At 72.5% G+C, this 81,012-nt stretch carries 73 protein-coding genes and 3 pseudogenes (1 of these 76 only partly in view); 38 read left to right on the top strand and 38 right to left on the bottom strand.

The features are described from left to right. The first annotated feature begins 288 nt into the window (after nucleotides 1–288). The gene (locus tag ABTX62_RS07210; RefSeq protein ID WP_352115235.1) at nucleotides 289–2,232 is read left to right on the top strand and encodes a glycosyltransferase family 2 protein; all 1,944 of its coding nucleotides are present in this window, start codon (nucleotides 289–291) and stop codon (nucleotides 2,230–2,232) included. 4 nt (nucleotides 2,233–2,236) lie between these two features. After that, nucleotides 2,237–2,842 carry a dTDP-4-dehydrorhamnose 3,5-epimerase gene (gene rfbC, locus ABTX62_RS07205; protein WP_352115234.1) on the top strand — a complete coding sequence of 202 codons (606 nt, stop codon included), beginning with the start codon at nucleotides 2,237–2,239 and terminating at the stop codon, nucleotides 2,840–2,842. A 139-nt stretch (nucleotides 2,843–2,981) separates the two neighbouring features. Here rfbC and ABTX62_RS07200 read toward each other — a convergent pair whose 3' ends face one another. The 7 genes from ABTX62_RS07200 to ABTX62_RS07170 form a co-directional block, all read right to left on the bottom strand. Beyond that, the gene (locus ABTX62_RS07200) at nucleotides 2,982–3,785 is read right to left on the bottom strand and encodes a class I SAM-dependent methyltransferase (protein WP_283972699.1); all 804 of its coding nucleotides are present in this window, start codon (nucleotides 3,783–3,785) and stop codon (nucleotides 2,982–2,984) included. After that, complete coding sequence (rfbD, locus tag ABTX62_RS07195) at nucleotides 3,772–4,659, bottom strand: dTDP-4-dehydrorhamnose reductase (protein ID WP_352115233.1); 888 nt, start codon at nucleotides 4,657–4,659, stop codon at nucleotides 3,772–3,774. The genes ABTX62_RS07200 and rfbD overlap by 14 nt, the downstream gene beginning before the upstream one ends. Continuing rightward, on the bottom strand, nucleotides 4,656–5,636 hold the full coding sequence (rfbB, locus tag ABTX62_RS07190) for a dTDP-glucose 4,6-dehydratase (RefSeq protein ID WP_352115232.1): 981 nt from the start codon (nucleotides 5,634–5,636) through the stop codon (nucleotides 4,656–4,658). The genes rfbD and rfbB overlap by 4 nt, the downstream gene beginning before the upstream one ends. Beyond that, the gene (locus ABTX62_RS07185; protein ID WP_352115231.1) at nucleotides 5,633–6,700 is read right to left on the bottom strand and encodes a glucose-1-phosphate thymidylyltransferase; all 1,068 of its coding nucleotides are present in this window, start codon (nucleotides 6,698–6,700) and stop codon (nucleotides 5,633–5,635) included. Before ABTX62_RS07185 ends, rfbB begins: the two co-directional genes overlap by 4 nt. A 104-nt stretch (nucleotides 6,701–6,804) precedes the next feature. Next, nucleotides 6,805–6,987, bottom strand: a complete 183-nt coding sequence (locus tag ABTX62_RS07180) for a hypothetical protein (protein ID WP_352115250.1) — start codon at nucleotides 6,985–6,987, stop codon at nucleotides 6,805–6,807. A gap of 215 nt (nucleotides 6,988–7,202) precedes the next feature. After that, on the bottom strand, nucleotides 7,203–7,622 hold the full coding sequence (locus ABTX62_RS07175; RefSeq protein ID WP_352115230.1) for a CBS domain-containing protein: 420 nt from the start codon (nucleotides 7,620–7,622) through the stop codon (nucleotides 7,203–7,205). A gap of 82 nt (nucleotides 7,623–7,704) precedes the next feature. Continuing rightward, nucleotides 7,705–8,640 carry a LysR family transcriptional regulator gene (locus tag ABTX62_RS07170; RefSeq protein WP_502997915.1) on the bottom strand — a complete coding sequence of 312 codons (936 nt, stop codon included), beginning with the start codon at nucleotides 8,638–8,640 and terminating at the stop codon, nucleotides 7,705–7,707. A 155-nt stretch (nucleotides 8,641–8,795) separates the two neighbouring features. On the opposite strand from ABTX62_RS07170, the gene ABTX62_RS07165 reads away from it, so the two are divergent. Next, a complete protein-coding gene (locus tag ABTX62_RS07165) occupies nucleotides 8,796–9,491 on the top strand; it encodes a type 1 glutamine amidotransferase domain-containing protein (RefSeq protein ID WP_352115229.1) in 696 nt (231 codons plus the stop codon). Between the two features lie 17 nt (nucleotides 9,492–9,508). Here the strand turns inward: ABTX62_RS07165 and ABTX62_RS07160 are convergent, their stop codons facing one another. Next, nucleotides 9,509–11,989 carry a SpoIIE family protein phosphatase gene (locus ABTX62_RS07160; protein ID WP_352115228.1) on the bottom strand — a complete coding sequence of 827 codons (2,481 nt, stop codon included), beginning with the start codon at nucleotides 11,987–11,989 and terminating at the stop codon, nucleotides 9,509–9,511. A gap of 288 nt (nucleotides 11,990–12,277) precedes the next feature. On the opposite strand from ABTX62_RS07160, the gene ABTX62_RS07155 reads away from it, so the two are divergent. Next, entirely contained in the window at nucleotides 12,278–14,434 is a 2,157-nt protein-coding gene (locus ABTX62_RS07155) for a SpoIIE family protein phosphatase (protein WP_352115248.1), read from the top strand. A 102-nt stretch (nucleotides 14,435–14,536) separates the two neighbouring features. On the opposite strand, the gene ABTX62_RS07150 is transcribed toward ABTX62_RS07155, so the two are convergent. Next, nucleotides 14,537–15,910 carry a S1 family peptidase gene (locus ABTX62_RS07150; RefSeq protein WP_352115227.1) on the bottom strand — a complete coding sequence of 458 codons (1,374 nt, stop codon included), beginning with the start codon at nucleotides 15,908–15,910 and terminating at the stop codon, nucleotides 14,537–14,539. A gap of 742 nt (nucleotides 15,911–16,652) precedes the next feature. Here ABTX62_RS07150 and ABTX62_RS07145 point away from each other — a divergent pair. From ABTX62_RS07145 to ABTX62_RS07105, 9 genes are all read left to right on the top strand, one after another. After that, nucleotides 16,653–16,868: a type A2 lantipeptide gene (locus tag ABTX62_RS07145; RefSeq protein WP_352115226.1), complete on the top strand. Its 216-nt coding sequence runs from the start codon at nucleotides 16,653–16,655 to the stop codon at nucleotides 16,866–16,868. Nucleotides 16,869–16,985: 117 nt separating this feature from the next. Beyond that, nucleotides 16,986–17,792: an HlyD family efflux transporter periplasmic adaptor subunit gene (locus ABTX62_RS07140; protein WP_352115225.1), complete on the top strand. Its 807-nt coding sequence runs from the start codon at nucleotides 16,986–16,988 to the stop codon at nucleotides 17,790–17,792. After that, on the top strand, nucleotides 17,789–20,014 hold the full coding sequence (locus ABTX62_RS07135; protein WP_352115224.1) for an NHLP family bacteriocin export ABC transporter peptidase/permease/ATPase subunit: 2,226 nt from the start codon (nucleotides 17,789–17,791) through the stop codon (nucleotides 20,012–20,014). Before ABTX62_RS07140 ends, ABTX62_RS07135 begins: the two co-directional genes overlap by 4 nt. Before the next feature lies 1 nt (nucleotide 20,015). Beyond that, the gene (locus tag ABTX62_RS07130) at nucleotides 20,016–22,841 is read left to right on the top strand and encodes an NHLP bacteriocin export ABC transporter permease/ATPase subunit (RefSeq protein WP_352115223.1); all 2,826 of its coding nucleotides are present in this window, start codon (nucleotides 20,016–20,018) and stop codon (nucleotides 22,839–22,841) included. A gap of 285 nt (nucleotides 22,842–23,126) precedes the next feature. Beyond that, entirely contained in the window at nucleotides 23,127–24,137 is a 1,011-nt protein-coding gene (locus ABTX62_RS07125) for a Ppx/GppA family phosphatase (protein ID WP_352115222.1), read from the top strand. A gap of 14 nt (nucleotides 24,138–24,151) precedes the next feature. Then, nucleotides 24,152–24,388 (top strand): hypothetical protein, encoded by a 237-nt coding sequence (locus tag ABTX62_RS07120; RefSeq protein WP_352115221.1) that lies wholly within the window; start codon nucleotides 24,152–24,154, stop codon nucleotides 24,386–24,388. A gap of 164 nt (nucleotides 24,389–24,552) precedes the next feature. Next, nucleotides 24,553–25,560, top strand: coding sequence for an iron-containing redox enzyme family protein (locus ABTX62_RS07115; RefSeq protein ID WP_352115220.1), 1,008 nt, complete (start codon nucleotides 24,553–24,555; stop codon nucleotides 25,558–25,560). Between the two features lie 21 nt (nucleotides 25,561–25,581). Continuing rightward, nucleotides 25,582–26,238, top strand: coding sequence for a HemK2/MTQ2 family protein methyltransferase (locus ABTX62_RS07110; protein WP_352115219.1), 657 nt, complete (start codon nucleotides 25,582–25,584; stop codon nucleotides 26,236–26,238). Continuing rightward, a complete protein-coding gene (locus ABTX62_RS07105) occupies nucleotides 26,219–26,425 on the top strand; it encodes a CDGSH iron-sulfur domain-containing protein (RefSeq protein WP_352115218.1) in 207 nt (68 codons plus the stop codon). The genes ABTX62_RS07110 and ABTX62_RS07105 overlap by 20 nt, the downstream gene beginning before the upstream one ends. 163 nt (nucleotides 26,426–26,588) lie before the next feature. Here ABTX62_RS07105 and ABTX62_RS07100 read toward each other — a convergent pair whose 3' ends face one another. Continuing rightward, nucleotides 26,589–27,023: a protease inhibitor gene (locus ABTX62_RS07100; RefSeq protein WP_283972718.1), complete on the bottom strand. Its 435-nt coding sequence runs from the start codon at nucleotides 27,021–27,023 to the stop codon at nucleotides 26,589–26,591. Nucleotides 27,024–27,335: 312 nt separating this feature from the next. Here ABTX62_RS07100 and ABTX62_RS07095 point away from each other — a divergent pair. Together ABTX62_RS07095 and ABTX62_RS07090 are read left to right on the top strand one after the other, a co-directional pair. Continuing rightward, nucleotides 27,336–27,500: pseudogene (locus ABTX62_RS07095) on the top strand (alpha/beta hydrolase); the annotation flags it as partial. Between the two features lie 175 nt (nucleotides 27,501–27,675). Then, nucleotides 27,676–28,846: pseudogene (locus tag ABTX62_RS07090) on the top strand (lactate 2-monooxygenase). Nucleotides 28,847–28,901: 55 nt separating this feature from the next. Here the strand turns inward: ABTX62_RS07090 and ABTX62_RS07085 are convergent. The 3 genes from ABTX62_RS07085 to ABTX62_RS07075 all read right to left on the bottom strand — a co-directional run bounded on the left by ABTX62_RS07085 (nucleotide 28,902) and on the right by ABTX62_RS07075 (nucleotide 31,471). Then, a complete protein-coding gene (locus ABTX62_RS07085) occupies nucleotides 28,902–30,521 on the bottom strand; it encodes an RICIN domain-containing protein (RefSeq protein ID WP_352115217.1) in 1,620 nt (539 codons plus the stop codon). 323 nt (nucleotides 30,522–30,844) lie between these two features. Next, entirely contained in the window at nucleotides 30,845–31,222 is a 378-nt protein-coding gene (locus ABTX62_RS07080) for a toxin Doc (RefSeq protein WP_283972722.1), read from the bottom strand. A 3-nt stretch (nucleotides 31,223–31,225) separates the two neighbouring features. Beyond that, nucleotides 31,226–31,471 carry a hypothetical protein gene (locus ABTX62_RS07075; protein ID WP_283972723.1) on the bottom strand — a complete coding sequence of 82 codons (246 nt, stop codon included), beginning with the start codon at nucleotides 31,469–31,471 and terminating at the stop codon, nucleotides 31,226–31,228. A gap of 175 nt (nucleotides 31,472–31,646) precedes the next feature. On the opposite strand from ABTX62_RS07075, the gene ABTX62_RS07070 reads away from it, so the two are divergent. Further along, nucleotides 31,647–32,579, top strand: a complete 933-nt coding sequence (locus ABTX62_RS07070; RefSeq protein WP_352115216.1) for a sigma-70 family RNA polymerase sigma factor — start codon at nucleotides 31,647–31,649, stop codon at nucleotides 32,577–32,579. A gap of 126 nt (nucleotides 32,580–32,705) precedes the next feature. Continuing rightward, nucleotides 32,706–32,945: a hypothetical protein gene (locus ABTX62_RS07065; protein WP_352115215.1), complete on the top strand. Its 240-nt coding sequence runs from the start codon at nucleotides 32,706–32,708 to the stop codon at nucleotides 32,943–32,945. Nucleotides 32,946–32,974: 29 nt separating this feature from the next. On the opposite strand, the gene ABTX62_RS07060 is transcribed toward ABTX62_RS07065, so the two are convergent. The 3 genes from ABTX62_RS07060 to ABTX62_RS07050 form a co-directional block, all read right to left on the bottom strand. Then, nucleotides 32,975–33,766 (bottom strand): alpha/beta fold hydrolase, encoded by a 792-nt coding sequence (locus ABTX62_RS07060; RefSeq protein WP_352115214.1) that lies wholly within the window; start codon nucleotides 33,764–33,766, stop codon nucleotides 32,975–32,977. Between the two features lie 76 nt (nucleotides 33,767–33,842). Beyond that, complete coding sequence (locus ABTX62_RS07055; protein WP_352115213.1) at nucleotides 33,843–36,086, bottom strand: glycoside hydrolase family 9 protein; 2,244 nt, start codon at nucleotides 36,084–36,086, stop codon at nucleotides 33,843–33,845. A gap of 152 nt (nucleotides 36,087–36,238) precedes the next feature. Continuing rightward, nucleotides 36,239–39,334, bottom strand: a complete 3,096-nt coding sequence (locus ABTX62_RS07050; RefSeq protein WP_352115212.1) for a glycoside hydrolase family 2 TIM barrel-domain containing protein — start codon at nucleotides 39,332–39,334, stop codon at nucleotides 36,239–36,241. Between the two features lie 257 nt (nucleotides 39,335–39,591). Here ABTX62_RS07050 and ABTX62_RS07045 point away from each other — a divergent pair, with 257 nt between their 5' ends. Continuing rightward, nucleotides 39,592–41,979, top strand: coding sequence for a SpoIIE family protein phosphatase (locus tag ABTX62_RS07045; RefSeq protein WP_352115211.1), 2,388 nt, complete (start codon nucleotides 39,592–39,594; stop codon nucleotides 41,977–41,979). A 335-nt stretch (nucleotides 41,980–42,314) separates the two neighbouring features. On the opposite strand, the gene ABTX62_RS07040 is transcribed toward ABTX62_RS07045, so the two are convergent. Further along, entirely contained in the window at nucleotides 42,315–44,912 is a 2,598-nt protein-coding gene (locus ABTX62_RS07040; RefSeq protein ID WP_352115210.1) for a ricin-type beta-trefoil lectin domain protein, read from the bottom strand. Nucleotides 44,913–45,283: 371 nt separating this feature from the next. Then, the gene (locus ABTX62_RS07035; protein ID WP_352115209.1) at nucleotides 45,284–46,222 is read right to left on the bottom strand and encodes a helix-turn-helix domain-containing protein; all 939 of its coding nucleotides are present in this window, start codon (nucleotides 46,220–46,222) and stop codon (nucleotides 45,284–45,286) included. Between the two features lie 63 nt (nucleotides 46,223–46,285). Between ABTX62_RS07035 and ABTX62_RS07030 the strand changes: the two genes are divergently transcribed. Further along, on the top strand, nucleotides 46,286–47,128 hold the full coding sequence (locus ABTX62_RS07030) for a phytanoyl-CoA dioxygenase family protein (RefSeq protein ID WP_352115208.1): 843 nt from the start codon (nucleotides 46,286–46,288) through the stop codon (nucleotides 47,126–47,128). Between the two features lie 281 nt (nucleotides 47,129–47,409). Here the strand turns inward: ABTX62_RS07030 and ABTX62_RS07025 are convergent, their stop codons facing one another. Both ABTX62_RS07025 and ABTX62_RS07020 read right to left on the bottom strand, forming a co-directional pair. Beyond that, a complete protein-coding gene (locus ABTX62_RS07025) occupies nucleotides 47,410–47,949 on the bottom strand; it encodes a flavoprotein (protein ID WP_352115207.1) in 540 nt (179 codons plus the stop codon). Nucleotides 47,950–47,977: 28 nt separating this feature from the next. Then, nucleotides 47,978–48,436 carry a nuclear transport factor 2 family protein gene (locus ABTX62_RS07020; protein ID WP_352115206.1) on the bottom strand — a complete coding sequence of 153 codons (459 nt, stop codon included), beginning with the start codon at nucleotides 48,434–48,436 and terminating at the stop codon, nucleotides 47,978–47,980. A 91-nt stretch (nucleotides 48,437–48,527) separates the two neighbouring features. Between ABTX62_RS07020 and ABTX62_RS07015 the strand changes: the two genes are divergently transcribed. Next, entirely contained in the window at nucleotides 48,528–49,079 is a 552-nt protein-coding gene (locus tag ABTX62_RS07015; protein WP_352115205.1) for a TetR/AcrR family transcriptional regulator, read from the top strand. A gap of 9 nt (nucleotides 49,080–49,088) precedes the next feature. On the opposite strand, the gene ABTX62_RS07010 is transcribed toward ABTX62_RS07015, so the two are convergent. Next, nucleotides 49,089–49,286 carry a ferredoxin gene (locus tag ABTX62_RS07010; protein WP_352115204.1) on the bottom strand — a complete coding sequence of 66 codons (198 nt, stop codon included), beginning with the start codon at nucleotides 49,284–49,286 and terminating at the stop codon, nucleotides 49,089–49,091. A 13-nt stretch (nucleotides 49,287–49,299) separates the two neighbouring features. Beyond that, complete coding sequence (locus ABTX62_RS07005; RefSeq protein ID WP_352115203.1) at nucleotides 49,300–50,496, bottom strand: cytochrome P450; 1,197 nt, start codon at nucleotides 50,494–50,496, stop codon at nucleotides 49,300–49,302. Nucleotides 50,497–50,846: 350 nt separating this feature from the next. Between ABTX62_RS07005 and ABTX62_RS07000 the strand changes: the two genes are divergently transcribed. Both ABTX62_RS07000 and ABTX62_RS06995 read left to right on the top strand, forming a co-directional pair. Continuing rightward, a complete protein-coding gene (locus tag ABTX62_RS07000) occupies nucleotides 50,847–51,479 on the top strand; it encodes a LysE/ArgO family amino acid transporter (protein WP_352115202.1) in 633 nt (210 codons plus the stop codon). A gap of 103 nt (nucleotides 51,480–51,582) precedes the next feature. After that, nucleotides 51,583–52,032 (top strand): nitroreductase family deazaflavin-dependent oxidoreductase, encoded by a 450-nt coding sequence (locus ABTX62_RS06995; RefSeq protein WP_352115201.1) that lies wholly within the window; start codon nucleotides 51,583–51,585, stop codon nucleotides 52,030–52,032. Between the two features lie 88 nt (nucleotides 52,033–52,120). On the opposite strand, the gene ABTX62_RS06990 is transcribed toward ABTX62_RS06995, so the two are convergent. Next, on the bottom strand, nucleotides 52,121–53,041 hold the full coding sequence (locus ABTX62_RS06990) for a cation diffusion facilitator family transporter (RefSeq protein ID WP_502997914.1): 921 nt from the start codon (nucleotides 53,039–53,041) through the stop codon (nucleotides 52,121–52,123). A 139-nt stretch (nucleotides 53,042–53,180) separates the two neighbouring features. Here ABTX62_RS06990 and ABTX62_RS06985 point away from each other — a divergent pair, with 139 nt between their 5' ends. Both ABTX62_RS06985 and ABTX62_RS06980 read left to right on the top strand, forming a co-directional pair. Further along, nucleotides 53,181–54,206, top strand: a complete 1,026-nt coding sequence (locus ABTX62_RS06985; protein ID WP_352115199.1) for a glutathione S-transferase family protein — start codon at nucleotides 53,181–53,183, stop codon at nucleotides 54,204–54,206. A 50-nt stretch (nucleotides 54,207–54,256) separates the two neighbouring features. Further along, the gene (locus tag ABTX62_RS06980; protein WP_352115247.1) at nucleotides 54,257–54,535 is read left to right on the top strand and encodes a DUF4235 domain-containing protein; all 279 of its coding nucleotides are present in this window, start codon (nucleotides 54,257–54,259) and stop codon (nucleotides 54,533–54,535) included. A 152-nt stretch (nucleotides 54,536–54,687) separates the two neighbouring features. Here the strand turns inward: ABTX62_RS06980 and ABTX62_RS06975 are convergent, their stop codons facing one another. Together ABTX62_RS06975 and ABTX62_RS06970 are read right to left on the bottom strand one after the other, a co-directional pair. After that, a complete protein-coding gene (locus ABTX62_RS06975; protein ID WP_283972742.1) occupies nucleotides 54,688–55,080 on the bottom strand; it encodes a VOC family protein in 393 nt (130 codons plus the stop codon). A 79-nt stretch (nucleotides 55,081–55,159) separates the two neighbouring features. After that, nucleotides 55,160–55,618: a pyridoxamine 5'-phosphate oxidase family protein gene (locus ABTX62_RS06970; RefSeq protein ID WP_352115198.1), complete on the bottom strand. Its 459-nt coding sequence runs from the start codon at nucleotides 55,616–55,618 to the stop codon at nucleotides 55,160–55,162. Nucleotides 55,619–55,923: 305 nt separating this feature from the next. On the opposite strand from ABTX62_RS06970, the gene ABTX62_RS06965 reads away from it, so the two are divergent. Further along, nucleotides 55,924–56,955 carry a 7-epi-alpha-eudesmol synthase gene (locus ABTX62_RS06965; RefSeq protein ID WP_352115197.1) on the top strand — a complete coding sequence of 344 codons (1,032 nt, stop codon included), beginning with the start codon at nucleotides 55,924–55,926 and terminating at the stop codon, nucleotides 56,953–56,955. Between the two features lie 47 nt (nucleotides 56,956–57,002). Here ABTX62_RS06965 and ABTX62_RS06960 read toward each other — a convergent pair whose 3' ends face one another. The 8 genes from ABTX62_RS06960 to ABTX62_RS06925 form a co-directional block, all read right to left on the bottom strand. After that, complete coding sequence (locus ABTX62_RS06960; protein WP_352115196.1) at nucleotides 57,003–58,253, bottom strand: cytochrome P450; 1,251 nt, start codon at nucleotides 58,251–58,253, stop codon at nucleotides 57,003–57,005. Continuing rightward, a complete protein-coding gene (locus tag ABTX62_RS06955) occupies nucleotides 58,250–58,852 on the bottom strand; it encodes a GTP-binding protein (RefSeq protein ID WP_283972746.1) in 603 nt (200 codons plus the stop codon). The genes ABTX62_RS06960 and ABTX62_RS06955 overlap by 4 nt, the downstream gene beginning before the upstream one ends. Continuing rightward, a complete protein-coding gene (locus ABTX62_RS06950; RefSeq protein WP_030845180.1) occupies nucleotides 58,833–59,204 on the bottom strand; it encodes a DUF742 domain-containing protein in 372 nt (123 codons plus the stop codon). The genes ABTX62_RS06955 and ABTX62_RS06950 overlap by 20 nt, the downstream gene beginning before the upstream one ends. Next, nucleotides 59,201–59,611, bottom strand: a complete 411-nt coding sequence (locus ABTX62_RS06945; protein ID WP_283972747.1) for a roadblock/LC7 domain-containing protein — start codon at nucleotides 59,609–59,611, stop codon at nucleotides 59,201–59,203. The genes ABTX62_RS06950 and ABTX62_RS06945 overlap by 4 nt, the downstream gene beginning before the upstream one ends. Continuing rightward, on the bottom strand, nucleotides 59,608–61,329 hold the full coding sequence (locus ABTX62_RS06940) for an ATP-binding protein (protein ID WP_352115195.1): 1,722 nt from the start codon (nucleotides 61,327–61,329) through the stop codon (nucleotides 59,608–59,610). Before ABTX62_RS06940 ends, ABTX62_RS06945 begins: the two co-directional genes overlap by 4 nt. Nucleotides 61,330–61,712: 383 nt before the next feature. Next, nucleotides 61,713–62,159, bottom strand: coding sequence for a hypothetical protein (locus ABTX62_RS06935; protein ID WP_502997913.1), 447 nt, complete (start codon nucleotides 62,157–62,159; stop codon nucleotides 61,713–61,715). A gap of 166 nt (nucleotides 62,160–62,325) precedes the next feature. Then, nucleotides 62,326–63,432 carry an NAD(P)-dependent alcohol dehydrogenase gene (locus ABTX62_RS06930; RefSeq protein WP_352115194.1) on the bottom strand — a complete coding sequence of 369 codons (1,107 nt, stop codon included), beginning with the start codon at nucleotides 63,430–63,432 and terminating at the stop codon, nucleotides 62,326–62,328. Nucleotides 63,433–63,454: 22 nt separating this feature from the next. Beyond that, nucleotides 63,455–64,909: an aldehyde dehydrogenase family protein gene (locus tag ABTX62_RS06925; protein WP_352115193.1), complete on the bottom strand. Its 1,455-nt coding sequence runs from the start codon at nucleotides 64,907–64,909 to the stop codon at nucleotides 63,455–63,457. A gap of 103 nt (nucleotides 64,910–65,012) precedes the next feature. On the opposite strand from ABTX62_RS06925, the gene ABTX62_RS06920 reads away from it, so the two are divergent. The 4 genes from ABTX62_RS06920 (at nucleotide 65,013) to ABTX62_RS06905 (ending at nucleotide 67,555) form a co-directional block, all read left to right on the top strand. Beyond that, on the top strand, nucleotides 65,013–65,450 hold the full coding sequence (locus ABTX62_RS06920) for a MarR family winged helix-turn-helix transcriptional regulator (protein ID WP_283972751.1): 438 nt from the start codon (nucleotides 65,013–65,015) through the stop codon (nucleotides 65,448–65,450). 199 nt (nucleotides 65,451–65,649) lie between these two features. Beyond that, a complete protein-coding gene (locus ABTX62_RS06915) occupies nucleotides 65,650–66,027 on the top strand; it encodes an anti-sigma factor antagonist (RefSeq protein ID WP_352115192.1) in 378 nt (125 codons plus the stop codon). Nucleotides 66,028–66,129: 102 nt separating this feature from the next. After that, a complete protein-coding gene (locus tag ABTX62_RS06910; protein ID WP_352115191.1) occupies nucleotides 66,130–66,792 on the top strand; it encodes a DUF4230 domain-containing protein in 663 nt (220 codons plus the stop codon). A 196-nt stretch (nucleotides 66,793–66,988) separates the two neighbouring features. Beyond that, nucleotides 66,989–67,555, top strand: a complete 567-nt coding sequence (locus ABTX62_RS06905; protein ID WP_283972754.1) for a VanZ family protein — start codon at nucleotides 66,989–66,991, stop codon at nucleotides 67,553–67,555. Nucleotides 67,556–67,798: 243 nt separating this feature from the next. On the opposite strand, the gene ABTX62_RS06900 is transcribed toward ABTX62_RS06905, so the two are convergent. Together ABTX62_RS06900 and ABTX62_RS06895 are read right to left on the bottom strand one after the other, a co-directional pair. Further along, entirely contained in the window at nucleotides 67,799–68,035 is a 237-nt protein-coding gene (locus tag ABTX62_RS06900) for a hypothetical protein (RefSeq protein WP_248502216.1), read from the bottom strand. A 66-nt stretch (nucleotides 68,036–68,101) separates the two neighbouring features. Further along, entirely contained in the window at nucleotides 68,102–68,911 is an 810-nt protein-coding gene (locus ABTX62_RS06895) for an SDR family oxidoreductase (RefSeq protein ID WP_352115190.1), read from the bottom strand. A 123-nt stretch (nucleotides 68,912–69,034) separates the two neighbouring features. Here ABTX62_RS06895 and ABTX62_RS06890 point away from each other — a divergent pair, with 123 nt between their 5' ends. The 4 genes from ABTX62_RS06890 to ABTX62_RS06875 all read left to right on the top strand — a co-directional run bounded on the left by ABTX62_RS06890 (nucleotide 69,035) and on the right by ABTX62_RS06875 (nucleotide 73,364). Further along, nucleotides 69,035–70,075, top strand: coding sequence for a PHP domain-containing protein (locus ABTX62_RS06890; protein WP_352115189.1), 1,041 nt, complete (start codon nucleotides 69,035–69,037; stop codon nucleotides 70,073–70,075). A gap of 38 nt (nucleotides 70,076–70,113) precedes the next feature. Next, nucleotides 70,114–70,779 carry an HAD family hydrolase gene (locus ABTX62_RS06885; protein ID WP_352115188.1) on the top strand — a complete coding sequence of 222 codons (666 nt, stop codon included), beginning with the start codon at nucleotides 70,114–70,116 and terminating at the stop codon, nucleotides 70,777–70,779. A gap of 196 nt (nucleotides 70,780–70,975) precedes the next feature. Then, a complete protein-coding gene (locus tag ABTX62_RS06880; RefSeq protein WP_352115246.1) occupies nucleotides 70,976–72,127 on the top strand; it encodes an FUSC family protein in 1,152 nt (383 codons plus the stop codon). A gap of 208 nt (nucleotides 72,128–72,335) precedes the next feature. Next, nucleotides 72,336–73,364, top strand: coding sequence for an SDR family oxidoreductase (locus ABTX62_RS06875; RefSeq protein ID WP_352115187.1), 1,029 nt, complete (start codon nucleotides 72,336–72,338; stop codon nucleotides 73,362–73,364). A 106-nt stretch (nucleotides 73,365–73,470) separates the two neighbouring features. Here ABTX62_RS06875 and ABTX62_RS06870 read toward each other — a convergent pair whose 3' ends face one another. The 3 genes from ABTX62_RS06870 to ABTX62_RS06860 form a co-directional block, all read right to left on the bottom strand. Next, nucleotides 73,471–73,746 (bottom strand): hypothetical protein, encoded by a 276-nt coding sequence (locus ABTX62_RS06870; protein ID WP_352115186.1) that lies wholly within the window; start codon nucleotides 73,744–73,746, stop codon nucleotides 73,471–73,473. A 61-nt stretch (nucleotides 73,747–73,807) separates the two neighbouring features. Further along, nucleotides 73,808–75,097 carry an ROK family transcriptional regulator gene (locus ABTX62_RS06865; protein WP_352115185.1) on the bottom strand — a complete coding sequence of 430 codons (1,290 nt, stop codon included), beginning with the start codon at nucleotides 75,095–75,097 and terminating at the stop codon, nucleotides 73,808–73,810. A 96-nt stretch (nucleotides 75,098–75,193) separates the two neighbouring features. Further along, the gene (locus ABTX62_RS06860; RefSeq protein WP_352115184.1) at nucleotides 75,194–76,171 is read right to left on the bottom strand and encodes a phosphotransferase family protein; all 978 of its coding nucleotides are present in this window, start codon (nucleotides 76,169–76,171) and stop codon (nucleotides 75,194–75,196) included. Nucleotides 76,172–76,452: 281 nt separating this feature from the next. Here ABTX62_RS06860 and ABTX62_RS06855 point away from each other — a divergent pair, with 281 nt between their 5' ends. The 5 genes and pseudogenes from ABTX62_RS06855 to ABTX62_RS06835 all read left to right on the top strand — a co-directional run. Next, nucleotides 76,453–76,947 (top strand): FBP domain-containing protein, encoded by a 495-nt coding sequence (locus tag ABTX62_RS06855; protein ID WP_352115183.1) that lies wholly within the window; start codon nucleotides 76,453–76,455, stop codon nucleotides 76,945–76,947. A gap of 147 nt (nucleotides 76,948–77,094) precedes the next feature. Next, complete coding sequence (locus ABTX62_RS06850) at nucleotides 77,095–78,348, top strand: FUSC family protein (protein WP_352115182.1); 1,254 nt, start codon at nucleotides 77,095–77,097, stop codon at nucleotides 78,346–78,348. A 98-nt stretch (nucleotides 78,349–78,446) separates the two neighbouring features. Further along, nucleotides 78,447–79,553, top strand: a complete 1,107-nt coding sequence (locus tag ABTX62_RS06845; RefSeq protein ID WP_352115181.1) for a GyrI-like domain-containing protein — start codon at nucleotides 78,447–78,449, stop codon at nucleotides 79,551–79,553. A gap of 112 nt (nucleotides 79,554–79,665) precedes the next feature. Continuing rightward, nucleotides 79,666–80,859, top strand: a complete 1,194-nt coding sequence (locus tag ABTX62_RS06840) for a lactonase family protein (RefSeq protein ID WP_352115180.1) — start codon at nucleotides 79,666–79,668, stop codon at nucleotides 80,857–80,859. Then, nucleotides 80,860–81,012: pseudogene (locus ABTX62_RS06835) on the top strand (cytochrome P450) (its annotated part continues 393 nt past the right edge of the window); the annotation flags it as partial. It abuts the gene before it with no gap.

Here is an 81,012-nt window from a genome sequence, read left to right as displayed (position 1 = left end):
AGTAGCTCCGCTACGAGGGCTTCCCGGCGCCTTGCGATGCACGGCACCAGACCACGTGCCCTGATCGGACGCTCATAGTGAAAGGACCCCTAAGGGCTGCCGGGTGCTCCCGCCCGTAAGACGGCTTGACCGCGAACAGACGGAGGGCGCAGCTCAGTTGCCGTGCGGGCGAGATGATCACGGCCGGGCCTCGGAAGTGGGACCGCGTCGCCGACCGGGTTAGCATCAGGCGACACGCAGTACTACAGGACGTCTACGGCAAGCGACGCGAAGGGGCCCGGAAACCCGATGCCGGTCAAGGTCAGCGTCATCGTCCCCGTGTACAACCCGGGGATCTACATCGAGGACTGCATTTCCTCGCTGCAGCGGCAGTCGCTGCCTCCCGACGAGTTCGAGGTGATCTTCGTCGACGACGGCTCGACCGACGAGACCCCGGCCCGGCTGGACCGGCTCGCCGCCGAGGACCCCCGGATGAGAGTCATCCACCAGGAGAACTCCGGCTGGTCGGGCAAGCCCCGCAACGTCGGCATCGAGGCCTCCCGGGGCGAGTTCGTGATGTTCGTCGACAACGACGACTACCTGGGCGACGAGGCCCTGGAGCGGATGTACGACTACGGCGTGGCCAACGGCGCCGACGTCGTGGTGGGCAAGATGGCCGGCAAGGGCCGCGGGGTGCCGGTGGAGCTGTTCCGCCGCAACCACCCGCGGGCCACCGTCGAGAACGCCCCGCTGATCGACAGTCTCACCCCGCACAAGATGGTCCGCCGGGCCTTCCTGGACCGCATCGGCCTGCGCTTTCCCGAGGGCAGACGGCGTCTGGAGGACCACGTCTTCATCGCCGAGGCGTATCTGCGCGCGGAGAACGTCTCCGTGCTCAGCGACTACGTCTGCTACTACCACCTGCGGCGGGACGACGGTTCCAACGCCGGCTTCGAACGCTTCGACCCGGTCGGCTACTTCAGGAACCTGCGCGAGGCCCTCGACGTCGTCGAGCGGTACACGGAACCCGGCCCGGTGCGCGACCGGCTGTTCCGGCGCTGGCTGCGCGTGGAGATGGTCGAGCGGCTGCGGGCGCGGCGATTGCTGAACCTGCCGGACGACTACCGCAGGGAGCTGTTCGCGGAGATCCACGAAGTCGTCGTGGAGCGCTTCGGGCCCGGTGTCGCGGCCGGTCTGCAGCCGACGCAGCAGGTCATCGCCGCGCTGACGGCGGCCGACCGCTACGACGACGTGGTGGCCTTCGCAAAGTGGGAGGCGGGTGTCACGCCCCGGGCGACCCCCGCGGACATCGAGTGGCGCGACGGCTCCCTCATCGTCGGCTTCACGGCCGAGTACCTGTCCGGCGGCGAACCGATGCTGTTCCCGGCCGGTGCCGAGTCCGTGCCGCTGACCGATGTTCCGAAGGACGTGACCGAGGCGGTGGGGTGGGTGGCCTCCGAGACCGCCGCGCGGTTCGGGCAGGCCACGGCCGATCTGCTGCTGCGGGAGCGCTCCAGCGCCGCGCAGTACTTCCAGCCGGTGGAGTTCACGCGCGAGACCGTGCCGGTCGGGGACGGCGAGGAGGTCCGGCTGGTGCTGCGGGCGACCGCCACGGTCGACCCGGCCGAGCTGCCGCGTGACGGCGCCTGGGACGCACTCGTCCGGGTGAAGGCGGGCGGCTGGACGAAGGAGTGCCGACTCGGCCCGGCGCCGCGCGAGGACCGGCCCACACCTGAAGTGGGCGTCATCGGTGACCGCCCGGTCCTGCCCTACTGGACCGAGCCGCACGGCAACCTCTCCCTGGAACTCGGCGCACGCGGCAAGCGGCTAGGGCTGGGCCGCGTGCAGCTGGGGGACGTCGCCGTCTCCGAGGGGCGCTTCCGCGTCCAGCTCCCGGTGCACGTCCCGGACGACACCGGGGTGCGGCTGAGGTTCGTCTCCGCTGACCGGATCCTGGAGGTGCCCGGCCATCTCACCTCCGAGGCGGGCCGGCCGGGCTCGGTGCTGTCCGCGGACCTGCCCGCCGAGGACCTCTCGGAGGACGTCTGGCGGGTGGCCGTGTGCCTGAATCCGGCCGCGGACCGGGCTCGCTTCACCGGCCTGCCGTTCGCCCTGCGAGCGGGGGGCGGAAGCCTGCTGGTGACGCCGCCGCCCGGGCCCGGTGTCGCGCTGCGGCTGGCCCGGCGTGCCCGACGCGTGCTCGGTGCCGCGCGCCGGAAGCTGAAGTCCCGTACCAGGACCGGAGGGCGGTGACGGCATGCGACCCATGGAGATAGAGGGCGCCTGGGTTCTGGAGCCCAAGGTCTTCCCGGACGACCGGGGCAGCTTCCACGAGTGGTACCGCGGTGCGGAGTTCCGCGAGGCGACGGGCCGTGACCTGTCCCTGGCCCAGGCGAACTGCTCGGTGTCGAAGCGGGGCGTGCTGCGGGGTGTGCACTTCGCGGATGTGCCGCCCAGCCAGGCCAAGTACGTCACGTGTGTACGCGGTGCCGTCCTGGACGTGGTGATCGACATCCGCGTGGGCTCCCCCACCTACGGCGCGTGGGAAGCCGCACGCCTCGACGACGACACGCGGCACGCCGTGTTCCTCGCGGAGGGGCTGGGACACGCCTTCATGGCCCTCACGGACGACGCGACCGTGGTGTACCTGTGCTCGGAGGGCTACGCCCCGGACCGCGAACACGGCATCCACCCGCTCGACCCGGCCCTGGGCATCGAGTGGCCGGAGGGCGTCACCCCGCTCCTGTCCCCCAAGGACGAGCAGGCCCCGACACTGGCGGAGGCGGAACGGCAGGGACTGCTGCCGTCGTACGAAGCCTGCCTGGCCTACTACGAGGAACTGCGAGGCGGGCAGGGGACCTAGTAGCCCGCCCAGGGGACACACCGCAGGCCCGGACGCGTCCAGCGTCCGGGCCTGTGTGCCGGAAAGCCGAGCAAGCCGGGAAGGCCGAGGAGGAAGGTCGTCGGCGCCGGCCGCCCCGGGCGGTGGCCGGCGCCGTCGCTCAGCGGCTCACACCGACCTGCTGGAGGGCCTTGCGCAGGGGCTCCCAGCCCATGGAGCGGGGCAGACCGCGGTTGCGGGCCTGGGCGAGGGGACGCCAGAAGCCCGCTTCCAGGAGGGCTTCGGGGCGGACGGCGCCGGCCCGCTCCAGGATCGCCTCGGGAACCTTCTGCGGGTCTGGGATCTTGTACTCCGCCATGATCTCGTCGTACTTGTCGTGCAGGACCCGGTTGTCCGGGTCGGCGCCGAAGACGACGAGCTGGCCGGTGGGTGCGGTGTCCACCTGCACCGTGACCAGGTCGGGGCGGTAGCGCGCCAGCACCTCGGTGATCTTGTAGACGTCGCCGGTCCAGGCGTTGGTGTGCCGGTCCCGGGCCGCCTCGTCGATGCTGCGCGGCAGCATGTCGTCCAGGACGATCACGCTGGACCAGTCCGAGTACTTCTCGACGTTCATGAAGTCGCGCAGCGCGAACTCGAACAGGTGCATGCCGTCGATGAACGACAGGTCCAGGGTCGTGCGGCGCCAATAGCCGATCGGGCTGCGGCCCCGGCGCAGGTTGCGCAGCGGGTGACGGCCGCCCTTGAGGTGCTGGAGCGGGTTGTCGCGCGCGAAGAAGTCGTCGCTGGTGGCCTTCACCAGGTGGACGTCGCACCTCAGCTCCGAGACCACCTTGAAGGCGGGGTCGATCGCGATGCTCGGGACGCGGGACAGCGTCAGGCTGCGGCCGTCGTTGACGCCGATCTCCAGGTAGTTGCGATTGGCGCTGACCTTGTGCAGTTCCCGGAGGAACTCATGGCGTTTCACGAGGAAGACCTTCCTTGCGGATGCGGGGCAGTGCTTCGTGCAGGGCGGAACGCCAGTCGCGCGGCAGTGGCAGGCCGATCTCCTGCCACCGGTGGTGTGCGAGGGCGCTGTACGCGGGGCGGGGCGCGGGCCGGGGGAAGGCCGCGCTGCTGGTGGGGCGCACCCGGTCCGGGTCGGCGCCGATGAGGGAGAACACCTCGCGGGCGAGGTCGTACCAGGTGGCCTCGCCGGAATTGGTCGCGTGGAAGACGCCGTGCGCGTCGGAGCCGAGCCGGGGGCCGAGGTCGGCGATCCGCTCGGCGACGTCGGCGCTCCAGGTGGGCTGTCCGCGCTGGTCGTCGACGACGTCGAGGGTGTCGCGGCGTGTTTCCAGTCCGATCATGGTCCGGACGAAGTTGGAGCCGTGGACGCCGTAGAGCCACGCCGTGCGCAGCACCGCGCTCGCCCCGGGAAGTTCCTCCAGGACGGCCTGTTCCCCGGCCAGTTTGGTGCGGCCGTAGGCGGTGCGCGGGCCCGTCGGGTGGTCCTCCGGGTACGGGCCGGTGCGGGACTCGCCGGAGAAGACGTAGTCCGTGGAGACGTGGAGGAGGCGGGCGTCGTGCGCGGCGCAGGCCCGCGCCAGCAGGCGCGGCCCGTCGCCGTTGATCTCCAGGGCGCGGGCCTCGTCGGTTTCGGCGTCGTCGACGGCCGTGTACGCGGCGCAGTTCACGACGAGGTCGGGGCGGTGCCCCCGTACGGCGGCTCCGACGGCCCCGGCGTCCGTGATGTCCAGGGCGGTGCGGTCGAGACCCGTGACGTTCTCGCCGCGCCTGGTGAGTTCCGCGACGACGTCCCGGCCGAGCATCCCGCCCGCCCCGGTGATCAGCCACCTCATGCCCGCTCCTGGGCGACGCGCCGCTTCAGGGGCTCCCACCAGGCCCGGTTGTCGCGGTACCAGGCGACGGTATCGGCCAGGCCGGCGGTGAAGTCGTGGGCTGGGCGGTAGCCGAGTTCGTCGCGGGCCTTGGACCAGTCGACGGAGTAGCGCAGGTCGTGGCCCTTGCGGTCCTCGACATACTCCACCCGGTCCCAGTCCGCTCCGCAGGCGTCCAGGAGCAGCCCGGTGAGCTCCTTGTTGGTGAGCTCGGTGCCGCCGCCGATGTTGTAGACCTCGCCGGGCCGGCCGTGGGTGCGGGCGAGGTCGACGCCCCGGCAGTGGTCGTCGACGTGCAGCCAGTCGCGGATGTTGCGGCCCTCGCCGTACAGCGGCACCTTGTGGCCGTCGAGGAGGTTGGTGACGAACAGCGGGATGACCTTCTCGGGGAACTGGTGCGGGCCGTAGTTGTTGGAGCAGCGTGTGACGCGCACGTCCAGGCCGTGGGTGCGGTGGTAGGCCAGCGCGAGCAGGTCGGAGGAGGCCTTGGAGGCCGAGTACGGCGAGTTGGGCTGAAGCGGGTGGTCCTCGGGCCAGGATCCGGACTCGATGGAGCCGTAGACCTCGTCGGTGGAGACGTGCACGAAGGGGCCCACGTCGTAGCGCAGGGCGGCGTCCAGGAGGGTCTGGGTGCCGAGGACGTTGGTGCGGACGAAGTCGGCGGCGCCGGTGATGGAGCGGTCCACATGGGACTCGGCGGCGAAGTGCACGACCTGGTCCGCAGCGGTCATCAGCTTGTCGACCAGCTCGGCGTCGCAGATGTCTCCCTGTACGAACTCCAACCGGGGATGGGTCAGTTCGAGGTTGTCGAGGGTGCCGGCGTAGGTGAGCTTGTCCAGCACGGTGATGCGGGGCGCGTCGGGCGCGTCCGAGGCGAGCAGTGCGCGCACGTAGCGCGAACCGATGAACCCGGCGGCGCCGGTGACGAGGAGGTTCATGAAGTGATCTGCACCTTGCTGTGATCTCCGAGGACGAAGCGGTGGGCGCTGGGCACGCTGGGGGCCGGGGTCACCTCGACGTGCCGGCCGATCAGCGAGGCCTCGATCCGGCCGACGCCCAGGATCGAGGAGTCCCGCAGCACGATAGAGAACTCCAGCTCGCTGTCGGTGATGCGGCAGTTCTCGGCGACGGAGGTGAAGGGGCCCACGTAGGAGTTGCTGACGAGGGTGCCCGAGCCGATGACGGCGGGCCCGACGATGCGGGAGCCGACGATCCGCGCGCCCTCTTCGACCACCACGCGTCCTATGGTCTCCGAGGCGTCGTCCACCTCGCCGTCGATGCGGCGCTCCATGACTTCGAGGACCGTGCGGTTCACCTCGAGCATGTCGGTGACGTTGCCGGTGTCCTTCCAGTAGCCCTTGACGACCGTGGAGCGCACGTCGGCGCGGGTGTCGATCAGGTGCTGGATGGCGTGGGTGATCTCCAGTTCGCCGCGCCAGGACGGTTCGATGGCGCGGACCGCCTCGTGGATGAGGGGCGTGAACATGTAGACGCCGACCAGCGCGAGGTCGCTCTTGGGCTGGTCGGGCTTCTCCTCCAGGCCGATCACCTGGCCGGACGCATCGAGTTCGGCCACTCCGAAGGCACGCGGGTCGGCCACCCTGGTGAGCAGGATCTGGGCGTCGGGCCGATGGCTGCGGAACTCGTCGACCAGACCCGTGATGCCGCCGACGATGAAGTTGTCGCCGAGGTACATCACGAAGTCGTCGTCGCCGAGGTAGTCCCGGGCGATCAGCACCGCGTGGGCCAGCCCGAGGGGCCGCTGCTGGGGGATGTAGGTGACGTCGAGGCCGAACTTCGACCCGTCCCCCACCGCTTCCTCGATCTCGTCGGCCGTATCCCCGACGATCATGCCCACATCGGTGATGCCGGCCTCGGCGATCGACTCCAACCCGTAGTACAGCACGGGCTTGTTGGCCACGGGCACGAGTTGCTTGGCCGACGTGTGGGTGATCGGCCTCAACCGCGTTCCTGCGCCGCCGGACAGCACGAGAGCCTTCATTCGGCTCACCTTAGTCGTGATCCGGCGGATGTGAACATCACTTCTTGTGGTTGTGGATGCGCGCAGTTGCTCGGATCGTCACCGGGCTGCCCCGCGGGGAGGGGTCAGTCCTCACCCCGGACGATGTTCCAGTCCGCCCCGGAGCGCACCGTCCCGGAGGTACCCCGGTCCTCGACGGCCGGGAGGCAGGTCCGCAGCGCGGCCTTGCCACGCAGCCGGCGCGCCTTCGACCAGCCGGTCTCGTGCTGACGGACGACGGGCTTCTCACTGGTGTGCATGGACTCCACGACTCATCATCTTCCTTCTGCTTGCGCTCCGTTTCGAGTCCCCAGCGAAAAGCCGACGAAACCCGGCTCGCCCTGCCTGCGCCGCGCTCCCCGGCCCTCTCCTCCCTGGCAGGAGTTCGGACAGTGGGTTCAGTGATCGTGGTGCGGCGGACGTACGACGGTCCCGCGCACGACGGGGTGCGCGGGACCGTCCGGTGGGTCCGGGTCGCCGCGGGTCAGGCGTTGGGACGCGCGGCGCTGATGTCGCCGAGCGCCGAGTCCGGGTCTCGCTCCATGGCCATGTCGCCCAAGGAGACGATGCCCACGGGATGCCCGTGGTCGACGACGGGGATGCGGCGCACGGAGTGCTCGCGCATCAGCTCCACCGCGTGCCCCAGGTCCTCGTCGGGACCGACGGTGACCAGGTCGTCGCTGCACGCCCCGGCCACGGTGGTCTCCTCCGGGTCGCCGCCCCGGCTGACGGACCGGACGACCAGGTCACGGTCGGTGACCAGGCCGCGCAGATCGTCGCCGTCCGTCACCAGAACGACTCCGAGATCTTCGTCGCGCATGATGCGCGCCACTTCGGCGACAGAGGTCTGCGGCCCGACGGTGACAGGGTCGCCGGTCATGATGTCGCGGACATGCTGAGCCATGACGTTCCTCTTCCCTCTTCCTTCGGCTGGTGGCGGTTTCTCCGTCCTGTGCCGCGTCGGGTACCCCGGTGGGCCCGCGGTGTCACCAGGTACGGCCGGCCTTCAGCAGACGGTCGCGGACGAGGGTCACATGCGGGTTCCCCGAGGCGCCCGGCCGCTGGACGAGGAAGCCGGTGTTGATCGGTACGTCCTCCGGGGCCTGCAGGAGCACCAGAGCACCGGACGCCAGCTCCCCGGCGCACAGGTAGCGCGGCAGCACACTGAAGCCGGCACCGGCGGTGACCAGTGCCAGGACGGCCCTCAGGTCCGGTACCGAGACGGCGGCGCGACACGTCAGACGCCGGCCGAAGACGTGCCGCCAGTAGCGGCGCACGATGGGCAGGTCCTCGGCGTACGTGATCAGCGGGATGTCGTGCAGCGCGGTGGGGCCGTCCGCGACGGGGCGCCGCGCGATGCGGTCGGCCCAGACGGGGGCGGCGACCAGGACGAACTCCTCGTCCGTGAGAGGCACGGCGGACAGTGTGCGGCCGCGGGGCCGGGCGGTGGCGATCACCAGGTCGTGGCGGCCGGCGCGCAGTTCGTCGAGCAGGGGCTCGGTCAGTCCCAGGGAGACGCGCAGCCGCACGCCCTCGGTGACGAGCGGGGCGAGGGCGGGCAGGGCCCGGGCCGACAGCAGTTCGGCGGGTCCGGCCAGGTGGACCGGTTCGGCGCGTGACTCCTCCCGGGGACCGTGGCCGGTGGCCTCGGCGAGGGCGTCGAGCGGGGCCGCGACACGGGCCGCGAGTTCTTCGGCCACGGCGGTCGGGGCGACGCCGCGCGGCAGCCGTTCGAACAGCTCACGGCGGGTCTGCCGCTCCAGCGTGCGGATCTGCGTGGTGACGGTCGGCTGGGAAAGGCCCAGCAGTTGCGCGGCGGCCGTGAAGGAGCCGGACCGGTAGACGGCCAGGAAAGTGCGCAGCAGGTTGAGGTCGGGCTGCGCGGGCGGGCCGGCCGCGCCGACGGGATCGATGGGCCTCACGCGATCCGACACTACCGCGCACCGCCATTGGATTTCCTATGGAAGCCATTGGTTCACCCATTGGAAAAACGGCGGTGCGGACGCCTACGGTCGTCATCGTCCGAGTCATCGCCGCGCTGTCCGACCGCGGCCCGTCCCCCTGGAGATCACCCACCATGTCGAAGATCCTCTTCGTCGTCACCGGAACCGACACCTGGACCCTGGCCGACGGCACCGAGCACCCCACCGGCTTCTGGGCCGAGGAGGCCGTCGCCCCGTACGAGGCGTTCCGGGCCGCCGGACACGAGGTCGTCGTGGCCACACCCGGCGGGGTCGAGCCCACCGTCGACCGGGCCTCCCTCGCACCGGAGGCGAACGGGGGCCGGGAGAACGCCGACCGGATCGCGAAGGCGCTGGAGTCCTTCACCGAGCTGCGGCGTCCCGTCCGTCTCGAGGACGCCCGGCCGGACGACTACGCGGCGGTCTTCTACCCCGGCGGTCATGGCCCGATGGAGGACCTCGCCGTCAACGCCGCATCCGGCCGGCTGCTCGCCCGGGCCCTGGAGTCGGGCAGGCCGCTCGGTGTTGTCTGCCACGGGCCGGCCGCACTGCTGGCCGCGGTCGGGGCCGACGGCGCGAACGTCTTCGCCGGCTACGAGGTCGCGGCGTTCACCAACGCCGAGGAGATCCAGGGCGGCCTCGCCGACCGCGCCCCGTGGCTCCTCCAGGACCGCCTCACCGAGGCCGGGGTGACCGTCCGGGCCGGCGAGCCGTGGGCCCCGCACGTGGTCACCGACCGCAACCTGGTGACGGGCCAGAACCCCGCGTCGTCGGCTCCGCTGGCGGAGGAACTGCTGAAGCGGCTGGGCTGAACTCCGGGGCGGTGCGGTCACGCCCCGGGGGGCGCCGGGCCGGTGGAGCGTTCAGCGGCCAGCGTCAGTTCCGCCCACACCTGTTTGCCGCCGCTGACCGGCAGGGTGCCCCACGTCGCGGCCAGCGCCTCGACGAGGAGGATGCCCCGGCCGCCGGTGGCCTCCCAGCCGATGCTGGTCGGCCTCACCGGCGAGCGGGGGGAGGCATCGGCGACGGCGATGCGCAGGCGGTTGTTGACGAGGGTGAGGTCCATGCGGACCTGCCCGTCGGTGTGCACCAGGGCGTTGGTGACGAGCTCGGAGACGACGAGGAGGGCGGCGTCCTGGTCGACGGTGACGCCCCAGGAGCGCAGGGTGCGGCGGGCGAAGCGGCGGGCGTGCCCGACGGCCTGCGGGACGCGCCAGACCGTCCAGCCCTCTCGCAGCGGACGCAGCTCCATGCCGTCGTAGCGCAGGAGGAGCAGGGCGACGTCGTCGCTGCGCGGGGCGTCGCCCAGGAGGGCGTCGGCGACCAGCCCCAGGTCGGCGGGTGCGGCGTCGGCCAGCCGCTCGGCGAGGTGGTCCATGCCGTCGTCGATGTCGGAGCCGGGCGTCTCGACGAGCCCGTCCGTGACCAGGGCGATCACGGTGCCGGGCGGGAGCCGGAGCGGGCTCATGGGGAAGTCGGCCCGGGTGACCACCCCGAGGGGCGGCCCGCCCTCGGCCTCCGCGATCTCGGTCCGGCCGTCCGGGTAGCGCAGCACCGGCGGCAGGTGCCCCGCGCGCACACACCACGCCGCGCCCTCCTCCAGGTCGACATCGACGTAGCAACAGGTCGCGAAGAGGTCGCTCTCCATGTCCATGAGCAGCCGGTTGGCGTGGGCGACGACCACGTCCGGCGGGTGCCCCTCGACGGCGTAGGCGCGCAGGGCGGTGCGCATCTGGCCCATGAGGGTGGCGGCGCCGGCGCTGTGGCCCTGGACGTCGCCGATGACGAGGGCGACGTGGTTGTCGGGCAGCGGGATGACGTCGTACCAGTCGCCACCGAGTTCGAGCCCCGCCGTGCTGGGCAGGTAGCGTGCGACGGCCTCCGCGCCCGGCAGCCGGGGCAGGCTGCGCGGCAGCAGCTGGCGCTGGAGCATGCCGACGAGTTCGTGCTCGGCGTCGAAGGCCCGGGCCCGCACCAGGGCCTGTCCGGCGAGTCCCGCGCAGGCGGTGAGCAGGGCGCGTTCGTCGGTGCCGAAGTCGTGCGGGGCGTCCCAGCCGATCAGGCAGACGCCGGCCATGCGGTTCCCGGCGGGCAGCGGCAGGACGGCGAGGCCGCCGGGGCCGACCTCGGCCAGGGCGCGTTCCAGCGGGCTGCCGGCGGGCCAGATGCGGGCCCGGCCCTCGCGCAGCGCGGCGGCGAGAGTGGGCATGGCGCGCACGGGCGCGTCGGGCCACTCGGTGCGCCACTCCGAGCGCCACAGCTCGGGCCAGGCCTCGGGTTCGGGCGGATCGAGGACGGTGACGACGAGCCGGTCGCTCTCCAGCTCGGCGAGCGCGATCCGGTCGGCCCTCAGCGGCCGGCGCAGCGCGGCCACCACGGCCTTGCCCACGTCGCGGACGGTGACGGCGGTGGCCAGCGCGGCGGCCAGACGCTGGACGCGCGCCACGTCGGTGACGTCGGAGCGCAGGGTGGAGACGTCGACGACCGTGCCCACGAGCCGGGCCGGGCGCCCCTCGCCGCCGGCCAGAAGCCGCCCGCGCAGCCGGAGCCACTTCGGCGGCCCGGCGGGCTGGAGCACCCTGAACTCCAGCTCCCGGTCGCCGATGGACATGTGGTCGGCCTCCACCACCGACATCAGCGAGGGCAGGTCCTCGGGCACGGTCAGGCTGAGCAGCGTCTCGATCCGGCCGTCGAACTCCACGGGGTCCAGGCCGAACAGGTCCAGCAGGTCGTCGCCGACCCGGACGCGGCCGGTGTCCATGGCGAGGCTGAAGGCGCTGGGCGGCAGGTCGCCGGCCTCGGCGGGCGCGGCCGGGGCGGTGAAGGCCACTGCCCCGGAGACGAGCTCCAGGCACCTGAGGTCGTCGGCGGCGAATCCCTCGGGGCGCTCGCTCACGGCCAGCAGGCAGCCGCCGTCCTCCTGCACGGGCAGGACCGTGAGGAAGAAGCCCCCGGACGGCACGCGCCGCGCCTGGGCGTGCTCGGCGAGTTCCGCCGGGCCCAGTGACACCGGCCGTCCACCGCGGTGGGCCTCGGCGACCGGGGACCGGCCGGCGCGCGGGTAGCTGTCGCGCAGCCCGTAGAGCGTCCTCGGGACACCGGCCGACTCCATCAGGCACAGCAGCTCGCCGTCCTCGCTGGGCGCGTACACCGCGGCGAACGCCGCACCGGCGAAGACGAGCGCCTGTTCGAGGATACGGCGCAGCCGGTCGGGCGACTCGTGATCGACCGCGATCGCCTTGAGGGCACCTTCGGCACGCAACGTTCGCGTTCCGCGCTCTTGGGCGCCCTGACTGACCACGTTGGCCATTACAGCGCTATTGGGACACCTGCGCAGCCCCTGTGGGCGTTCCGTGGACCGGCGCCGAACACCGGCGCTCGAAAGAAGCCGAACGTGTCTGACGCATGCGGTGCCACGGTGTTCTCGTGACAGGAGTGACGGTCGGGGCACGGCGAGTGGCTGGGCGCCCCCTGCGGGGTCACCGTGCCTGGGGCCGAAGGCAACCAACCGGGGGCGCCGCGGGACCGCTCGTGGTGCGGGACGGGCCGCCAGGGGGGAGATTTGTTCCTGGACCCGGTCGCGCGGCCGTGCGAGGAGGTGGTCGGCGTGTCCGACGGGCAGTCGTCCGCGCAGGCGCCGGCAGCCGCCAGGACGCCGGTCGGCCGTCCCGTGCTCTCCCTGGCTCTGGCGTCGATGATGGACGAGGTGCACGCCCACTCCGGCGCGGTGTACCTGATGGCGCAGGACCAGCCCGTACTGGAGATGGCGGTGATGGCCGGTCTGCCGCGGGCGTTCGCGGCGCCCTGGGAACGGGTGGGCCTGAACGCGCCGATCCCGGTCGCCGACGCCGCGCGCGAACGGCGGCTGGTGTGGGTCGGCGGCGAGGAGCAGATGGCCCGCCTCTACCCGCGGATCGCCGTGGTGCTGCCCTATCCGTTCGCCCTGGCCGCGGTGCCCGTCGCCACCGAGTCCACGGTGTACGGCGCGGTCTTCGTGACCTGGCCGGGCTCACATCCGGCGGAGATGTCCGACCATGAGCGCGAGCATCTGACCGCGGCCTGCGGCCGGCTGGCCGTCCGGCTGGAGCGGGCCGCCGAGCACAGCGTCCTGCCGCACCCCGAGACCGATCTGCTCGCCGCGCCCCTGGTGGGTGGCATGGCCGGCACGCTCGGCACGGTCGAGGCCGCCCGGATGGTGAGCCGGCTGCCGTACGGGCTGGTCTCGCTGGATCTGCACGGCCGGGTCGGCTTCGTCAACGCGGCGGCGGGCGAGCTGCTGAACGTGCCGGTCAGCCGACTGCTCGGCACCCAGCTGTGGGCGTCGGTGCCGTGGCTCAACGACCCGGTGTACGAGGACCGTTACCGGGCCGCTCTGCTCAGCCAGCACGTCACGTCGTTCGTGGCGCTGCGGCCGCCCGGCGAGTGGCTGTCGTTCCGGCTGTACCCGAGCACGACGGGCCTGAGCGTTCGCATCACCAGGTCCAAGGCCGTGTCGCAGATGAACCGGACCGCGCCGCCGCCGGACGGGACGCCGTCCCGGCTGGTCACCATCACACAGGTGCTGGACCTGGCCGGCGCGCTCACCGAGGCGGTGGGGGTGCAGGACGTGGTGCAGCTGGTCGCGGACGAGATCGCCCCGGCGGTGGGCAGTCAGGCGCTGGTCGTGCTGGGCTCGCGGGCGAACCGGCTGCGGGTGCTCGGACACCGCGGGTACCGGGACCCGCACCTGGTGGAACGGTTCGACGGGATGCCCCTGACCGAGCCGACACCCGGCACCCAGGTGCTGCGGACGGGCGTCCCCGCGTTCTTCGAGTCGCGGGAGCAGATGGAACGGCTGTACCCGGCGCGGGTCGCGACCCCCGACGGGTTCGCGGCCTGGGCCTACCTGCCGCTGATCGCCCAGGGCCGCCCGGTGGGGACGTGCGTCCTGTCCTACGCCGAGCCCCATCCGTTCCCGACGGAGGAGCGGGCGGTGATGATCAGCATGGCGGGGCTGATCGCCCAGGCGCTGGAGCGGGCGCTGCTCTACGACGCCAAGCACCGGCTCGCGCACGGGCTGCAGGAGGCGCTGCTGCCGCACTCTCTGCCGTCGCTGCCCGGCATCGAGGCGGTCGGCCGCTATGTGCCGGCCACGCAGGGCATGGACATCGGCGGCGACTTCTACGACCTGGTCGGCACCCGGGGGACGGCCGCCGCGGTGATCGGGGACGTGCAGGGCCACAACGTGACGGCGGCCGGGCTGATGGGGCAGGTCCGCACCGCGGTGCGCGCGTACACGACCGTGGGGCAGGCACCCGAGGAGGTCATGCGCAGCACCAACCGGCTGCTGCTGGACCTGGGGGCCGACCTCTTCGCCAGCTGCCTGTATCTGCGGCTCGACCCGGCGCGCGGGCGGGCCGTGATGTCCCGGGCGGGGCATCCCCCGCCGCTGCTGAGACGGCCGGACGGACGGGTGCGCGTCCTCGACCTGGCGGGCGGGCCGTTGCTGGGCATCGACGCCGCGGCGGTGTATCCGACGACGGAGGTCGCCCTGCCCCCCGGTTCGCTGCTCGTCCTCTATACGGACGGGCTGGTCGAAGCCCCCGGCACGGACTTCGAGGAGGCTCTCGCGGATCTGGGCGGGTGGCTGGCCGACGCCGGGGACCGGCCGCTGGACGAGCTGGCCGACAGCCTCGTCCACCAGGAGCGGCACCACGCGGACGGGGAGGAACGGCGCGACGACATCGCCCTGCTGCTGATCAGGGCCCTCGGCTGACGCCGCGGGCTCGAGAACGCAGGTGGGCCGGCCCGGTCCCGCCAGGAAGGGGGCGGAACCGGACCGGCCGCGTCGGACCGGCTGCCGACGGCTGAGCGGGGGTCAGCGGGACTCGGTCAGACCGGAGTCGTCCTCGCCGTCATGACCCGTGTCCTGACCGGCACCGGCTCCGGCACCCGCTTCGTCGCCTCCGGCCTGCTCACCGGCACCGGCACCCGCCTCATCACCGGCACCGGCTTCCGCACCGGCGCCTGCCTCTTCACCGGCACCCGCTTCGCCGCCCGCACCGGCTTCCTGGCCCGCGCCCGCTTCGCCGCCCGCACCGGCCTCGTCGCCGGCGCCGCCGCCCGCGGCACCGCCCGCGCCGAGGGTCGCGCCGACCGCTTCCAGGGCGGTGGTCACCGGCTGGAAGAACGTCTCGCCGCCGACCGTGCAGTCACCGCTGCCGCCGGAGGTCAGGCCGATCGCGAGACCGTCCTGGGTGAACAGCGAACCGCCGCTGTCGCCCGGCTCGGCACAGACGTTGGTCTGGATGAGGCCGGTGACGGTGCCCTCCGGGTAGTTCACCGTGGCGTCGAGTCCGAGGACCTGGCCGTCGGCGAGCCCGGTGGTGCTGCCCATCCGGAAGACCTGCTGACCGACGGTCGCCTCGGCGGCCTCAGTGATCTGGACCGTCTGGTTACCGGTGTTGACATCGCTGGGGGCCTGGGTCGCCGGGTCGTCGTACTTCACGAGTGCGAAGTCACCGGCGCCGGGGAAGGTCGACTGATCGACGGTGGCGATCGGCTGGCCGCCCTGCGTGTCGGACCACTCGTTGCCGCCGAGGGTGCAGTGACCGGCCGTCAGGAAGGCCGCTGAACCGTCGCCCGCGGTGACGTTGAAACCGAGGGAGCAGCGCGAGCCGCCCGCGAAGATGGCGTCCCCGCCGGAGACGAACGGCTTGAAGACGCCGGAGGACTTCTTGAGCGTGGCCATGCCGGAGCCGAGCTCCTGCACGGTGGATTCCAGTCTGTCCCACTTGGCGCCGGTCACGGTGCTGTCGGCGGTCACCAGCAGCTTGTTGGTGCGCGGGTCGATCGACCACGAGGTGCCCGCGATGGTCGCCTCGGACTTCAGCGTCGACGCCCCCTCCTGGAGCTCCGACCAGCTGTTGTCGACCTCGCGGACCTTCGCACCGGCCGCCTTCGCCTGCACGATCACGTTGTTGTTGTCGCCCGGCACGACGTTGACGACCAGCTGCTGGCCGGCACTGTCGTAGTAGGAGCCGCCGAACGCCTCGCCGAGGAGCCCGGAGAGCTGCGAGGCGAGATCCGAGGCGTCGCCCGCCTTCAGGGTCTTCGGCGCTGCCGCCGCGTCACCGGACGAACCGTCCTGGGAGGCGTTGGCGTTGGGGAGCAGGATCGCGGCCGCGCCGAGCGCCACCACGCTGCCCGCCGCTATCGCGGCCTTGCGCTTCGGAATTCGCTTGTGACTCAAACTTCTCTCCTCCTGGGGGACGGAGTACGTGCCGCCGTCCGGCAGCTTCTGGGGGGCGCCTGGATGGCTGTTGGTACGCACGGGCCGCACGGGGCGTTCAATTCCGTTTGCAAGTGATCCCTTCGCATCGCGGAATCGGCCAACTCCCGTCCTCCGTACGCCGGCCGCTCGGTCCGGAAGCGGCCTGCTCACACGGACCGGTCCGACGGGGCGGGTCCGGCGGTCTCGCGGAGGGCCATGGCCGGATGCCGCCTTTCAGACAGCGGGGTCCCGCGTCACAGCGGAACGGAACGCTCCGTATCCGCCCGGGAACGATCCGTTGTCATGACGGAGTCGAATCCCGGCTTCAGTGAATCTGCACATCGAATGCTCAACCCGGTCACCGAAAGAAGGGTTGTCCACACCCCGGCGGGGTGGGTCACGCCTTTGGGGCGGGAGTGCCGGATTCGCCGCCCGGAGAAGCAAGGGCCCGAACGCGCTGATGCGGTGCCCCATGTGAAGAACTCGCTCCCATGCGGTGTCCAGACCTGCACGGGTCGGTGCCGCTGAGGCGCAAGTTCCCTGGTGGGGCAGATGGTTGATTGGAAGGGCGGACCAGCAGCGTGCTTTGATCCATCGCACCGCGGGGGCCGCCCAGGGCATTCGGTGACGAAAGCCCGGCACTCGCGGTCGCGGCCGTCATCTGTCCCCAGAGGGGGCCGCTCCCCCCTTGTGAGATATCCATATGAAGGGAAGTTCCATCATGAACTCCACCCCCCAGGTTGAGACCGTCGAGATCGCCGACACCGAGCTCGACGCCGTCTCCGGCGGTCTGGCCGTGAACGCCCTGAACACCGTCACCGACACGGTGAACGGCATCGCTCCGGTTTCCGGCCTGGCCGACACGGCCGTCGGCACCGTCGAGGGTGTCACCGGCCTGAACACGGCCCCGGTCACCAACCTGGTCGCCGGTCTCTGATCGAGCCCCAGTGCCGTTGAGTCCCGGAGCCGCAGCCGGCGGTTCCGGGTTCTTCGGGTGCCGTGACGGCTTCCGTCGCGGCCGTCGGTACCTCTTCTACGGGTGAGGGAAGTCCCCTTGCAGTTCCGCCAACAGGCCCTCGCCAGGCTCCAGTCACCGGAGGAACTCGACCTGCCGGTGCGGTTCGCGCGCCCGCAGGGCTGGCTCGTGCTCTCGGTGACGGTGGTCGCGATGGCGGCCGCCTCGGTCTGGGCGGTGACCGGTTCGGTGACCTCCACCGTCAGCGCGCCCGCCATCCTCACGCACGGGCGGGGCAGTTACGTCCTCCAGAGCCCCGTCGCGGGCCAGGTCACCGCCGTGCTCGCGAGACAGGGCCAGCAGGTGCCCGCGGGCTCTCCCGTGCTCAAGGTCCGTACGGCCGAGGGCGAAGCGGTCGTGCGCACGCTCGACGCGGGCCGGGTCTCCGCGCTCGCCGCGACCGTCGGGCAGATCATCCGGACCGGCGCGAACGTCGCCGCCGTCGAGAAGGTCGCCCGCACCGGGGACCCGCTCTACGCGACCGTGTACGTGCCCGCCGCCAACGCCGCCTCCATCCCCGACGACGCCGCCGTGGACCTGACCGTGCAGTCGGTGCCGACGCAGGAGTACGGCGTGCTGCGCGGCCATGTGAAGTCGGTGGACCGTTCCGCCCAGTCTCCGCAGCAGATCGCCGCGTTCCTCGGGGACAGCCAGCTGGGCCGGCAGTTCACCGAGAAGGGCAGGCCGGTGGCCGTGACGGTCCGGCTGGACAGGTCGTCCGCCACGAAGAGCGGCTACCGGTGGTCCTCCGCTGACGGGCCGCCGTTCAAGCTGACCTCCATGACCCTGGCCTCCGGCTCGATCCGGCTGGCCGATCAGCGCCCCGTCGACTGGCTGCTGCCATGAGCGCCACCGCACAGGAGCCCCGGAGCAGGAGACGCGCCGCCCCGCCGAAGCGCAAGGTGCCCAAGGCCCGGGCGAAGACCGTCCGCACGCCCACCGTGCTCCAGATGGAGGCCGTCGAGTGCGGCGCCGCCTCCCTGGCGATGGTGCTCGGCCACTACGGCAAGCACGTCCCGCTGGAGGAGCTGCGCATCGCCTGCGGGGTCTCCCGGGACGGCTCACGCGCCAGCAACCTGCTGAAGGCCGCCCGCGGTTACGGCCTGACGGCCAAGGGCATGCAGATGGACCTGGCCGCCCTCGCCGAGGTGACGTCACCGGCCATCCTGTTCTGGGAGTTCAACCACTACGTCGTCTACGACGGCATGGGCCGCCGCTTCGGCCGTCGCGGCGTCTACATCAACGACCCCGGCAAGGGCCGCCGGTTCGTGCCCATGGAGGATTTCGACGGCAGCTTCACCGGTGTCGTGCTGGTGATGGAGCCCGGCGAGGACTTCACCCGGGGCGGCCGCAAGCCCGGAGTCCTGGGCGCGATGCCCGCCCGGCTGCGCGGCACGGCCGGCACGATGCCCGTGGCCGTGCTGGCGAGCCTGCTGCTGGTGGCGGTCGGCGCCGCGGTGCCCGCGCTCAGCCGCACCTACATCGACGCGTTCCTGATCGGCGACCAGACCTCGCTGCTCGGCGTGCTGTTCACGTCGATGGCCGCGTGTGTGCTGCTCACGGTCGTGCTGACCTGGCTCCAGCAGGCCAACCTGCTGCGCGGCCGCATCATCTCCTCCACGCTCTCCAGCGCCCGCTTCCTGCGGCATCTGCTGCGGCTGCCGGTGACGTTCTTCTCCCAGCGCAGCCCGGCCGACCTGGTGCAGCGGCTGCAGTCCAACGACGCGGTGTCCGAGACGCTGTCCCGCGACCTCGCGGCGGCGGGCGTGGACGCGGTCGTGGTCGTCCTGTACGCGGTCCTGCTGTACACCTACGACCCGCAGCTGACGTTCGTCGGCATCGGCGTGGCGCTGCTGAACATCGTGGCCATGCGTGTGGTGATCCGGCTACGGGCGACGCGCACGGCGAAGCTGCGCGCAGACACCGCCCGCCTCACCAACACCGCCTACACCGGCCTTCAGCTCATCGAGACGATGAAGGCGACCGGCGGCGAGGACGGCTACTTCCGCAAGTGGGCCGGGCAGCACGCCACCACGTTGGAAGAGCAACAGCGCCTGGGCGTGCCGAGCGCCTGGCTGGGCGTGGTCGCGCCGACCCTCGCCACCCTGAACAGCGCGCTCATCCTGTGGATCGGCGGCATGCGCGCGGTCGAGGGGCACATCTCGGTCGGTCTGCTGGTCGCCTTCCAGGCCCTGGTCACCCGGTTCACGGCACCGCTGACCCGGCTGAACGGCGTCGCGGGCCGCATCCAGGACTTCGCGGCGGACGTGGCCCGGCTGAAGGACGTGGAGAACTTCCAGGCCGACCCGCTCTACGGCCGCCCCGGCGCCGGCGAGTCCACCCGCCGCCTCCAGGGCCATGTCGAGCTGGAGAACATCACGTTCGGCTACAGCCCGCTCGACAAGCCCCTGCTCAGCGGCTTCGACCTGACGGTCGGCCCCGGGCAGCAGGTCGCGCTGGTGGGCGGCTCGGGCAGCGGCAAGTCCACGGTGTCCCGCATGATCTCCGGGCTGTACGCGCCGTGGGAGGGCGTGATCCGCATCGACGGGCAGCGCATCGAGGACATCCCGCGCGGGGCGCTGGCCGCCTCGGTCTCCTTCGTCGACCAGGAGGTGTTCCTCTTCGAGGGCACGGTGCGCGACAACGTGGCGCTGTGGGACCCGTCGATCCCGGACGACGCGGTGGAGGACGCGCTGCGTGACGCCGCCCTGTACGACGTGATCACCCGCCGCCCCGGCGGCATCCACAGCAGGGTCGAGCAGGACGGCCGCAACTTCTCCGGCGGGCAGCGCCAGCGCCTGGAGATCGCGCGGGCGCTGGTGCGCCGCCCGAGCATCCTGGTGCTCGACGAGGTGACCAGCGCCCTGGACGCCGAGACCGAGCAGGTCGTGATGGACAACCTGCGCCGGCGCGGCTGCGCCTGCGTGGTGATCGCGCACCGGCTCAGCACGGTGCGCGACAGCGACGAGATCGTCGTCCTGCAGCACGGCACGGTCGTGGAGCGGGGACGGCACGAGGACCTGGTGGCCCGTGGCGGCGCGTACGCGGCACTGGTCAGGGAGCGATGAGATGACGGCCGTGCACGAAGGGCACGACGGCGACCTGGTGCTGGGCGCCTTGGGGCAGTTGGGCTCGCGCATCGACTGCGCCGGGTTCAACCGCCTCGACCTCGAAGGCCCGCAGGTGCTGTGGCTGGTCGCGTCCGGGGCCGTGGACCTGTTCGCGGTCGACGCCGGGCAGCAGGGCCACTGGCATCATCTGGGCCGGCTGGAGGCGGGCTCGCTGGTGCTCGGCCCGGTGCCCGGCCCGCAGCACACCCTGGTGGCCCGGCCGCTGCGGGACTGCGTGGTGCACCGCGTCGGCCTGCGCGAGCTGTACCAGCCCGCCGACACCACGACCTGGTCGTACGACGCGTACGGCAACCCGCGGTACGTGCCGCCGACGACGAGCCCGCTGGAGTACGCGCTCGCCCTCGGCGTCGGCCGCAGCCTGTCCATCCTCTTCCAGGCGCCGATGGCCACCGAACGGGCCGCGGCGCCCACGGACGACGACGTGTTCTGGATGCAGGTGCCGCCCGGCAGCGTCCAGTACGGCTCGCTGTACGGCGCCGAGGCCGCGGCCGACCTGCTGATGGACCCCGCGCTGTGGCAGTCCATGGTCGACCAGCAGTACCGGCTGCTCACCACGCTGGACCGCTGGATCGAGCAGCTGGAGCGCACCCACGAGACGCGCACGGCGGAGGGGATCAAGGCCGGTGAGGCGGTGCGCGTCCAGGCCGACCGGACGCTGCTCGCCTCCATCGGCACGCGTTCCTCCCAGCGCACCACCGCGGCCGACGCGGACGCCACCTACGCGGCCTGCAAGCTGGTCGGCGAGGCCGCCGGGATCCGCCTCACCGAGCCGGCCCGGAAGGACACCGGCGGCGACCGCCTCGACCCCGTCGAGCAGGTCGCCCTGGCCTCCCGTGTCCGTACCCGGGCCGTACGGCTCGACGGCCGCTGGTGGCGGGACAACGTGGGGCCGCTGGTGGGCCGGCGGGTCCTGTCGGGCGCGCCGGTGGCGCTGTTGTGGCGGCGTGGCGGCTATGTCGCGGTGCACCCCTCGACCGGTCGTGAGACGCCGGTCGAGAAGGCCAACGCCGAGGAGTTCGAGCCGCGCGCGGTGATGTTCTACCGTCCGCTGCCCGAGCGCGGGCTCAGCCCGCTGAGGCTGCTGCGGTTCTGCGTACAGGGCATGCGCGGCGACCTGACCGGTCTGCTGCTCAGCGGTCTGGTCACGGTGGCGATCGGCGCGCTCGTGCCCGTCGCGACCGGCCAGGTGCTGGGCGAGTTCGTGCCGAAGGCGCAGACCGAACTGATCGTGCAGGTGTGCCTGGCGGTGATGCTGAGCAGCGTGGTGGCGGCGGCCTTCATGCTGTTGCAGAACCTGACCATCCTGCGGCTGGAGGGCCGGATCGAGGCCACGCTCCAGCCGGCGGTGTGGGACCGGCTGCTGCGGCTGCCGACGAAGTTCTTCACCGAGCGCTCCACCGGTGAGCTGGCCAGCGCGGCCATGGGCATCAGCGCGATCCGCAGGCTGCTGGCCGGAGTCGGGCCGACGGTCGCCCAGTCGGTGACGGTCGGCGCGATGAACCTGGGGCTGCTGCTCTGGTACAGCGTGCCGATGGCGATGGCCGCGATCGGCATGCTCGTGGTGATCGCGGCGGTCTTCCTGGGGCTCGGGTTGTGGCAGGTGCGCTGGCAGCGGCGGCTGGTGGTGCTCTCCAACAAGCTGAACAACCAGGCGTTCCAGACGCTGCGCGGTCTGCCCAAGCTGCGGGTGGCCGCCGCCGAGAACTACGCGTACGCCGCGTGGGCCTCTCAGTTCGCGCGCAGCCGGGAGCTCCAGCAGAAGGTCGGCACCATCAAGAACCTCACGGCGGTGCTGGGCGCGGTGTACCTGCCGTTGTGCACCCTGCTGATGTTCATGCTGCTGGCCGGTCCGGCCCGGGGCTCGATGTCGGCGGCCGCGTTCCTCACCTTCAACACCTCGGTGACGATGCTGCTGACCTCCGTCACCCAGCTGACGGGCGCGTTCGTCTCGGCGGTGGCCGCGCTGCCGCTGTTCGAGGAGATCAAGCCGGTGCTGGACGCCACGCCGGAGGTGCGTACGGCCAGCACCCGGCCGGGTCCGCTGACCGGGGCGATCGAGGCACGGCGGGTGTCCTTCCGCTACACGGACGACGGTCCGCTGGTCCTGGACGACGTGTCGTTCGTGGCGCGGCCGGGCGAGTTCGTCGCGATCGTCGGCCCGAGCGGCTGCGGCAAGTCGACGCTGCTGCGGCTGCTGATCGGCTTCGACCGGCCCGTGTCGGGCAGCGTGCTGTACGACGGGCAGGACCTGGCGGCCCTGGACCAGTCGGCGGTGCGCCGCCAGTGCGGGGTCGTGCTCCAGCACGCGCAGCCGTTCTCCGGCTCGATCCTGGACGTCATCTGCGGCACCGAGCCGTACACGCCGGAGGAGGCGATGGCGGCCGCCGAGATGGCCGGTCTGGCCGAGGACATCAAGCGGATGCCGATGGGCCTGCACACCATCGTGGCGGGCAGTGGAGCCGTCTCCGGCGGGCAGCGCCAGCGGCTGATGATCGCCCAGGCGCTGATCCGCCGACCGCGGATTCTCTTCTTCGACGAGGCGACCAGCGCCCTGGACAACGACACGCAGCGCACGGTCATCGAGAGCACCAAGACCCTGCACGCGACCCGGATCGTCATCGCCCACCGGCTGTCGACCGTGATGGACGCCGACCGGGTCGTGGTGATGGAGGAGGGCAAGGTCATCCAGCAGGGCCCGCCCGCGCAGCTCCTGGCCGACACGAGCGGCCGCCTGCACGAGCTGGTCCGCCGCCAGCTGGCGTGACGCAGGGCACTCCCCCGCAGCCCCTGGTCCTGCGGCGCTGCTGCCGGCACTCCCGGTCGTCCCGGGATGCCGTTTCTCGTGCGATCCCGCCTCCCCCGGCCCGGCGTGCCCGGACGGGCCGCACGAGTCCGGCACCGGCGTGGCGCGTGCCGGAGCGGGAAGCGCCGCCGGTGGCGGACATGCGACCGTCAGGAGCTGCGGCGGCCCCGCCGTCCGGTGGCGCGTCCTCGCCGGTGCGGAGCGTGCGGTCTGTTGGCGGGCCCCGTATGTGGGTACCCACCGCCCATGCGAATCAGCGTGGTGGACGTGGGATCGAACACGGTCAGACTGGTGGTCGCGGACGCGGCGGGCGGGGTGCCGCTGCCCGTGCACACCGCCAAGTGGCGGCTCAGGCTGTCCGAGCAGGTCCCACCGGGGGGACCCATCCCGGAGCAGGCCGTGGCGCAACTCGTCGACGCGGTGGCCCAGGCGAGCAGAACCGCCGCCAAGTGGGGCGCGGCGGGCCCGCTGGCGTTCGCGACCGCCGTGGTGCGCAACGCGCCGAACCGGCACGAGGTGCTGCACACCGTCCGGGCCCGCACGGGCGTCGACCTGTGCACTCTGCCGGGCGAGGTCGAGGCCGAGCTGACGTTCCTCGGGGCGCGGCGCTGGATGGGCTGGCGCTCGGGCCCGCTGGCCCTGTTCGACGTCGGCGGCGGCACCCTCGAAGTCGCCTTCGGGCGCGGCCGACTGCCCGACTTCGTGGCGTCACTGCCGCTGGGTGCGCGGCGGCTGACGCACGAGTTCTTCGAGGACGGGGACCCGCCCTCGCCGGAGCGGGTGCGGGCCCTGCGCCGCAAGGTCCGCCATCAGCTGCGGGACGTCGCGGCACGCATCCGCTGGGAGGGCCCGCGCACCGCGGTCGCCACCTCCCGCACCTTCCAGCAGCTGGGGCGGCTGTGCGGCGCGGCACCCGGGCGGCACGGCCCGTTCGTGGACCGGCAGATGCGTCGCTCGGACATGCGCGCGGCGATCACGCAGCTGGCCGCCCTGCCCGCCGCCGAACGCGCACATCTGCCCGGCATCTCCGCACCGCGCGCCGCGCAGAGCCTGGCGGGAGCGGTGGTCGGGCACACCGCGCTGAAGCTGACCGGGATCAAGGCCGTCACGGTCTGTCCCTGGGCGATCCGCGAGGGCGTGCTGTTGCGCCACATCGAGGACGGCCCCTCCTGGTGGGCGGAGGTCGTGCGCCGCAGCGAGGCGGCGGCTCCGGCGGACCCGGTGCCGCTGCGCATCGCCTCCTCCGCCACCAGTTGAACACCCACTCCGCCATGAGCGGACGTACCGAACGCAGGAAGGAGACCGCCGTGTCCGAGCACAAGGATCACGACCGGGACGAGGACCAGCACACCACGCCGCCCACGACGGCGCTCGAAGAGGTGTTGCGGGAGGTCGAGGAGGCCGAGACCCGCACCCGGGACTCCGCCGACGAACGCCGCCACCGGGGCGAGGCCGGCGACGCCACCACCCCCAATGCCCGAGCGCAGGAGGAGTCACAGGGCGACTGACGGGGCCGGTCGCGGCCGCCGTGCGCAACGGACACCGCGCGGGAGGTCACCCGCCCCGTCGGGCGCGCTCGCGCATCAGGCCCGGGCCACCGGAGGCGGCCCGGGCGGCTGCGCCCGCGCGACGGGGCGGGTGACCTTCGCCGCCGGGCGGGTACCCGGCGCGCATGGAGCACGAAGGACCACGACTGCCCACCCCGCGCGGCCCGCTGAGCAGGGGTGTGGACGCCCATCTGCGGGGCGCGGGCCGGCTGCCCCGCCCGGAGGACGTCGCCCGGGCCGAGGTGTACGGCGACGACCTCCAGCTCGCGCTGTACCTCTGTTACGAGCTGCACTACCGTGGCTTCGCGGACGTACCCCCCGAGCGCGAGTGGGACCCCGACCTGCTGCGCGTCCGCGCGGCCATGGAGCACCGCTTCCTGTCCGCGCTGCGCACCGACGCACACGCCCACGACACCGTGGACGAGGCACTGGCCGACCTGCTGGTCGAGCCCGTCGACGGCACCGGCGTCAGCCACTTCCTGCGTGACGAGGGCGAACTGTGGCAGTTGCGCGAGTACGCGGCACAGCGCTCCCTGTACCACCTCAAGGAGGCGGACCCGCACGCCTGGGTCCTGCCGCGGCTGTACGGGCGGGCGAAGGCGGGAATGGCGGCGGTGGAGTTCGACGAGTGGGGCGGCGGCCGCGCGGACCGCGTGCACGCGGCCCTGTTCGCCGACCTGATGACGGACCTGGGCCTGGACACCACGTACGGCCGCTATCTCGACGCCGCGTCCGCCGAGGCCCTGGCGACCGTGAACATGATGTCCCTCTTCGGGTTGCACCGGGCCCTCAGGGGCGCCCTGGTCGGCCACTTCGCGACGGTGGAGATCACCTCGTCACCGGGGTCGCGGCGGCTCGCCGAGGCGATGCGCCGCACGGGCGCCGGTCCCGCCGCCGAGCACTTCTACGACGAGCACGTCGAGGCGGACGCCGTCCACGAACAGGTGGTGCGTCACGACGTCATCGGCGGGCTGCTGGAAGAGGAGCCGCATCTCGCCGCGGACGTCGCCTTCGGCATCGACGCCACGGAGTTCGTCGAGGAACGCTTGGGCACCCGGCTGCTCGCGGACTGGCGTGCGTCCCGTTCGTCACTGCGTGAACCGCTGGCGCGGGAAGCCACTCATATCTCCTGATGGCCGGGGTACCCGGCGTCTGTGATTGCACTGGTACCCCCGGGCGTGTACGCCCCGCAGGAAGACACCGAGCTGCTGGCCGGTGCCCTGTCAGACGAGCCGTTGCCCCCTGGCACGGAGGTCCTCGACGTGGGCACCGGCAGCGGAGCACTGGCGCTGGAGGCCGCGCGCCGGGGCGGCCGGGTGACCGCTGTGGACGTGTCCTGGAGCGCCGTATGGGCCGCCCGGCTGAATGCCCGGCTGGCGGGGCTCCCGGTCCGCATCCGGCACGGGAACCTCTTCGACCCCGTGCGCGGAAGGACCTTCGATCTGATCCTCGCCAATCCGCCGTACGTGCCGGCGCCGGACGGTCATCGCAGGCCACCGCGTGGCGCGGCCCGGGCCTGGGACGCCGGCGACGACGGACGCCTGGTCGTCGACCGGATCTGCCGTGAGGTGCCCGGCCTGCTGCGCCCGGGCGGAGTGCTGCTGCTCGTGCAGTCGGCGCTCAGCGGCCCGGACGTGACCGTCGGACAGTTGCGCGCCGCCGGTCTGAAGGCCGCGGTGACCCGTCGGCACCGGATCGAGTTCGGGCCGGTGCTGCGCGGCCGGGAACGCTGGCTGCGGGAGCGGGGGCTGCTGCCCGCCGCCGATGACAAGGAAGAGCTGGTGGTCGTCCGTGCCGAACTCCCCGTCTGACCGGTCGGCGGCGGCGCGTCGTGTCGCCGTCCAGCGCAAGGGTCCGCTGCTGATGGAGGGCCCGGTGGAGGTGGAGCTGGAGGACGGCTCCGTGGTCACCTCCGACCGCTTCCGCGTGGCCCTGTGCACGTGCCGCCGCAGTCGCCGCTACCCGTGGTGCGACACCAGTCATCGCGACCGGGCATGAGGCCCCGGGCGTAGCAAGCCCAGGAGCCGGCGGGCGGCCCCACTCCGCCCGCCGGCTCCCTTGCGCGAGATCGCGCGTTCCCGTGACAACGGCCCGGCTCCCCAGCCACGGCCCGCTGCGCTTCACGGACTCAGCGCGATCCCGGTCTGTGGGCCCGGCCCTCTCAGAAGGAGAAGACGCCGGTGCCGTAGGCGTTCTTCATGCAGTCGTTGGAGAAGGTGCGCTCGTAGGAGACGCGCTGGCCCTGCCAGACTCCGTCGACGGTGACGACCACCGGGTCGTACTGCTTGGTGCACATCACGCCCTCCTTCGCCTTCAGGGCGTCGAAGTCCCCGCCGACGCCGCGCAGTTCCGCGCAGGCCGGGCCGGCCGCCGGGTGCGTGCCGGCGGGCGTCGGGGCACAGGTCAACGTGACCGCGCGTTCCGGAGTCGCTGTGTTCGCGCTCTCACCGTGGCCCACCGTGAGGACGAGGGCCGACGGGGCGTAGAGCGCGGTGGGGGCCTGACCCGGGGCGGCGAGTGCGGCCCCGGAGAGAGGGCCGCAGACGGCGGTGGCCGTCAGGCCGAGGGTCATGGCCCAGCGCGCGGTGTTCCGCATTGTGTGCATCCTTCCGCATCGATTACAGGGGGTGCCGGCCCGTGCTCGATCGGTGCCCGGAGCGGCGAGCGCGAGTCTGCCGAGTCCGCCGCGGAAACACACATCGACCCCACGGGTTTCAGTAACATTGCGTATTGAATCAGTGGCGCGAAGCTACGGAATCCGCCTGGCCGAAGCCCGTAACTGGGCGGCCGTCGGAGGCACGAAGCGGCCAGATGGCCGAATTCCAGGTGTCCGTTAATCGGCCTGAAACATTCCGATTTCGCTCTCGGCCGACCACTTGGTGACCTCTTGTGTTCATGGCTCGGTCGGCACCCCGGTGTCACGCGGACCGAACCGGCCGTCCTCGGCCGCCCCCTCGGCGAACTCCCGGCGACGTATGTGAAATGTCTCCTCGACGGGCACGAGCCGATGCCGACGGTGGCCGCACTCCTGAAGAGCGACTCCTGGGAGCCGGTGGAGCTGGACACCGGGCACCGGGCACCGGGCACCGGGCACCGGGCACCGGCCGATGTTCCCGCAGCCGCGCGCACCGGCCCGCCTGCCGCACACGGCGGCGGACGGTCCCTGATCCGCCCCGCGCATACCGCTCGGTATCGTCGCCCGTACGGCACGGTCTCGACGAGGAGACGACGAGAGGCGGGGCGTTACGGTGGGCAAGCACTGGGCGGACTTCCAGTACGAGATCTATCTGAACGGGATGACGGGTGCCGTGCCGCGGCTGCCCACCGATCTGACCCGGCTGGAGGAGCTGACCGAGCGGCGGCTCGGGCCCGGCCCGGTCGGCTATGTGGCGGGCAGCGCGGGCAACGGCAGTACGGCCCGGGCCAACCGGGCGGCCCTGGACCGCCGCAGGATCGTGCCCCGCATGCTGCGGGACGTGCACGAGCGGGATCTCTCGGTCGAGGTGCTGGGCCGTGCCCTGCCCGCCCCGGTCGCGCTGGCCCCGGTGGGGGTGCTGTCGATCATGCACCCGGGACGCCGAGTCCGCCGCCGCCCGGGCCGCCGCCGCGCAGGGCGTGCCCTACATCCTGTCGTCGGCGTCCAGCACGCCCCTGGAGCAGGTCGCCGAGGCGATGGGCGACGCCGAGCGCTGGTTCCAGCTGTACTGGCCGAGGGACCCGGAGGTGGCCCGCAGCTTCCTGCACCGGGCGAAGGCGGCCGGGTTCAGCGTGCTGGTCGTCACCCTGGACACGCCGCTGCTGTCCTGGCGCCCGCGCGACCTCGACCAGGCGTACCTGCCGTTCCTGCACGGTGTCGGCACCGCCAACTACTTCTCGGACCCGGCCTTCCAGGCCGGTCTGGCCAAGCCGGTGCACGAGGACCCGAACGCGGCCGTGACGCACTTCGCCGGCATGTTCTCCGACCCGGCCAAGAGCTGGCCCGACCTCGCGTTCCTGAGGGAGAACTGGGACGGCCCGATCGTCCTGAAAGGCGTCCTGCACCCGGACGACGCACGCCTGGCCGCCGACGCCGGGATGGACGGCGTGGTCGTCTCCAACCACGGCGGCCGCCAGGTGGCCGGGGCCGTCGCGGCGGCCGACGCGCTCCCCCGCGTGGCCGAGGCGGCCGGTGACCGGCTCACCGTCCTGTTCGACAGCGGTATCCGCACCGGCGACGACATCTTCAAGGCCCTGGCCCTCGGCGCCCGCGCGGTCCTCGTCGGCCGCCCGTACGTCTACGGCCTCGGTCTGGACGGCCGGTCCGGCGTCGAGCACGTCATCCGCTGCCTGCTCGCCGAACTCGACCTGACGCTCGCCCTGTCGGGCCATGCGACACCGAGCTCGATCGGCCCGGCCGACCTCGTCGAGGCCCCGTTCTGACGTCGGGGCCGCACGGCGTGCGCGCGCGGCCCCGCTCGGACTCCGGGACCCGTCGTCACGCCGTCCGGCCGTCGGACAGTGTCACACGGCGGGCCGCCGGGCCGTCCTGCTCCTCGATCGACAGCGAATCCGACGCAGTCGGCAGGGGATCCGGCTGCCAGCGCTGGATACCGGCGGTGCGGTCGCGGACCTTGACGACGATATCGGCGTCCGGATCGTCGTCAGCCGGGGCGATGGCGAGCTGCTCGTCCCAGCGGGGCAGCAACTCCCCCTGCACGGTGAGGTCGTAGCGCACGTCGTCGCCCCGTTCGGCATCCTCGTCGGCACAGGTACCGAGCACGACGACGCCGGCGTCCTTGTGCGAGTCCAGGCACAGCCCGGGATCGGCGACGCTGCGCAACAGCCCGTCGTCCTCGTAGGTCCACTGCTGGGTCCATACCTTCGAACACTCCGCCAGCTTCGCGCCCGAGCCCTCCTTCGGCAGGCCCCGGATGTCGAGGCACAGGTCGGCACCCGCGTTGCGCAGCCGTGTCACCCCCTGTGCCGCGGGAAGTCCCGCGGTACCGGGCGGTGCCGACGCGGAGCCCCCGCTGCCGGCGGCGCTGCCGGAGCCTGCCGGGTCGGCCTCTCCTCCGTCGTAGGAGGACGCGCTGATGATGAGCACCGTCACCAGCACCCCGGCCGAGAGCGCGCCGATGCCCGAGAGCAGCGCCCGTGAGGAGCGCAGCGTCTGCGGAACCCGGACGGGCACGGGAAGCCGGGACAGCAGCCCGGGCCGTCCGCCGTCACGCCGTCCGCCACCGCGCCGGCCCGAGCGTGCGCCCCGCGTGCCGTGTGACGCCCGTCCCGGGCGTGAGTCGAGGTAGCGGCGGGCGCCCCAGCCGAGCACCGCCTCGGCGATCAGCGGCCCCAGCGAGCCCTCGAAATGGCTCAGTTGCTCTGCCGCGTGCAGGCAGTAGCGGCACTCCGCCAGATGCTGCTCGACGTCGGGCAGCAGGGCACCGCCCCGGCGTATCGGGACATCCAGGAGGCGGTTGTAGAACCGGCAATCGTGGGTCGGCGCGAGTTCGCGATGGGCGAGGACACAGCCTTCACGGAATGCGGCACGCGCCTGTTCGAGAGCCGCCGAAGCGAGGTCGGTGTCCATGCCCAGCAGCCCGGCGGGGACGCTTATCGGCTCCGCCTCGACCTCGACATGCCAGAGCAAACAGCGTGAGGCGGCGGGAAGTGCCTGGAATGCCCGCTCCGCGAGGGTGCGATTCTCCGGGGTCATGGACGTCGCCGCGCGCAGCCCGCGTCCTCCGGCCGGTTTCTGCAACGCGGGCAGAACGGCTGATATTCGATCGTCGCCGGACCACTCGCGGATCGTGTCGCGCACGGTCACCAGAAGGGCCGGGCGCAGCGCGACGGCCGACTCGCCGAAGGCGAGACGGTTGAGGGTCCGGTGCAGGGCGGTCCCGGTCACCATGGCGGCGACCTGCGCCGACGAGGCGAGACAGATGACCGCGTAGTCGTGCGCCGGCTCGTAGTGCCGTGCCATCAGCAGCGCGACGGAATGGGCGGCTACCCCACCCTCCGGGCTGCCTCTCAGTGGGGCGGCGAGTGATTCATCCGATTCCCCGGGATCCCCGCCGGGCGGGGGATACGGAGGACGAGGGGGGTGGGGGGTGGGCACTGAGATGGTTCCTTCCCACGCATGTGAGACACACAGAAGTCCTGCCGCCGAAAAGGGAGGCCCGGTTGGTGCACACCTTTTAGGCGTGGCGCGGGAGGTGCGAATTCACCGACGACACATCGGACGTGGTCCACAAATCACGCGCGACATCCGGCCATTCCCCCCGCACGCGCGTTTCACTCTTGCACAACCCCCACACGGCCAACAAGGCGCCCGGACCACATCCCCGCCATTGACAGAAAGTCAGAAACGGGGGAACGGATGCGCCTGACTCGCGCCCGTTTTCGACATTTCCCTGCGGCCCGTGTGAATCGGGCGGGCCCTCAGATCTGCCAGGAGCGCAGCCGGTCCGCCGCGCCGTAGACGTCGGTGGTGCCGGACAGGAGGTCGCGGGCCAGGTCGACGAGAGCGCCGTAGGGCGGGTCGATGCCGACGCCGCTGACGAACATGTACGCCACCGCGGTCGCGCAGGCGAAGCGGGCGTTGGCCGCGGGCAGCGGCCGGAGCACGGTGATGGTGTGCAGCAGCGCGGCGGCCCGCCAGGCCGGGTCGGAGTTCACCCCGAGGCGTGGCGGGTCGACGCGGTGCCGGGCGACGGCGGCGACCAGCGCGGAGAAGTCGTTGACGGTGGGCTGGTCCGGCAGGACCTCCTCGTGGCGCTGAAGCAGCCAGGGCACGTCGATATGGATCACGGGTGCCATGGGTCAGGCGGCCCGCCCTTCACCCTTGGCGGGCCGTTCGTCGTCGGGGAACGCGGCGGCGAACTCGTCGGCGTGGGTGGCGAAGAACCGGCGGAAGGCCTCGGCTCCCTCCTGAAGCGCCCGGTGACGGGCTATGTCGGCCGCGGCCGCCTCCCGGACGAGGGCCTTCATGGACGTACCCCGCTCCTTGGCGATCTGCCGCAGGTCCTCAAGTTCGCGGTCGCTGAACTCGACGTTGAGAGCTGGCATGCCCTTACGGTACCGCTCGGGTACTTACTCGTAAATATCCCCAGCTCAGGCAGGTATCCATGAGGTACCGGCGAGGTGGCGGGCGTGAGATGTGGGTCACATCGGGCCGCGCGATGTCACCTTGCGGTGCCCTGCCCGGCTCGCAGTGGTGAGCGCGCCCGAGGGAGGCCCACGCATGACCGAGATCTCCGCACCCGGCACCGACGCCCCGCTCGACGCGGCGACCGGGGTGTTCGTCGCCCATCGCGAGCTGCTGTTCGGCGTCGTCTACAACATGCTCGGCGGTGTCGCCGACACCGAGGACGTCCTCCAGGAGACCTGGCTGTCCTGGACGGCCCGCGGCGGGGGCGCCCCCCTGGCCGGCGTCGACAACCCGCGCGCCTACCTCGTGCGGGTCGCGGTCAACCACGCGTTGCGCCGCCGTGCCGTGATCAGCCGCCGGCAGGAGACGTACGTCGGCCCGTGGCTGCCCGAGCCGCTGGTCTCCGCGGAGGGCACCGAGACGGCCGAGACCCCGGTGCTGCGTTCCGAGTCGGTGTCGCTGGCGATGCTCGTGGTCCTGGAATCGCTGACACCGCTGGAACGGGCCGTGTTCGTGCTGGGTGAGGTGTTCGGCTACCCCCATGCCGAGATCGCGGAGATCATCGACCGCTCCCCCACTGCCGTACGGCAGTTGGCACACCGGGCCCGGGAGCACGTGCACGCGCGGCGGCCACGGTACGAGGCGCATCCGCGGGTGCGCCGGGAGGCGACCGAGCGGTTTGTGCGAGCGGCGCTCGGCGGGGACATCGCGGCGCTGATGGAGGTACTCGCGCCGGATGTCACGGCGTGGACGGACGCCGGTGGCAAGCGCCGGCGGGCCGGCCTGCGCCCGGTGCACGGCCGGGACAAGGTGGCCCGGCTGCTCACGAACGGCCAGGGCGGCCCGGACCACCCCGTCTGGCACTACCGGCGGGTGAACGGCGACGACGCGGCGGTCCTGTTCGACGGCGACGCGCCGTTCGCCGTCCTGGTCCTGGACCTCACGCCGGAGGGCGACCGGGTGCGCGGCATCTATGTCGTGGCCAATCCGGACAAGCTGGCCCATCTGCCCGGGGCGGCGGTGTGAGCACCGGGCGCGGCGAACACCCGGCCGACCGGTTCGACGGGCGGCTCGGCACCCACCCGCTCGCCCGGTGCTGCCGGCGGGCGGCGACGACGTCGTGGCGGTCCGCTTCCACCTACCGGTCGCACGGTGACGTGGGGGGTACGCGCCGGGATGTTCGTCGTCCCGGCGGCCGCCTTCGTCGCCACCCGGCGAATCCGCCGGGGACCGCGGTCGCGCGAGGGGGGACTCGTGGCGCACGGCCGGGCGACCGGTGTGGTCAAGCGGCCGCCGTACGGCGAGTGCGCCGAGGTGCGCCGTCCGCTCGACCGGGCCCGGCCGCACACCCCGACCGCCCATGAGCGGCCCCGGGGAACCCGTCGGCCCTGAACCGCGGCGCCGGGCGGTCGCGGGCCCGGTCAGGAGTGGGCGCGGCAGAACTCCCGGACGGTCCGGTTGAACGGCTCCGGCGCCTCGACGTTGGTGAGGTGCCCGACGCCGGGCAGCACGACCAGTGTGGCCCGCGGGATCGCTCCGAGGAACTGGTGGGCGACCGGCTCCACGGGCGAGCGCGCGTCGAGCTCGCCCCACAGCAGGAGCGTCGGGACCTCGATCTTCGTCAGCAGGTCCCGCTGGTCGGCCCCGGCCATGGCGGTGAGCTGGGCACGCATGCTCTGGGCGCGGGTGTCGGCCGACATCACGGACAGCAGGCGTACGGCTTCGGCGGGTGGCTGCCGGGCGAACAGGCCCGGCATGGTCGGTGCGAACGCCTCCGCCGGGACCGCGAGCATCCGTTCCGCCCCCTCGACCCGGGACCGCACCTCCGCCGCGGGCAGTGAGCCCTTCCACCCCGCGTAGGTGTCGACGAGCAGCATCGTCCTCACGAGCGCGGGGTGGTTCCGGTAGAGCTCCAGCACGACGGTTCCGCCCCAGGACAGGCCGAGGACATGGGCCGGGCCGAGGTCCACGTCCTCGATGACGGCCGCCAGACAGCGGGCGTAGTCGGCCAGGGTGAACGAGGGCGGTACGTCGCGGGAGCGGCCGGCGCCGGGTTCGTCCCAGGCGACGACGGTGAACTCGTCGGCCAGGTCCTCGATCTGGCCGCCGAACAGCCGGGCGTCCGTCGTGGCGCCGTGCGCGAGCACGAGGGGCGGGCCCCGGCCCGCCCGGTCGTACGCGACCTCGATGCCGTCGACCCGCACCGCTGGCATGACACCAGGCTACGCGCGCGTGCCGGGGGCGTCCTGTCGGACGACTCCCCCGGCACACGGCACCATGGTCCGGTCCCTATGCCTGGTCCGCCACGAAGGAGGCCATGCGGACCAGGGCGGCGTTCCAGTTGATCGTGTGCTCGTTGGTCGACCAGGACTGGATGTCGTCGATGTAGCAGAACTGACCGACACATCCCTGGAGTTTGCTCTGTGCGTAGGGGTCCTGGATGCTCGAGTTCGGCCCGCCCGCGAGGGTGCCCTTCGGCGGGGCGGGCTGGTTCGGGTCGAGCTGGCGGGCGTACCAGCGGCTGTGCTGGTTCTGGGCGCTGACCTCTCCGTAGCCGGTGACGTAGGAGATGTTCAGCGCGTTGCGGCCCAGGATGTAGTCCATGCTCTGCAGCGCCCCGTCACGGTACTTCGAGGCTCCGGTGAGGTCGTACGCGGTGGCGAGGACGACCGCGTTGTTGAGGACCTGATGGCTGGAGCCCCAGTCGTACGTGTTGCCGTCCGGGGCGTACGGCATGCCGTAGGGGTGTGCCTTCAGCGTGGCCAGGTAGCGGTCGGCGCCCTTGATCACGGACTGGCGCACCGTGTCCCGGCCCGGGAGTCTGCTGGGCACCGTGGCGAGGTCGAGCCGGCCGGCCGCACCGGTGCGGGCCCAGTCGAAGCCGATCGGCTTGAAGAGGTCGGCCGTGTGGACCGGGGACTTCAGGATGTACTCCTCGAACTGCCTCTCCCGTGTCGACAGGTAGAGCTCGGCCGCCGCCCAGTAGAAGTCGTCGTTGACGTCGCTGTCGGCGTAGGCACCGCCGCCGATGCCGTCGCTCTCGGAGGCGAGGCGGTCGGGGTGGGCGAGCGCCGCCGACCAGGCCTTGCGGGCGGCCGCCAGCGCCTTGGCGGCGAACGGCTTGTCGTAGGAGCGGTACAGGCGGGCCGCCTGCGCGGCCGTGGCGGCCAGGTTCAGGGTGGCCGCCGTGGAGGGCGGGTGCAGCTCGCGCTTCTGCGGGTCGTCATGGGGCATCAGCGGCAGGCCGGTCCACTGCTCGTCGTGCATCTTGTGGTGGGCCATGCCGGCCAGCGGCTTGCCGTCGGGCACCTGCATCTTCAGCAGGAAGTCCAGCTCCCAGCGGGCCTCGTCGAGGATGTCCGGGACCTTGTTGCCGCTCTCCGGGATGGCGAGCGTGCCGTCCTTGAGCTTGTCCGCCTGCCCGGTGCGGGCGTGCCGGGCGCGTTCGTAGGTGCTCAGCAGCTCCCAGGTGGAGATGCCGCCGTTGACGACGTACTTGCCGTGGTCGCCGGCGTCGTACCAGCCGCCGCTGACGTCGAGGGTGTAGTCGCAGACACCCGGCTGACAGGGCACGTCGGTGTCGCCCTTGTTGGGGGCCACGCCCAGGTGACCGGCCGGGCGGCCGTAGCCGGGCCGGAGGTCGTCGCGTATCGCGAGGCCGCTGCGCTGGGTGTAGTAGTACTTCGCCGAGTCCAGCCGGAGCCGCTCGTAGGCCCTCGCGCCGATGTCGAACGGACGGCTGGTCTCGCCGTCGGCGACGAGGGTGAATCCGGTGCCCTTCCTGTGGTAGGCGCCGAAGTCGATCGAGTGGACGTTCTGCCCGGAGGAGGCGTCGATGCCGCGCGGCAGGGTCGTGCCGCGGGCGACGACCGTCCCGCCGGAGTTCTTGAGCTGCCAGGGCAGCTTCGCCGTGGCGTCGGTGACCAGGGTGGCGTTCTTCGGGCCGGACGGCAGGTAGCCGACCTGGTTGACGCGGACCCGGGGCCCGGTGTCGGGCTCGTACGGTTCCGGCGTCACTCCACCGAGCAGCGAGACGTCGTCCATGCAGAAGCGCCAGGCGTCCGCGCTGCCGCCGAGCTGGAAGCCGACCTGGGCCTGCGCGGTGTCGACGGGCGAGGTGAACGTGTACGAGTAGGTGTCACCGGAGACGCTGAGCTGCGGTGACACCTCGTGGTAGGTGTCGTACGGCGACACCGACAGGCCCACGATCGCCCGCACCACGTGCCCGGCGGGTGTCCCGGTCGCGCTGAACGAGAAGCGGTACGACTCCCCCTTCACCAGGGTGATGTCGTTCTGCCCGACGGCGGCGTCCCAGCGGTTGGCGGTGCCGCCGGGGACATCGGCGCAGAGCCGGCCCTCGGACAGGCCCGCGGTGACGTTGCTGGTCGTCCACCAGGGGTCGGTGACCGTGTCGAAGGTGCCGTTCCTGACCTGCTCGACCTCGTCGGCCCCGGCCGGCGAGGAGGGCAGCGCGGTGAGCCCGGTCGCCAGCAGGGCCGTCAGGGACAGCAGGGCGGTTCTCCGTCGTTTCACGTCTGGGCTCCTCCGGGAGGTGCGGGTGGCGCTCGGCGTGGGAGCGCTCCCAGATGCGGACGCAAGCCATGGTTGTTGCTGATGTGACGCGCCGTCAACGGTCCGGACAGGACTGGCTGTTCGCCACCCGTCCGAACCGTGGCGCCCGGGGGTCAGGCGGCCGGGGTCTCCAGCCGGGTGATGCGGATCGCGCCCCGGGGCTCGCCGGGATGGCGGCTCGTCAGGGTGAGCCGGATCCGGGAGCCTCGTACGGCCTCGAAGGTGATCACGGTGGGAGTGTCGGAGGCGGTGGCCCAGCCGGTCTCGGTGTTCCGCGCGTCCTGCCAGGCGCGGCCGTCCCACACCTGCACGCCGACCGCCGCGGGCAGACTGTGCGTGGCGTCCACGGTGAAGGAGACGTCCACCCGGTCGAAGCGGCGGGTGCGCCCGTGGTCGACCGAGACCCAGTCCTCGGCCCGTGCCCCGTCGAAGGCGGGCAGCAGGGCCGTGGCCTGCTTGAAGAAGCCGTTGGACCAGCCGGTGGCGGGGTCTGCGTCGAGCATGGCGGCGGGCAGGGTGTCCGGGCGTCCGGAGTAACTGGCGTCCGCGTGCGGGAAGCCGACGGGGGCCGGGTGCTCGGGCTCGAAGGCGGCCGGGGCCGTCTCGGCCCGGTCCCGCGCCCGGGTGGCGCGTACGGTCGCCGTGCCCGCGCGCAGACCGTCGGCACGGGCGGTCACCTTCACAGCGCCCGGCGCGGTGCCGGACCGGACGATGGCGAGGGCCTTGCCGTGGAAGGCCGTCCGGGTGCTCGCCCGGTACCGCTCGGCGCTCTCCTGGCGGCCGTTGTCGAGCCCCGCGAGGGAGCCGTTCGCCACCTCGAAGGAGAGCGGGTGCTCGGCGTCGGGCACCACCACACCGCGCCGGTCGACGACCTCGGCGGTCACGAAGACCAGGGACCGGCCGTCCGCGGCGACGGCCTCGCGGTCCGCGGTCAGGCGTATCGCGTGCGGGGCACCGGCGGTGCGCAGCACATCGGTGGCGACCACCTTGCCGTCCCGCCGTGCGACGGCCTTCAGCTCGCCCGGCGCGTAGGGCACCTTCCAGGTCAGGTGGAGCTTGCCGGCGCTGCCGTTCGGGCTGGTGTAACTGCCGGGGTACGGGCCGCCGGTGAAGGTCTTGTCGTCGCCGGTCGCCTCGGTCGTCTCCAGGTACACCCGGCCGTCGAGGGTCTTCTTGGTGTCGAAGCGCCGTACGCCCAGGGACTTCCCGTTGAGGTACAGCTCGACGGTGTCGACGTTCGCGTACGCCCAGACCTCGACCGTGTCGCCCTTCGCGTGGTTCCAGGTCATCGGCAGCAGATGGACCATCGGCTCGCCGGTCCACTGGCTCCGGAAGAGGTAGTACATGTCCTTCGGGAAGCCCGCGGTGTCGACCGCGCCGAAGAAGGACGCCTTGACCGGGAAGACGTCGTACGGCGTGGGCTCGCCGAGGTAGTCGATGCCCGACCAGAGGAACTGTCCGGCGAACCACTTCCGGTCCCGGTCCTTCTTGTGGCCGTACTCGCCGCTCATGGTCCAGGAGGCGAGGTTGTTGTCGTACGAGGAGGTCGCGCGTTTGCCGGGCGTGTGGTTCTCGCCGGTGTTGAGGTGCTCCGGTTCCTGGTAGGCGCCGCGGGTGGAGGTCTCTGAGGAGGACTCGGACTCGAAGAGGAAGAGGTGCGGGTAGGCCGCGTGCAGTTGGTCCACCGACGCGGCGGTGTTGTAGTTGAGGCCGAGCCCGTCCAGCTTGGCCAGCATCAGGTCGGCCGCGGAGCCCTTGGCGGGCAGGCGGCGGTACTTGTCGGAGCCGATGACCAACGGGCGGGTGTCGTCGGCGGCCCGGATCGCCTCGATGATCCGGTCGGCCATGGCGAGGCCGGCGGTGGAGGTGGAGTCGGGGACCTCGTTGCCGATGGACCAGCTCAGTACGGCGGGCGAGTTGCGGGCCGCGAGCACCATCTCGGTGGCGTCCCTCTCGCCCCACTCGTCGAAGAAGCGGCCGTAGTCGTACCTGTTCTTGCCGGTGCGCCAGCAGTCGAACGCCTCCACCAGCAGGACGACGCCCAGTTCCTCGCACACCTGGATCACCTCGGGCGCGGGCGGGTTGTGGGAGGTGCGCAGGGCGTTGACACCCATGGACCGCATGATCTCCAGCTGACGGCGGACGGCGTCGACGCTGACGGCGGCGCCGAGTGCGCCCAGGTCGTGGTGGAGGTCGACGCCCTTGATCTTGTGGTGGGCGCCGTTGAGGAAGAAGCCCTCGTCCGGGTCGAAGCGGAAGGCGCGGAAGCCGAAGACCGTGCGGTAGGTGTCGGTGGTCCTGCCGCCGACCCGCAGTTCGGTGTGCAGGGTGTAGCGGTGCGGAGCCTGGAAGTCCCACAACTCCGGGCGGTGGACCGTGAGTTCGTGGGTCTCGGTCCGCTCGCCGGTGACGGTGGCGGTGGAGGAGGCACGGGCGACCGTCCGGCCCTCGCGATCGGCGATCCGGGAGACGACCTCGATGTCCGCGTCCCTGCCCGAGGCGTTGACGACAGAGGTGGCGACCCGTACGACACCCCGCTCGGCGGTGATCTCGGGCGTGGTGACGCGGGTGCCCCAGCGGGCCACGTGCACCGGCTCGGTGATCACCAGGCGGGCCTCGCGGTAGATGCCGCTGCCCGAGTACCAGCGGCTGCTGGGGAGCCGGTTCCGGACCCTGACGGCGATCACGTTCTCGGTGGTCCCGTCGGTGTGCAGCAGGTCGGTGAGGTCGAGGGCGAAGCCGGTGTAACCGTAGGGGTGGCGGCCCGCCTCCTCGCCGTTGCAGTAGACGGTGGAGTCCATGTAGACGCCGTCGAACTCCACCGAGATCCGCCGGCCGGCGAGGGTGGACGGCAGAGTGAAGGCCAGCCGGTACCAACCGAGCCCGCCGGGCAGGAAGCCGGTGCCGCTGGTGGTGCCGTGTTCGGTGGTGGGGGTCTGTTCGATGCTCCAGTCGTGCGGGACGGCGGTCTCGCGCCATCCGGAGTCGTCGTGGCCGGGCAGGTGGGCGTCGGCGTAGGCGCCGGTGGGGTCGGTGATGCCACCCGGATTCACCAGCGCGAAGCGCCAGCCGTCGCGCAGGGCGACGGTACGGCGGCCGGACGCTTCCCGGCCCTCCCCGGCGGCCCATGCCTCCGGGGTACCGAGCAGCGTTCCGGCCGCGGGTGCGGCAGCGGAGGCGAGCAGAACCGATCTGCGCGTGACCGACATGGGGGGTTCTCCCTCATCAAGACCCAGAAGTACTCACAACGGATCGCGAACAAACAGATTCTGTCGAGGTGTCACACCGAGCCGTCAAGGGTGCGGAGGCGTCCTTCTGCCCCACGGGCCGCTCGGGCCGGATGGGCGCCTTCACCCGGCCGGGGAGGCGGTCCAGGGGTTACCGGTCCACGCCGGGCACCTACGGACTAGGCTGGAACTCAACTGACTTCCCTGTTCACTGTGAGTGTCCGTATGGAGTCGCGACGATGAGCCCGGACGAGCCGTTCGACGATGGCCTGGCCGCCCGTGCCGTCATCGCCGCCGACGGCACACTCACCGGTTGGAGCGAGGGCGCCCGCCGTCTGCTGGGGCACACGGCCGCCGAGGTCGTGGGCCGCCCGGCCGTCTCGCTGCTGGCCGACCGCGACGACCCGCCGCCCGTGCCGGACGACTCCCGCTGGAGCGGCACACTCACCCTGCGTCACCGCGACGGCCACCTCGTCTCCGTATGGGTGGTCGCCCACAGCAGACCGCCGGACGCGGCGGAGACGACCGACTGGCTCGCGGTGTCCCCGCCGGACTCCTCCGGGCAGGGACTTCCGGACGACCCGCTGGTGCGCATGGCCCTGACCCAGTCGCCCTGCGCCACGATGGTCTACGACGAGCGGCTGCGGCTGCGCGGCGTCAACGAGGCCATGGCGGCCCTGTTGGGGCTGCCCGCCGAGCGGCTGCTGGGCCTGCGGCCCACCGACATCGGCAGCCGGCCGCAGAACACCGAGCTCGAGGAGCATCTGCGGCGGGTGCTGAACACCGGGCGGCCCTACGACATGCAGACGTACATGAAGGCGACCGGCGAGAGCCGGGGCCCGCACGCCTGGCTGGCCCGGATGGCACCGCTCGCCGACGGCACCGGCCGGGTGCGGGGCGTGTGCGTGACCGCCCACGACTTCTCCGACCAGTACCGGTCCAGGGAGCGGCTGCAACTGGTCAACGAGGCGAGCGTGCGCATCGGCACCACCCTCGACGTCAACCGCACGGCCCAGGAACTGGCGGACGTGTGCGTCCCGGCGCTCGCCGACTTCGTCAGCGTCGACCTGCTCGACCCGCGAGAGCACGGCGGCGAGTCCCACGGACCGCCGGTCCCGCCGGTGAACCTGCGCCGGGCCGCCCACCGGTCGGTCACCACCGGCAGCCCCGAGGCCGTCGACAAGCCGGGGCAGGTGGACGTCTACCCGGAGAGCTCCCCGCAGGCCGCCTCGCTGGTCGCGGGGCACACGGTCGTGGCCCCGGGAGCCTCCGGCGACCTCGAGCAGTGGCTCACCTGGGACCCGGTCCGCTTCCGGCAGATCCGCGAGTACGGCATCCACTCCACGATGTCCGTTCCGCTCCAGGCCCGGGGCACGACCCTCGGCGTCGCCGTCTTCACCCGCTTCCGGCGTCCCGAGGCGTTCACCGACGACGACGTGCTGCTGGCCGAGGAGGTCACCGCCCGGGCCGCCGTCTGCATCGACAACGCGCGCCGTTACTCCCGCGAGCGGGAGACGACCCTCACCCTGCAGCGCAGCCTGCTGCCCCGCACGCTGCCGCGCACGGCGGCGGTGGAGGCGGCCTCCCGCTATCTGCCGGCCACCCGCTCGGGCGTGGGCGGCGACTGGTTCGACGTGATCCCGCTGTCCGGGATGCGGGTCGCCATGGTCGTCGGCGACGTCGTCGGCCACGGCATCCAGGCCTCGGCCACCATGGGCCGGCTGCGCACCGCGGTCCGCACCCTCGCCGACATCGACCTGGCCCCCGACGAACTGCTCACCCACCTCGACGACCTCGTCGTCCGGCTGTCCCAGGAGTCCGGCGGCGACAACGGCACCGGAGAGGTGGGCGCGACCTGCCTGTACGCGGTGTACGACCCGGTGTCGCGGCGCTGCACCCTGGCCCGGGCCGGTCATCCGCTGCCCCTGCTGGTGCCGCCGGACGGCCCGGCGCACCAGCTCGACCTGCCCTCGGGCCCTCCGCTCGGCGTCGGCGGGCTGCCGTTCGAATCCGCCGAGGTGGAGCTGCGGGAGGGCAGCGTCCTGGCGTTCCACACCGACGGGCTGCTCGTGAGCCCCGAGCGGGACGTCGGCGCGGGCAGCCGGATGCTCCGCGACGCCCTGTCGGCGCCCTCCGACTCCCTGGACGAGACCTGCGACCGCGTGCTGCACACCCTGCTCCCGCCGGGCGGCTCCACCGACGACGTGGCCCTGCTGCTGGCCCGCACCCGTGGCCTGCCGTCCGCGCAGGTCGCGACCTGGGACATCCCCGCCGACCCGGCGCTGGTGGCCCCGATCCGCAAGCAGGTCGTCGACCAGCTCGGACACTGGGGACTGCTGGATGCCACGTTCACCGCCGAGTTGGTGGTGAGCGAGCTGGTCACCAACGCCATCCGCTACGGCGCCCCGCCCATCCGGCTGCGGCTGATCCACGACGCGTCCACGCTGATCTGCGAAGTGTCCGACACCAACCACACGGCGCCGCACCTGCGCCGGGCCAAGACGTGGGACGAGGGCGGCCGCGGTCTGCTCCTGGTCGCCCAGCTCACCCAGCGCTGGGGCAGCAGGCACACCGCCGAGGGCAAGACGATCTGGGCGGAGCTGGCCCTGCTCGACGACGAGATCTGAGCGCCTCCACCGAGCCGGCGACCGTGCGGCCCGCGCCGGGGTAGGGCGTCGACACCGTCCACGGCGGGCCGCGCGCTCCGGGCAGCACCGGGGGGCCGCCGAGGATCTCTTGCCGTCACCGGCTCCGGCCGGCACCGCGGGGCCGCCGAGGGTCTCTTACCCTCGCCTGGTTCCATGGGCGCGCACGACCTGATCACGCCCCGGAGGACCCCGCCAGGGCCGGACTCGGGGAGTTCACGCGGCTCGGGCTGCTCGCCGTACCGGCAGCGCTGGTCCCGGCCGTGGGGGCGTTGTGGCTGTCCCTGGGCGTCGTCGGGGCCTGAGCGCGCACCGGGTCAGCGACGGCCGCCTCCGTCGGCGTCGTGTCCGTAGCCGTCGTAGCCATAGCCATCGCCGCCGTAGCCGTAACCGGGGTAGCCGTGGTCCGGGTTGCCGTACCGACCGTCGGCATCGCAGTAGTAGCCGTAGCGGTAGCAGGGCGAGTCGGTGGCGGCCGGGGTGCTCGGCGCCGGCTGCGGAGCCGAGGAGGTCGCGGACGGGGTCGGGGTCGGCTCGGGCGCCTTCGACGGGGTGGGGGTGGGGCTCGGCGTGGGTGTGGGGTGCGGCGCCGGTACGGCGGCGTTCCAGTTGACGGCCTCCATCTGGAGATCGGCCTTGGAGGTGTCGATCACCCAGCGCTGCGCGTCGTCGTCCGTCCGGGTCTTGACGACGAGGGCTCCGGAGCCGTCGGTCGCCGCCGGCGCCAGGGCGAGGTCCTGGTCCCAGCGGAGCACCAGGGCGCCCTGGAGGGTGAAGTCGTAGTGGATGTTCTTCGGGTCCGGCCGGGAGGCGCCCGTGCAGGGGGCCAGCCGCACCGAGTAGCCGAGCTGCGAGTCCAGGCACAGGTCGGGGGCGGCGCCGTTGCGCAGCAGCCCATCGGTCTCGTACGTCCACTGCTGGGTGGAGTCCGCGGAGCACGCCGTGAGCTCGGCTTCCCCGCCCGCGACGGCCTTCTTGCCGTCGATGCCCACGCACAGGTCCGAGGCGACGTTGTGCAGCCGGCCGCGCAGTGCGCCCTTCCCGGCGTCGCCCGACCCGGCCCGGGACGGATCGGTGGCCGACATGTCCGCGGCGGAGTCGGGTGCCTCTCCGGCGGGCCGGTCCGCGCCCGTCGAGGCGCCGTCGCCGGAGTTGCCGGTGGACCACAGCACCAGCGGCAGGACGACGAGGCCGCCGGCGGTCAGGATGCCCGCGGTGAGGTTGCGCCGCCGGGCGGCCCGGCGGGCCGCCTTGTGGGCGGATCTCCGGGCGGCGGTTCGGGGGCCCTCGGGTCGGGGGCCAGGGGGCGCGGTGGGGGGCGGAGCGGAGACGTCCGCGGGGGCCGGAGCCCGGTCCCTGTCCACGGCCGGGTCCGCGCCGCCGGCTCCCGTGGGGGGCGGCGGCACGGCCACCGGGCCGCCGCCCGGATCGGTGAACGACTCCCCGACCGCGCCGGCGAGGGCGACCGGGTCCGGGAAGACGTCACGCGTTTCTCCGGCCGGATCGGCGAAAGCGCCGCGCGCCGCACGCGCCGAATCCGGGTAGACCTCGTGCGCCGCAACGGAAGGGTCCGGGAAGCCCGCACCCGCCTGCTGCCCGGAAGCATCCCGCAAACCCCCACGCGCCTGCCGCCCGGAAGCATCCGAGAAACCCCCAGGCGCCTGCCGCCCGGAAGGAGCCGAGAAGTCCGCACCCGCCTTCCGCCCGGAGGCATCCCGCAAACCCCCACGCGCCTGCCGCCCGGAAGCGCCCGGGAAACCCGCGGGCGCCTGCGGCCCGGAAGGGTCCGGGAAGACTTCGCGCGCCACGCCGACCGCATCCGGGAACCCCCCGTGGGCCTGCCCGGAAGCACCCGGGAAGGCCTCGGGCGGCACGCCCGCCGCGTCCGGGACCACCTCACGTGCGCTTCCGGCCGGGGGCGGGATGATCTCGTGCGTCACACCGGCCGGGTCCGGAAAGACCTCGCGTGCCAGCGCCACCGGGTCCGGGAACAGGTCGCGTGCCGCAACGGCAGGGGCCGCACCGGCCGCTTCCCGAGGCCGTCCCCACTTCCCGGCACGCCCGCCACCGGCGCTCTCCCCCGCCTCGCCCGCGCGGCTCTCCGCGTAGCCCCGGCCGCCCCAGCCCAGTACCGCCTCCGCCAGGGCGACACCCAGGGCGTGGTTGAACTGGTCGAGCTGGTCGGCGGTGGCGCTGCAGTGCCCGCAGCCCTCGATGTGCGCGCGTAGATCGGGGTCGATTCCTCGACCGCCGCGACGGTACGTCACGTCGAGCAGACGCAGATAGCGTCGGCACTCCTCGTCGGGGGCGAGTTCGCGGTGCAGCTGGAGGCACTCCTCACGCAGCCGGTCCCGGGCCCGGCCCAGTTCGACCCGCGCGCCCTCCTCGTCCAGGCCGAGCAACCCGGCCGGGGCGGTGAGCGGTTCGGCCTCGACCTCGACATGCCACAGCAGGCAGCGGGCGGACTGGGGCAGCCGCTGGAACGCCCCGGACAGCAGTCGCCGGTGCTGCGGCGGCAGCAGACGGGCGGTGGGCCGCTCCCTGTCGCCGGTTCCGGAGAGGAGCTCCGGGTGGAGCATGTCGTGCCGGTGGTCGGCGGCCCACTCGGCCGCGATACGCCGTACGGTGACGAGCAGATGGGGCCGCCAGGCGGAGGTCGGGCCGTTCTGGCGGAGGGTTTCGCCGAAGAGCCGGGTGAACGCGGCCGTGGTGAGAATTCCCGCGGAGCGGGGACCGTCGGTGCACAGCCGGGCGTAGGCGAAGGCCGCCTCCCAGTGCCGGTCCAGCAGTTCGCCGACGGGCTGGAGCGCGGGCGTCGCCCCGGTCCACTTCCTGAGCTCCGCGCTCAGTTGCTCGTCCGTCGCGCCGAGCCCGCGGGCCGAGGCCGGAGAATTCGACGGGCCTGCGTCTTTCACGGCTGCATTCCTCTCAAGGACCTGCGGAAAAAGTCCGTACCAAGGGGTATGCCGGCCCGGCGGCCTCGCGCATACGAAGAAAGGCATGTGGGGACACGCCGACACGGCACACCTTTGCACAGGTCAGGGACAGGGAACAAGTGATGTCACGGTTTCATGCATTGCATGCGAGGCCAGCGCCTTTTGACAAAGTGTCAATCAGTCGGGGGAAAGTCATTTCCGAACCGTCCGCTACCTTTAGCGGCTCACATTTTGTCCGTTTCCGGAAGCCGGTCCGGAAACCATTGGGACAGCCCCGCACAGCAGCTCATACCGTCGGCCGCCTTTCCGCGCCGTCCTTTCGGCACCTCCCGCGCAACCATTGGCGGCGCTCAGCCGGGCGGGCCGCCGTGCGTCTGGCGGTACGCCCCGGGAGGTGCACCGTAGCGTCCGCGAAAGGCGCGGTTGAAGTGGAAGGGGCTGACGAAACCCGAGGCCGCGCCGACGCGTTGCACGGGCAGATCGGTGTTCTCCAGCAACTGGGCGGCGTGGCGCAGCCGCGCCTCGCGCAGGGCACGCATGGGTGGCCGGCCGAGCTGCCGGCTGAACAGATGGGCGAACCGGGACGGCGACAGAGCGACCTCCCGGGCGAGCGAGCGGACGGTGTGGGGGGCGCCCGGGTCGGCGTCGATCAGCTCCTGGGCGCGGCGGATCCGTGCGTCGAGTCCCGGCCGGGGTGCCGTCGGCCGGGCGCCGGCGGCGGTGAGGAGGACGATCTCCTCCAGTGCGCTCAGGGCCAGTTCGCGCGCCGGGCTGCCGTGGGCCACGGCGACCTGCCCGTCCGGTGAGGTCGCGTCGGGCGGTGCTCCGGTGCCGGTCCAGCGGGCGTCGGCGTGCATCCGCCGGAACGCCGTCCCGACGCGGTCGTGCACCCCGGCCGGAGCGGAGGTGACCGCGTACACCCCGGCGCCGGCGTCGAACGGCCGCAGCCACGCGGTCCAGGACGGGCGGGGCCGGCAGTGCACCCACCAGAACCGCCAGTTGCGGGCCCCGGCCTCGACCTCGTAGCCGTGCGGGACGCCCGGCGCCAGCACGACCAGGTCCCCCGCGCCGGCCGAGGTCCGCACACCGCCCTGCCACAGGTGCCCCCGGCCTCCGGTGGTCCAGGTGAAGAGCCAGCTCGGGGAGCCGTGCGGCCGGCTGACGCCGTAGCCCGGCGCCTGGTCGAAGTGCCCGAGCACGACCAGCCCGGGCGGCGGAGCCGGGTCCCCGGCACCGGTGGCGCCCCCCAGCTCAGCAGTGTCGGGCAATCGGTCAGCACGCACGGGCATCCTCCTCGGCGGCCGGGCGGCCTAGCGTTCCGCATCGAGGACACCGGACCGAGGAGTGTGTTCATGACAGTCACGGACCATGGCGCCATCGGCGCTTCCATCCTGGACCCCGCCGGGCTCCGGCGGTACCGGGAGGGTTTCGAGGAGGACGGTTTCACGGTGGTGCGCGGACTCTTCTGGGGTGACGAGATCGATCGGCTGTGCGGCGAGTTCGCGGCCCTGCGGGCGGCCGGCCCGGTCCCCGGGCACTTCGAGCCGCGCGCGGCGGACACGCCGGGCGCCGACCCGCTGCACGTGTGGCCCCGGGTGATGCATCCGCACGAGATCAACGACCTCGCGCGCACGGTCCTGCTGGACGCCCGGCTGCGGACGGTCCTCGAGGCGCTTCTCGGGGAGGAGGTGCTGGCCGCGCAGAGCATGTTCTACTTCAAGCCGCCGGGGGCCCGGGGACAGGCGCTGCACCAGGACAACTTCTATCTGCGGGTGGAGCCGGGTACGTGCGTGGCGGCATGGGTGGCCTGTGATGTGATCGACCGGGAGAACGGCGGCCTGGAGGTCGTGCCCGGCACGCATCTGATGGACCTGTTCTGCCCCGAGCTCGCCGACTCGGAGGTGTCCTTCGCCCGGGAATACGTTCCGCCGCCGGCCGGCCTGGCACCGGTGCCGGTGGACATGGCGCCGGGAGACGTCCTGTTCTTCAACGGGAGCCTGGTGCACGGGTCGCAGCCGAACCGGGCGGCCGAGCGGTTCCGGCGGTCCTTCATCGGGCACTACGTGGGACGGTCGGCGGAGCGGATCGGACGGTTCTACCGGACGCTGGCGATGAGCGGCGCGAGGGTGGAACTGGCGGAGAGCGAGGGGGCGGGTCCCTGCGGAACGGAGTTCGCGCCGCAGGGACCGCACTGATCTGCGAAGACCCCGCAGTGCCCGGCGATGGGGTGGGGGCCCTACGGGCTCCGCAGTTCCTCCATTCCTTGTCGCTTCTGGATCTCCACGGCGGCCACCGCGTCGTCCGGGCCCGTCGAACCGAGCTTCACGTACTGCATCGTTGCTGCTTCTGCCCTCGGGAGGGTTTCGACGGCGAGCGTACGTGTTCGTGTGTGCTCGAGAACGCGACCGGTCAGGCCGCCTGACGGGTCGTCACCACCGCTGTGCCGGGTGGGCCGGTGGGCGAGCGCGCCCGACTGTCAGCCGCGTGCGATCAGGTCCAGGGCCCGTTCCCACCCGAACTCCGACCGCCCGCCGCCCGGCCCCGGCTCTCCCGTGTACGGCTCGCCGAACCGCACGCCCATCCCGCCGAGCCGTTCGAGGCTGTCCCGGTAGGCGGGGTGGGCGGCCAGGGTGCCGGCCACGCACGGCAGGACGGCGATCGGCACGCCGAGACCCGCGACCTCGCACAGGGTGCCCAGGGCGAGGGTGTCGGCGATGCCGGCCGCCCACTTGTTGACGGTGTTGAAGGTGGCGGGCGCGACCACCACGGCGTCAGGCGCCGGGAACGGACGCGGCGCGCCGGGGGTACGCCAGGCGGAGCGGATCGGGCGGCCCGTCCGCGCCTCGACGGCGGCGGTGTCGAAGAAGCCGTTCATGGCGACGGGTGTCGCGATGACGCCCACCTCCCAGTCCCGTTCCTGCGCGGCGGTGATCAGTTCACCGACGTGGGTGGCGACGCCCGCGGCGCAGACGACGACGTAGAGGAAGGGCTTTCGGGCGGCGGCCTGTTCGGTCATCCCGGAAACCCTAGCGACTCCCCCGGGTTCACCGGAGGGGGAACGTGTCTCCCCGTTCGGCCTGCGGCCGGGGACCGTGGATGCGGCGCTCGCTCTCCTCGATCGGCACGTCGTCGATGCTCGCCTCCCGGCGGGTCATCAGGCCGTGCTCGTCGAACTCCCACAGTTCGTTGCCGTAGGAGCGCCACCACTGCCCGTCGGTGTCGCGGCACTCGTACTGGAAGCGGACGGCGATGCGGTTGCCGTCGAAGGCCCACAGGTCCTTGCGCAGCGCGTACTCCTGCTCGCGTTCCCACTTGCGGGTCAGGAAGGCGACGATCTCGGCGCGGCCGGTGACGAAGGTGTCGCGGTTGCGCCAGACGGAGTCCGGCGCGTAGGCGAGGGAGACCTTGTGCGGGTCACGGGAGTTCCAGGCGTCCTCGGCGGCCTGGACCTTCTGTGCGGCGCTCTCCCGGGTGAACCGCGGCAGCGGCGGGCGGTCGGTCATGGTTTCTCCCGGTCAGCGAGGGAGAACCAGCGTTCTCCAGATGGCTGCTACGGTAGGAGAACGCTCGTTCTCGCGTCAAGGAGGGTCGTCCATGGACAGCGCAGTGGCCCGGGAGCGGGTGCTGGACGCCGCCGAAGGACTGTTCTACGGACGGGGTGTGCGGTCGGTCGGCATGGACGAGGTGCGCGGCGCCTCCGGGGTCTCGCTCAAGCGGCTCTACCAGCTGTTCCCGGCCAAGGAACAACTCGTGGAGGCGTACCTGGAGCGGCGCGACGCGCGCTGGCGCGGGCAACTGGCCGCCTACGTCGAGCGGCACGAGGAGCCCCGGGAGCGGATCCTGGCCGTCTTCGACTGGCTCGGCGAGTGGTTCGGCGAGCCGGGCTTCCGCGGTTGCGCCTGGATCAACGCGTACGGCGAGCTGGGCGCCACGTCGGCGGGCGTGGCCGCCCAGGTCCGTGCACACCAGCGGGCGTTCCGGGAACACCTCGGCTCGCTCGTGTCGGACGCGGGGCTGCCCGGCGCGTCGGCCGGGCAGCTGTTCCTGCTGGCCGAGGGTGCCATGGTCACGGCGGGCGTCACGAGGAGCGCCGAGCCCGCGGCCGAGGCGCGCGAGGCGGCCCGGCGACTCCTGGACGCCGTGTGACGTCCGGTCTCAGGTGACCGTCCCGGACACGGTGATGGCGCCGACCGGGCAGGCGCGGGCCGCCTCCCGCAGCAGTGGGCTGCCGCCGTCCTCCCCGCCCGGCAGCAGGGTGCTGTAGCCGTCGTCGTCCTGGGTGAACACGTCCGGGGCGGTCAGGGCGCACTGTCCCGCGCCGATGCAGACGTCCTTGTCGATGCCGATGCGCATGTGCGGAAGCCTCTTACCAGGTCACGGGGAGTTCGATCATCCCCTGGATCGTGTCGCCCGGTTTGAAGGGGATCTCCTCGGCCGGGGCGGCCAGGCGCAGGGTGGGCAGCCGGTCGAAGAGGCTGCGCAGGGCGATCTCCAGCTCGGCACGGGCGAGGTTCTGACCGAGGCACTGGTGGATGCCGAAGCCGAACGCAACGTGGTGACGGGCCGGGCGGCTCCAGTCGAGCCTGTCCGGCTCCGGGTAGACCGTCTCGTCACGGTTGATGACGGAGGTCGCGAAGACCACGCCCTCGCCCTCGCGGATGGTCGTCCCGGCCACCTCGATGTCCTCGACGGCCAGGCGCAGCATGCCGTCCGCGATCGACAGCATCCGCATCAGCTCCTCGACCGCGGCGGGCAGCAGCCTCGGGTCGGCGCGCAGTTCGGCGAGCCGTTCGGGGTGCTGGAGCAGGGTGAAGGTGCCGAGCGAGATCATGTTGGCGGTCGTCTCGTGGCCCGCGACCAGCAGGATGAGGGCCATGGCGATCAGGCCCTCGCGGTCCAGGTCGCCCTCGCGCGGCTGCCGGTGGACCAGGTCGTCCAGCAGGCCGGTGCCGGGGTCCTGCCGTTTGCGGTCGATCAGCTCGCCGAAGTACGTCTCCAGCCGGTCCCGGGCGTCGAGGACGTCGGCGGTCTCCGGGCCGCGCAGCAGCCGTCGCGACTGGGCCTCGAAGAAGTCGTGGTCGGTGTACGGGACGCCGAGCAGGGCGCAGATCACCATGGACGGCACCGGCAGCGCGAAGGCGCTCACCAGGTCCGCGGGCGGGCCCTCGGCGATCATCGCGTCAAGCCGTTCGTCCACGATCTGCTGGATGCGTGGCCGGAGTTCGACGGCGCGCTTGAGGGTGAAGTCCCCGACGACCATCCGCCGCTGGGCACGGTGCTCGGGATCGTCGACGCCCAGCAGGGCGGTTCTGCGGTTGCGGATCCCGGCGAAGCGCTGGGCGGGGGCGGGGAAGCCGGGCCGGTCGCGGTTGGACGAAAGGCGCGGGTCGGCCAGCAGCGCGCGGGCGGTGGCGTGCCCGCTGACGAGCCAGGCCTCGCTGCCGTCGAAGAAAGTGATCCGGGTCAGAGGGCGCTCGGCGCGCAGCGCGTCGTAGGCGGCGGGCGGGTGGTAGGGGCAGGTCCGGTCCTGGGGGAAGGCGACGGGTGCGGTCGTGTCCGTCATGAAGACCTCGCAGACGAGTAGTGCGTCGTGCCGATCTTCATTAGATGCCCCAGGCACCTATGAGGCGACGCGAAGTTCGGCCAGATCGGTCGCCGCGTCAACATGGCCGGGGAGTGCCGTCTTCCCGCGAACCGTCCGGCGCTTGTGCCCCCCGTCACCGGATCGATGTCCCCACCCGGGCGCGGGCGCGGCGGGCGCCGATGCGAAAACCGGTTGTCGGTGCGGCGGGCCAGGCCTCAGGATCCGGCCATGCCTACGTTCACCGTTCTCCCGCCGTTGTCCGCCGCCGCTTCCGCCGCGCGTCGACAGCAGCGGTCCGGCCGCCGGGGAGGACCGACGCCGCCCCGGTCATGACCGCCGCGCTCGTCGCGGGGCTGCTCGCCGGGTACGGCATCGCCGTACCCGTGGGTGCCGTCGGGACCTACCTCGTGTCCCTCACCGCCCGCACCTCCCTGCGCACCGGTGTCTGCGCCGCGCTCGGTGTCGCCACCGCCGACGGGCTCTACGCCCTCGCCGCCACCCTGGGCGGCACGGCCCTGGCATCCGCGCTGCGGCCGGTGCTCGGGCCGCTGCGGTGGGTCTGCGTGCTGGTGCTGCTCGCCCTGGCGGCATGGGGCGCGGTCACCGCGCTGCGCGCGTACCGCGGCCACCGGCTCGCGACCCGCACCGTCCCCGCTCCCCCGGGCCCCGCCCGGGCCTGTCTGGGCCTGTTGGGCATCACCCTGCTGAACCCCACCACGGTCCTCTACTTCGCGGCCCTGGTGCTCGGTTCCCAGGCCACGGGCCCCGCCGGTCCGCTGGAGCAGGGCGTGTTCGTGCTGGCCGCCTTCGCCGCCTCCGCGAGCTGGCAGGTGCTGCTGGCCGGGAGCGGGGCCCTGCTGGGCCGCGCGCTGACCGGCCATCGGGGCCGACTGGCGACGGCACTGGTGGCGAGCGCGGTGATGACCGCTCTGGCCGCGCGGATGGCGCTCGCGCCCGGGTGAGGCTTCGTTTCCGGCCGGATCCACCGGGGCGGATGATTCCGGGCCGTACGGGTGTTGAAGACAGGTGGCGATGAGCCGCGGAAGCGACGATGGGACGGATGCCATGCCTCTCGAAGGTGAGTACGAACCCAGCCCGACGCAGTGGGTGCGCAAGCAGGTGGAGCTGTACGAGAGCTCCGGCGGTACGGAGGGGACGACACTGCAGGGCTCGAAGATGCCGGTCGTCATCCTGACCTCACGGGGCGCCAGGAGCGGCAAACTGCGCAAGACGCCGGTGATGCGCGTGGAGCACGAGGGGCGTTACGCCGCGGTGGCCTCCCTCGGCGGATCGCCGAAGCATCCCGTCTGGTACTTCAACCTGCGGGCCGACCCGCACGTGGAGCTCCAGGACGGGCCGGTGAAGCGGGACATGACCGCCCGTGAGGTCACGGGCGAGGAGAAGGCGGCCTGGTGGGAGCGGGCCGTCGCGGCCTACCCGGCCTACGCCGACTACCAGAAGAAGACGGACCGGGACATTCCGGTGTTCGTCCTGGAGCCGGACGAGACCGGCTGACGCGGGGCCGGCCGCCCGTGCGGGCGGCCGGCAAAAGAATCTTCCTTCCCCCGGATGTGTGAACCGGCACCGGCGGGGCACGCGAGATTCAGGCCCCGCCGCGTTCCCCCGTCGCGGCGGGGCTTTCCGCTGCCTCGCGGGCGGGCCGGTCGGTCACGTCGAGGAATATCTGCTCCGCCTCGGGCACCGTATGGGCGATGGACCGCTTGATGCGCACGGCGACCTCCTCCACGCGCTCGCTGTCCAGACCGGGCACCAGGTCGACGCGGGCGGCCACCAGGGCCGTGTCGAGGCCGGTCTTCATCGTGAACAGCGCCTCCACGCTGTCGATCTCCGGCTGGGCCCGCAGCAGCGCCTCGATCCGCCCGCTCGACTCCGGGTCGGCCGCCTCGCCGATCAGCTGGTCACGAGCCTCACGGCCCAGCCGGAAGGCCACGTAGACCAGCAGCGCGCCGATCGCGAGGGAGGCCGACGCCTCCCACACCACCTGGCCGGTGGCCATGTGCAGCGCCATGCCCACCATGGCCAGGGTGACGCCGAGCACCGCGGTGCCGTCCTCGGCGACGACCGTCCGCAGGGCCGGATCACGCATGCCCGCCACCACTCCCCCCTGCCCGCGCACCTGGTACAGCGCCCGCACCAGCGAACCGCCCTCCGCGAGGAGGGCGATCCCGAGGACGATCAGGCCGGCGACATAGCCGTCGAGATCCTCCTCCGCACCACTCGTCAGGGCCTCGAAACCCTGGAAGAAGGAGAAACAGCCGCCCATGACGAAGATCCCGACGGCCGCGAGGAGCGACCAGAAGAAGCGCTCCTTGCCGTAGCCGAAGGGATGACGCCGGTCGGCGGGGCGCCGGCTGCGGCGCAGCGCCGCGAGCAGGAACACCTCGTTCAGACTGTCGGCCACCGAGTGGGCCGCCTCGGACAGCAAAGCCGGTGACCCGGCTGCCAGGCCGCCGACGGCCTTGGCCACCGCGATCACCAGATTGGCCGCGAGCGCCACCAGCACGGTGACACGTGTCCTGCGATCACTTCCCTCATCACTCACTTCCGCCGATTGCCCCGGTCGGCGGTGCTCACACCGTGCCGTCCGCGGAAAACGGGGAACGCGTTCACCAGGGTTCACGTACGGCAAGGAGGTCACCCCCATGAGCCGCGACGACGGCGACGACGGCAACACCGGCTACGGAAGGAGGGCGTTCACACGCTCCAAGGCGCATTTCGCGGACCGCATCACCGCCGACGGCCGGGACGGCTGGCCGGTGGAGGCCGGCCGCTACCGTCTGGTCGTCAGCCGGGCCTGCCCGTGGGCGAGCCGGTCGCTGGTATCCCGGCGGCTGCTCGGCCTGGAGGACGCCCTGTCCCTGGCCGTCGCCGACCCGATCCAGGACGACCGCAGCTGGCGCTTCACGCTGGACGAGGACGGCCGCGACCCGGTCCTCGGCATCCGCTACCTCAGCGAGGCCTACGACCGCCGCGAGAGCGACTACCCCGGCGGTGTCAGCGTGCCGGCGATCGTGGACGTGGCCAGCGGGCGACTGGTGACCAACGACTACCAGCAGCTCACCCTCGACCTCGCGACCGAGTGGAGGGCCCTGCACCGCGACGGCGCGCCCGACCTGTACCCGGACGCGCTGCGCGACGAGATCGACGAGGTGATGGCGGACGTCTACGAGGACGTCAACAACGGCGTCTACCGGGCCGGTTTCGCCACCGGGCAGGAGGAGTACGACGCCGCCTGCGCGGGTGTGTTCCGGCGGCTGGAGCAGCTCGCGGCCCGGCTGGAACGGCAGCGGTACCTCGTCGGCGACACGATCACCGAGGCGGACATCCGGCTGTTCACCACGCTGGTCCGCTTCGACGCCGTCTACCACGGCCACTTCAAATGCAACCGCTGGAAGCTGACGGAGAACCAGGTGCTGTGGGCGTACGTCCGCGACCTTTACCAGACGCCGGGATTCGGCGACACCGTCGACTTCGACCACATCAAACGCCACTACTACCAAGTGCACACGGGCATCAACCCGACCGGCATCGTGCCGCTGGGCCCGGATCTGTCCGGCTGGCTGACCCCGCACCGGCGTGAGGAGCTGGGCGGCCGGCCGTTCGGTGACGGCACACCGCCCGGGCCGGTCCGCGCCGAGGAGCGGATCCCGGCGGTGCACACCCCCTGACCCCTTTCATTCCCCTCAGCGATCAAGGAGTTCTCGTGGCGAAGAAGAAGATGTCCCTCGCGTACCAGCCTTTCGGGTTCGTGCTCGGCTGGTCGGGCGGCTGGCTGGCCGGGCTGGCCTTCCGCAAGACGTGGATGGCGATCCGGCACGAGGAGGACGCGCCCGACGCGCTGGACAAGGACCGTGGCTGGGGCGAAGTGCTCTTGGCCGCCGCGATCCAGGGCGCCCTCTTCGGGGTGGTGCGCAGCGCCGTGGACCGCGCGGGCGCCAAGGCCATCGAGCGTTCGACCGGCACGTGGCCGGCCGGTGAGAAGGGCGGCCGGGACTGACACCGCGACGGCCCCGCCCGGCCTCTGCCGGGCGGGGCCGTCCCTGTGCGCCCGGCCGTCCGCCCCGATCGTGTGCCTGCGGGGCGCGCCCCGGTGCGCGGGCCCACGGCTCCTGGGCCGCCGGACCTCGCGGCGCCCGGTGAGCCGCGCGCTCAGCCCTGCTTGGGTGTTGTCGGTGCGGTGCGGCGCACGATGAAGGAGTGACCCGCCGGGTCGGCGTAGCCGCGCTCCTCCAGCGGGCCCGAGGGCTCCTTGGCCTCCAGGGGGCGGCCGCCGAGGCTGATGACGCGGCGTTCGACCGCGTCGAGGTCGTCGACCACGAACTCCAGATGGGCCTGGAGGGAGTTCTCGGGGCGCGGCCAGCTGGGCGGAGTGGCGTTGACGTCCCGGCGCAGTGCGACCCGGAAGCCGTCGGCGGTCTTGATCTCCACCCGGTTGGCCGTGACGTCCGACTCCTCCCCCTCCAGCAGCTCCTTGTAGAACACGGCGAGCTTCTCGGGCTCGGCGCAGTCGAGCACGAGGACCCCCGCTTTCACCAGTGCCATGTCTCCTCCGCAGGATTCCGGTCGCAAGGCGGTCGTGCCCCGCGGACCCGTATCCTGCGGATATCCCGGACCGGCCGATTCAGTCGGTCGGCAACCACCGCCCGTCACGCATGAGTTCGCGGCCCTCGAGCTCATCGGCCTCCCGCCAGGCCTGGATCCGCCGCGGCACGACCCGGAAGTACAGATACGGCGTGGCGAGCCGACGGGGGTCGAACCCGGTCTCGGCGGCGAAGAGTTCGGCGTCCTGCTCGGTCAGCTCACCGGGCTGCGCCGTCTCGACGGTGCCCTCGACGAGGACGACGTCACGGGTCGGCCCGATGCCCACCCGGGCCCGGCCGGACCCGGCCAGGTTCCGTCCGGTGGGGCTGGACGCGGGTGTGGCGAAGAGCAGGTACGAGCCGTTCCAGAGGAAGGACAGCGGGACGAGGTACGGCGTCCCCGTCGCGCGGTCCGCCGTGGCGACCCAGGCGTCCACGTCGTGGTCCAGGCGGTGGAGGGTGTCCTTCTTGCGCTGCTCGGCGCTGCGAACGGGTGTCATCGCGGTGGCCTCCTGGCGAGTCGTCGAACGGACTCGGACCAGTGTGGCGTCCCGGGCGTCGGAGGCTCGGCGGACAGGCCGTGCCCCGCGGGGGAGGAGGCAGGGTACGCAGTTCAAGCGCTTTTCGCAGTAACCGAGATCACGGCCTTGTCACGGAATGGCCGATTCGCGCCGTGGGCAGTCTCGTACCGCTTCTCGATTCAAGGTTCGTCGTGCGAAGCCGAGTTCGAGTGCGCGGCCGGTCATGGCACCGTCAGCTCGCAGGGGCGGGGGGGCTCTGCGGTCCGTCTCCCGAAAGGAAGCACATGCCTCAGGACGTCCGGTTCGACCTCCCCTTCGACACACCCGTCAGTGAGCATCTGGAGTCCGCCCGGGCGCGGCATCTGCGCTGGGTGTGGGAGATGCGCCTGGTCCGCAGCCGGGAGGGGTTCGAGGAGTACAGGTCATGGGACCTGCCCCTGGCCGCCGCCCGGACCTATCCCCACGCGTCGGCCGAGGACCTGGTCGTCCTGATGAACTGGTTCTCCCTGGCCTTCCTCTTCGACGACCAGTTCGACGTCGGCCGGCCGGACCGGGCCGACCGCATTGCGGAGGTCGCCCGGGAGCTGATCGCCACTCCCCTGCGCCCGGCGGGCAGTCCGCCCCGGGTGGTCTGTCCGATATCCCTCGCCTGGGCCGAGGTGTGGAACCGCCTCTCGCATGACATGTCCCTGACATGGCAGACGCGGTTCGCCGCCTCCTGGGGCAGATTCCTCGTCGCGCACTGCGAGGAGGTCGACCTGGCCGCCCGGGGCCTGGAGGGAACGCTCGCGCTCGACGAGTACACGGCCTTCCGGCGCCGTACGGTCGGCATCCACCACAGCATCGACGCGGGTGAGCGCAGCCGCGGTTTCGAGGTGCCGGCTCAGGCGATGGCGCATCCGGTGATGGAGCGGATGCGCGATCTGGCGGCGGACACCATCGGGTTCATGAACGACATCCACTCCTTCGAGCGGGAGAAGCGCCGCGGCGACGGCCACAACCTCATCGCCGTGCTCCGCCGGGAACGGGGCTGCTCCTGGCAGGAGGCCGTGGACGAGGCGTACCGGATGACGATCGGCTGTCTCGACGAGTACCTCGAACTCCAGGAGAGCGTTCCCGGGATGTGCGACGAGCTGCGGCTCGACGACGCGGAGCGGGACCGGGTGCGGATGGGGGTGGAGGCCATCCAGCACTGGATCAACGGCAACTACGAGTGGGCCCTGACGACCGGCCGCTACGCGGCGGCGAAGCAGGGCGCGGTGGCCACGGCCGAACAGGCCGGGCGCGGCTCGGTGGACGACCTGCTGACCATATGACCGGGTGGGGCCCGGCCGGACGTCCGGCCGGGCCCCACCCGGCGGCCCTATACGGCGAATTGGACCGGCAGGCTGTCCAGCCGTGACTCCCAGGTGGAGGCGGTCGAGGTCAGCTCCTCCGGGGGCACGGCCAGCGTCAGGCCCGGCAGGCGGTGCAGCAGGACGTCCACCGCGATCTCGATGATGGACTGGCCGATGCTCTGCCCGGGGCACTCGTGCGGACCCGAACTGAACGCCAGGTGCGCCTGGTTGCCCTGGACCGAGACGCCCGTGTCCGGCCGGATCTCGGGGTCGGTGTTACCCGCCGCGAGGCCCAGCACCAGCAGGTCGCCCTCCTGGATCCGGTGTCCTCCGAGCTCCAGGTCGCTCGCGGCGAACCGGCCCGGCAGCACCGCCAGCGGCGGGCTGTTCCACATGACCTCCTCCACCACGGCGGAGATGTTCAGCTGCCCGCTGATCAGTCCGGACAGCCGGGCGGTGTCGGTGAGGACGATCTGCAGCACCCGGGCCAGCAGGTTGCTGGTCGTGGTGTGCGCGGCGATCAGCACCAGACGCAGATGGCTGACCACCTCTTCCTCGTCGAGACCGGCCGCGTGCCCCAGCAGGGCGGTGGTGAAGTCGCCACCGGGCTCGGCGCGCTTGCGTTCGGCCAGTTCGCCGAGGATCACCATGATGCGCTCGTTGTGCGCGAGGGCGTCCTCACCACCCTTGAGGACGTGGGCGCAGGACTCGACCAGGTCGCGCCCCTCCGCCTCGGGGAGCCCGAGGATGCGCGAGAGCACCAGCATCGGCAGGTACTCGGCGTAGTCCGAGACGAGGTCGGCCCGGCCGGTGTCCGCGAACGCGTCGATCTGCTTGTTCGCGAGGCGGGTCGCGTGGCGCCGGATGCCGCGGGCCGCCGCCGCCTGGAGCCCGTCGGTGACGGCCGCACGCAGCCTGCGGTGCGGTTCGCCGTCCTGGGACACGCAGTCCGGCCGCCAGCCGATCATCGGGATGAGCGGCGAGGTCTCCTCGACGCGCCCTTCGGCCCAGTCCCGCCAGATCCTCGCGTCCCGGCTGAACTGGCGGGGGTTGTCGAGCACCCGCCGGTTGTCGCGGTAGCCCAGGACCAGCCACGCGGGCACGTCCCCTTCGAGCAGGACCGGCGCGACCGAACCGTGTTCCTTGCGCAGCCGCTCGTAGATGCCCGCCGGGTCGGTGGCGGCGTCCGGGCCGTACAGCCGGGCCGGGTCGGCCCCGTGGTGGGCGACGGGGCAGCCGCGCATGGCCTGGAGGCCGGCTTCGGTCGAGTCGTTCATCGGGGCTCCAGGGCCACGGCCGAGCGTTCCTTCAGATGGTGGATCAGGGCGACCAGGACATCCCGGCTGGAGGCCCGGTCGCGGGCGTCGAAGGTCACCACCGGGGTGTTCTCGGGGATGTCCAGGGCGTCCCGGATCTCCTCGACGGGGTAGTTCCGGGAGTCGGGGAAGACGTTCAGCGCCACGACGAAGGGGACGTCCTGCCGCTCCATCTCCTCGATCGCCCGGAAGCTGGACTCCAGACGGCGGGTGTCCACCAGGACGATCGCGCCGAGCGCCCCCTTGAACAGCCCGTTCCACAGGAACCAGAAGCGCTCCTGCCCGGGCGTGCCGAACAGGTACAGCACCAGGCTCTCGTTGATGCCGATCTTGCCGAAGTCCAGACTGACGGTGGTCTGCGTCTTGTCGGCGACGCCGATGAGGTGGTCGACGTCGGCACTGGCCTGGGTGAGGGTCTCCTCGGTGGTGAGCGGCTTGATGTCGCTGACCGACCGGACCATGGTGGTCTTCCCGGTGCCGAACCCGCCGGCGATCATCACCTTCACCGAACGGGTGTCCCCGGCCGAGCCTCCGGGTTGGTCAAAGCCTTTCAAGTCCACTGAGTACCTCCTCAAGGAGCGCGAGGTCGGGCCCGCGGCCGGCTTCGTGTGCCGGGATGGGATTACGGGCTTCGACGCGACCTGCGTCCAGCAGGTCGGACAGCAGCACCGCGAGAATGTTGAAGGGGAGCCCGAGATGAGCGCCGAGTTCGGCGACCGACAGCGGGTCGCGGCAGCGGCGGAGTATCTCCTCGTGCTCGTGCTGCATGCCCGGTAAAGGGGCGGCGCGGGAGACCACCAGGGTCGCCACGTCGAGGCTCGACGCCGAACCGCCCGGTCCGCTGCGCCCTCCGGTGAGGACGTAGTAGCGCTCGAGACCGGACGGGTCCGACGGCCTGCGGGGAGCACTCATCCAGAGTGCTCCTCCTGGCGCGGAGTGGTACCGAGGAGCTCACCCATCCTGCGGGCCAGGTCCCTCATCTGGTGTCCGAGCAGGCCTTGGTCGAGACCTTCCCTGGCGAGGACACCGAGGTACGTCTCCACACCCGCGCGCACGACGAAGAGGTGCCCGCCGTCCACCTCGATCATCGCGAGCCGCAGTTGCCCGGCGTACTTGGGGAACTGCTCGGCGACCGGCTGGGCCAGGGCCTGCAGGCCGGCCACCACGGCGGCGAAGCGGTCGACGTCGTCGGGGTCTTCGGCGCCGTAGGAGGTGATGGCCTTGCCGTCGCTGGAGGCCACCAGGGCGAAACGGATCTCCTGGATGCTCTCGACGAGATCGCGGAGCGCCCAGCTCACGTCTGTTCCTTGTTGCGTCATGAGGACTGATCGCTCTCTTCGGTGCGGTGCTCGGTGTACTCGCGGCCGGCGACGGTGTCGCGTTCGTCGGCCGCCGGGAAGGCCTCCGCCGTGTCGCGTCCGGCGGTGGCGAAGGCGGCGAGTCCCGAGAAGGACGCGTCCGGCGGGACGGCGGCGACGGTTCCCCGGTCGGTCCGCCCGGCCTGCTTCGACGCCTCCGTCTCGTTCCGCTTGCTGCGGCGCCGGGGCAGCCCACCGGGCGTGGTCTCCCCGGTCTCGGCCTGCGCGGCCGGTGGGGCCGGTGCGATGACCGTCTCGGGGGCCGGGGCGGCCGGGGCGGTGCGGACCTCCGGCGCGGTCGCGGCCGTGGGCAGGGGAGTGAAGTACTTGTGCGGGACCACGATCACCACGGACGTACCGAGCCACGGCGAGTCCGCGAAGGTGACGCGGATGCCGTAGCGGCGGGCGAGGGCGCCGACGACCCGGAGACCGATGTTGGCGTCCTCGGTGATGCCCCCGAGGCCCGCGCCGGGCGCGGTGCCCGCGAGGGCGTGCTCGGCCTCGCGCTTCTTCTCCTCGCTCAGGCCCTTGCCGGAGTCCTGGATCTCGATGCCGACCCCGTTGGGCACCTCCTTGCCGGAGATGAGCACCGGCTCGGTGGGCGGCGAGTAGCGGGCGGCGTTGTCCAGGAGGTGGGCCAGGATCAGCGTGAGGTGGTCCACGAGACCGCCGTCGACGCCGAGTTCGGGCAGATGGCGCACCTGGATCCGGTGGAAGTCCTTGATCCGGCCGATGCCGCCGCGCACCACGCTCAGCAGCCGCTGTGCTTCCTGCCACTGCCGGCCGGGCCGGTCCGAGCCGCCGAGCACACCGATACTCGCGGCGAGGGAGTCGGCGGGGCCGAGCTCCTGGTCGAGCTCCATCAGGCCTCGGGCGACGGCCGGCAGGCGGCCGTGCTCGCCCTGCATCTCGTGCAGACGGCCACGGAGCTTGCTGGTCAGGACGTGGATGCGGTTGCCGATGCTGATCACCGCCTGCTCGGCGGAGGTGGAGCGGTCGAACTCCGCCTCCAGGCCGACCAGGGAGGTGCGCAGCAGCTTGCGCAGTTCGGTCTGGAGCTCCGAACTGACCTTGGCGCACTGGTTGACCGTGGGCAGCAGGTCGTCGATGGCGTCGCCGGCACGCAGCTTCTCCATCGCGTCGGGCAGCTGCTCGTCGGCGAGCCGGGCGACCGCGGCGAGCTGGTGGGAGAGCTGCTCCTGCCAGACCGCGGCCTGGTCGGCGAGCTGGGCCTCGTAGGACGTGGCCTGCTCGGTCAGCCGTTCCTCATAGGCCCGGGACCGGTCGGCGAGCTGCGTCTCGTACGTGGCGCTCTGGTCGGCCAAGCGCCGCTCGTACGTCGCGTTCTGCTCGTTGAGCTGGGACTCCAGGGTGGCGCGCTCAACGGCGAACTTGCGTTCCAGGGCCGCCACGTGCTGCTGCCACTGCTGGTTGTGCTCGGCCTGCGTGGTGCGGAAGGAACCCTCCGCCCGGTGCAGTTGGGCCCGGGTGCGCAGCAGCAGGCGCACGCACACGGCACCGGCCGCCGTCGCCGCGACTCCGGCGACGGCCGCGGATATTCGCTCCGAGCTCATGAACGTGGCGGCAACGGTCCCGCCTCCCAGTCCCAGCGGCAACAACCACCAGCTGTACCAGGCGACAGGGGCCCGCGCCGCCGGTGGCGGAGTGGCGAGTTCCATCTGCATCCTTCGAAGCAACACGAATCAACAGGGGGGGTGTGGACCGCACTCATGAGTACGCACTGCGGGTCGACCGGACGCGATCGCGTCAACTCGCAGCGCCAATGGGAACCTTATCGGGTTTCGACCCCAAAGGATCAACCGCGCCCGCCCGCCGGAGGTGAGGGTTCCGTCACGCTCTGAAGGAAGGCAACAGGTCGACAAATGTCTTTGCTGGCAGTGGAATTGGCCGCTTACCAGGTCGCGCGGGTGCCCCGGCCGCCGGCGGGCGGTCCGGAACGTGCGGCGGCAGGCGTGCGGGGAGCCCTCGATCGCCGCGTTCAGATGCCGGCGCGGGGAGGCTCCGGTCGCGAAGCCCACCCGGCACGCGATCTGATTGACCGTCAAGCCTCGGACCGAACCCGCGCATCGCCTCCTGCCGTGAACCGCGCTGCTCCGGCCATTTCTTGGGCGCGATTCACGACACGACCGGCGTCGCGGAGGCTCAAAGGCGCTGGAACTCCAGCGGATGCCGGTCCCCGGGCCCCGCGCTGCTGGATCAGCCGGCGGACCGGGCTGAGACCCACCTCGTCGTGGCAGCGGCGGGTGAAGGTGCGCCGGCTCATCCGGGCGTGACCGGAGAGGCCGGCCGGAGTGAGCGGTTCGTCGAGGCGCTCCAGGGCCCGGGCGCGGGTGGCGACGGTGCTCGCGGCACCCTGCTCGGGGACGGACTGCTCGACGTACTGGGCCTGGCCGCCGTCCCGGAAGGGCGGGACGACGCGACGGCACGCGACGCTGTTGACCAGGTGGCTGCCGTGATCCTCGCGGACGAGGTGCGGGCAGACGTCCACACCGGAGGCGGCCCCACCCGAGTCGTCCCCGGCCGCCGCGCCCCCGGCGGCGGGTCGGCGCGGCGGTCGTGCCCGGTCCGGTCGCGGACGCGGGCCGTGACGCCCGTCCCCGGGGGCAGGCGGCCGTCGTGGCCGCCCGTCCCCGGGGCAGGCGGCCACGACGGTGTCAGAACGTCAGGACCGGCTTGATGGTCTTGCCCGACCTCATGTCCTGGGCCGCCCGGTCGATGTCCCCGAAGGGGTAGGTGCTGATCAGGCGGTGCAGCGGGAGTCGTCCGTCCTTCACCAGGCGGACCAGGGCCGGGATCATGGTCCGGGTCTCGCTGTCGCCGAGGGTGAGACCGACGATCCGCTTGCCGCCGAGCAGGCCGTTGACGTCCAGGGCGACCTCCGTACCGAAGGGCGGGGCGCCGACGACGACCAGGGTGCCGCGGGCGGCGAGCGCGTCGACGCCCTGGCGCAGGACTCCGACGTTGCCGGTGGTCTCCACGACACCGTCCGCGCCCTGCCCGCCGGTGATGTCGGCGAGGGCCGGGGCGAGGTCCGTGCCGGTGGTGTCGACGGTGTGGGTGGCGCCCAGTTCCTCGGCCAGCGACAGGCGTTCGGCGACCCGGTCGACGGCGACGATCCTGGTGGCCGGGGTGAGGGCCGCCGCCATCACGGCGGACAGGCCCACCGCTCCGGCGCCCAGCACGACGACCGTGCCGCCGGCCTCGGGCTTCAGAACGTTCCACACGGCACCGACACCGGTCTGCACTCCGCAGCCCAGCGGGGCGATCGACTCCAGTGGCACGTCCGGGTCGATCTTGACCAGGCTCCGCTCGTCGGCCAGGGCCCGCTCGGCGAAGGAGGACTGGCCGAAGAAGTGGCCGCCCAGCGCCTCGCCGCCCCGGCTGATGGTGCTCGTCCCGTCGGCCCTGCTGCCGCCGATCAGGTTCAGCGGCAGCCAGGTCGCACAGTACGCGGGGTGCCCGCCGCGGCAGTTGCGGCAGTCGCCGCAGGAGGTGAAGGAGAGCAGGACGTGGTCGCCCGGCGCGACGCCGGTGACGGCCGGCCCGACGGCCTCGACGACGCCGGCGCCCTCGTGGCCGAGGACCCCGGGCAGCGGGAAGGGCAGTCCGCCGCCGGCCACCCCGAGGTCGGTGTGGCACAGGCCGGTGGCGACCATCCGGACCAGCGCCTCGTGCGGGCCGGGCTCGTCGAGGACGATGTCGGAGAGGGTGAAGGGCGCGCCGCCGGACTCGACGACCGCGGCACGGGTGGTGGTGGGCATCGCGATGACTCCTTGACGGTGCTCAGTCGAGCGAGACGACGACGGACTTGACCTTGGTGTAACCGGCGAGCGCCTCGGGCCCGTATTCGCGGCCGTAGCCGGAGTCCTTCACCCCGCCGAAGGGCACCGCCGGGTCGAGCATCGCCCAGTCGTTGATCCAGACGATGCCCGCCTGGAGCCGGTCGGCGACCCGGTGGGCGCGGGCGAGGTGGCTGGTCTGGACGCCCGAGGCCAGGCCGTACGGCGTGGAGTTGGCGAGGGCGACGGCCTCGTCCTCGTCGTCGAAGGGCTGCACGGTGAGGACCGGGCCGAAGATCTCCTCCTGGATGACGCGGGAGTCGTTGGCCAGGTCGGCGATGACGGTGGGCTGGTAGTAGTAGCCGCCGTCGAGGTCGAGCCGTTCCCCTCCGCAGACGATGCGGGCGCCCTCCTTGCGGGCCAGGGCGACGTACTCCTCGACCTTCTTCAGGTGCTTCTCGGCCGCCATCGGGCCGATGACGGTGGCCGGGTCGCGCGGGTCGCCGACCGGCACACCGGGCACGGCTTCGGCGAGGATCCCGAGCAGGGTGGGATACACCGAGCGGGCCACCAGCAGGCGGGGACCGCCCATGCAGAACTGACCGGTGTTGAAGACGAAGCCCTTGATGACCGCGCCGACGGCCTTCTCCAGGTCGGCGTCCTCGAACACGAGGTGCGCGGCGTTCCCGCCGAGCTCCATGGTGACGGGCTTGAGCGCCTCACCGGCGACGCTCGCCACGTGACGGCCGATCGCGGTGGAGCCGGTGAAGGCGACCTTGTCGACACCGCGGTGCCGCAGCAGCGCCTCGCCCGCCACCGGGCCACTGCCGGTCACGACGTTGACCACACCGTCCGGGACGCCCGCCTCCTGGAGCAGCCGGGCCATGTACAGGGCGCTGAGCGGCGTCTCGTCGGCGGGCTTGTGGACGACCGTGTTGCCGGCCGCCAGCGCCGGGGCGATCTTCGAGCCGGCCAGGATCAGCGGGAAGTTGAACGGCGTGATCGCGGCGACCACACCGAGGGGCTCGCGCTTGGTGTAGGCGAGGGCGTTCATGGGGAGGTCGCGCAGGGCGCCGTCCTGGCTCTGGGCGAGATGGGCGTAGTACTCGTAGTCGTTGGCCGCGTTGGTGATGTCGACCGCGCCGCACAGCGTGATCGGCTTGCCGACGTCAAGGCTCTCCAGCGCGGCGAGCTCGTCGGCGTTCTCCCGGATCAGCTCGGCGACGCGGTGCAGTATCCGGCCGCGCTCGCGGCCGCTCAGACCGGACCAGGCACCGTCGTCGAAGGCCTCGCGGGCGGCGCTCACGGCCGCGTCGACGTCGTCGGGACCGGCCTCGGCCACGGTGGTGACGACCGCGCCCCGGGACGGGTCGACCACCCCGGTGCGCGCCCCGTCGGCGGCCTCGCGCCATCGGCCCCCGATGAACAGCTGCCCGGGTGTGCTCTCGAAGGTGGTCATCGCCACTCCTCAGCGTCGTCGCCAAGATTTCAACAAACAGGATTCCTGTCTGTGCGCAGTCTCTTTACAGACAGGTTTCCTGTCAATGGTCTAGCCTGCACCCATGCTCGACTCACCGGTGACCAAGGCGCCTCCTTCCCTGCTCTACATGGTCAAGCAAGTGGAGCTCGTCGTGCGCTCGCACTTGGACGAGCTGGTCAGGCCGTCCGGGATCACCGCTCTGCAGTACACGGCGCTCACCGTGCTGGAACGCCATGACGGCCTGTCCGCCGCCCAGCTCGCGCGCGACTCCTTCGTCACCGCCCAGTCGATCGCGGACCTGGTCCGTTCCCTGGAGGGCCGCGGACTGGTGCGCCGGGAGCGCAACCCCCGCAATCGCCGGGAGCTGCTGATCCTGCTCACCGACTCCGGCCGCGAGCTGCTCGCCCGGCACGCCGGGCCGGTCCGGGAGCTGGAGGAGCGAATGGTGCGCGACCTCACGGCGCACCAGACGGAGCAGTTCCGCCAAGCGCTCACCAGCGCCTGGCACGCGCTGTCGTAACCCCGCCGCCCCCTGAGCGCCCCTGGAACGCTCCCGCGCACACCCCGGCGCGAACACCGGCCAACTCGGCCGCAATTCGGAGACATATGTCAATCGAACATGCTCAAATTCACTCGATGGAGGGTAACTTGCAGGGCGGGGAACGGCGTTGAGCCGTGGCCCCTCCCCACGCACGGAGCAGGCTGGAGGCGATCTCGTCGTGCGGCAGGAACCTGCACCGCTCACCCGGCATCTGCGCGTCCGTCAGGAACGGGGGCACACGGTGCTGGAGTTCCGCGGTGAGATCGATCTCGCCGCGGCCGCGGAGATCACCCCGCACCTGGACCGGGAGACGGACCGCCTGGCCGCCCGGGTCGTGATCGACCTCAGCGGGATCGAGTTCTTCGACTGCTCCGGTCTGCGGCTGCTGTACCGGGCCCGTCAGCGGGTGCTCGACCGGCGGGGATACCTGCTCCTGGTCTGCTCCCACCCGCTGACCCTGCGTGTCCTGCGGATCACCGGCCTGTCCCGGGTGCTGCCTCCGCAGCCGACGCTGGACGCGGCGCTGGAACGGCCGGAGGCGACCTCCCGCCCGTGAGGAGTGCGCCCCGTGTGCTTCCGCCGAGTCACCCGATCCGCAACTCGGCGGTCTGGCCCGGGGCGTGGCGGGCATCCGGACAGTAGGAAGGAGGGCCGTCGCATGACGACTCCCGTCAAGCGCCTCCCCGGGCGCATGCCCGGCTGGGCGAAGGTGGTGGCCGCGCTCGTGCTGGTGCTCGTCGTGTTCTTCGCCGGGCTCCGGCTGAGCGTGCTCCCGGGCCTGAAGGACCTGTTCGGCACCGAGACGCAGGACCGGTCGGGACCCGCGCTGCTGAAGTCCATCCAGGACATCAGCCGTTACGACGCGGCCTCCGGCAACTTCCAGGTCGTCGTGGACCTGGAGAAGGACGCCAAGCTCCTGCCCGACGCGATCCGGGGCACCCGCACCCTGTACGTCGGCGCGGGGACCGTCGACGCCTATGTCGACCTCGGCAAGATCGGCGAGAACGACGTGAAGGTCAACGACGACCGCACGTCCGCCACGCTCCGGCTGCCCCACGCCCGGCTGGGCGAGCCCGCCCTCGACCCCGACCGCTCCTACGCGGTCTCCAAGCAGCGCGGTCTCCTCGACCGCCTCGGCGACCTCTTCTCGGACAACCCCAACGGCGAACAGGCCGTGCAGAAGCTCGCGGTGCGGCACATCGGCGACGCGGCGAAGGAGAGCGAGCTGACCGCACGCGCCGAGTCGAACACCACCGACATGCTCCAAGGCCTGCTGCATTCCCTGGGCTTCAAGGAGGTGCGGGTCTCGTACGGGAGCTGATCGGCTTCCGAACGGGGCGGCGCACGTCGGCTCCCGGCCTGGAGTGCCCTGGCGGACACGGGGCAACCGAGGGTGGGAACGGTCTCCGGCGACCTCTCCGGGGACCGTGACCGAGAACGACCCCCCATGGCATCGCCGACCCGCCCGGGGGTAACCGCCGTGTCACGCAGGGCAGTCGAAGACTGGAGGACCCCCCATGGCCAGTGCAGCCTCACGTCCCCGGAACACCGGGTCGGGGAGCGAGCGACGCCCGCTCCCGTGGCCCGTCCGGCTGCTGGCGACACTGTGCGCGTTCCTGTTCATGGTCGCCTTCGCCGTGGTGCTGGCCCGGCTGACTCTGCAGCCCTCCCCCGCCTCGGAGGCGCTGACCCACAGCAATCTCCAGCCGGGCAGCTCCATCAAGGCCTATCTCGACCAGCCCGAGCTGCGGGACGCCGTCAAACAGATCGGCGGCAACATCGCGCTCGGCATTCCCTTCGGCGTCCTGGTGCCGGTGGTCGCCCCCCGCACCCGGGGCATCCTGCGCGTGCTGCTCCTGACGGCGGTCGTGATGCTCCTCGTGGAGTTCGCGCAGGGTGCCCTGGTCACCGGACGCGCCTTCGACATCGACGACGTCATCCTCAACACGACGGGCGCGCTCATCGGCTACCTGCTCCTGGGGCGCCGCCTCAGCAGGGCCGTCCACGCGCGCAAGCCGCGCCCGGACAGGGCGGACGAGGAACCGTCCACCGGCAAGGTCCGGCGCACCGCCGACCGGGCCTAGAGGCCCCTTCTGATGAATCTCCGTGGGAGACGGAGCGGCGTTCGGTGCGTACTCTGGGGGTCCCCCCTGCTCGAAGAGCTTGGGGGAGTGCCGCGGGGAAGCCCCCGTAGCGGAGCTACCTGGGCTTTCGCGCGGTGCGGCGGTGGGGCCCCTCCCGTTCGAGCGAAGCCGAGAGCGGGGAGCGTGCCGGGCGTCGCGACGCAGCGGAGATCCATCAGAAGGGGCCTCGTGCCGCAGCAGGCACTAGTGCACCGTCCAGGTGAACTTGTCTCCGCCCACCCAGCGGACCACGTCCGGATCGTCCATGTCGTGCACGGTGATGCCGAACGCGGCCGCGGCGGCCAGCACGTCGGTGACGGCCCGAGCCTCCCCGACCACCTGGCCGTCGATCTGCACGATCCGGAACGGCGGTGTGCCCGGCTGCACCCCGAGCACCATGATCCGCGGGTGGGACATGTACGGGCTCGCGCTTTCGGTCATGCATCGAGCGTAGAACGCAACCGGCGCCGACGCGGGCTCAGGGCGCCTGCCGGCCGGCAGGCCCGCTCAGGGACGGCGCCAGTCGTGACCGGCCAGGTGGGACCCGGCCTGCGGGCCCATCCGGAGCATGCCGCCGTCGACGCTCCAGGAGGCGCCCGTGACGTACGAGGCGTCCGGGCCGGCGAGGAACGCGATGACGGCGGCGACCTCGCGGGCGTCACCGGGCCGGCCGAGCGGGATGCCCGGGCGGCTCTCGGTGTGCGGATCGGTGTCCTCCTGGCCGGTCATGGGCGTGGAGATCTCGCCGGGCGCGACGGCGTTGACGGTGATGCGGTGCTCGGCCAGTTCGAGGGCCATGACCTGGGTGAGCAGCCCGAGACCGCCCTTGGCGGCGCAGTAGGGGGCGGCGCCCACCCGCGGCTGGTGCTCGTGGACGGACGTGACGTTGACGATCCGGCCCCCCTCCCCGTGCCCGATCATGTGCCGGGCCGCCTTCTGCCCGCAGAGGAACGGTCCGACGAGGTCGACGTCCAGGACCTCGCGCACATCGGACAGCTCCAGGTCGAGGAAGGGCGTCATGGTGCCGGTTCCGGCGTTGTTGACCAGCACGTCGATCCGGCCGAGCCGCTCGCACAACTCGTCGACGGTGTCGGCCGCTTCGGGCAGCCGGGTGAGATCCATCCGGGCGACCTCGGCCCGCTGCCCGTGCGAGCGCACCTCGTCGGCCGTCTCCTCCGCGCCCTCGCGGTCGCTGTGGTAGGTGATCCCGACGTCCATGCCCGCCTGCGCCAGGCGTACGGCGGTGGCCCGGCCGATGCCGGAATCGGCGCCGGTGATCACGGCGACCTTGCCGGGCGACGCGCTGGGAGCGGACATGACGGGCCTCCTCGTCGACGGGGGCGGGACGAGCATCGCAGTACCCGGGGGGATCCGGGACAAACCGCGCACCCCGTCGTGCGGCCCGCCGTGCGCTGGGGAACCCTTGAGGTGGAGGTGGCGATGGACCCCGTCGAGGCACTGGACCGGATCGCCTTCCTGCTGGAGCGGTCCCTGGCACCGACCTACCGCGTGCGCGCCTTCCGTACGGCGGCCCGCGTCCTGAACGACCTCGGCGCGGACGAGGTGCGCCGGCGGGCCGCGGACGGCTCGCTGGAGCGGCTCAAAGGGGTCGGTCCGAAGACCGCGCAGGTGGTGCGGGAGTCGCTGGCCGGTCAGGTGCCCGGCTACCTGTCGACGCTGGAGGGCGAGGCGCGGGAACGGCCCGCCGTGCGGGGTGGGGAGACGCTGCGGGCGCTGCTGCGCGGGGACTGCCATCTGCACTCCGACTGGTCGGACGGCGGCAGCCCCATCGAGGAGATGGGGCGGGCCGCCGCGGAGCTGGGCCATCAGTGGGCGGTGCTGACCGACCACTCGCCCCGGCTGACGGTGGCGCGCGGCCTGTCGCCCGAACGACTGCGGGAGCAACTGGACGTGGTGGCGGAACTGAACGAGACCTGGGCGCCGTTCCGGCTGCTGACCGGCATCGAGTGCGACATCCTCGAGGACGGCTCGCTCGACCAGGAGCCGGAGCTGCTGGACCGGCTCGACGTGGTGGTGGTGTCGGTGCACTCCAAGCTGCGCATGGACGCCCGCTCGATGACCCGGCGGATGGTGGCCGCCGTACGCGATCCGCACTCGGACGTGCTCGGGCACTGCACGGGGCGGCTGGTGACCGGCCGGGGGCGGCCGGAGTCGGAGTTCGACGCGGACGAGGTGTTCGCGGCGCTCGCGGAGACGGGCACCGCCCTGGAGATCAACAGCAGGCCGGAGCGGCTCGACCCGCCCCGGCGGCTGCTGCGCCGGGCGGTGGAGGCCGGTGTGCTGTGCTCCGTCGACACCGACGCGCACGCGCCGGGGCAGCTGGACTGGCAGATCAACGGGTGCGCGCGGGCGGAGGAGTGCGGGGTGCCGCCCGAGCGGGTGGTGACCTCGTGGTCCCTCGACGAGCTTCTGGCCTGGACGCGAGAGCGGCGTGTGCCGTCGGGCGTGGCGGGCGCCTGACGTGGTACCCGCGCGGCCGAGAGGAAAGGACAGCACTTATGGGAAGCGCGGGACGGGCGGCCGTGTTCGATGTCGACGGCACCCTGGTCGACACCAATCATCTGCATGTCGTCAGCTGGTGGGAGGCCTTCCGGCAGGCGGGCCACCAGGTGCCGATGCACGCCGTGCACCGGGCCGTGGGCCTGCCGTCGACCGACCTGATCGCCCATCTGCTGGGTGACGACCGGGACACGGACCAGGACGCGGACCTCAGCGCCGGGCACAAGGCGCTGTACGGGCAGTACTTCAACCGGCTGCCCGCGCTGCCGGAGGCCGGACGGCTGCTGCGGCGGCTGCACCGGGACGGCTGGACGGTGGTGCTGGCCACCTCGGCGGGCGGCGCGGAGCTGAGCGCGCTGCGCCGGGCGATCGACGCGGACGAGGCCATCGCCGCCACGGCCAGCGCCGACGACGTCGACGAGGGCAAGCCCGCCCCCGAGCCGGTCGAGCACGCCCTGGAGCTGGCCGGGGTGCCGGCGGAGCGGGCGGTGTTCGTCGGCGACACCGTGTGGGACATGCGGGCCGGCAGCAGGGCGGGAGTGCGCTGTGTGGGCGTCCTGTGCGGCGGTGTCCCACGCGCCGATCTGGAGGAGTCCGGCGCGGACGCGGTCTACGCCGACCCCGCGCACCTGCTGGCGGCCCTCGGCGACAGCCCGCTGTCATGACGCGACGTGAAACCCCCGGTCACACGGATACCCCCAGCACATGACGCGTGTGACGAGTGCGGTACGGCGGACGGCGGGAGCCTTCCTCGGGCGGAAGGACAAGGACGAAGACCAGGGGGCGACCCCGGGTGCGCGGCCTCGGGGAGCGCCGACGGCCCGGGGGCGGATGCGCGACCTGGAGCAGGGAGCGCGCTCCATGCGGCCGGTGGACGCGGTTCGGCGCGACACGCTGGGTGCCCTCAACGCCCTGCGAGCGGCGTGGAGCGGGCCCGGCCGGGAGCGGGATCTGGTCGTCCAGTCGCTGAAGGCGGCCGGGGCGGCGGTGCTCGCCTGGCTGGTGGGCGGCGTCTGGATGGGCGACCCGCTGGCGCTGATGGCGCCCTGGGTGGCGCTGGTGCTGGTGCAGGCCACCGTCTTCAGCTCGCTGGTACAGGGTGCGCGCCAGTTCGGGGCGATCTGTGTCGGCGCCCTGGTCGCCTCCGGGGCGCAGGCCATCACCGACAACACGACGGGCGCGCTCGCCCTGTCGGTACCGGTGCTGATGCTGCTGGCGAACTGGCCCCGCTTCGGCGACCAGGGCATCTACGCGGCGACCACGGCCCTGTTCGTCATCTCCTCGGGCATGGTGAGTCTGCCCGCCGTCGGGCACCGGGTGGGTCAGGCCGCGATCGGCGCGGTCATCGGCGTCGCCGTCAACGCGCTCGTTCTGCCTCCGATCCATCTGCGGGACGTGCGGGAGAACCTGGCGGCGCTGGCCCGGGAGGCCGGGGACGTCCTGCACACGGTCGCCGCCGATCTGCGCGAGGGCGAGTGGGACGCGCAGACCGCCTACGGCTGGGTCAGGGCCTCGGCCCGGCTGGACCACCGGCTGAAGGCGCTGCGCTCGGCACGCCGGTGGAGCCAGGAGAGCCTGCGCCTGACCTACGCGCCGCTGCGCGCCCTGCACCGCGTACCGCACGAGGGTGTTCTGCCCGCCGAGGAGGAGGACGAGCGGCTCGGCCGGGTGACCGGGCACGTCACGACGCTCACCCGGGCCCTCGCGGTGTCCGTGGACGACAACCGGACGCCCGCCCCGCCCGAGGGGCCGGCCCTGCACTCGTACGCCCGGCTGCTGGAGCTGATCGGGGACGCCCTGCGCGCTCAGGCCGACGGCCTGAGCGAGGGGGCAGTGACCGCCCGGCCGGACGACGGGGCCGAGGAGGCGATGCGGAAGCTGCACGAGGAACTGCAGGACAGACTGCGCCGTGACGCCGGGGAGGGAGCCGCCCCCACCGCCGTGCTGGGCACGCTGCTCCTGCAGGCGGAGAACCTCTGGGCCGAGACCGTGCCGGACGACCGGGCACAGTGACGCACCTCACCGGGCGGGTGCGGTGACCCCGGAACACCCAGAGGTGGTTGCCCGTTGAACAAGGTGTGGGTCCGGACCGGACCCGCCCTTCAGCCGCCCCGGCCGTGATTCCCCCGTCCGGCCGGGGCTTCTCCGTACCCATGTGCAATCCGCTCCGCCCGGGTACTCGGCACGTCTCGTGGAACCACGCGGCCGAGAGGAGCGCAAGGTGAGCAGCGGAACAGGCATGAGGGTCGTCGTCACGGGCGCCACCGGCAACGTGGGCACCAGCGTGGTACGTCTGCTCTCGGAGGACCCGGGGGTCGCGTCGGTGCTGGGCCTGGCCCGGCGTATCCCCGACTGGTCGCCCCCGAAGACGGACTGGGCCGCCGTCGATCTGTCCTCCGAGCGGCCCGATCTGGCGGAGCGGTTCACGGACGCCGACGCGGTGGTCCACCTGGCCTGGGCGTTCCAGCCGACGCACGACCCGGCGGCGACCTGGCGCACCAACGTGCTGGGCAGCATGCGGGTCTTCGAAGCCGTGGCGGCGTCCGGAGTGCCGACGCTGGTGCACGCCTCGTCGGTCGGCGCGTACTCGCCCGGCCCGAAGGACGAGACGGTGGACGAGTCCTGGCCGACGCACGGCTGGCCGGACGCCGCGTACTGCCGGGAGAAGGCGTATCTGGAGCGGGCGCTGGACACGTTCGAACGCGACCGCCCGATGACGCGGGTGGTGCGGATGCGGCCCGCCTTCCTCTTCCAGCGGGAGTCGGCGAGCGAGCAGCGCCGCATCTTCGGCGGCCGCTTCCTGCCCGGCCCCCTGGCCCGCCCGGAGCTGCTGCCCTTCCTGCCCGACATCCCGGGGCTGAGGATGCAGGCGCTGCACACGGACGACGCGGCGAACGCGTACCGGCTGGCCCTGCACTCCGATGTCCGGGGCGCCTTCAACCTGGCGGCCGACCCGCCGATCGACGCGCGGCTGCTGAGCGAGATGTTCGACGCGCGCCCGGTCCGGCTGCCGCGCACGGCGGCCCGGTCCGCGATCGCCGCCGCCTGGGGCCTGCACCTGCTGCCCGCGTCGCCGCACCTGTTCGACGCGGTGCTGCGGCTGCCGCTGATGGACTCGACGCGCGCCCACAGGGAGCTCGGCTGGCGACCGGAGCACACGGCGCCGGAGGTGCTGGAGGAGTTCCTGCTCGGCCTGCGGCAGGGTGCCGGGGCGCGCACGGAACCACTGCGGGGTCGCAAGGTGGGCTGAATCCGGGCGGCCCCTTCGCGCCCCCGGGCATCCTCGGGCATGAGGACATGCGCGAGGGCCGCAGCCGACCCCCACAGTCGGCTGCGGCCCTCGGTGGGATGCCCTCCTAGGCGGAGGGCTCGTCCGGCACCGGGTGCTCGGAGGGAACCGTTCCCGAGCGCGGTGCTCCTCGCCGGCCCGTCCCCGCCTCGTCCGTGTCGGGGACGTCACCGGCGGGCTCGTCGGTCTCGTCGTCGCTCTCATCCCGGTCGTCCTTGCCGGTGCCCGTGAAGCGCGGGGCGACCTCCCACGGGTCCTCGCCGTCGTCGGCCTGCTGGTCCGGCATGTCCCGTGGAATGGGCTCACCGTTCTCGCCGGGTCCTTCGAGGCGGTGGTCGGTCACGGCGCGCTCCCTTCTGTGGTCCGGGCGCCACGCGAGTACCTCCGCGGTGATCGGCGAAACCTCAGCGCGGTGTCCGTTCCTCGAGCGCGGTGCGCCAGGCGGGGAGCGGATACTCCGGCGCCGGGTCGAGGCGCCGTCCGCCGCGTGCGAAGAAGTCGGCCAGCGGCAGGATCGCGGCGCCGACGGTGACCGCGTCGGGCCCGAGCCTGCCGAGGTCGACGGTCACCTTCCCGGCCGGGTGGCGCAGCGCGTACGACATGGCGTGGCGGCGTACGGCGGGCAGGAAGCGGGAGCCGAGCGCCAGGCCCGCCCAGCCGCCGATGAGGATGCGCTCGGGCTGGAAGAGGTTGATCAGGTCGGACAGGCCGGCGCCCAGGTACTCGGCGGTCTCCTCCAGGACGGCCAGCGCGACCGGGTCGGCCGTGCCGCCCTCGGGCGGGTGGGCCGCGGCGAGCATCGTGGTGAGGGCGGTCTCCTCGTCGGTGCCGTCGGGGACCCGACCGCCCTCCTCGCGCCAGCGGGCGAGCAGCGACTCGGCGCCCGCGTACGCCTCCAGGCAGCCCAGGGCCCCGCACCGGCAGCGGCGGCCCCGGACCCGTACGGTCAGATGTCCCCATTCGACGGCGCGGCCCTGCTCCACGTCGGGCGTGACCAGGCTCGCGCCGACGCCGGAGCCGAAGAGCACCACGACGGCGTTGCGGGCGCCCCGGCCGGCGCCGAACCACATCTCGGCCTGACCCAGCGTCTTGGCGCCGTTGTCGATGAAGTACGGGACGGTGTCCGGCAGCGGGGAGCCGGTGCGGAGCAGGGCCTCCAGCGGGACGGCGTCCCAGCCGATGGTCTGCCCGTGCACGAGCGCGCCGCGGTCGGGGGTGCGCTCGACGATGCCGGGGACGCCGATGCCGACGCCGAGGAGCCTTTCGGGCGCCAGGCCGGCGGTGTCCAGGACCTCGGCGATGCCCTGGCGGATGTGGTCGACGATGGCCTCGACGTCGTACCGCTGCGGCGTGAGCGGGTGCTCGGCCCGGGCGAGTTCGTTGAGGGTGAGGTCGAACAGTTCGACGCGGACCCTGGTCTCGCCGACGTCGACGCCGATCATGTGGCCGCTGCCGGGCGCCACGCGCAGCAGGGTGCGGGGCCGGCCGCCGTCGGAGTCGACGCTGCCCGCCTCCTCGACCAGCCCGTCGGCGACCAGGTCGGCGACGACGTTGCTGACGGAACCCGAGCTCAGCCCGGTGGCCGGGCCGAGTTCGAAGCGGCTGAGCGGGCCGTCGAAGTAGAGCCGTTGCAGCACGGCCGTGCGGTTGGCCCGCCTGAGATCGCGTACCGTGCGCCCGTTCCGCGCGGCCATGTGGCTCCCCTCGCCTCCCCTGTCCGACCGACCTGCAACATACCGTCGGGGCCGGGTCGGCGCGATATTCCTCCACCCCTTATTTCATGGTGTGAGCTAACGGGAGTGGGGCCTGCGGGCCTCCTCGATCTCGTCCAGCGCCGCGACGAGTTCCGGGGCGACCCGCTGCCGCACCCAGCGCTCCTGCTGCTCATCGGCCCCGCGGGGGACCGTCTCGGTGAGCATGATCAGGTACAGATAGGTGCGGTACAGGGCGAGCCGCAGGCGGGCCGGGGCGTCGAAGCATGCCCGGCCGCCCGCCTCCCGGTAGCCGGCCAGGAACGCCTCGTCGTTCCTGATGTCCCCGAGCAGCGCCAGGGAGACGAAGTCGGCCAGCGGGTCGCCCCAGAACATCCGCTCGCCGTCGATGAGGCCGCCGATGCGGGCCTGTCCGTCGGGGCGGTCGACGAGGATGTTGCCCGGCCACAGGTCGAAGTGGACGAGACACGGTTCGGTGACCTCGTCGAGCACTCCGTAGGCGGACGCGGCGGCACCGGCCACCGCGTCCACGGGGCGGGGCAGCCGGGCCCCGTAGCGCCGGGCGTCGTCGAGGACGGCGTCGAACATCACCGTGAAGGCGGTGCGCCAGTCGGGAGCGAGCGGCCCGAGGGCGCCGGAGGGGTAGCCGAAGCCCGGGCCCGTCACGCGGTGCAGGCGGGCCACCTGCCGTCCCAGTTCCGTGCGCAGGGCGGCCTGCTCCGCGCCGGTGAGCGTGCCGTCCCAGGGATCGCCCGGGACGACCGTCATCAGCAGGAAGTCGTCCCCGGCGGACACCTCCCGCGGAGTGGGGACTCCGACCCGGGTGGCCGAGCGGTAGAACTCGGCCTCGGAGACCAGCAGCCACCTCTCGTGCCGCATGCCGGGGACGGCCGCGGCAGGCGGGATCTTCAGCACGTAGCGGCCGCCGTCGGTGAGGCGGAGTTCCTCGACCGTGTTGTACGTGCCCCCGGTCAGCGGGGCCAGGTGGGCGAGGCGGCCGGGGTCCAGGCCCGCCGTCCGGAGGATGTGCCGGGCCCGTTCCCAGGAGTCCGCCACCGTGCGCCCACCCCCCCTGCCGTTGCGGTCGGCCGGCCGCGTACACGTCCTCGACGTGACGCCCGTCCGCGACCAGCCCGTCGAACACCGGTCGGCGGCGGCCTCGTCGGCGTCCGGCGCATGCCCGCGGAACAGGGTACGGGACGCCTCCCGCACCCGGGCGCCATGCGGGAGGCGTCCCGGAAATCCGGTGGCCGCGTTCCGGCGCGGCTGCCTACCCTGACCCGGCCCACGAACCCAGGACCCCCGGGTTTCGCGACGACCACCCCTGGAGCATCCCCGTGAAGCCACTCGGCGAGCAGGACATCCGCACCTCCTTCGTCAACTGCTCCAAGGGCGAGGCCAAGCGCCTCGCCGTGCCCCGGAACCTCGACGACCGCCCGTGGGACGACCTCGACTTCCTCGGGTGGCGGGATCCGGGAGCACCGGATCGGAGCTATCTGGTCACCGAGCGGGAAGGGCGGCTCGTCGGGGTCGCGATGCGCTTCCAGACCGCGCGGCGCGGGTTCCTGCACCGCAGCATGTGTTCGCTCTGCCTGACGACGCACCCGCGCGGCGGGGTCGCGCTGATGACCGCGCGCAAGGCGGGAGCGGCCGGGCGCGAGGGCAACTCCGTCGGCGTGTACATGTGCACCGACCTCGCCTGTTCCCTGTACGTACGCGGGAAGAAGGCACCGGAGACCGGGGCCCGGTTCGAGGAGAGCCTCACCCTGGAGCAGCAGATCGAGCGGACCGCGGGCCATCTGGCCGCCTTCCTCGACAAGGTGTCCGCCTGAGACGTGGTGTCCGCCCAAGGAGAGGTGTCCGCCTGACCGCCCTCGATCGCTCCTGGTTTCGCCCGGCGTTAACGTCCTTCGTGAGCGTCCGTCATGGATGTGATCATGGATGCGTTCGTTACGCCGAGGAAGGGGAACAGCCAGAGGATGCGAGAGGTACGTGAGTGGACTGCGCACGCCGGGCGGATCGTAAGGAAGCGTCGTGATCCCGTGGTCGTCCAGACGCTGCGGTCCGCGTTCGCGGCGACGGTCGCGTACGTCATCGCACTGCGGCTGAGCCCCGAGCCGGCACCTCTCACCGCTCCCCTGACGGCGCTGCTGGTCGTGCAGGTGACGCTGTACGCCACGATCACCAATGGCTTCCGGCGGGTGAACGCCGTGGTGACCGGCGTCCTCGTCGCGATCGCCTTCAGCCTGCTGGTGGGCCTGACCTGGTGGAGCCTGGCACTGCTCCTCGTGGCCTCGCTGGCCGTGGGACGGCTGGTCCGGGTGGAGGAGTACGTACCCGAGGTCGCGATCAGCGCGATGCTCGTCCTCGGCGTCACCACCGTCGGGGACACCGCCTGGTCCCGTGTCGTGGAGACGCTGATCGGCGCCGTCGTCGGACTCGCCTGCAACCTGCTGCTGGCCCCGCCGGTGTGGGTGGAGGAGGCGGGCGAGTCGATCGAGGGCCTGGCGCGCAGGCTGCGGCAGCTGATGCTGCGCATGGGCGACGAGGCGGCCGGCGGCACGCCCGTGCACCGCGCGGAGAAGCAACTGCACGAGGCGCGCCGCCTGGATCACGACATCGTCGAGGTGGACGCGGCCCTCAGTCAGGCCGAGGACAGTCTGCGGCTCAACCCGCGCGTGCAGGACAGCGTGCTGCACCGGGTCGTGATGCGCACCGGCCTGGACACGCTGGAGATCTGCACGGTCGTCCTGCGCGTGCTTGCCCGCTCCCTCACCGACCTGGCGAAGGAGCGCGAACCCGAGCCGTTGTTCGAGGCCGAGACGGGCGCCGCCCTGCAGCAGCTGCTGTCCGAGATCGGCGACGCCGTCGTGAGCTTCGCGGTGCTGGTCACCACCCACCTCAGTGCGAGCGCCGAGTCGGCGGAGGAACGTCTCGCCGCGGAACTGCGCACGGCGGCGGGCACCCGCGACAAACTGGCGCTGCTGCTGCGCGAGGAGGCCGAGCGCGACCCGCGGCACTGGCAGCTTCCGGGGGCCGTCCTGACGGAGGTCAACCGCATCCTCGACGAGCTCGACACCGAGCACCGCACGCGGCGCCTGTTCGAGGAACTGGACCGTGTGTCGGGAGAACAGCGCGCGCGGATGCCACGACTGACACGGCTGCGGGAGCGACTGGGCGTCACGGAACAGATGTGGCGGAACCGCGCGGGGTTCGGCGGGCGTTATCCCTGAGGGGGTCCCTTCACTGTGAACGGCCGGTACGGGATGGGTGAAAGCCCCCTCAGCGGAGCGCCGGCAGGGGGCCGGCACCTGATGCGAGGAGCGGGCCGATGGCCGACACGACCGTGCGGATCGACGGGAACACACTGCGGCTGCCGGGCGGGGTGGCGGTCCGGTTCATCCGCACCCTGCGCCTGCCGGAGACCGGCACCCATCCGCTGCCGCCGGGCCTGGGCGAGTTCCCGGTGCGGCGGGTCGCGGACCACGCGGACAGGGTGCCCGAGGCGTGGCGGGCACGCGGCGGTGTGATGCTCCCGGTGTATCTGCGCGAGGCGATGTGGCTGAGCTTCGCGGGCACTTCGGAACCGGCCGCACTCCAGGTCGGCGTCGGCAAGGTGTGCGCGGTCTCGGGCCGCCCCTGGAGCGACCGCCTGGCGCGCGGCCCGCAGAACTACGTGGTGCTCCCCCGCCAGCCCTGGCTGGACGGCATCAACTCCGGCACGGGCACGGTCCGGCAGTTCGTGGCCGTCCCGCTCGGCCTGGGCGCCACCGTGGAGGGGCAGGTCACGGGCGAGGAGGTGTGGGGCGGCGTCCAGTTGCAGTCCTTCGCGCTGAACGACCGGGAGCTGGCGCGGTGGCGGGAGGAGGAGCGGCAGCGGGCGGAGCGGCAGCGGCTGATGCCGCCGCACAGCGGCTACGGCGCCGCGATGCCCATGGCGGCCCCACCCTCGTCCGGCGGCTTCGGCGCCCCGATGCCCATGGCGGCCCCGCCCGGGCCCGGAGCGGCCCCGGCGCCCGCCCCCGGTGCCGCCCCGGCGGGTCCGCCGCGCGCGGTCGCGGCGATGGGTCTGGGCGTCGGCGGCTCCATGCGTCAGGAGGTCTACCAGGACGACCGGCCGCTCTCGCACTGGTCGGAGCGGCCGGGCGGGCGGGTGTTCGTGCACCTGGTGACGCCGCCGGAGTGGCGCCGGATCACCGGCGAGGCCGCGCCGCCGTCGCCGGTGGACCGGGCCGCGTACACCCGCGCGGGCCTGCCGTGGTTCGAGTATTACGACGAGGACGCGCAGGACCTCGCCCCGACGGACACCCTCGGGTCCGTGAATCCGGTCGGCGACTGGCTCGGTGACGACCACGAGCCCTGGCAGCCGCCCGCGCCGGGCCAGACCCGGCGACTGGGGGACGCCCCGGGCAAGCCCGTGGCGGACGGGAACTGGTAACCGGCCACCGTCGCACCTCGCGCACGCCACCCGCTGCCGTTGTTGCACCCGAAGGCCGGGAAACGTCAAGGTGGCTGTCACGACGGGGACACGTGACGACCTGAGGGGCGATATGGACAGTGGTGGCTGGAGCAGGCGCCGGTTCGTCGGCGCACTGGCGGGCGGGGCCGCCGCGGCGGCGCTGCCGTCCTGCGACGATGCACCCGCGCCCACGACGACCGCGGCCCCGGTGCCCGAACCGAGTGCCGGCCCGTCCCGCGGGGCCCGGCGCCCCTCCGGGCCCCGCCCGCTCCACCTCGGCACCTACACCTCCGTCGAGGGCGGCGGCAAGGGCATCGGCCTGGCCGCCTACGACCCGGCGACGGGCCGGATCACCGCCGTCGGCATCATCACCGGCGTCGGTGACCCGTCGTACCTCGCGATCCACCCGGACCGCAGGACGCTGTACGCGGTGGACGAGCGGGACGACGGTGCCGTGAGCGCCGTCCGGCTGTCCGACCGGAAGGTCCTGGGCAGCCGGAGCACCGGTGGCGCGGCGCCCTGCCATCTGTCGGTGCACCCGGGCGGGCGCTGGCTGCTCAGCGCGAACTACGGCTCGGGCAGTGTGGCCGTGCACCCCATCGACGCCTCGGGCGCGCTCGGCGAGCGCACCGCCCTCGTCCGGCACTCCGCCCCGGCGCCCGGCCCCGGTCAGGAGGGCCCGCACGCCCACCAGTTCGTCACGAGCCCGGACGGGCGCCATGTTCTCGCCGTCGATCTGGGCACCGACACCGTCTACACGTACCGGCTGGACGACAAGGCCGGCACGCTCACCGAGGTCGCGCGGGCGCGGACCCGGCCGGGTGCCGGACCGCGCCACCTCACGTTCCATCCGGGCGGCCGGTACGCCTATCTCGCCAACGAGGTCGACAACACGGTGGCGGTCTGCTCGTACGACGCGGCCTCCGGCCGGGTGAGCGTCGGCGAGGCGCAGTCCACGGGCACGGGTGAGGGGACCAACTACCCGGCGCAGCTGCTGGTGACCGCGAACGGCCGGTACGCGTACCTCGCCAACCGCGGGCACAACAGCCTCACCCGCTACGCCGTCGAGGCGGACGGCGCCCGGCTCAGGCTCCTGGACACGGTGCCGGTGGGCGGGGACTTCCCGCGCCAGATCGCCTTCTCCCCGGAGGGCACGCTGCTGTTCGCGGCGAACCAGAAGTCCTCCACCGTCACCGTCTTCCACGTGGACGAGGCGAACGGCGAACTGCGGCGGGCGGGCGAATCGTTCCGCTCACCCGTCGCCGTCTGTGCGCTGCCGCTGTAGGCGCGCGCCGAGGTGGACCGGGTGTGGGGCGACGCGGCGGAACCCGCCTACGAGCAGGTGGCGAGGCTGCGCCACGTCCGCCGGGTCCTGGACGAGTCACTGCGGCTGTGGCCCACCGCGCCCGCGTTCTCCCGGGAGGCCCGGCAGGACACG

It is taken from the genome of Streptomyces sp. NPDC096046 (assembly GCF_040303285.1).
In the GTDB taxonomy this organism is placed as follows: domain Bacteria; phylum Actinomycetota; class Actinomycetes; order Streptomycetales; family Streptomycetaceae; genus Streptomyces.
This window is presented reverse-complemented; position numbering and strand designations above follow the sequence as displayed.

What these genes read in the sequence shown, in the direction of transcription:
- ABTX62_RS07210 (WP_352115235.1), top strand. Translation starts at nt 289, where the DNA reads ATGCCGGTCAAGGTCAGCGTCATCGTCCCCGTGTACAACCCGGGGATC.
- rfbC (WP_352115234.1), top strand. Translation starts at nt 2,237, where the DNA reads ATGCGACCCATGGAGATAGAGGGCGCCTGGGTTCTGGAGCCCAAGGTC.
- rfbD (WP_352115233.1), bottom strand. Translation starts at nt 4,659, where the DNA reads ATGAGGTGGCTGATCACCGGGGCGGGCGGGATGCTCGGCCGGGACGTC.
- rfbB (WP_352115232.1), bottom strand. Translation starts at nt 5,636, where the DNA reads ATGAACCTCCTCGTCACCGGCGCCGCCGGGTTCATCGGTTCGCGCTAC.
- ABTX62_RS07185 (WP_352115231.1), bottom strand. Translation starts at nt 6,700, where the DNA reads ATGAAGGCTCTCGTGCTGTCCGGCGGCGCAGGAACGCGGTTGAGGCCG.
- ABTX62_RS07175 (WP_352115230.1), bottom strand. Translation starts at nt 7,622, where the DNA reads ATGGCTCAGCATGTCCGCGACATCATGACCGGCGACCCTGTCACCGTC.
- ABTX62_RS07165 (WP_352115229.1), top strand. Translation starts at nt 8,796, where the DNA reads ATGTCGAAGATCCTCTTCGTCGTCACCGGAACCGACACCTGGACCCTG.
- ABTX62_RS07160 (WP_352115228.1), bottom strand. Translation starts at nt 11,989, where the DNA reads ATGGCCAACGTGGTCAGTCAGGGCGCCCAAGAGCGCGGAACGCGAACG.
- ABTX62_RS07145 (WP_352115226.1), top strand. Translation starts at nt 16,653, where the DNA reads ATGAACTCCACCCCCCAGGTTGAGACCGTCGAGATCGCCGACACCGAG.
- ABTX62_RS07135 (WP_352115224.1), top strand. Translation starts at nt 17,789, where the DNA reads ATGAGCGCCACCGCACAGGAGCCCCGGAGCAGGAGACGCGCCGCCCCG.
- ABTX62_RS07130 (WP_352115223.1), top strand. Translation starts at nt 20,016, where the DNA reads ATGACGGCCGTGCACGAAGGGCACGACGGCGACCTGGTGCTGGGCGCC.
- ABTX62_RS07125 (WP_352115222.1), top strand. Translation starts at nt 23,127, where the DNA reads ATGCGAATCAGCGTGGTGGACGTGGGATCGAACACGGTCAGACTGGTG.
- ABTX62_RS07120 (WP_352115221.1), top strand. Translation starts at nt 24,152, where the DNA reads ATGAGCGGACGTACCGAACGCAGGAAGGAGACCGCCGTGTCCGAGCAC.
- ABTX62_RS07115 (WP_352115220.1), top strand. Translation starts at nt 24,553, where the DNA reads ATGGAGCACGAAGGACCACGACTGCCCACCCCGCGCGGCCCGCTGAGC.
- ABTX62_RS07100 (WP_283972718.1), bottom strand. Translation starts at nt 27,023, where the DNA reads ATGCGGAACACCGCGCGCTGGGCCATGACCCTCGGCCTGACGGCCACC.
- ABTX62_RS07080 (WP_283972722.1), bottom strand. Translation starts at nt 31,222, where the DNA reads ATGGCACCCGTGATCCATATCGACGTGCCCTGGCTGCTTCAGCGCCAC.
- ABTX62_RS07075 (WP_283972723.1), bottom strand. Translation starts at nt 31,471, where the DNA reads ATGCCAGCTCTCAACGTCGAGTTCAGCGACCGCGAACTTGAGGACCTG.
- ABTX62_RS07070 (WP_352115216.1), top strand. Translation starts at nt 31,647, where the DNA reads ATGACCGAGATCTCCGCACCCGGCACCGACGCCCCGCTCGACGCGGCG.
- ABTX62_RS07060 (WP_352115214.1), bottom strand. Translation starts at nt 33,766, where the DNA reads ATGCCAGCGGTGCGGGTCGACGGCATCGAGGTCGCGTACGACCGGGCG.
- ABTX62_RS07050 (WP_352115212.1), bottom strand. Translation starts at nt 39,334, where the DNA reads ATGTCGGTCACGCGCAGATCGGTTCTGCTCGCCTCCGCTGCCGCACCC.
- ABTX62_RS07045 (WP_352115211.1), top strand. Translation starts at nt 39,592, where the DNA reads ATGAGCCCGGACGAGCCGTTCGACGATGGCCTGGCCGCCCGTGCCGTC.
- ABTX62_RS07035 (WP_352115209.1), bottom strand. Translation starts at nt 46,222, where the DNA reads ATGCCCGTGCGTGCTGACCGATTGCCCGACACTGCTGAGCTGGGGGGC.
- ABTX62_RS07030 (WP_352115208.1), top strand. Translation starts at nt 46,286, where the DNA reads ATGACAGTCACGGACCATGGCGCCATCGGCGCTTCCATCCTGGACCCC.
- ABTX62_RS07025 (WP_352115207.1), bottom strand. Translation starts at nt 47,949, where the DNA reads ATGACCGAACAGGCCGCCGCCCGAAAGCCCTTCCTCTACGTCGTCGTC.
- ABTX62_RS07020 (WP_352115206.1), bottom strand. Translation starts at nt 48,436, where the DNA reads ATGACCGACCGCCCGCCGCTGCCGCGGTTCACCCGGGAGAGCGCCGCA.
- ABTX62_RS07015 (WP_352115205.1), top strand. Translation starts at nt 48,528, where the DNA reads ATGGACAGCGCAGTGGCCCGGGAGCGGGTGCTGGACGCCGCCGAAGGA.
- ABTX62_RS07010 (WP_352115204.1), bottom strand. Translation starts at nt 49,286, where the DNA reads ATGCGCATCGGCATCGACAAGGACGTCTGCATCGGCGCGGGACAGTGC.
- ABTX62_RS07005 (WP_352115203.1), bottom strand. Translation starts at nt 50,496, where the DNA reads ATGACGGACACGACCGCACCCGTCGCCTTCCCCCAGGACCGGACCTGC.
- ABTX62_RS07000 (WP_352115202.1), top strand. Translation starts at nt 50,847, where the DNA reads ATGACCGCCGCGCTCGTCGCGGGGCTGCTCGCCGGGTACGGCATCGCC.
- ABTX62_RS06995 (WP_352115201.1), top strand. Translation starts at nt 51,583, where the DNA reads ATGCCTCTCGAAGGTGAGTACGAACCCAGCCCGACGCAGTGGGTGCGC.
- ABTX62_RS06985 (WP_352115199.1), top strand. Translation starts at nt 53,181, where the DNA reads ATGAGCCGCGACGACGGCGACGACGGCAACACCGGCTACGGAAGGAGG.
- ABTX62_RS06980 (WP_352115247.1), top strand. Translation starts at nt 54,257, where the DNA reads ATGTCCCTCGCGTACCAGCCTTTCGGGTTCGTGCTCGGCTGGTCGGGC.
- ABTX62_RS06975 (WP_283972742.1), bottom strand. Translation starts at nt 55,080, where the DNA reads ATGGCACTGGTGAAAGCGGGGGTCCTCGTGCTCGACTGCGCCGAGCCC.
- ABTX62_RS06970 (WP_352115198.1), bottom strand. Translation starts at nt 55,618, where the DNA reads ATGACACCCGTTCGCAGCGCCGAGCAGCGCAAGAAGGACACCCTCCAC.
- ABTX62_RS06965 (WP_352115197.1), top strand. Translation starts at nt 55,924, where the DNA reads ATGCCTCAGGACGTCCGGTTCGACCTCCCCTTCGACACACCCGTCAGT.
- ABTX62_RS06960 (WP_352115196.1), bottom strand. Translation starts at nt 58,253, where the DNA reads ATGAACGACTCGACCGAAGCCGGCCTCCAGGCCATGCGCGGCTGCCCC.
- ABTX62_RS06950 (WP_030845180.1), bottom strand. Translation starts at nt 59,204, where the DNA reads ATGAGTGCTCCCCGCAGGCCGTCGGACCCGTCCGGTCTCGAGCGCTAC.
- ABTX62_RS06945 (WP_283972747.1), bottom strand. Translation starts at nt 59,611, where the DNA reads ATGACGCAACAAGGAACAGACGTGAGCTGGGCGCTCCGCGATCTCGTC.
- ABTX62_RS06940 (WP_352115195.1), bottom strand. Translation starts at nt 61,329, where the DNA reads ATGGAACTCGCCACTCCGCCACCGGCGGCGCGGGCCCCTGTCGCCTGG.
- ABTX62_RS06930 (WP_352115194.1), bottom strand. Translation starts at nt 63,432, where the DNA reads ATGCCCACCACCACCCGTGCCGCGGTCGTCGAGTCCGGCGGCGCGCCC.
- ABTX62_RS06925 (WP_352115193.1), bottom strand. Translation starts at nt 64,909, where the DNA reads ATGACCACCTTCGAGAGCACACCCGGGCAGCTGTTCATCGGGGGCCGA.
- ABTX62_RS06920 (WP_283972751.1), top strand. Translation starts at nt 65,013, where the DNA reads ATGCTCGACTCACCGGTGACCAAGGCGCCTCCTTCCCTGCTCTACATG.
- ABTX62_RS06910 (WP_352115191.1), top strand. Translation starts at nt 66,130, where the DNA reads ATGACGACTCCCGTCAAGCGCCTCCCCGGGCGCATGCCCGGCTGGGCG.
- ABTX62_RS06905 (WP_283972754.1), top strand. Translation starts at nt 66,989, where the DNA reads ATGGCCAGTGCAGCCTCACGTCCCCGGAACACCGGGTCGGGGAGCGAG.
- ABTX62_RS06900 (WP_248502216.1), bottom strand. Translation starts at nt 68,035, where the DNA reads ATGACCGAAAGCGCGAGCCCGTACATGTCCCACCCGCGGATCATGGTG.
- ABTX62_RS06895 (WP_352115190.1), bottom strand. Translation starts at nt 68,911, where the DNA reads ATGTCCGCTCCCAGCGCGTCGCCCGGCAAGGTCGCCGTGATCACCGGC.
- ABTX62_RS06890 (WP_352115189.1), top strand. Translation starts at nt 69,035, where the DNA reads ATGGACCCCGTCGAGGCACTGGACCGGATCGCCTTCCTGCTGGAGCGG.
- ABTX62_RS06885 (WP_352115188.1), top strand. Translation starts at nt 70,114, where the DNA reads ATGGGAAGCGCGGGACGGGCGGCCGTGTTCGATGTCGACGGCACCCTG.
- ABTX62_RS06880 (WP_352115246.1), top strand. Translation starts at nt 70,976, where the DNA reads ATGCGGCCGGTGGACGCGGTTCGGCGCGACACGCTGGGTGCCCTCAAC.
- ABTX62_RS06865 (WP_352115185.1), bottom strand. Translation starts at nt 75,097, where the DNA reads ATGGCCGCGCGGAACGGGCGCACGGTACGCGATCTCAGGCGGGCCAAC.
- ABTX62_RS06850 (WP_352115182.1), top strand. Translation starts at nt 77,095, where the DNA reads ATGCGAGAGGTACGTGAGTGGACTGCGCACGCCGGGCGGATCGTAAGG.
- ABTX62_RS06845 (WP_352115181.1), top strand. Translation starts at nt 78,447, where the DNA reads ATGGCCGACACGACCGTGCGGATCGACGGGAACACACTGCGGCTGCCG.
- ABTX62_RS06840 (WP_352115180.1), top strand. Translation starts at nt 79,666, where the DNA reads ATGGACAGTGGTGGCTGGAGCAGGCGCCGGTTCGTCGGCGCACTGGCG.